The organism is Oryzomonas sagensis, assembly GCF_008802355.1.
In the GTDB taxonomy this organism is placed as follows: domain Bacteria; phylum Desulfobacterota; class Desulfuromonadia; order Geobacterales; family Pseudopelobacteraceae; genus Oryzomonas; species Oryzomonas sagensis.
The window spans coordinates 1,479,481-1,594,823 of record NZ_VZRA01000001.1; the positions used below are offsets into that span (position 1 = coordinate 1,479,481).

104 protein-coding genes, 2 tRNA genes and 2 riboswitches (2 of these 108 only partly in view) are annotated in these 115,343 nt (G+C 60.4%); of the genes, 41 read left to right on the forward strand and 65 right to left on the reverse strand.

The annotated features are described in order from the left end of the window. The 5 genes from F6V30_RS06850 to F6V30_RS06870 form a co-directional block, all read right to left on the reverse strand. A protein-coding gene (locus F6V30_RS06850; RefSeq protein ID WP_191965595.1) for a response regulator crosses the window boundary here: on the reverse strand, positions 1-1,434 show its 5' portion. 102 nt of this gene lie to the left of the window's left edge; only the first 1,434 of its 1,536 coding nucleotides appear in the window; the start codon lies at positions 1,432-1,434; its stop codon lies beyond the left edge, outside the window. 310 nt (positions 1,435-1,744) lie between these two features. After that, entirely contained in the window at positions 1,745-2,443 is a 699-nt protein-coding gene (locus tag F6V30_RS06855) for an amino acid ABC transporter permease (RefSeq protein ID WP_151156112.1), read from the reverse strand. A gap of 1 nt (position 2,444) precedes the next feature. After that, positions 2,445-3,152: an amino acid ABC transporter permease gene (locus F6V30_RS06860; protein WP_151156114.1), complete on the reverse strand. Its 708-nt coding sequence runs from the start codon at positions 3,150-3,152 to the stop codon at positions 2,445-2,447. Between the two features lie 82 nt (positions 3,153-3,234). Continuing rightward, the gene (locus tag F6V30_RS06865) at positions 3,235-4,050 is read right to left on the reverse strand and encodes an ABC transporter substrate-binding protein (RefSeq protein ID WP_151156115.1); all 816 of its coding nucleotides are present in this window, start codon (positions 4,048-4,050) and stop codon (positions 3,235-3,237) included. A 48-nt stretch (positions 4,051-4,098) separates the two neighbouring features. Then, the gene (locus F6V30_RS06870; RefSeq protein ID WP_149306690.1) at positions 4,099-4,845 is read right to left on the reverse strand and encodes an amino acid ABC transporter ATP-binding protein; all 747 of its coding nucleotides are present in this window, start codon (positions 4,843-4,845) and stop codon (positions 4,099-4,101) included. Positions 4,846-5,058: 213 nt separating this feature from the next. Between F6V30_RS06870 and F6V30_RS06875 the strand changes: the two genes are divergently transcribed. Then, entirely contained in the window at positions 5,059-5,976 is a 918-nt protein-coding gene (locus F6V30_RS06875; RefSeq protein ID WP_151156117.1) for a YceI family protein, read from the forward strand. A gap of 83 nt (positions 5,977-6,059) precedes the next feature. Here F6V30_RS06875 and priA read toward each other — a convergent pair whose 3' ends face one another. From priA to speA, 5 genes are all read right to left on the reverse strand, one after another. Then, positions 6,060-8,300: a replication restart helicase PriA gene (gene priA, locus F6V30_RS06880; RefSeq protein WP_151156118.1), complete on the reverse strand. Its 2,241-nt coding sequence runs from the start codon at positions 8,298-8,300 to the stop codon at positions 6,060-6,062. 85 nt (positions 8,301-8,385) lie between these two features. After that, a complete protein-coding gene (locus F6V30_RS06885) occupies positions 8,386-8,595 on the reverse strand; it encodes a hypothetical protein (protein WP_151156119.1) in 210 nt (69 codons plus the stop codon). 229 nt (positions 8,596-8,824) lie between these two features. Beyond that, complete coding sequence (nspC, locus tag F6V30_RS06890; protein WP_151156121.1) at positions 8,825-9,979, reverse strand: carboxynorspermidine decarboxylase; 1,155 nt, start codon at positions 9,977-9,979, stop codon at positions 8,825-8,827. A 197-nt stretch (positions 9,980-10,176) separates the two neighbouring features. Beyond that, positions 10,177-11,373, reverse strand: a complete 1,197-nt coding sequence (locus F6V30_RS06895) for a saccharopine dehydrogenase family protein (protein ID WP_151156122.1) — start codon at positions 11,371-11,373, stop codon at positions 10,177-10,179. A gap of 235 nt (positions 11,374-11,608) precedes the next feature. Further along, complete coding sequence (speA, locus tag F6V30_RS06900) at positions 11,609-13,516, reverse strand: arginine decarboxylase (protein ID WP_151156124.1); 1,908 nt, start codon at positions 13,514-13,516, stop codon at positions 11,609-11,611. A gap of 386 nt (positions 13,517-13,902) precedes the next feature. Here speA and F6V30_RS17030 point away from each other — a divergent pair, with 386 nt between their 5' ends. From F6V30_RS17030 to aroF, 6 genes are all read left to right on the forward strand, one after another. Further along, positions 13,903-14,343, forward strand: a complete 441-nt coding sequence (locus F6V30_RS17030; protein WP_191965596.1) for an Hsp20/alpha crystallin family protein — start codon at positions 13,903-13,905, stop codon at positions 14,341-14,343. Further along, a complete protein-coding gene (lon, locus tag F6V30_RS06910; protein WP_476739149.1) occupies positions 14,340-16,814 on the forward strand; it encodes an endopeptidase La in 2,475 nt (824 codons plus the stop codon). The genes F6V30_RS17030 and lon overlap by 4 nt, the downstream gene beginning before the upstream one ends. After that, positions 16,811-17,818, forward strand: a complete 1,008-nt coding sequence (gene thiL, locus F6V30_RS06915) for a thiamine-phosphate kinase (RefSeq protein ID WP_151156128.1) — start codon at positions 16,811-16,813, stop codon at positions 17,816-17,818. The genes lon and thiL overlap by 4 nt, the downstream gene beginning before the upstream one ends. Positions 17,819-17,843: 25 nt before the next feature. After that, the gene (gene tkt, locus F6V30_RS06920) at positions 17,844-19,853 is read left to right on the forward strand and encodes a transketolase (protein ID WP_151156129.1); all 2,010 of its coding nucleotides are present in this window, start codon (positions 17,844-17,846) and stop codon (positions 19,851-19,853) included. 125 nt (positions 19,854-19,978) lie between these two features. After that, the gene (locus F6V30_RS06925; protein ID WP_151156131.1) at positions 19,979-20,668 is read left to right on the forward strand and encodes a Crp/Fnr family transcriptional regulator; all 690 of its coding nucleotides are present in this window, start codon (positions 19,979-19,981) and stop codon (positions 20,666-20,668) included. A 148-nt stretch (positions 20,669-20,816) separates the two neighbouring features. Further along, on the forward strand, positions 20,817-21,830 hold the full coding sequence (aroF, locus tag F6V30_RS06930) for a 3-deoxy-7-phosphoheptulonate synthase (protein ID WP_151156132.1): 1,014 nt from the start codon (positions 20,817-20,819) through the stop codon (positions 21,828-21,830). Positions 21,831-22,254: 424 nt separating this feature from the next. Here aroF and nikR read toward each other — a convergent pair whose 3' ends face one another. The 6 genes from nikR to F6V30_RS06960 all read right to left on the reverse strand — a co-directional run bounded on the left by nikR (position 22,255) and on the right by F6V30_RS06960 (position 29,614). Beyond that, positions 22,255-22,674 carry a nickel-responsive transcriptional regulator NikR gene (gene nikR, locus F6V30_RS06935; protein ID WP_151156134.1) on the reverse strand — a complete coding sequence of 140 codons (420 nt, stop codon included), beginning with the start codon at positions 22,672-22,674 and terminating at the stop codon, positions 22,255-22,257. A 9-nt stretch (positions 22,675-22,683) separates the two neighbouring features. After that, positions 22,684-23,766 carry a threonine-phosphate decarboxylase CobD gene (gene cobD / locus F6V30_RS06940; RefSeq protein ID WP_151156135.1) on the reverse strand — a complete coding sequence of 361 codons (1,083 nt, stop codon included), beginning with the start codon at positions 23,764-23,766 and terminating at the stop codon, positions 22,684-22,686. Continuing rightward, positions 23,750-24,721: an adenosylcobinamide-phosphate synthase CbiB gene (gene cbiB, locus F6V30_RS06945; RefSeq protein ID WP_151156136.1), complete on the reverse strand. Its 972-nt coding sequence runs from the start codon at positions 24,719-24,721 to the stop codon at positions 23,750-23,752. Before cbiB ends, cobD begins: the two co-directional genes overlap by 17 nt. Then, complete coding sequence (locus F6V30_RS06950) at positions 24,718-27,210, reverse strand: cobyric acid synthase (protein WP_151156138.1); 2,493 nt, start codon at positions 27,208-27,210, stop codon at positions 24,718-24,720. Before F6V30_RS06950 ends, cbiB begins: the two co-directional genes overlap by 4 nt. A 200-nt stretch (positions 27,211-27,410) precedes the next feature. Beyond that, the gene (locus tag F6V30_RS06955) at positions 27,411-28,220 is read right to left on the reverse strand and encodes a lytic transglycosylase domain-containing protein (protein WP_151156140.1); all 810 of its coding nucleotides are present in this window, start codon (positions 28,218-28,220) and stop codon (positions 27,411-27,413) included. Then, on the reverse strand, positions 28,217-29,614 hold the full coding sequence (locus F6V30_RS06960) for a sigma-54 dependent transcriptional regulator (RefSeq protein ID WP_151156141.1): 1,398 nt from the start codon (positions 29,612-29,614) through the stop codon (positions 28,217-28,219). The genes F6V30_RS06955 and F6V30_RS06960 overlap by 4 nt, the downstream gene beginning before the upstream one ends. A gap of 315 nt (positions 29,615-29,929) precedes the next feature. On the opposite strand from F6V30_RS06960, the gene F6V30_RS06965 reads away from it, so the two are divergent. The 5 genes from F6V30_RS06965 (at position 29,930) to F6V30_RS06985 (ending at position 35,316) form a co-directional block, all read left to right on the forward strand. Then, on the forward strand, positions 29,930-30,424 hold the full coding sequence (locus F6V30_RS06965; RefSeq protein ID WP_151156143.1) for a chemotaxis protein CheW: 495 nt from the start codon (positions 29,930-29,932) through the stop codon (positions 30,422-30,424). A gap of 33 nt (positions 30,425-30,457) precedes the next feature. After that, on the forward strand, positions 30,458-32,296 hold the full coding sequence (locus F6V30_RS06970) for a chemotaxis protein CheA (RefSeq protein ID WP_151156145.1): 1,839 nt from the start codon (positions 30,458-30,460) through the stop codon (positions 32,294-32,296). Between the two features lie 175 nt (positions 32,297-32,471). Then, positions 32,472-33,299: a CheR family methyltransferase gene (locus F6V30_RS06975; protein WP_151156146.1), complete on the forward strand. Its 828-nt coding sequence runs from the start codon at positions 32,472-32,474 to the stop codon at positions 33,297-33,299. A 17-nt stretch (positions 33,300-33,316) separates the two neighbouring features. Beyond that, the gene (locus F6V30_RS06980) at positions 33,317-34,225 is read left to right on the forward strand and encodes an HDOD domain-containing protein (RefSeq protein WP_151156148.1); all 909 of its coding nucleotides are present in this window, start codon (positions 33,317-33,319) and stop codon (positions 34,223-34,225) included. Next, positions 34,225-35,316: a protein-glutamate methylesterase/protein-glutamine glutaminase gene (locus tag F6V30_RS06985; RefSeq protein ID WP_151156150.1), complete on the forward strand. Its 1,092-nt coding sequence runs from the start codon at positions 34,225-34,227 to the stop codon at positions 35,314-35,316. The genes F6V30_RS06980 and F6V30_RS06985 overlap by 1 nt, the downstream gene beginning before the upstream one ends. A gap of 80 nt (positions 35,317-35,396) precedes the next feature. Here the strand turns inward: F6V30_RS06985 and F6V30_RS06990 are convergent, their stop codons facing one another. From F6V30_RS06990 to F6V30_RS07010, 5 genes are all read right to left on the reverse strand, one after another. After that, entirely contained in the window at positions 35,397-35,630 is a 234-nt protein-coding gene (locus F6V30_RS06990) for a hypothetical protein (RefSeq protein WP_151156152.1), read from the reverse strand. A gap of 2 nt (positions 35,631-35,632) precedes the next feature. After that, positions 35,633-37,210, reverse strand: coding sequence for a peptide chain release factor 3 (locus F6V30_RS06995; RefSeq protein WP_151156154.1), 1,578 nt, complete (start codon positions 37,208-37,210; stop codon positions 35,633-35,635). A gap of 95 nt (positions 37,211-37,305) precedes the next feature. After that, positions 37,306-37,752 carry a DoxX family protein gene (locus F6V30_RS07000; RefSeq protein WP_149306666.1) on the reverse strand — a complete coding sequence of 149 codons (447 nt, stop codon included), beginning with the start codon at positions 37,750-37,752 and terminating at the stop codon, positions 37,306-37,308. 35 nt (positions 37,753-37,787) lie between these two features. Continuing rightward, positions 37,788-38,645 (reverse strand): GGDEF domain-containing protein, encoded by an 858-nt coding sequence (locus F6V30_RS07005; RefSeq protein WP_191965598.1) that lies wholly within the window; start codon positions 38,643-38,645, stop codon positions 37,788-37,790. 66 nt (positions 38,646-38,711) lie between these two features. Next, positions 38,712-38,788 (reverse strand) — tRNA-Arg (locus tag F6V30_RS07010). 123 nt (positions 38,789-38,911) lie between these two features. On the opposite strand from F6V30_RS07010, the gene F6V30_RS07015 reads away from it, so the two are divergent. From F6V30_RS07015 to F6V30_RS07025, 3 genes are read left to right on the forward strand one after another with little or no spacing between them, the layout of a single operon-like run. Then, positions 38,912-39,760: an MBL fold metallo-hydrolase gene (locus F6V30_RS07015; RefSeq protein ID WP_151156157.1), complete on the forward strand. Its 849-nt coding sequence runs from the start codon at positions 38,912-38,914 to the stop codon at positions 39,758-39,760. Positions 39,761-39,771: 11 nt separating this feature from the next. Beyond that, a complete protein-coding gene (coaE, locus tag F6V30_RS07020; RefSeq protein ID WP_191965614.1) occupies positions 39,772-40,377 on the forward strand; it encodes a dephospho-CoA kinase in 606 nt (201 codons plus the stop codon). Continuing rightward, positions 40,370-41,551, forward strand: a complete 1,182-nt coding sequence (locus tag F6V30_RS07025) for a THUMP domain-containing class I SAM-dependent RNA methyltransferase (RefSeq protein WP_151156161.1) — start codon at positions 40,370-40,372, stop codon at positions 41,549-41,551. Before coaE ends, F6V30_RS07025 begins: the two co-directional genes overlap by 8 nt. Positions 41,552-41,650: 99 nt before the next feature. Here F6V30_RS07025 and F6V30_RS07030 read toward each other — a convergent pair whose 3' ends face one another. From F6V30_RS07030 to hrcA, 11 genes are all read right to left on the reverse strand, one after another. Further along, positions 41,651-42,598: a M14 family metallopeptidase gene (locus F6V30_RS07030; RefSeq protein ID WP_151156162.1), complete on the reverse strand. Its 948-nt coding sequence runs from the start codon at positions 42,596-42,598 to the stop codon at positions 41,651-41,653. Continuing rightward, positions 42,595-43,572: a M14 family metallopeptidase gene (locus tag F6V30_RS07035; RefSeq protein ID WP_151156164.1), complete on the reverse strand. Its 978-nt coding sequence runs from the start codon at positions 43,570-43,572 to the stop codon at positions 42,595-42,597. Before F6V30_RS07035 ends, F6V30_RS07030 begins: the two co-directional genes overlap by 4 nt. A 20-nt stretch (positions 43,573-43,592) precedes the next feature. Next, positions 43,593-44,456, reverse strand: coding sequence for a transglutaminase family protein (locus F6V30_RS07040; RefSeq protein ID WP_191965599.1), 864 nt, complete (start codon positions 44,454-44,456; stop codon positions 43,593-43,595). A 1-nt stretch (position 44,457) separates the two neighbouring features. Further along, positions 44,458-45,417, reverse strand: coding sequence for an alpha-E domain-containing protein (locus tag F6V30_RS07045; RefSeq protein ID WP_151156168.1), 960 nt, complete (start codon positions 45,415-45,417; stop codon positions 44,458-44,460). 9 nt (positions 45,418-45,426) lie between these two features. Then, on the reverse strand, positions 45,427-46,875 hold the full coding sequence (locus tag F6V30_RS07050; RefSeq protein ID WP_151156169.1) for a circularly permuted type 2 ATP-grasp protein: 1,449 nt from the start codon (positions 46,873-46,875) through the stop codon (positions 45,427-45,429). A 209-nt stretch (positions 46,876-47,084) separates the two neighbouring features. Then, on the reverse strand, positions 47,085-47,351 hold the full coding sequence (locus F6V30_RS07055; RefSeq protein WP_151156171.1) for a cytochrome C: 267 nt from the start codon (positions 47,349-47,351) through the stop codon (positions 47,085-47,087). Positions 47,352-47,375: 24 nt separating this feature from the next. Further along, positions 47,376-47,714: a hypothetical protein gene (locus F6V30_RS07060; RefSeq protein ID WP_151156173.1), complete on the reverse strand. Its 339-nt coding sequence runs from the start codon at positions 47,712-47,714 to the stop codon at positions 47,376-47,378. A gap of 124 nt (positions 47,715-47,838) precedes the next feature. Continuing rightward, on the reverse strand, positions 47,839-48,969 hold the full coding sequence (dnaJ, locus tag F6V30_RS07065) for a molecular chaperone DnaJ (RefSeq protein WP_151156175.1): 1,131 nt from the start codon (positions 48,967-48,969) through the stop codon (positions 47,839-47,841). A gap of 101 nt (positions 48,970-49,070) precedes the next feature. Continuing rightward, positions 49,071-50,993: a molecular chaperone DnaK gene (dnaK, locus tag F6V30_RS07070; RefSeq protein WP_151156177.1), complete on the reverse strand. Its 1,923-nt coding sequence runs from the start codon at positions 50,991-50,993 to the stop codon at positions 49,071-49,073. Positions 50,994-51,154: 161 nt separating this feature from the next. After that, complete coding sequence (gene grpE / locus F6V30_RS07075; RefSeq protein WP_151156179.1) at positions 51,155-51,727, reverse strand: nucleotide exchange factor GrpE; 573 nt, start codon at positions 51,725-51,727, stop codon at positions 51,155-51,157. Positions 51,728-51,769: 42 nt separating this feature from the next. After that, a complete protein-coding gene (gene hrcA / locus F6V30_RS07080) occupies positions 51,770-52,801 on the reverse strand; it encodes a heat-inducible transcriptional repressor HrcA (protein WP_151156181.1) in 1,032 nt (343 codons plus the stop codon). A gap of 205 nt (positions 52,802-53,006) precedes the next feature. On the opposite strand from hrcA, the gene murI reads away from it, so the two are divergent. The 17 genes from murI to F6V30_RS07165 all read left to right on the forward strand — a co-directional run bounded on the left by murI (position 53,007) and on the right by F6V30_RS07165 (position 73,653). Then, positions 53,007-53,825, forward strand: coding sequence for a glutamate racemase (murI, locus tag F6V30_RS07085; protein WP_151156183.1), 819 nt, complete (start codon positions 53,007-53,009; stop codon positions 53,823-53,825). Positions 53,826-53,828: 3 nt separating this feature from the next. After that, positions 53,829-54,437 (forward strand): GerMN domain-containing protein, encoded by a 609-nt coding sequence (locus F6V30_RS07090; protein ID WP_151156184.1) that lies wholly within the window; start codon positions 53,829-53,831, stop codon positions 54,435-54,437. After that, complete coding sequence (locus tag F6V30_RS07095) at positions 54,434-56,860, forward strand: homocysteine S-methyltransferase family protein (protein WP_151156186.1); 2,427 nt, start codon at positions 54,434-54,436, stop codon at positions 56,858-56,860. Before F6V30_RS07090 ends, F6V30_RS07095 begins: the two co-directional genes overlap by 4 nt. A gap of 129 nt (positions 56,861-56,989) precedes the next feature. Next, complete coding sequence (locus F6V30_RS07100; protein ID WP_151156188.1) at positions 56,990-57,514, forward strand: hypothetical protein; 525 nt, start codon at positions 56,990-56,992, stop codon at positions 57,512-57,514. A gap of 93 nt (positions 57,515-57,607) precedes the next feature. Then, positions 57,608-59,110, forward strand: coding sequence for an ATP-binding protein (locus F6V30_RS07105; protein WP_246163287.1), 1,503 nt, complete (start codon positions 57,608-57,610; stop codon positions 59,108-59,110). After that, the gene (locus tag F6V30_RS07110) at positions 59,100-60,473 is read left to right on the forward strand and encodes a sigma-54-dependent transcriptional regulator (RefSeq protein ID WP_151156192.1); all 1,374 of its coding nucleotides are present in this window, start codon (positions 59,100-59,102) and stop codon (positions 60,471-60,473) included. Before F6V30_RS07105 ends, F6V30_RS07110 begins: the two co-directional genes overlap by 11 nt. 104 nt (positions 60,474-60,577) lie before the next feature. Beyond that, positions 60,578-61,210, forward strand: a complete 633-nt coding sequence (locus tag F6V30_RS07115; protein ID WP_151156194.1) for a winged helix-turn-helix transcriptional regulator — start codon at positions 60,578-60,580, stop codon at positions 61,208-61,210. Next, positions 61,207-62,373, forward strand: a complete 1,167-nt coding sequence (gene wecB / locus F6V30_RS07120; RefSeq protein WP_151156196.1) for a non-hydrolyzing UDP-N-acetylglucosamine 2-epimerase — start codon at positions 61,207-61,209, stop codon at positions 62,371-62,373. Before F6V30_RS07115 ends, wecB begins: the two co-directional genes overlap by 4 nt. Positions 62,374-62,773: 400 nt before the next feature. Then, the gene (locus tag F6V30_RS07125) at positions 62,774-64,300 is read left to right on the forward strand and encodes an oligosaccharide flippase family protein (RefSeq protein ID WP_151156198.1); all 1,527 of its coding nucleotides are present in this window, start codon (positions 62,774-62,776) and stop codon (positions 64,298-64,300) included. 34 nt (positions 64,301-64,334) lie between these two features. Then, on the forward strand, positions 64,335-65,000 hold the full coding sequence (locus F6V30_RS07130) for a methyltransferase domain-containing protein (RefSeq protein ID WP_151156200.1): 666 nt from the start codon (positions 64,335-64,337) through the stop codon (positions 64,998-65,000). A gap of 10 nt (positions 65,001-65,010) precedes the next feature. Further along, positions 65,011-66,054 (forward strand): glycosyltransferase family 9 protein, encoded by a 1,044-nt coding sequence (locus F6V30_RS07135; RefSeq protein WP_151156202.1) that lies wholly within the window; start codon positions 65,011-65,013, stop codon positions 66,052-66,054. Beyond that, positions 66,051-67,184, forward strand: coding sequence for a glycoside hydrolase family 99-like domain-containing protein (locus tag F6V30_RS07140; protein ID WP_151156204.1), 1,134 nt, complete (start codon positions 66,051-66,053; stop codon positions 67,182-67,184). Before F6V30_RS07135 ends, F6V30_RS07140 begins: the two co-directional genes overlap by 4 nt. Then, a complete protein-coding gene (locus tag F6V30_RS07145) occupies positions 67,181-68,188 on the forward strand; it encodes a glycosyltransferase family 2 protein (protein ID WP_151156206.1) in 1,008 nt (335 codons plus the stop codon). Before F6V30_RS07140 ends, F6V30_RS07145 begins: the two co-directional genes overlap by 4 nt. A gap of 3 nt (positions 68,189-68,191) precedes the next feature. Further along, a complete protein-coding gene (locus F6V30_RS07150) occupies positions 68,192-69,178 on the forward strand; it encodes a glycosyltransferase family 2 protein (protein ID WP_151156208.1) in 987 nt (328 codons plus the stop codon). Further along, on the forward strand, positions 69,175-70,389 hold the full coding sequence (locus F6V30_RS07155) for a glycosyltransferase family 4 protein (RefSeq protein WP_151156210.1): 1,215 nt from the start codon (positions 69,175-69,177) through the stop codon (positions 70,387-70,389). The genes F6V30_RS07150 and F6V30_RS07155 overlap by 4 nt, the downstream gene beginning before the upstream one ends. A 101-nt stretch (positions 70,390-70,490) precedes the next feature. Next, entirely contained in the window at positions 70,491-72,938 is a 2,448-nt protein-coding gene (locus F6V30_RS07160) for a glycosyltransferase family protein (protein ID WP_151156212.1), read from the forward strand. Continuing rightward, positions 72,928-73,653, forward strand: coding sequence for a tRNA1(Val) (adenine(37)-N6)-methyltransferase (locus F6V30_RS07165; RefSeq protein WP_151156214.1), 726 nt, complete (start codon positions 72,928-72,930; stop codon positions 73,651-73,653). The genes F6V30_RS07160 and F6V30_RS07165 overlap by 11 nt, the downstream gene beginning before the upstream one ends. Before the next feature lie 81 nt (positions 73,654-73,734). Here F6V30_RS07165 and F6V30_RS07170 read toward each other — a convergent pair whose 3' ends face one another. Together F6V30_RS07170 and F6V30_RS07175 are read right to left on the reverse strand one after the other, a co-directional pair. Next, positions 73,735-74,601 (reverse strand): chemotaxis protein CheX, encoded by an 867-nt coding sequence (locus tag F6V30_RS07170; RefSeq protein ID WP_151156216.1) that lies wholly within the window; start codon positions 74,599-74,601, stop codon positions 73,735-73,737. Between the two features lie 43 nt (positions 74,602-74,644). Continuing rightward, positions 74,645-75,004 carry a response regulator gene (locus tag F6V30_RS07175; protein WP_149306629.1) on the reverse strand — a complete coding sequence of 120 codons (360 nt, stop codon included), beginning with the start codon at positions 75,002-75,004 and terminating at the stop codon, positions 74,645-74,647. A gap of 178 nt (positions 75,005-75,182) precedes the next feature. Here F6V30_RS07175 and F6V30_RS07180 point away from each other — a divergent pair, with 178 nt between their 5' ends. After that, the gene (locus F6V30_RS07180) at positions 75,183-76,196 is read left to right on the forward strand and encodes a peptidylprolyl isomerase (RefSeq protein WP_151156218.1); all 1,014 of its coding nucleotides are present in this window, start codon (positions 75,183-75,185) and stop codon (positions 76,194-76,196) included. A 66-nt stretch (positions 76,197-76,262) separates the two neighbouring features. Here the strand turns inward: F6V30_RS07180 and F6V30_RS07185 are convergent, their stop codons facing one another. Further along, complete coding sequence (locus F6V30_RS07185; RefSeq protein WP_151156220.1) at positions 76,263-77,252, reverse strand: hypothetical protein; 990 nt, start codon at positions 77,250-77,252, stop codon at positions 76,263-76,265. Between the two features lie 120 nt (positions 77,253-77,372). Between F6V30_RS07185 and F6V30_RS07190 the strand changes: the two genes are divergently transcribed. Next, on the forward strand, positions 77,373-78,938 hold the full coding sequence (locus tag F6V30_RS07190) for a hypothetical protein (RefSeq protein WP_151156222.1): 1,566 nt from the start codon (positions 77,373-77,375) through the stop codon (positions 78,936-78,938). Between the two features lie 47 nt (positions 78,939-78,985). Here the strand turns inward: F6V30_RS07190 and mnmA (F6V30_RS07195) are convergent, their stop codons facing one another. From mnmA (F6V30_RS07195) to F6V30_RS07340, 30 genes are all read right to left on the reverse strand, one after another. Continuing rightward, entirely contained in the window at positions 78,986-80,086 is a 1,101-nt protein-coding gene (gene mnmA, locus F6V30_RS07195) for a tRNA 2-thiouridine(34) synthase MnmA (protein ID WP_151156224.1), read from the reverse strand. Next, a complete protein-coding gene (gene thiF, locus F6V30_RS07200) occupies positions 80,086-80,892 on the reverse strand; it encodes a sulfur carrier protein ThiS adenylyltransferase ThiF (RefSeq protein ID WP_151156226.1) in 807 nt (268 codons plus the stop codon). Before thiF ends, mnmA (F6V30_RS07195) begins: the two co-directional genes overlap by 1 nt. 82 nt (positions 80,893-80,974) lie before the next feature. Then, positions 80,975-82,111: a trans-sulfuration enzyme family protein gene (locus F6V30_RS07205; RefSeq protein ID WP_151156228.1), complete on the reverse strand. Its 1,137-nt coding sequence runs from the start codon at positions 82,109-82,111 to the stop codon at positions 80,975-80,977. 10 nt (positions 82,112-82,121) lie between these two features. Then, on the reverse strand, positions 82,122-83,258 hold the full coding sequence (locus tag F6V30_RS07210; protein WP_151156230.1) for a trans-sulfuration enzyme family protein: 1,137 nt from the start codon (positions 83,256-83,258) through the stop codon (positions 82,122-82,124). Positions 83,259-83,323: 65 nt separating this feature from the next. Further along, a riboswitch (SAM riboswitch) is annotated at positions 83,324-83,430 on the reverse strand. A 139-nt stretch (positions 83,431-83,569) separates the two neighbouring features. After that, positions 83,570-84,076 carry a chemotaxis protein CheX gene (locus F6V30_RS07215; RefSeq protein WP_149306621.1) on the reverse strand — a complete coding sequence of 169 codons (507 nt, stop codon included), beginning with the start codon at positions 84,074-84,076 and terminating at the stop codon, positions 83,570-83,572. 271 nt (positions 84,077-84,347) lie between these two features. Then, a complete protein-coding gene (locus F6V30_RS07220) occupies positions 84,348-84,710 on the reverse strand; it encodes a cytochrome C (protein WP_151156232.1) in 363 nt (120 codons plus the stop codon). Positions 84,711-84,755: 45 nt separating this feature from the next. Further along, positions 84,756-86,273: a hypothetical protein gene (locus F6V30_RS07225; protein ID WP_246163300.1), complete on the reverse strand. Its 1,518-nt coding sequence runs from the start codon at positions 86,271-86,273 to the stop codon at positions 84,756-84,758. Between the two features lie 40 nt (positions 86,274-86,313). Continuing rightward, positions 86,314-88,167, reverse strand: coding sequence for a hypothetical protein (locus tag F6V30_RS07230; RefSeq protein ID WP_151156234.1), 1,854 nt, complete (start codon positions 88,165-88,167; stop codon positions 86,314-86,316). A 50-nt stretch (positions 88,168-88,217) separates the two neighbouring features. Then, complete coding sequence (locus tag F6V30_RS07235) at positions 88,218-88,967, reverse strand: hypothetical protein (protein ID WP_151156236.1); 750 nt, start codon at positions 88,965-88,967, stop codon at positions 88,218-88,220. Between the two features lie 31 nt (positions 88,968-88,998). Then, positions 88,999-89,964, reverse strand: a complete 966-nt coding sequence (locus tag F6V30_RS07240) for a DUF2226 domain-containing protein (RefSeq protein ID WP_151156238.1) — start codon at positions 89,962-89,964, stop codon at positions 88,999-89,001. Between the two features lie 235 nt (positions 89,965-90,199). Beyond that, a complete protein-coding gene (gene kdpC, locus F6V30_RS07245) occupies positions 90,200-90,769 on the reverse strand; it encodes a potassium-transporting ATPase subunit KdpC (RefSeq protein ID WP_151156240.1) in 570 nt (189 codons plus the stop codon). Positions 90,770-90,793: 24 nt separating this feature from the next. Beyond that, a complete protein-coding gene (gene kdpB / locus F6V30_RS07250; protein ID WP_151156242.1) occupies positions 90,794-92,863 on the reverse strand; it encodes a potassium-transporting ATPase subunit KdpB in 2,070 nt (689 codons plus the stop codon). A gap of 7 nt (positions 92,864-92,870) precedes the next feature. Next, entirely contained in the window at positions 92,871-94,652 is a 1,782-nt protein-coding gene (kdpA, locus tag F6V30_RS07255) for a potassium-transporting ATPase subunit KdpA (protein ID WP_151156244.1), read from the reverse strand. 327 nt (positions 94,653-94,979) lie between these two features. Then, positions 94,980-95,798 (reverse strand): ATP-dependent sacrificial sulfur transferase LarE, encoded by an 819-nt coding sequence (gene larE, locus F6V30_RS07260; protein ID WP_151156245.1) that lies wholly within the window; start codon positions 95,796-95,798, stop codon positions 94,980-94,982. A gap of 80 nt (positions 95,799-95,878) precedes the next feature. After that, complete coding sequence (gene cysN, locus F6V30_RS07265) at positions 95,879-97,558, reverse strand: sulfate adenylyltransferase subunit CysN (RefSeq protein WP_151156246.1); 1,680 nt, start codon at positions 97,556-97,558, stop codon at positions 95,879-95,881. After that, positions 97,558-98,463, reverse strand: a complete 906-nt coding sequence (gene cysD / locus F6V30_RS07270) for a sulfate adenylyltransferase subunit CysD (RefSeq protein ID WP_151156247.1) — start codon at positions 98,461-98,463, stop codon at positions 97,558-97,560. The genes cysN and cysD overlap by 1 nt, the downstream gene beginning before the upstream one ends. 237 nt (positions 98,464-98,700) lie before the next feature. Then, positions 98,701-99,780 (reverse strand): tRNA 2-thiouridine(34) synthase MnmA, encoded by a 1,080-nt coding sequence (gene mnmA / locus F6V30_RS07275; RefSeq protein ID WP_151156248.1) that lies wholly within the window; start codon positions 99,778-99,780, stop codon positions 98,701-98,703. Positions 99,781-99,795: 15 nt separating this feature from the next. After that, a complete protein-coding gene (locus F6V30_RS07280) occupies positions 99,796-100,491 on the reverse strand; it encodes a phosphoadenylyl-sulfate reductase (protein ID WP_151156249.1) in 696 nt (231 codons plus the stop codon). A 139-nt stretch (positions 100,492-100,630) separates the two neighbouring features. Continuing rightward, entirely contained in the window at positions 100,631-101,668 is a 1,038-nt protein-coding gene (locus F6V30_RS07285; protein WP_151156250.1) for a sulfate/molybdate ABC transporter ATP-binding protein, read from the reverse strand. A 54-nt stretch (positions 101,669-101,722) separates the two neighbouring features. Next, positions 101,723-102,589: a sulfate ABC transporter permease subunit CysW gene (gene cysW / locus F6V30_RS07290; RefSeq protein ID WP_151156251.1), complete on the reverse strand. Its 867-nt coding sequence runs from the start codon at positions 102,587-102,589 to the stop codon at positions 101,723-101,725. A gap of 82 nt (positions 102,590-102,671) precedes the next feature. Next, entirely contained in the window at positions 102,672-103,502 is an 831-nt protein-coding gene (cysT, locus tag F6V30_RS07295) for a sulfate ABC transporter permease subunit CysT (RefSeq protein WP_151156442.1), read from the reverse strand. A 180-nt stretch (positions 103,503-103,682) separates the two neighbouring features. Beyond that, on the reverse strand, positions 103,683-104,687 hold the full coding sequence (locus F6V30_RS07300) for a sulfate ABC transporter substrate-binding protein (protein WP_151156252.1): 1,005 nt from the start codon (positions 104,685-104,687) through the stop codon (positions 103,683-103,685). 72 nt (positions 104,688-104,759) lie between these two features. Next, positions 104,760-104,987 (reverse strand): sulfurtransferase TusA family protein, encoded by a 228-nt coding sequence (locus F6V30_RS07305; protein WP_151156253.1) that lies wholly within the window; start codon positions 104,985-104,987, stop codon positions 104,760-104,762. 13 nt (positions 104,988-105,000) lie between these two features. After that, positions 105,001-105,954, reverse strand: coding sequence for a 4Fe-4S dicluster domain-containing protein (locus F6V30_RS07310; RefSeq protein WP_151156254.1), 954 nt, complete (start codon positions 105,952-105,954; stop codon positions 105,001-105,003). Between the two features lie 67 nt (positions 105,955-106,021). Further along, positions 106,022-106,444: a M67 family metallopeptidase gene (locus F6V30_RS07315; protein ID WP_151156255.1), complete on the reverse strand. Its 423-nt coding sequence runs from the start codon at positions 106,442-106,444 to the stop codon at positions 106,022-106,024. Positions 106,445-106,579: 135 nt separating this feature from the next. Beyond that, complete coding sequence (locus F6V30_RS07320) at positions 106,580-107,389, reverse strand: HesA/MoeB/ThiF family protein (RefSeq protein ID WP_151156256.1); 810 nt, start codon at positions 107,387-107,389, stop codon at positions 106,580-106,582. Positions 107,390-107,391: 2 nt separating this feature from the next. Continuing rightward, positions 107,392-107,604: a sulfur carrier protein ThiS gene (gene thiS, locus F6V30_RS07325; RefSeq protein ID WP_151156257.1), complete on the reverse strand. Its 213-nt coding sequence runs from the start codon at positions 107,602-107,604 to the stop codon at positions 107,392-107,394. 14 nt (positions 107,605-107,618) lie between these two features. Continuing rightward, a complete protein-coding gene (locus tag F6V30_RS07330) occupies positions 107,619-108,863 on the reverse strand; it encodes an O-acetylhomoserine aminocarboxypropyltransferase/cysteine synthase family protein (protein ID WP_151156258.1) in 1,245 nt (414 codons plus the stop codon). A gap of 77 nt (positions 108,864-108,940) precedes the next feature. Beyond that, positions 108,941-109,044, reverse strand: a riboswitch (SAM riboswitch). 326 nt (positions 109,045-109,370) lie between these two features. Next, on the reverse strand, positions 109,371-109,670 hold the full coding sequence (locus F6V30_RS07335; RefSeq protein WP_151156259.1) for a hypothetical protein: 300 nt from the start codon (positions 109,668-109,670) through the stop codon (positions 109,371-109,373). Positions 109,671-109,790: 120 nt separating this feature from the next. Next, positions 109,791-109,865 (reverse strand) — tRNA-Val (locus F6V30_RS07340). A 245-nt stretch (positions 109,866-110,110) separates the two neighbouring features. Between F6V30_RS07340 and rpsB the strand changes: the two genes are divergently transcribed. The 7 genes from rpsB to F6V30_RS07375 form a co-directional block, all read left to right on the forward strand. Then, the gene (rpsB, locus tag F6V30_RS07345; RefSeq protein ID WP_151156260.1) at positions 110,111-110,884 is read left to right on the forward strand and encodes a 30S ribosomal protein S2; all 774 of its coding nucleotides are present in this window, start codon (positions 110,111-110,113) and stop codon (positions 110,882-110,884) included. A 45-nt stretch (positions 110,885-110,929) separates the two neighbouring features. Further along, positions 110,930-111,580 carry a translation elongation factor Ts gene (tsf, locus tag F6V30_RS07350; RefSeq protein ID WP_149306597.1) on the forward strand — a complete coding sequence of 217 codons (651 nt, stop codon included), beginning with the start codon at positions 110,930-110,932 and terminating at the stop codon, positions 111,578-111,580. Between the two features lie 110 nt (positions 111,581-111,690). Continuing rightward, positions 111,691-112,410 carry a UMP kinase gene (pyrH, locus tag F6V30_RS07355; RefSeq protein ID WP_149211051.1) on the forward strand — a complete coding sequence of 240 codons (720 nt, stop codon included), beginning with the start codon at positions 111,691-111,693 and terminating at the stop codon, positions 112,408-112,410. Positions 112,411-112,414: 4 nt separating this feature from the next. Beyond that, the gene (gene frr, locus F6V30_RS07360) at positions 112,415-112,972 is read left to right on the forward strand and encodes a ribosome recycling factor (RefSeq protein ID WP_151156261.1); all 558 of its coding nucleotides are present in this window, start codon (positions 112,415-112,417) and stop codon (positions 112,970-112,972) included. Next, the gene (locus F6V30_RS07365; RefSeq protein ID WP_151156262.1) at positions 112,972-113,727 is read left to right on the forward strand and encodes an isoprenyl transferase; all 756 of its coding nucleotides are present in this window, start codon (positions 112,972-112,974) and stop codon (positions 113,725-113,727) included. Before frr ends, F6V30_RS07365 begins: the two co-directional genes overlap by 1 nt. A 38-nt stretch (positions 113,728-113,765) precedes the next feature. Beyond that, positions 113,766-114,509, forward strand: coding sequence for a phosphatidate cytidylyltransferase (locus F6V30_RS07370; protein ID WP_338042763.1), 744 nt, complete (start codon positions 113,766-113,768; stop codon positions 114,507-114,509). Positions 114,510-114,513: 4 nt separating this feature from the next. Further along, positions 114,514-115,343, forward strand: partial view of a 1-deoxy-D-xylulose-5-phosphate reductoisomerase gene (locus F6V30_RS07375; RefSeq protein WP_151156264.1) — the 5' portion only. Its footprint extends 331 nt past the window's final position; the window shows 830 of its 1,161 coding nt (coding positions 1-830); the start codon lies at positions 114,514-114,516; the stop codon falls past the right edge of the window.

Below are 115,343 nucleotides of genomic sequence, written 5' to 3' on the forward strand. Positions count from 1 at the left end.
GGCGCCCTTGTGTTTGCGGACGATGGAGTGGCAGAGCGCCAGGCTGAGCCCCATGCCCTTCTGGCTGCCCATCTCCTTGGTGGTGAAGTAGGGGTCGAAGATCCTGGGCAGGTTCTCGGGGGGGATGCCGGTGCCGGTATCGTGGAACGCCAGGTGAACGTACTCCCCCGCCGGGAGGGACAGGGGGTCCTGTTCGCCGATGGTCACGTTCTCCCCTGTTATCCGCAGGGTCCCGCCCTGGGCCATGGCCTCGACGGCATTGACCGCCAGGTTGGCAAAGGTCTGCTCCATCTGGGAGTCGTCCATCCTTACCCGGTGCAGACCGGGTGCGATAGTGACTTCGCTCGCTATGGCCGGTTTGCCCCTGAGTACGGCAGCGATGGCCGATGTGATCAGGGGAGCAAGGGGCGCGGGATGCACAAAGGAGTCCCCACCTTTGGAAAATGCCAGCAGGCGCAGGCTCAACTCCTTGGCGCGCAGAGAGGTCTGCTCCGCAATCTCGAGCATCTCGACGATGGTCTGGGGGGAGTTGACATGCAGCTTGGCCAGGGAGATGTAGCCGAGGATCACCTGCAGCAGATTGTTGAAATCGTGGGCCATGCCGCCGGCCAGGATACCGATGGCTTCCATCTTCCTGGATCGCAGGCTCTCCGCTTCGAGCTTTCTCTGCCGGGTGACATCCTCCCCGTTCTTGATGAACTTGAGCAATGAGCCGTCAGGGGCTTTGAGGGGGGATATGCTCACGTTTTCCCAGAAGAGGTCGCCGTTTTTCTTCCGGTTCCGCATGCTGCCGTGCCATTCGCTGCCCTGGAGAATCGTGGACCACAAATCCTGGTAGACTTCGGGGGAGGTCTCGCCCGACTTGAGGATGCGCGGTGTCCGGCCGACCGCTTCGTCGGAGTCAAAGCCGGTTATCTCGCAGAATTTGCGGTTCACGTATTCGATGGCGCCGGTGGTATCGGTGATGATCGCCATGCTGGGGCTTTGCTCGAGGGCACTGGAAAGCAGGCGGATGTGGTCGTTTTGCCGGCGGAGTTGTCGCTGCATCGTCACAACGTCGATGCTCCGTTCGATGGCCTCGTAAAGCTTCTGGAAAGCGACCGGTTTGAGGACGAACTGGTTGATGCCGATATCGATGGCCTGGAGCAGATAGTCGATATCGTTGAAGGCCGTCATGACGATAATCTGGGCATCGCGGGTCATGCCGCGGATCTCCCGGGCCATGTCCAGCCCGCTCATGAACGGCATCATGATATCGGTCAGTACGATGTCGGGGGTATGCGTCCGGTAGAGTTCCAGGCCCTCCCGGCCGTTTTCGGCCACGATCAGCCGGTAGCCGCGCAGCCCGAGCATGCGTTTGATCTGCTCCCGCGCGGTGGCTTCATCCTCCACGTACAGGATGGTGAGGTCGTCCGGGGAGGGGGGGGACGTCATTGCCATGCCTCGGAGCGACGTCCCGCCCCGTCGGCGGCCCGTGCGTCTCCTGCAAAACGATGAGCAGCGGCAGGGGGGACGGAATGTTTCCCCGGCGGGGCGGCAATCATGGCGGTTACCGGGCGGCGGAACAAGGACTTTTGGAGCTGGGGTGGGAGCAGGCTGGGCGGGACATGAGCGTTCACGATGTTCCCCAAACGAGAAAGAGGTCGTACGGACAACGCCGGGATGGCGCGTCCGTATCGGCAACTATTTTATCAGAGATTCGACCGATGACAAGCCGTTGTGACGGATTTCGCGGAGAAGGGCGTCAAATAGCCTTGCGCCAGGCCAACCGCTGTTCCAGCCAGCGGGAAAGGGAGGTGAAAGCGTAGCAGACGATAAAATAGATCAGGGCGATGAAAACGAAGATTTCCGTCGGATAGGCCATGGTCCGGTTATTGATCTGGGTTCCCACATGGGTCAGTTCGGATACGCCGACGATGAAGGCCAGGGAGGTGTCCTTGATCAGGGAGACGAACTGGTTGACGAAGGAGGGGATCATGTTGCGCAACCCTTGGGGAAGCACGATATAGAGCATGGCCTGCCACGGCTTGAGGCCGGTGGAGATGGCCGCCTCGGTCTGCCCCTTGGGGATGCCCTCGATGCCGGCCACCACGATGCGGGACATGTAGGCCGAGGTGAACAGGGTCAGCGCCATGATGACGGTCTGGCTTTCGGCCACCTTGCCGAACAGGGCCGGCAAGAGGAAGTACATCCAGAAGATGACCATCAGGAGCGGCATGCCGCGCACCAGGTTGATGAAGGCGACGGCGGGGTAGCGCACGGCCGGAAAGCGGGAGATGCTGAGCAGTCCCAGAATCAGGCCGCCGAAAAAGGAGAGGACGCAGGAAACCGACGCCAGGTACAGGGTCAGGCCCAGGCCGCCCAGAGGGCCGTTGGGAAAACGGCCGATCATGAAGTAGGTGAAGTTGTCGGCAATCACCGATACATTGAAAAATTGATCCATATCAGGCCGCCTTGTGAATGTTGAGGACTTTCTCGTTGTAGATGTTCACCAGGGCGGTGATAACAAGCGAAATAGCCACATAGACCACGGTTGCTGCGGTGAATGCCTCGAAACCCTTGAAGGTGTAGCTCTCCACCTGGCGGGCCTGGTAGGTCAGCTCCATGACGCCGATCGTCATGGCCAGGGACGAGTTCTTGGCCAGGTTGAGAAACTGGTTCACCAGCGGCGGCACCGTGAGACGGACCGCCTGGGGCAGGATGATGTACTGCATGGAGCGCAGGTAGGAAAAACCGGCGCTGCGGGCCGCCTCCATCTGTTCCTTGGGGATGGAGAGCACGCCGGAGCGGATGTCCTCGGCGATGAAAGCCGAGGTGTAGATGGTCAGGGCGATCACGGCGGCGGCGAACTCGAAGTTAGTACTGTTCAGCCAGTCGTTCACGGCGGTCGGAAGGATCTTGTAGGAGCCGAAGTACCAGAAGAATATCTGCACCAGAAGCGGGGTGTTGCGGAAAAATTCCAGGTAGGCATGGGCAATCCAGCGGACCGGCCTGTTGTTGCTCATGCGCATGACGGCGATCAACAGACCCAGGATGAAGGCCAGCACGATGGAGAGTGCCGAGAGCTGCAGGGTGACTTTGACTCCCGAGGCCAGCCATTCGAAATACTTGCCCGAGGTTACGGTCGACCAGTCGAATTGATAATTAAGCACGTGAAACCCTCATGAAAGAGCGGGGCGGGGGGCAGGAGCCTTCCCTGTACCCCCCGCCTGCTGGACGTTACAAGCTCTTGTATTACTTGCCGGCCGTAATCTTGAAGTTGCGGTGCAGATGGAACTGGGTCGTGGGGCCGAACCACTTGTTGAAGATCCGGGCGGCTTCGCCTGACTTCTCCATATCCAGGATGGTCTTGTTGACGAAATCCACGAAGTGCTTGTCGCCCTTGCGCATGCCGAGGCCGTAGGGCTCGTCGGAGATCTGGACACGGGGGATTTCGAAGCGGGCCTTGTTGGGAGCCTTGGCCAGGATGCCGGCCAGGATGGCCTCGTCGGTCGTCACGGCGAATACCTTGCCCTGCTCCAGGGCGAGCAGCGCCTGGGGATAGTCGTCAAAGGAGAGCACGGTGGCGGTAGGCAGGGCCTTCTTCACGTTCTGCTCCGAGGTGGAGCCCTTGGCGGTGCCGATCTTTTTGCCTTCCAGGTCCTTCAGGCTCTTGACGGTCCCTTTCTTGGCGATGAACTTCTGGCCGGTGAAGAAGTAGGTGTGGCTGAAGTCGACCTGTTTGGCCCGCTCGGGGTTTTTGGTCATGGTGGCGGCGATGATGTCGATATGCCCTTCCTGCAGCTGGGGCATACGGCTGGCCGAGGTGACCGGCTTGAGCTCTACCCTGACGCCCAGCTTTTTGGCGATGGCGTTGATGAAGTCGATGTCGTACCCGACGATGGTGCGGGTTTTCTCGTCCACATAGCCGAAGGGGGGGAGGGAGTCCTTGACCCCGGCCACCAGCACTCCTTTTTTCTTCACATCAGCCAGCGTATCAGCGGCCAGCACCGTTTTGGCGGCCATCGAGGCCAGCACCGTGACCATGAATAATGTTACCAGTTTCTTCATGTCGAATTCCTCCTTCAAGAGTGGTAGTACAGACCGGAAAGACCGGTTCTAAGGACATTCGCAGTGCATCGGCGTCAGAAGCTGGCGCAGGAACTGCTGGGCGCGCTCGTGCTTCGGCCTGCTGAAAAACTCATCGGGCGTAGCCTCCTCCAGAACGGTGCCGGCATCCATGAAGGCCACCCGATGGGCAACCTCGCGGGCAAATCCCATCTCGTGGGTGACCACCACCATGGTCATGCCGCTTACGGCCAAATCCTTCATGACCGCCAGAACCTCGCCGATCATCTCCGGGTCAAGGGCCGAGGTGGGCTCGTCGAAGAGCATGATCCTCGGTTTCATCGCCAGGGCGCGGGCGATGGCCACGCGTTGCTGCTGGCCGCCGGAAAGCTGTGACGGGTAGGCATTGCGTTTCTCGGCCAGCCCGACCCGCTCCAACAGCGCCATGGCCTGCTCTTCGGCATCCCTCTTGGCGGTCTTGCGAATCTTGGTGGGGGCCAGGATGATGTTGTTCAGGACGGAAAGGTGGGGGTACAGATTGAACTGCTGGAAGACGAAGCCGACTTCGGCCCGCAGTTTGTTGATATCGGTCTTTTTGTCCAGCAGGTCCATGCCGTCGACCGTCAGCGTCCCCTTGTCGATCGGTTCGAGCTGATTGATGGTACGGATCAGGGTGGACTTCCCGGAGCCGGACGGCCCGCAGACGACCAGCACTTCGCCGGAGGTTACGTGCAGATTGATATCGTTGAGTACGTGCAGGCTCTTGAACCACTTGTGCACGCCTTGAAAGGTAATCATGGAACACTCCTGTCAAATTGAGGTGAAACGTTGTGCAAAAGCAGTGGATTTGTATAACACAAAGCACCACGGCTGGGCAAAGAAAAATTGGCCACCAAATGAGACAACAATAATCTGATTGACGGGCAACAAGGCGGGCATATAATTAAAAACAAAGGGTTAAAATGATCGGCCCTCCTCGTATACGTTGCGGGCGAAAGGTGGGTGATAGTCATGCTGTCCAGTATCTCGGCAGGTGAATTGAAATCGCTGCTGGCTGCGGGGGGGCCTGTTTGCCTGATCGACGTGCTTCCTCCCGAATACTACGGGGAGTGCCATATCCCGGGTGCGAGCAATGCGTGCGTGTATGAGATGGCATTTCTGGAAAACCTGGCAAAGATCGTCAGCGACCGGGACACGCCGCTGGTGGTGTACGGCGCCAGCGCCCGCTCGCGAGAGGCCGCGGTTGCGGTGGAAAAATTGCGGCGTGCCGGATATCGGGAGGTGCGGGAACTGGCCGGCGGGCTGGCAGCGTGGCGGGCGGCCGGATATGGGGGGGAGGCGGGCGAAGGCCCGGCCGTCCCGGAGATCGCCATCGCGGACGGCGGGTATGTGCTGGACAGCGCCGCCAGTCGGCTGGAATGGATGGGGCGCAACCTGAACGGCAGACACTACGGCACCATAGCCGTGTCGGGCGGAGAGGTCCAGATGAAAAAGGGGGGGCCGGCCGGCGGGAGCATCACCCTGGACATGGGGTCCATTGCGGACGTCGACCTGAAGGATGAGGGGTACAACCGCATGCTGGTCAGCCATCTGAAATCCGACGACTTTTTCGATGTGGCCACCTACCCTGAGGCGGTCTATGTCATCAACGGTTCGGAGCTTCTGCCGGAGGCGTCCAGCTGCTCTCTTGTCTACCGGGTGATGGGTAGCCTCGAACTGAGGGGGGTGAAAAGGGAGTTGCCGCTCACGGCCGAAGTGGCGCCCCAGCCGGATGGCCAGCTCAAGGCCAGGGTACTGTGCGATCTTGACCGCACGCGTTGGGGGGCCATTTACGGCTCGGGGAGGTTTTTCGAAAAACTCGGCCAGCACCTGGTCAGCGAGATCGTAACCGTTGAGCTCTTCCTGGTCGCCAAAATGCGCCGGAACTGACGTCTGTCGCCGTAACCCTTTTACGGGAACGGCCCTTCCCCGCAATCGCAACTACCGATTTCAGGTTCATCAATCTACATCCGTCACATCATATCCACCGGATCGATATCCACATACTCGCGGATGGTCGAAGCGGCCGGACGGTTCTGCTGCCAGGCGGCGATCAGGCGGCGCAGATCGTTGCGGGTGGGGGATTTGAGCAGGATCTGGCGGCGGAAACGGCCCCGCAAGCGGTACAGGGGCGCCGGGGCCGGTCCCAGTATCTCCACGCGCAGGCCCTTTTCCCGTTTCAGCTGCGTCAACAAACGGGCTACGGTCCCGGCATGCTCTTCCACCGGCCGCTCCGCAGTGCCGGAGAAGCCGAGGCAGGCCAGGAAGCTGAAGGGGGGGTAGCCGACCTCGCGGCGGAATTCCAGCTCCTGGCGGTAGAAGGCATCGCTGTCATGCCGTACGGCGTTCTGGATGGCGTAGTGGTCGCTGCTCTGCGCCTGGACGACCACCCGGCCGGGGGCGTCCCCCCGTCCGGCCCGGCCGATGACCTGGGAGAGGAGTTGAAAGGTACGTTCGGCCGCGCGGAAATCGGGCATGGCCAGGCTGGCCTCGGCATTGACCACACCCACCAGGGTCACGCCGGGAAAGTCGTGCCCCTTGGCGATCATCTGGGTCCCCACCAGGATGTCGGCGCTGCCGTCGGACATGCGGGCCAGGAGGCGCCCATGGCTCCCCTTGCCGCCGGTGGTATCGCTGTCCATGCGCAGGATGCGCGCCTGGGGCACCAGCTCGCGCAGGTCGTGCTCCAGGCGTTCGGTGCCGGCCCCCAGCTCCTTCAACTCCTGGCAGCCGCAGGCAGGGCAGATGCCGGGGGCGGGGATGGCGTAATCGCAGTAATGGCAGACGCTCTGGCCCCGCTGGCGGTGGTAGGTGAGGGACACGGAGCAGTTGGGGCACGCCAGGGGGGCGCCGCACTCCGCGCAGACCAGGTAGGTGGCAAAACCGCGGCGGTTGAGAAAGATGATCGCCTGTTCGCCGGCGGCCAGGGTCGCCTCCAGGGCCGGGACCAGGAGCGGGCTGATGGCCGTGGCGACCCCCTTCATGGGGGCCAGCTCGACGGTGGGCATGGGACGCTGCTCAACCCGTTCCGGCAGGGTGAGCAGTGCCAGCTTGCCGTGCTCCGCGGCATACCGGCTGGTGACCAGCGGCGTTGCCGACCCGAGCAGGACTACGGCCCGCTCCATCCGCCCCCGGACCAGGGCCAGGTCGCGGGCGTTGTAGCGCAGGCCGTCGGCCTGTTTGAAGGAGGCCTCGTGCTCCTCGTCGACGATGATGATGCCGATGCCGGCCAGGGGGGCGAAGATGGCCGAGCGGGCGCCGATGACGATGCGGGCCTGGCCGCGCCTGATGCGCCGCCACTCGTCGTAACGTTCGCCGTCGGAGAGGCCGCTGTGCAGGATGGCAATGCCGTGGCCGAAGCGGGCGCGGAAGCGCTGCACCAGTTGGGGGGTCAGGGATATCTCCGGCACCAGCACCAGGGCGTTTTTGTCCTGCCCCAGGGCTTGGGCGATGGCCTGGAGATAAACCTCGGTCTTGCCGCTGCCGGTCACGCCGTGCAACAGAAAGGGGGCAAAGGCGTGCCGGTCCAGCGCCGCGCAGAGGGCGTCCAGGGCTGCCTGCTGGTGGCGGGAGAGGACTCGGGGGGTATCGCGTTTCACGGCATCGTCGCCGAACGGGTTGCGATAGACCTCCCGCGTCTCGCCGGTCACGAGGCCCAATTCCGCCAGCCGTTTGAGCTGTGGCGAACAGGTGCCGAAACGCCGCCGCAACTCTGCCGCCGGGATATCCCCCGCCTCCCTGATCACACCGAGGATGTCCGCCGCTTTGGCGCCCAGGTGGGGAGCGGGCTCGCACGGCGCGGCGGCGCGGTAGACGATCTCGGTCTTGATGGTTTTCCCGCCGCTGACGGTGGGGTCATCCTGACCCGAACCCTTGCGGTCCTGGATGTTGATGCCGGCCGGAAGGGCTGTCTTGAGGACTTCACCCAAGGGGTGCAGGTAGTAGGAGGCCACCCAGCGGAAAAACTCCAGTTCGCTGTCCGTCCAGAGCGGTTCGGGATCGAGCACCTCGAAGATCTCTTTCAGTTCGTGGGGCGGGGGGGCCGTCACGTTTCCCAGGATGTAGCCGGTCAACCTGCGGCGGCCGAAGGGGACGAAGGCGCGCCGCCCGGCAAGGGCCTGCCCCTCCATTTCCCGGGGGACGCGGTAGTGGAAGGTCCGGTCCAGGTGGAGCGGGATGGCTACTTCGATGATGTGGGGCACATGGTTCGGCATGGGATGGTGATAGCAGAGCCCCGGCGCGAAGTAAAGCGCGGAGAAGCGAAAAGAAGGGGAGGGCGGGGGCGCTGCCCTCCGCGGCCTACCAGAACTTCCGGGGGGGCTCGGTTTTCCCCACCAGGCGAATCTCGCCGTCAATGACCTTGAACATGTCGCCGATCTCGGTGGTCCACTCGTCCCCCTCTTCCAGTGGGCTGGGGAAGGAGCGCTGGCCGAGGAACATCTCCTGGTCGCCCACATACCCGTACCACTCCAGTGCGCCGGTCATCCATATTCTTGTTTTCAGTTCCATGGGAATACCTCAAAAATAAAAGTCCAACCGTGCCTCTGCGGCAGATGGTACAGCTAATGTGCCCGAATAGTATCAATCTCCACCTGAACCCTTCTCCCTGAAGGAGAAGGTGGCCGAAGGCCGGATGAGGGGGCAACAGCGCCGCTCTATTCACCTCTTCCCCCTCACCCTGGCCCTCTCCCTTAGGGAGAGGGGATTGTCTCTGCTGTTGCAGGAGATTGAGTGTGATTTACGACAGCCGCGACTTGAAATCTGCATAGCCGAAGCTGCGCACGACCCGCAGCTCGCCCGTCTGCGGTTCGAAGGTGCAGATGGCCGGGTGCTGGATGCCGTTGAAGGTGGTGGTCTTGACCATGGTGTAGTGGGCCATGTCCAGGAAGGCCAGCCGGTCGCCCGCGTGCAGCGGCCGGTCGAAGGACCAGTCGCCGATGATGTCCCCCGCCAGGCAGGAGGGACCGCCCAGGCGGTAGGTATGGGCCTTCTCGTCGGGGGCGAAGCCTCCCTCGATATCGGGGCGATAGGGCATCTCCAGGGTGTCCGGCATGTGGCAGGTGGCCGAGACGTCCAGGATGGCGATATCCAGTTCGTTATGCACCACGTCCAGCACCTCGCCCACCAGGATGCCGGTGCCGATGGCGATGGCCTCGCCCGGCTCCAGGTAGACCTCCAGGTCGTACTTTTCGCGGAAATAGGTCACCAGTTCCACCAGGCCGTCGATGTCGTACCCCTCCCGGGTGATGTGGTGCCCCCCCCCCAGGTTGAGCCACTTCATGCGGGGCAGGAACTCGCCGAACTTCTCCTCGAACGCCCGTGCCGTCCGCTCCAGCGGTTCGAACAGCTGTTCGCAGAGGGTGTGGAAGTGGAGCCCCTCCACCCCCGCCAGGGATCGCCCCTCGAACTCCGCCCGCGGGATGCCCAGGCGCGAGGCCGGGGCGCAGGGGTCGTAGATGGGGGTGTGCCCCTCGGAGTGCTCGGGATTGACCCGCAGGCCGACGGAGACGCGCCCCCGTTCCCTTTCCCACAGGGGGCGGAAACGCTCCAGCTGGTTGAAGGAATTGAAGACCAGGTGGTTGGAGATGGACAACAGCTCCACCACGTCGCTCTCCTTGAAGGCTGCGGCGAAGCTGTGCACCTCGCGCCCGAACTCCTCCCGCCCCAGGCGGGCCTCCCAGGGGGAACTGGCACAGACGCCGTGGAGGGTCTCGCGGATGATGGGGAATACGCTCCACATGGAGAAGGCCTTCATCGCCATGAGAATCTTGGCCCCGCTGCGCCTCTGAACCTCATCCAGGATGGCCAGATTGTGGCGCAGCCTGTCCAGGTCCACCACATAGGCCGGGGAGGGGGCAAGTTCAAGGATTTTGTCGATATCTATACCGGTCACAATCGAAACCTTTTATTTGCCACGGAGGCATTGAATCTGAAAAAAGCCTGTTGACCGAATGCCGGTTTTTCCCACAAGAAACGTCAGATTTGCGATGATGACGGTGTCGGCGACGAGGAGGCGAGAGAGGCGTAGCAGCGCTACGTCGATGAGCCTCCGCAGGAGCCGGTGCCGTCAGGGCGCAAATATGGCGTTTCTCACAACTCCGGCCACTCGCCGCCGTCCACGACCACCGTGGGCAGCCCCATGGGTCCCAGCACCTCCAGGAACAGCTCGGGATCGAACTGCTCCATGTTCCAGACGCCGGGGCTATGCCATTTGCCGGTCAGCATCATGATGGCCCCCACCACGGCCGGTACGCCGGTGGTGTAGCTGATGGCCTGGGACTTGACCTCCCTGAAGCAGGCTTCGTGGTCGCAGATGTTGTAGATGTAGACCTGCTTGCGCTTGCCGTCCTTGAGGCCCCGGGCGATGACGCCGATGCAGGTCTTGCCCTTGGTCAGCGGCCCCAGGGAGCCGGGGTCGGGCAGCACGGCCTTGAGAAATTGCAGCGGCACGATCTTCTGGCCGTTGTACTCCACCTCGTCGATCCTGGTCATGCCCACGTTTTGCAGCACCTCCAGGTGTTTGAGGTAGTTGTCCGAAAAGGTCATCCAGAACTGGGCCTTTGTGATGGTGGGGATATGCTTGACGATGGACTCCATCTCCTCATGGTACATGCGGTAGATGTTCATGGGGCCGATGCCGTCCGGGAAGTCGAAGGAGTGCTTGGTGGCCAGCGCGCCGCTCTCGATCCACCGGCCGTTCTCCCAGTGGCGGCACGGGGCGGTCACCTCGCGGATGTTGATCTCCGGGTTGAAGTTGGTGGCAAAGGGCTGGCCGTGGGAGCCGGCATTGGCGTCGATGATGTCGATCTCCTGGACCTCGTCGAGGTGGCTCTTGGCGGCCAGGGCGGTGTAGACGTTGGTCACGCCCGGATCGAAGCCGGAACCGAGCAGGGCCATGATCCCGGCCCGTTTGAAGCGCTCCTGATAGGCCCACTGCCAATGGTATTCGAATTTGGCCGTGTCGCGCGGCTCGTAGTTGGCGGTGTCCAGGTAATCCACCCCGGTCTCCAGGCAGGCGTCCATGATGGTCAGGTCCTGGTAGGGGAGGGCCACGTTGATCACCAGTTTCGGCTGTTCCCTGCGGATCAGGGCCGCCAGTTCCGGCACGTTGTCGGCGTCCACCTGGGCGGTGGCAACCGGCGTCGCTATCTGGGCCGCAATGGCGTCGCATTTGGACTGGGTCCGGGAGGCCAGGGTGATCTCGCTGAAGATGTCCCGGCGCTGGGCGCATTTGTGGGTCACAACCTGGCCGACGCCGCCGGCGCCGATTATAAGGACCTTGCTCATGGAAAACTCCTTCCTGGGGGCGCAACGCCATATTCGCGCCCTAACGACGTTGGCTCGTCGGCATGCTCCTCGACGTAGCGCTGCTACGCCTGCGGGCCTGCCTCCTTACCAGCGCCGTTATCATCGCGAATCTGACGCTGCTTGTTTATGGGGCAGTTCGGCGAGATATAGTACGGGCATTCGCCGGTTAGCACAATGCCCGTAACAAAACTTTTACATTAACGTGTGAGGGGCGTTACTCGCCCAGATAGGTATAGCCCAGAAGTGTCCGGTCCAGGAGTTCGATGAAGTGGCTGCTCTCCTCGATGGAGATCTTCCGCAGGGCGACGCTCTTCTCCAGGTTGTCCCTGACATGCTTGAGGATCTCCGGCCCCTTGTACTGGACGTACTTCAGGCTCTCCCAGCATGCGTCGCCGTTGATGACGGTGTCGATCAGGTAGCCGGTTTTCTTGTTGAAGGTGATATGCACGGCATTGGTGTCGCCGAACAGGTTGTGCATGTCTCCCAGGATCTCCTGGTAGGCGCCGATCAGGAAGAAGCCGATGAAATAGCCCTCCTCCTTGCGGATGCGGTGGAGCGGAAGGGACTTGGTCCTGCCGGTCTCGCCGACAAAACTGGTGATCTCGCCGTCCGAGTCGCAGGTGATATCGGCGATGGAGGCCATGATATCCGGTTTCTGGTTGAGCCGCTGCAGCGGCATGATCGGGAAGAGCTGGTCGATGGCCCAGGAGTCCGGGATCGACTGGAACAGGGAGAAATTGGCGAAATAGGTCTGGCGCAGGGCCAGGTGAAAGTTCTGCAACTCCTCGGGGATCGGCTTGATCTTCTCGACGATGCCGTTGAGTTTTTTTATGATCTTGGAGTAGAGCCACTCGGCGATGGCGCGGTCGTTGAGGGTCAGGTAGCCCAGGTTGAACAGGCTGACCGCCTCGTTGATCAGTTGCAGCGTGTCGTGGTAGTCCTCGCGCAGGGAGTAGCGGTCGATGCTCTTGTAGATGTCCATGAGCTTCTTGACCGTGGGCGCCAGGTTCTCGGCCTGGGTCAGGATCTCCTCGAAATCGGGCATCAGGTGCTGTGTGCTGGTGTTGAGGACGTTGGTGATCAACACCGAGTAGTGGGCAACCGTGGCGCGCCCCGATTCGGAGATGATGTTGGGGCACTCGACCCCGGCCTCCTCGCAGATGTTCTTGATCTGGTAGATGACGTCGTTGGCGTACTCCTCGACCGTGTAGTTGACGCTGGAGAAGTAGCTGGACTTGGAGCCGTCGTAGTCCACGCCCAGGCCGCCGCCGATATCGAGAAATTCGATGCCGACGCCCAGTTTCCGCATTTCGGCGTAGATACGGGTCCCCTCGATCAGGGCGGTCTTGATCTTGTCGATCTTGGTGATCTGGCTGCCGATGTGGAAATGGAGCAGCTTGACGCAGCCGAGCAGCCCGTGTTCCTCCAGCATGCGGATGGCGGCGATGATCTCGGACATGCGCAGGCCGAACTTGGCGTCCTCGCCGCCTGATGTGGCCCATTTGCCGGTTCCCTTGGAGGAGAGCTTCACCCGGATGCCGAGCTTGGGCTGGATGCCGGTCTTCCTGGAAAGTTCGATGATCTTTTCCAGCTCGAACAGCTTTTCCACCACCAGGGTGATGTCGTAGCCGATCTTGGTGGCGTAGAGTACGGTCTCGATATATTCGGTGTCCTTGTAACCGTTGCAGATGATCGGCAGGCCGTTGCCGGTGGAGATGGAGATGCCGGCTACCAGTTCCGGTTTCGAGCCCACCTCCAGGCCGATGTTGTAGCGCTTGCCGAAGTTGGCGATGGCCTCGACCACCTGGCGTTGCTGGTTGACCTTGATGGGGAAAAAGGTCTGGTACTTGGCCGGGTAGTCGTTCTCCTGGATGGCGTTCCTGAACACGCGGTTGATACTGGCGATACGCCCCTGGAGCACATCCATGAAACGCAGCAGGATAGGGGGCTTGATCTTGCGTTTGATCAGGTCGTCGACCAGGGCGCGCAGATCGATGGACTGCTTGGAACTGGAGGACGGATGGACGCAGATGTTCCCCTTCTTGTTGATAGAGAACAGGTCGGCGCCCCAGTTGTCCATGTTGTAGAGCTTTACGGACTCGTTAATCGTCCAGCGTTCCATAGGCCGTGTACCAACTTTCGTCATTGATTTGCTGAAAGCCATTGTGTCGCAGGGGGACAATGGCGTGCTTCGTCATTATTGCATATATTATTGAAGATCGCCCACATAATGTGTCCGCCGCCGGAGAGCGAAACAAAAATGAACAAATTTGTTCTTCTATTGAATATTGCAGTGTAAGTCAATCAAATAAAAATATGTCCCGAGAGGAGGGGCCGATTTCGGGCGAGTTTGATGGCGCCATGACGGCCGGTTGCGCCGGGTGGCGCAGGTTGGTTCTGAATTGTGCGCGCCCGCTGAATGTGTGCCTTGACTTTGTCGAAGGGAATGTTTACCTTTCAGCCAGTCCGGGAGTCAGCTTCATCATCAATGGTAGGCAAGGTGGTTATATGCCACGTTTTTCTCGCAGACAGCCGTTTCAGCAGGAACTCTTCGGCCGGCACCTCGGTGAAATCCGGGATCTGCTGGACGCCCTTGAACTTCGTGATGTCTTCGGCGAGGGGGAGAACCGCCCGCCGGTGGATATGTACGAGACCTGCGATGAGATCGTTCTGGAATTCGATCTGCCCGGTTTTCGCATCGAGGACATCAGCCTGACGCAGCATGGCGCGACCCTCGTGCTCGAGGCGCATCGCCCCTGCGAACAGGCGGCCGGCGACGCCCATTATGTCTGCCTCGAACGGGGTTACGGCCGTTTCCACCATGCACTGCATATTCCGGGTTGTATTGATACGTGCGCCATCAAGGCTGAATACCGTTACGGCGTTCTGCGGGTGAGATATCCCAAGACCGGTGACCGGCAGGTAACGATAAAGGAGATACAGGATTGAGCGAGATAGATAAGGATATGGAAAAACAGGAATCGGAAGAGGTGAAGATTCCCGAGGTGTTGCCGCTCTTGCCGGTGCGCGATGTGGTGGTCTACCCCTTCATGATCATCCCGCTCTTCGTGGGGCGCGAGATGTCGGTCAAGGCCGTTGACAGCGCTCTGGCCGGGGACCGGATGATCCTTTTGGCCACCCAGCACGAGATCGGCGAGGAGGACCCGACCCCGGACAAGATCTACGAGGTCGGCACGGTCGCCATGATCATGCGCATGCTCAAGCTGCCGGACGGCAGGGTGAAGATTCTCGTCCAGGGGCTGAGCAAGGCCCGCATCACCGAGTATGTGACGGAGAAGCCGTTCCACACGGTACGCATCGAGAAGATGGTCGACACCCCGCTTCAGGACGTTTCCCTGGAGACGGAGGCGTTGGTGCGCACCGTGCGCGAACAGCTGACCAAGGTCATCGAGCTGGGCAAGCAGGTATCCCCCGAGGTGATGGTAATCCTGGAAAATATCCAGGACCCCGGCAGCATGGCCGATCTGATCGCCAGCAATCTGGGGCTGAAGGTGGCCGATGCCCAACTGCTTCTGGAGATGAGCGAACCGGTCATGCGCCTGACCAAGGTCAACGAGTTCCTGAACCGCGAGGTGGAACTGCTCAGCGTGCAGGCCAAGATTCAGAGCGCCGCCCGCGAGGAAATGGGCAAGAATCAGCGGGAGTACTACCTGCGTGAGCAGATGCGCGCCATTCAGCAGGAGTTGGGGGATGGCGAAGGCAAGGAGGATATCGCCGAGATCAAAAAGGCCATCGAGACCGCCAAGATGCCCGAGGCATCCCAGAAGGAGGCCCTCAAACAACTGAACCGGCTGGAAAACATGCATCCGGACGCCGGTGAGGCGGGCATCATCCGCACCTATCTGGACTGGCTGGTTGAACTCCCCTGGAGCAAATCCAGCCGGGACAGCCTGGACATCGTCCGCGCCAAGGAGATTCTGGACGACGATCACTACTACCTGGACAAGATCAAGGAGCGCATCCTGGAGTTTTTGGCGGTGCGCAAGCTGAAGAAAAAGATGAAGGGGCCGATCCTCTGCTTCGTGGGCCCTCCGGGGGTCGGCAAGACCTCCCTGGGCAAATCCATCGCCCGGGCCATGAACCGCAAGTTCGTGCGCATATCCCTGGGCGGCGTGCGGGATGAGGCCGAGATCCGCGGCCACCGCCGCACCTACATCGGCGCCCTGCCGGGGCGCATCATCCAGGGGATGAAGCAGGCCGGCACCAATAATCCGGTCTTCATGCTGGACGAGTTGGACAAGCTGGGCTACGACTACAAAGGGGACCCTTCGTCGGCGCTGTTGGAGGTGTTGGACCCGGAACAGAACCATTCGTTCTCCGACCACTACATCAATATGCCGTTCAATCTCTCCAACGTGATGTTCATCGCCACGGCCAACCAGATCGATCCGGTGCCGTCCGCCCTGCGCGACCGCATGGAGGTGATCAACCTGGCCGGGTACACCGAGGAGGAGAAGCTGGAAATCGCCCGCCGCTATCTGGTGCCGCGCCAGATAAAGGAGAACGGTCTCAAGGCGAAGGATATCAGTTTCGAGGACGATGCCATCCGCGAGATCATCACCAAGTACACCCGTGAGGCGGGCTTGCGCAATCTGGAACGGGAGATCGGCACGGTATGCCGCAAGGTGGCGCGCAAGGTGGCCGAAGGGGGCACGCGTACCGTCAAGATCGCGGACAAGAATCTGCACACCTTCCTGGGGGCACCCAAGTATCTGCGGGAGGAGGATCTGGACAAAAACGAGGTCGGTGTGGTCAATGGCCTGGCCTGGACGCCGGTGGGAGGAGAAATCCTGCACATCGAGGCCACCCTGATGAAGGGAAAGAACGCCCTGACCTTGACCGGACAGCTGGGGGACGTGATGAAGGAGTCGGTCCAGGCGGCCCATTCCTATATCCGCGCCCACGCAGACATTCTGCACATCAACCCCGATTTCTTCCAGGACCATGAGATTCACGTCCATGTCCCGGCCGGCGCCATTCCCAAGGACGGCCCCTCGGCCGGTGTCGCCATGACCACGGCGCTGGTGTCGGTCCTGACGCGCATTCCGGTCAAAAAGGACGTGGCCATGACCGGCGAGGTCACCCTGCGGGGCAAGGTGCTTCCCATCGGCGGCCTCAAGGAGAAGATCCTGGCGGCGGTGCGCTCACGGATGCGGCTGGTCATCATCCCTGAGCAGAACAAGAAGGATCTGGAGGACATCCCGGCCGAGATCCTCAAGAAGGTCAAGATCGTCCCGGTGCACGAGGTGAGCGAGGTGCTGAAGCTGGCCCTGGAGAAGTTCCCGCCCCCAGCGCCGTCCACCCCCAAGGAGCCGGCGAAGAAATCGCGCAGCGGCGAAGCCACCCCCAAGGTGCTGATGCGCCCCCGGAAGGAAATTTCGGCCGGGGCACGGGGGTGAAGATTGGAGAGTTGGGCGAATTCGGCCTGATCTCCCGTATCGCTTCCGGCTTGGCCGACGGTAACGGCGTCATCACCGGCATCGGTGATGACGCCGCCGTAACGGCCCTTTCCCCGGGGATGCAGTTGTTGACCTCGACCGACATGCTGGTGGAGGATGTGCATTTCCGCCGCGCCTGGCATGATCCCTATCGCCTGGGGCGCAAGTCCCTGGCGGTCAGCATCTCCGACATCGCTGCCATGGGGGGCATCCCCCGCTGGGCGCTGCTCTCCCTTGCCGTTCCCCCCGAGACCCCCCTCGAATTCCTGGACGCATTCACCCGCGGTTTTCTTGCCATGGCTGCGGAACACGGCGTGGCCCTGATCGGCGGCGACACCTGTTCCTCCCGCGCCGGCCTGACCATATCCGTCACCATCATGGGGGAACAGGAGCCGGAGAACATCATCCGGCGCTCCGGCGCGCATCCCGACGACGACATCTGGGTGACCGGGACCCTGGGAGACGCCGCCCTGGGGCTGGAATTGCTGGAAAAGGGGAAACTCCCCTCTCCCATGACGGTGGAGGAGCAGGAACGCCTCATCTCCCGTCTGCTCGATCCGTCCCCCCGGAGCGCTGCCGGCCGGGCGCTGGCGGAAGCGGGGCTCGTATCGGCCATGATCGATGTCAGCGACGGGCTTTTGGCCGATTTCGGCCATATTGCCGAACTATCCGCCCTCGGCGGCACGATTCACCTCGACGCGCTCCCGCTTTCGCCGGACTTTCGTACCGTTCTCCCCTCCCACCCCTCGTCCCATCCCGATCTTGCCCTGTCCGGCGGCGAAGACTACGAACTGGCATTTACCGCGCCCGCGGCCAATCGGGAAAAAATTGTCCAACTTATGAAAAAATGTGGCATTGATGCTCGGCCTGTTGGTATAGTAACAGCCTCGCCCGAGGTAACGGTCCTTTTGGCCGACGGCAGCACCTATGCCCCACAAAACAAGGGATACAACCACTTCACATAAATTTCCGAAAGGAGCATCACACGATATGCAGCAGGCAGTCATTCCCGCAGACAAGGCCAGGCTCTGTGCCGACGCCATCCGTTTTCTCGCCGCCGACGCGGTTGAAAAGGCCAATTCCGGCCACCCCGGATTACCTATGGGGGCCGCAGACTGCGCCTTTACCCTGTGGGGCAATTATCTCTCCTTCAACCCCGAAGACCCCCGCTGGCCCAACCGCGACCGTTTCATCCTCTCGGCCGGCCACGGCTCCATGCTGCTCTATTCGCTCCTGCACCTGTTCGGCTATGACCTGCCGCTGGAGGAGTTGAAAAACTTCCGCCAGTGGGGCAGCAAAACCCCCGGGCACCCCGAGTTCGGCCATACCGTCGGGGTCGAGGTGACCACCGGCCCCTTGGGCCAGGGGTTCGCCAATGGGGTCGGCATGGCCATCGCCAGCCGGATGGCGGCGGAACGCTTCAATACCGCCGACTTCAGCCCCATCGACCACACCATCTACGCCCTGGTGGGCGACGGCGACCTGCAGGAAGGGATCAGCTACGAAGCCGCTGCTCTGGCCGGTCATCTCAAGCTGGGCAACATGGTGTATCTCTACGACGACAACGGCATCACCATCGAGGGCAAGACCAATCTGGCCTGGTCCGAGGACGTGGCCGGGCGTTTTACCGCCAGCGGCTGGCATGTGCAGAAGATCGACGGCCACGACTACACCCAGATCATGGCCGCCATTGCCGCCGCCAAGGCCGAGACGGAGCGGCCGTCGATCATTATCGCCACCACCCACATCGCCTTCGGCAGCCCGGCCAAGCAGGATTCCTCCGGGGCCCACGGCTCGCCCCTGGGCAAAGACGAGATTGCCGCCACACGGGCCAACCTGGGATGGCAGCATGCCCCCTTCGAGGTGCCGGAAGAGGTCCGTGCCATCTGCCGTGAACGGGTCGAGGCGCTCAAACGTCGCTATGCCTTCTGGCAACGCGGTTTTTCTGGCTGGCATGCCGCCAATCCCGAAAAGGCAAAATTGTGGGATGAAATGTGGAATAAGCAGGTACCGGCCGCGCTGGCCGATGAATTGCTCGCCGTGGTTGCCGACAAGGACGGCGCCACCCGGGCCCTGTCCGGCGCGGTTCTCCAGAAAGCGGCCGCCCTTGTTCCCGCCCTGGTGGGCGGATCGGCCGACCTGTCGCCTTCCAACAACAGCGATATCAAGGGCGCGGCTTCCGTGCAGCCGGGCGCGTTTGCCGGCCGCAACCTGCATTTCGGCATCCGCGAACACGCCATGGGCGCGGTGGTGAACGGCATGGCCCTGTACGGCTGCTTTATCCCGTACGGCGCCACGTTCCTGGTCTTTTCCGACTACTGCCGTCCTTCCATCCGTCTCTCCGCCCTCATGAACCTGCAGTCGATCTATATCTTTACCCACGACTCCTTTTTTGTCGGCGAGGATGGCCCCACCCATCAGCCGATCGAGCATGTGGCCTCACTCCGCATGATTCCGGGCCTCCAGGTGATCCGTCCGGCCGACGGCCTGGAAACGGCGCAGGCTTGGCAAGCGGCATTGCAACGCAGCAATGGGCCGACGGTCCTGATCCTCACCCGCCAGAAACTTCCGGTCATTGCCCGTCCCGCCTCCTTCGACAGAGCGGATGGCCTCAAGGGAGGATATGTCGCGGCCTCGCCCGCCGGCAGGCCCGACGTGGTCATCATGGCCAGCGGCTCCGAGGTGCATGTGGCGGCCGATGCGGCAGGCCTCCTGGCGGCCCGGGGGATCGGAGCCCGCATCGTCTCCGTGCCCAACCTGGGGCAGTTCCTGGCCCAGCCGGCCGCCTACCGCGACGAGGTGCTCCCGGCAGGAGTTCCCCGCGTGGCCTTTGAGGCCGGTCGCGGCGAATCCTGGGGCAAACTCCTGGGATGCGATGGCCTGTTCATCGGCATCGAGCACTTCGGCGCCTCGGCCCCGGACAAGGTGTTGGCGGAACAGTTCGGCTTCACCGCGCCCCAGGTGGCGGAGAAGATCGCCGCGTTCCTGAAAAAACAATAGGCGAAGCTCACCACGGAGGATAACAAAGGGGAAGAAGGCTGCATGGCTTGAGCCCTTCTTCCCCCGTGTACCTCCGTTGTTCCTCCATTCCATTCCCTCCATGGTCCGGCTTTCTGAGGTTGCTTATGGAGCTGATCGAGCTGCTCAAAAAATCCCTGCTCTTCTCCGGCCTGAAGGATAACGACCTGGCTGAACTGGCCGCCATTACGGTCCGCCGCACGTTCAGGAAAGGTGAGTCCCTCTTCAGCGAGGGCGATGAGGCCACCGGTTTTTACCTTTTGGTATCGGGCAGCATCAAGCTCTGCCGTATCGCCCCCGATGGCCGGGAAAAGGTGCTGCACTTCGTGCAACCCCGCGAGACCTTTGCCGAAGCGGCGTTTTTCGGCGACGGGCGCTACCCGGCCGAAGCCCGCGCCCTGGCGGCCGGCGAGGCGCTCTACCTGCCCAAGGAAGGGTTTCTGGAGCTGATGGGGCGCAACCCCAATTTCTCCCTCAACCTGGTGGTCTCCCTGTCGCTCATGCTGCGGCAGTTCGCCCGCCAGATCGAGGAACTCTCCTTTGCCGACGTCACCTCGCGGCTGGCCTCCTTTCTGGTCCGGCGGTCCGCCGAGAAGTCGGCCAGTTACGGCGGCATCACCTACATCGACCTGGGGGTCAAAAAGGGGGAGCTCGCCTCGCGGCTCGGCACCGCCAGCGAGACTGTCTCCCGCACCCTGCGCAAGCTGAAGGATGAGGGGATTATCGAGGTCCAGGGGAGCCGGGTGGTGATCCACCAGATGGAAAAGCTGCAAAAGCTGTCCGAGCGTCACGAATAAGGTCAACAGTTTTTTTGCCGCCGCGTTGCAGAGACACGGAGAATTGTGGGGACAATGGCTACCGAAACCTTTTCGGGAACGGGACCTGCGGCGGTTCGCCGTCTGTTTGCGGCAAAATTTTGTCTGATGCAAGGAAAAGGAGCTATCCATGCTGATCGTCATGAGTCATAATGCCACCACCGCCGATATTGACGCCGTTGTTCGGACCGTAAACGAGATGGGCCTCACGGCGGCGCCGATCCCGGGCAGGGAACGGACCGCCATCGGCGTCCTGGGCAACCACGGCTATGTCGATGACAGCAAAATTCTGGAACTGACGGGCGTACAACAGGTGATCCACGTTTCCAAACCATACAAGCTGGTTTCCCGCGATTTTCATCCCGAAAATACCATCGTCGATGTCAAGGGCGTCCGTGTCGGCCAGGGGTGCCGGCCGGTGGTGGTGGCCGGGCCGTGCGCCGTGGAGAGCGAGGAGCAGATCGTCAAGACCGCCCTCTTCGTGAAACAGGCCGGCGCCGACATGCTGCGGGGAGGGGCGTTCAAACCGCGCACCGGCCCCCACACCTTCCAGGGGCTGCGGGAGGAGGGGCTGAAGCTGCTCGCCGTGGCGGGGAGGGAGAGCGGCCTGCCCATCGTTACCGAGGTGATGAGCCCGGATAGTGTGGGGCTGGTGTCCGAGTACGCCGACCTGCTCCAGGTCGGGGCGCGCAACATGCAGAACTTCGACCTGTTGCGGGAATTGGGCAGGATCCGCAAGCCGGTGCTGCTCAAGCGCGGCATGAGCGCCACGGTGGAGGAGTTCCTGGCCGCGGCCGAGTATATCCTGGCCGAGGGGAACGACCAGGTCATCCTGTGCGAACGGGGCATCCGCACCTATGAAACCGCGACCCGCAACACCCTCGACCTGGCCATTGTGCCGCTGATCAAGGAGATGTCCCACCTGCCGATCATGGTCGATCCCTCCCACGCCACCGGCAAGCGCAGCCTGGTGCCCCCCATGGCTCTGGCGGCGTTGATGGGCGGTGCCCAGGGCGTGTTGGTGGAGGTGCATCCGGAACCGGAAAAGGCGCTCTCCGACGGTCCCCAGTCCCTCACCTTCCCCGGGTTCGGAAACCTGATGGAAGAGGTCCGGCGGCTGATCGGTTTTCTGGGGTATGTCTGACCGTTTATAAAAGACTTGTAATGATTTGGCCGCAGGTGTAATAATGAAACCACCTGATCGTTCTCTCTACCCTGTTGGTCGGCAGTAGCACCCGGGCGGAATGCTAAACAAAACGGGGGTCGCTCCCTGCTGTGGTGTGCTGCCCCATTACGCGGGATTTGCCTGAAGCAGTATACTGACTCCCATGGTTGAGGAAACTCGCCGGAGGTCCTTTAAGCTGACGGCAGGGTGGAGAGAATGAGTAAAAAAGGGGAAGCCTCGCGCTTCCCCTTTTTTTGTAAATCTGAATCCGCGACGCCTCCCTGCCGGAAGGCTTCCGCCATTGCGTTTGAAGTGTTTGCGACCGTCAGGCGGCGGGCAGGCCCGGCTCTTCCGGATACTGCGGCATTCCGGCGTCACGGATTCGGGATAAACTTGACGTCCCTTAGCCCAATTCCCGTCCCGTGGTCGTCATCACCAGCTTGCCGTGCTTGACCCCCTTCACGCCGATCAGGGAGTCTGCTATGGCCTTGATCTGGCTCGCCTTGCCCCTGACGATCAGCACCTCGAGACAATTGTGGTGGTCCAGATGCACGTGCAGGGTCGAGATGATGCGGTCGTGGTGGTCGTGCTGGATGGCGGTCAGCCGGTCGGCCAGGTCGTGGACGTGGTGGTCGTAGACCAGTGTCACCGTGCCGACCGTTTCTTCGTTGCCGTCTGCCCAGGTCTGCTCCACCAGGGCGTCGCGGATCAGGTCGCGTATGGCCTCGGAACGATTGACGTAGCCCTTTTCCGTAACCAGCCGGTCAAAACGCTCCAACAGCCCGTCGTCGATGGATATGCCGAAACGTATGGTCTCTCCCATCACACCCCCCTATTCTGTCGATAGAATCTTTTCCAGACATGCAACGAGACGTTCGTTTTCTGGGCGCGTACGCACCGCAATGCGGAAAAAACGGGGCGTAAGGCCGCTGAAACTGGCGCAGTCGCGGATAATGACCAATTCGGGCAGGAGTTGTTGCGCCAGTTCCCGGGCCGTCATCTCGCCCGTAAGCTCCACCAGCAGGAAGTTGGCGCGGGAAGGGTAGACCCTGAGCCGGGGAAAGCCGGCCAACCGGTCGGCCAGGAAGCGCCGTTCCCGGGCGATGAAGAGGAGGGTCCGCCGGTTATGCTCCCGATCCCGCAGGGATGCCGTGCCGGCCGCCTGCGCCAGGGTGTTGACGTTCCACGGCACGCCGAGTGCGTCGAGCCGCCCGCACAGCGACGCATTTGTCATGGCATACCCCAGGCGCAGGCCGGGGATGCCGAAGAATTTGGTCATGGACCGCAGGATGAGGACGTTATCGCTCGCGACGACGGCGTGTTTGGCCGACGCCTCCTCGCAGAAGTCCATAAAGGCTTCATCCAGCACCAGAAAGGTGCCTGCCGCGCGGCACAGCTCCCGGACCTGCTCGACGATATGCGGCGGATAGAGCGCTCCGCTGGGGTTGCCGGGATTGCAGAGGTAGAAGGCATCGTACCCCTCGGCAAGCTTCGCTTCCAGCCGCGCCAGGTTCAAGGAAAAGCCGTCCTCGGGTGCGAGCGGGAAGTGGTGCACCTCCCACCGCTGCCGCTCCAGGGCCCGCCCGTATTCGCTGAAGCAGGGGGCGGCGAGCAGGGCGCGTTTCCCGGAGAGGACGGCCGGCAGTTGGTAGATCAGTTCCGTCGAACCGTTGGCGATAACGAAGTGAGTTGCGGGAAGCCTGTGGTAATGGGCGAGGGCCTCTTTCAACTCCTCGTGGCCCGCGTCGGGGTAGTGCACCAGGCTGCCCAGGGCGTGGTCGATGGCCGATCTCACCAGGGGCGACGGTCCCAGTGGGTTGATGCTGGCCGAGAAATCGGCCAGTGCGGACAGCGGGACGCCCATGCGGCGCGCTGTCGCGAATATGGTGCCGCCGTGGTCATAACTGCGGGACATGGAAGCCTTTCAGCGCCCAGGCAGCGGCAATGCAGGCGGCTGCCATGAGCAGGGTGGTGGCGTACATCAGCCTGATCATACTCCGGTATGCCCGGCCGTCAAGGGGGAGCAGCGGGTCGCCGATGGGCTCCTTCCAGGAGGGCGTGCCGCCATAGGTGGCCGCCCCCCCCAGGCGCACCCCCAAAGCCCCGGCGGCCGCAGCCTCCGGGTGGCCGCTGTTGGGCGAAGGATGATTGTGGCGGTCGCGCAGCGTGATGCGCGCGGCGTTGCGCCAGGAAAGTCCTGTCAGGGGCGAGGCCATGATCATCAGCAGCGCGGTCAGGCGGGCGGGGAGGAAGTTCAGCAGGTCGTCCATGCGGGCCGATGCCCATCCCAGCCGCAGATAACGCTCGTTTTTATAGCCCACCATGGAGTCCAGGGTGCTGACCGCCTTGAAGACGATGCCGGCCACCGGGCCGCCGAGGGTTAGCCAGAACAGGGGCGACACGATGCCGTCGGCGGTGTTCTCGGCCACGGTTTCCACCACTGCCCGCCATATATCGGCATCGCCGAGATCGTGGGTGTCCCGGCCGACGATACGGGACAGGTTACGCCGCGCCGCCTCACGGTCTCCGGCCATCAGGGCGTCGGCAACCAGGGCCGATTCCCGGTGGAGGGAGCGGGCGGCCAGACAGGTGTAGGAAACGTACGCCGCGCCCAGAAGGCCGGCGAGGGGACCAAGGGTCGCGAGCCCGTACAGCGCCAACCAAACGGTTGCCGCGCTCGTGCCCACGGTGAGGAACAACAGGCCGATGCCGGCGGCCCGCTCATGGCGGGTGATCTTGCCCAGGCTTGATTCCAGAAAGGCGATCAACCGGCCGATCAGGACCACCGGATGGGGCAAGCGGCGGGGGTCGCCCAGGGCCAGGTCCAACGCCAGGGCCAGGATCAGCACTGCCGGTTCAGCGGGTGTCACCGTTCCAGCCCGCACATAGCCAGCAGGAGGGGGATGTCGAGGTGCCGTTCAAGGTGGTCGGCCAGCCGGTCGAAGGGATCGCCGCGATCCGGTTCGTGGGCGACGTGCCGCACGGGGAGCCCCTTGCCGCCGCGGATGCGGTTGAGGTAGGCCTCCCGGAAGGGGGCGTTGTCGAAGACGCCGTGCAGGTAGGTGCCGAAGATTCTGGCATCCGGCGAAACCGCGCCGTCCTGGACCGCAACCTGGGCGGCTCCGCGTCGGGAGATGCGGGCAAAGGGGCGTCCCGGGCCGACGGGGGTGGTGATGCCCATGTGGATCTCGTAGCCGGTCAACTCCTCCTCGCAGCCGGGGGCGAGCGTCTGCCCGGCGCCGTCGAGGCGGGCCGCCGCCTGATGGGTCGTCTTTTCCGGCAAAAGTTCCGTCTCCACCGGGAGCAGGCCGAGCCCGGCCATCTCCCGAACGTCCGATTCCACGCCGTCGGGGTCAGACACCCGTTGGCCGAGCATCTGGTAGCCGCCACAGATGCCGACGATCCGCCCCGTGAAGTCCTTGATCGCCTCGGAGAAGCCGCGCTCCTCCAGGTAGCGGAGGTCGGGGATGGTGGTCTTGCTGCCCGGGAGGATGAGGACATCGAGCCCTGCCATCTGCTGCGGCGATTCCAGATAGGTGAGGGTACAGTCCGGCTCGCAGCTGAAGGCGTCGAAATCGGTGAAGTTGGAGATACGCGGCAGCCTGACGATCCCGATGCGGATGGTATTCGGGTCGGGGGCGCCGCCGGCCGGGCATGAGGGGCGGCTGAGGGCCATGCTGTCTTCGGCCGGCAGATTGAGGTCCGCAAGCCAGGGGAGGACGCCGATGACCGGGATGCCGGTCCGCTCCGTGATGAAGTCGAGCCCTGGCCGCAGGATGGCGGCGTCGCCGCGGAATCTGTTGATGATGATCCCGCGGATCATCGCCTTCTCATGGGGCTCCAACAGGTCAATGGTGCCGACGATCTGGGCGAAGACGCCGCCGCGGTCGATGTCGGCCACCAGTATGACCGGGCAGCGGGCCATGGCGGCAACCCGGAGATTGGCGATGTCGTTGTGCTTGAGGTTGATCTCGGCAATGCTCCCGGCACCCTCGATGGCGATGAAGTCGTAGCCGTTTTTCAAGCGTTCGAAACTCTCCGCGACCCTTGCAAAGGCCTGGGGCTTGTACGCATCGTACTGTGCCACATTCATGGAGCCGACCGGACGCCCCTGGACGATGACCTGGCTGCCGGTGTCGGAATTGGGCTTCAGCAACACCGGGTTCATGTCGGTATGGGGATCGATGCGGCAGGCCTGGGCCTGCACGGCCTGGGCCCGACCGATCTCGCCCCCGTCGGGGGTGACGGCGGAGTTGAGGGACATGTTCTGGGATTTGAAGGGCGCGGTGCTGATGCCGCGCCTGACCAGCAGGCGGCAGAAGCCGGCCGTGACGACCGATTTACCCACGTCCGACGCGGTGCCGCAGAACATGACGGCGCCCGGCCGGGGCGTCGGCGGCGTATCATGTTCCGTCTGCATCCGTGACGCCTCCATGCCTGCTGACCGGCAGGCCTCTGCCTGTGCAGGCAGGGAGATGAGCGACCGTCCGGCGGAGGACCGGCATGGTGAGTGGTCCGCTGCGGCACGGGCGGCGTGCGGGCCCCGGCTCTTCCGGCCACCAAGGCTACCCGGCGTCACGGATTCAGGCTCCGTATTGGTGGCGGCGCCGTACTTGCCGGCATAGCCGCGGGGGGTGACCATGCGGCCGTGGCTGTCCACAAAACTGCTGCTGTTGCCGATGACCACGATGGTGGACATGTCGATCCGGTGCTCCAGCAATGCCCCCAGGGTGGTGACGGTGCTCCGCTCGTCCGGGCGGCAGGCGTTGCGCACGATGCCCGCCGGGGTTTCGGCCGGCCGGGAGGCCAGGATGATGCGGCGGGCCTCCTCGATCTGGGTGACCCGCTTTGTGCTGCGGGGGTTGAAGATCACGATGACGAAATCGGCCCGGGCGGCCGCCGTAAGCCGTGTCATGATCAGGTCCCAGGGGGTGAGCAGGTCGGAAAGGGAGATGACGGCAAAGTCGTGCATCAGCGGTGCGCCCAGCACGGAGGCCGCCGCCTGGATGGCCGAAATGCCCGGTATGACCCGGACATCCGGCTGGGGCAGGCCGCTTTCGGCCTCGTTTTCCAATAACTCCAGCACCAGGCCGGCCATGCCGTAGATGCCGGCGTCGCCCCCGGAGACCAGGGCGACCGCCTCGCCGGCGCGCGCCCTGACGATGGCCTCGCGGCAGCGCTCGATCTCGCGCATCATGCCGGTTGCCACCGTCGTTTTCCCGGCGATGACGGGGCCGAGCTGTTCCAGATAGCTGTCGTAACCGATAATGGTTGTGGATTCGGCGAGGGCCTGGCGGGCGGCATCGGTCAGGTGGACGATGTCGCCGGGGCCGGTGCCGATGATGTACAGGGGGGGCATGAAATCACCTATTAACAGGTTGTTGAAAAACAGCCATCAGGCCTTTGTCCTCGAAAGCCCCTTGTGCGGCGTAGCGCTGCTACGCCTCCGCGGGTCTTTCTGCGGTTGCGACGATCTGACTATTTTTGAACAACGTGGGTTTTCAACAATCTGTTAAGGATTGGAGTGGATACCGCACGATCTTGTGTGCGGTGAAGATGCTAGGCGCTGTACGATGCGTAGAGCTGTTTTACCCGTACCAGATAATTTTGTGTTTCGCGGGGCATGCGATCCGGTCTTCTGTCCACGTTGCCCGGCCCCCAGTTATAGGCGGCCAGGGCCGAGTCTACGTTGCCGTTATAACGGTCGAGCAGGTCGCGCAGGAAGCGCGTCCCGGCCATGACGTTCTGCTCGGGGTCAAAGGCGTCGTTGACGCCGAGGGAACGGGCGGTTCCGGGCATGAGTTGCATCAGGCCCCGGGCCCCTGCGGAGGAAACGGCCGTGGGGTTGAAGTTGCTTTCGGCCTTGATGACGGCCTTGATGAGCCCGGTCTCGACCCCGTAACGGCGGGAGGCCTTGGCGATGATCGGCTCCAGCCATTCTTTGTCGCTGCCCAGCGGCGTCGAAGACGTGGCCTGATACACCGCAGCAGGTTGTTCCGCGGAGGATTCCGCGCCACGGTAGGATGTTTGGCCGGCTGTCGCCTGGGCGGCGGCGTCGGCATAGGCCTTGATGAGGGGTTGGAGCAGGGACGGCTGCTGACCGAGCGTCTGGGGCGGCGTGGCGTCTGACGAACCGTCGCCCGCCAGGCTCAGGGTGGTGTGGAGCATCTGCAGGCTGAGTGCTTCGGCAAGATTTTGGGCGCTGGCCTGCTGCGTCTGTTCTGCCGTCGAGCTCTCCATGGCGCGGTCGAGCCGTTCGGCGAAGACGCCGTCTGGTTGGCCGGCGGCGTCTTCGCGCCCGCTCTTGCGCGACTCCTGCGCCAGGATCGATTTGAGAAGCGACAGGTTGCCGCTGATATCGATGGTCATTGCGTCTCTGACTCCTTGTCGTAGGCCAGGTTCTTTTTCTTCAGCTTCTCGATCAGGGTCGTGCGTTTCAGGTTCAGCAGCATGGCCGCTTCCTTCTTGTTCCCCCTGGTCCGCTCCAGGGCCTGGAGGATAAGCCGGTTCTCGAACTCGTCAAGGACCGAGTTGAGGCAGATGCCGGTTTCCGGGAACGCGTTCCCGGCCGGGATTGCCGGGGCCTGTACCTGAACCGTCCGGGCAAGGTATTTCTCCGGGAGATCGTCAGGGGTAATGAGGCCGCTATCCTTGAGGATCACCAGGCGTTCCACCAGATTCTCCAACTCCCGGACGTTCCCCGGCCAGTCGTAGGCGCAGAGGATTCCGAGGGTTTCGCTGGAAAAGCCCGTTACCTCATGCCGCTTTTCGCCATTGAAACGGTCCAGAAAGAAGTCTATCAGCAGCGGTATGTCCTCACGCCGTTCCCGCAGGGGGGGGATGGTGATGGGAATGACCGACAGCCGGTAAAAGAGGTCTTCGCGGAAGTCCTGGGACTCCACCAGTTCCTCCAGTTTTTTGTTGCTCGCCGCAATGATGCGGACATCCACCTTCTGAGACTTCGTCGACCCGACCGGTTCGAATTCCTTGCTCTGCAGAACCCGCAGGAGCTTGACCTGCAGATTGGCTTTCATGTCGCCGATTTCATCCAGGAACAGTGTCCCCTTGTCCGCCATCTCGAAGCGCCCCGCACGATTGGCATACGCGCCGGTGAACGACCCCTTGACATGGCCGAACAACTCGCTTTCGATCAGGTCCTCGGGGATGGCTGCGCAGTTGATCGGGACAAAGTTCTTGTCGCTCCGGGAGCTCAACTGGTGTATGGCACGAGCTGCAAGTTCCTTGCCAGTGCCCGATTCCCCCTGGATTAACACCGTGGCGTTTGATGCGGCGATCTTTTCGATCAACTCGAAGAGGGCGGCCATCCGGCTGCTTTTCCCGATGATGGAGGAACAGAGCGCGCGAGGGGCGCGTGGTGCAGCCCAGGCATGGGGTGTTTTCATGGTCTGGAACTCCCTGGCGCGCATGACCAGACTTTCCAACTCGTCCAGATTGAGCGGCTTGGACAGGAGAAAAACATTGTCTTCGTTTGCCGGGTTGATATGGGCATTGCTGCTGTAGCCGATCAGGACGAGAAGCGGGTTTATCTTCTTGGCCTCTTCGATGAAATCCGGGGCGATATCGGCCAGCAGCTTCAAGTCTGCGATCACGATGCCGATATGTTTTTCATGTAGAGTGTCAAAAATATTGGATGCCGGGGTGGCGTGGGCGATGTCGTACCCCTGGTATTTCAAAAAGGCCGATATGAGATCGCGGGTTTTGCGATCGTTCTCGACTATGAAAATGGTGCCTGGCGTATCCATGATGTATCCATTACTGGCGAGGTATGCACTGATGTGTCCACGGTGCTTCAAAAGGCATCGAGGGAGAATAATAGGGCGCATTGACACGAAAGTCAAGAAAATGACTTTATGTTTTTGGGCGATTGGCAGGGCAATTGATCTGCGTGGTATTGCCGGCCCGAATTAAATTTTTATCGTACTTGATAAATAGCGGCCTGCATGATAAATATTAGTCATAATTTAGTATTCTAATTTATGCGGGGTCTGTCGTCCCGACAAACTTCCATAACTATTTTGATCATTTCGAGCATGTTTATCCACATGGAGGAGGGAGTAATGAACGATGCGCTCGTGCCGGTGAAATCTGATGAATCTCGCGACAAATTGATACAGTTGGTAAGCTTTAATCTTGACCAGGAGGAATATGGGGTCGATGTCCTCAAGGTCAGGGAAATTATCCGGATGCCGAACGTGACGCGCGTTCCCAATACCCCCCAGTATGTCGACGGTGTCATCAACCTGCGCGGCAAGGTGATCCCCATCATCTCCATGCGCAAAAAATTCGGCCTGATGGAAGTGGACAACGACAAGCAGACCCGCATTATGGTCATGGATGTGGAGGGGGAGCTGATGGGCTTCATCGTCGATGCCGTTTCGGAAGTCATCCGCATTTCCGGCAGCGAGATCCAGCCTTCGCCCGCGGTAGTCGCCAGCGGCATTGACCAGGAGTGCATCGCGGGTGTAATAAATCAGGCGGAGCGTCTGCTGGTTTTGCTCGACCTGGAGAAGATGTTCTCCGGCGACGAGAAGCGGCTTTTTGCATCAATGTAGTCGTAGTGCCCAGTTTTTTTCAAGGAGACGTTAATGCCACCGTTTGATAGTGAAGATCAGGAACTGCTGGAAGGCTTCCTTACCGAAACAACCGAGCTGCTCGAGAAACTCGACGACGATCTCGTGGCTTTGGAGAAGGAAAAGTCCTCGGACGACCCCGAACTTCTCAATCGGATTTTCAGGTCGATCCATACCGTTAAGGGCGCTTCGAGTTTTCTGGGCTTCGACCTCTTGGTTAAAGTGACCCATAAGACGGAGGATGTCCTCAATCGCCTGCGAAAAGGCGAATTGACGGTGAACCCTGAAATCATGGATGTCATTCTCGAAGCCACGGACCTGGTCAAAGTCCTGGTAAGCGATATCAAGGCGGGTGAGATTCAGGAACGGGAGATCGACGGTACCATAGCCAAGCTGATGCCACTCCTTTCCGAGAGCGTTGCCGCCCAGGCTCCGGCCGCCCCGCAGCCCGCTGCCGACGCGAGCCCGCAGACGGTTGCCGAGCCCGATGCGGCTCCTGCCCCGGATGCCGCGGCAGCAGCGCCGGTCGAACCGCCGCCGTCGCCTGTCAAACAGGAAGTCGCACCGGTCCCGCCGCCGAAACCGGCCGGGGATGCGGTCGCCAAGAAGGCGCCGGTGCCCAAGCCGACCGAGGGAAAGGGAGAGGATCTTTCCGACAACACCACCGTGCGCGTCGATGTCAAACGCCTTGACGACCTGATGAATCAGGTGGGCGAACTGGTGCTGGAGCGTAACCGCATGATCCAGCTTAATCAGGATCTCCAGCAGGGCGAATCAGAACGCCTCGATTTTAACGAGGAATTCGGCAAGCTCACCAAGCGGATGAGCTTCGTCACCTCGGAGCTGCAGATGCAGGTCCTGAAGATGCGCATGATCCCGGTGGACAAGGTCTTCAAGAAGTTCCCCCGCATCGTCCGCAGCCTGGCCCGCGATCTGGGCAAAGAGGTCGATCTGCAGATCTTCGGCGAAGAGACCGAACTGGACCGCTCGGTTGTCGACGAGATCGGCGATCCACTCATCCACTTGATCCGCAATGCCATGGACCACGGCCTGGAGACCCCCGACGAACGCGTTGCCGCCGGTAAGCCGCGGGTGGGCGTCCTGATCCTGGCCGCCGTCCACGAGGGCAACCAGATCATCATCAGCATCAAGGACGACGGCCGCGGCATCGACACCGACCGGGTCGGGCGCAAGGCCGTGGAAAAGGGGCTGATCACCGAGGAGCAACTGGCCGCCATGAGCCAGCGTGAAATATTCGACCTGATCTTTCTGCCCGGCTTCTCGACCAAGGAGAAGGCTTCCGACCTCTCGGGCCGGGGGGTCGGCATGGACGTGGTCAAGACCAACATCAAGAAGCTCAACGGCTTGATCGAGATCAAGAGCGAAAAGGGGCTGGGATCGGAATTCATCCTGCGCCTCCCGTTGACCCTGGCCATTATCCAGTCGCTCCTGGTAGAGGTGGAGGGAGAGATCTACTCCATTCCGCTCTCTTCCGTGCTTGAGACCCTGCGGGTCGAACAGCGCACCTTCCACATGGTCGGCGGCCAGGAGGTGCTCAAGCTGCGCGAATCGGTGCTGCCGCTGATGCGCCTGCAACGGAAGTTCAATGTGCAGCAGCGCTATGAAAACGACGATTTCTGCTATGTCGTCGTTGTCGGCGCCGCGGACAAGCGCATGGGACTGGTGGTCACACGCCTGGTGGGCCAGCAGGAGGTGGCCATCAAGTCGCTCGGCAACTACCTGGCCAATATCCCCGGCATTGCCGGCTCCACCATCCTCGGCGACGGCCGGGTCACCCTGATCGTCGACCCGGTTGGGCTCATCGATGACGGCGAAAGCGCTCCGGGCCGGTAGGCCGGCAACTCCCCCCAATGTTTTTCTTCCCTGCGGCGCGAGTCGGCGCTTCGACTCGCGTTACCAGGGACGTGGACAAATAACGGCACAATTGAAGGTAGCCGATTCGATACCTGACATAGATATGCTGGCGTTCTTGGAGTAGGCGCCAACCACAAGCCCAAAAGGACCGACCGTGTCAATATCCGATAGTGATTTCATACAGCTGCGCGACTTTATCTACAATATCTGCGGAATGTACTTCCATACCACCAAGAAGTACTTCCTTGAGAGCCGTCTCAGTCGGAGGATGGAGATTACCGGCACGAAGACGCATCTGGAGTACTATCAGTTCCTCAAATCGCCCCGCGGTTCCGAAGAGTTGAAGTATCTGATGGATGAAATCACCACCAATGAAACCTATTTTTTCCGTAATGTGCCGCAACTGACGGCGCTGGAAACAAAACTTCTGCCCGAAATCGTCGAGACCAAGAATAAGATGGGCTTTCGCAAGCTGCGCATCTGGAGCGCCGGCTCCTCCTCGGGGGAGGAAGCCTATACCATGTCCATGATGCTGCTGGAAAAGCGTACGACGCTCCTCAAGGACTGGATTATCGAGATCGTCGGCACCGATATCAACGAAACCGTCATCTCCCAGGCCAAAGAGGGAATTTACAACGCCTATTCGGTCCGTAACATCCCCGACCTCTACAAACGCAAGTATATAAAGGAGGAGAACGGCAAGTTCCTTCTCTCGCCGGAGGTCAAGAAGTTCGTTACGTTCAACAAGCTCAACCTGTACGATGATTCCAAGATGATCTTCATGAAGAGTTTCGATTTTATCTTCTGTGCCAACGTGTTGATCTATTTCGATACTGCTTCGAAATCCAAGGTTGTCCAACACTTTTACAACAACCTACAACCATACGGTTATTTCTTTGTAGGCCAGTCCGAGTCCCTGCACGGGGTCAACGACAAGTTCAAGACCGTCCACTTCCCCGGTGGCTTCACCTACAAAAAGTAGCCTGAAAGGTATACTCCATGGACAAGCTCGCGATGATACAGAGAGCGGAAGAACTGGTCGGTACAATCGAGGACCTGCCGACGATTCCCGTGGTCGCCACCCAGGTGCTGCTTCTCCTTGACCAACCGGAGGTGAGGGTCGAGGATGTGGCCGACCTGATGCTGACCGATCAGGTCATGACCGCCCGGGTGATGAAGATGGTAAACTCGCCGATCTTCAAGCTCGGCCACGACATCACCTCCCTCAGGCTGGCGCTTGTCTATCTCGGCTTGAAGCACATCCGCGAACTGGCCCTTACCACCTCCCTGATCAATGCCTTTGACGCCGATACGGGTGATTTTCAGATCAGCGCCTTCTGGGAGCATTCCTTCGGAGTCGGCATGGTTTCCAAGATCATTGCCGAAAAGATCGGGTATCCGGATCTCGAAAAGGCGTATATCGGCGGCATTATCCACGACCTGGGCGTCGTCTTCCTGAGCCAGTACCAGCGCGAGGATTTTCAGGCGGTCCTGGACCGCATCAAGGACAAGCCGATCAAGCTGGTGGACGCCGAGGCGGAGCTGCTGGGCACGACCCATTGCGAGATCGGCCTGTGCATGGCCCGGAAATGGAACTTCCCCGAGGTGTACTGCGAGCTGATTTCCCAGCACCACACACCTGCCGAGGCGACCATCGACCCGGTCCTGTGCGCCATCGTCAACCTGTCCGACCTGTTCTGCGGCGTGCGCGAACTCAATTATGGCGGGAGAGAGTGGGTAAGTTTCAACCTGTCCGATGAAGCCGCTTGGCAGATACTCAGGAACGAGGCCCCGAATCTGGCAAACCTTGATATTGAACGTTTCTGCTACGAGCTGGACGACGCCATTCCCGATGTCAAGGCGTTGGTCAGTTCGATATTTACTTCACACGAACAGGCGGGGGATTGATGCTTACTTCCCGAAGCGGAAAAATACGGGTACTTATCGTTGACGACTCTTCGTTCATGCGCATGGCGATACGAAGTGTGCTCTCCAAGGACCCATCCTTTGATATCGTCGGTACGGCGGCAGACGGCATGGAAGGGGTGGAAAAGGCCATCGCCCTCAAGCCGGACGTCATCACCATGGACGTGGAAATGCCCCGCATGGACGGCATCGCGGCCCTGCGCCAGATCATGGCCAAGGCGCCCACCAGGGTGCTCATGGTCTCCACCCTGACCAACGAAGGGGCCAAGGCCACCTTCGAGGCCCTCGACGCCGGCGCCATCGATTACATCCCCAAGAACGTCACCGACTCGGCCGAGGCCCAGCACATCTTCCGCGAGGAGTTGCTGCGCAAGGTCCGGGAAGCCGGCAAATCCCATGTGGGCCGCATCGCAGCCACTTCCCCGATACGGCCGGCCGGTGTCACCCCCGTTGCCGCACCTCCGACGCGCCCCACGGCATCGCGGTTTACCGGCAAAAAGATCAATTATGTGGGGATCGGCGCATCCACCGGGGGACCGGTGGCGCTCCAGGAGGTGCTCTCCCGTATTCCCGTCAATTTTCCCTACGGCATCATCGTCGGCATTCACATGCCCAAGGCCTTTACCGGCCCCTATGCCGATCGCCTGAATGCCAAATGCTCCATGACCATCCGGGAGGCGGTGGATGGCGATGTACTCAAGCCCGGCCTGGCTCTGGTCGCCCCCGGCGGCATGCATACCACCCTGGTGCGCAGGGGAACGAGCGTTGTGGTTAAAACCGTCCCCACCAGCGCCTATCCGCAGTATGTCTACATCCCCTCGGTGGACCTGATGATTTCGAGCATGGCCGAGGCCACCAACGGCTCCATGCTGGGGGTTATCCTGACCGGTATGGGCAACGACGGTTTCAAGGGGATGCAGCTCCTGAAGAGCAAGGGGGGGGTGACCATCGCCCAGGACGAGGCGACATCGACCATCTACGGCATGCCCCGGGCCTGTGTCGAAGGCGGGGTCGCCGATGAGGTGCTGCCCCTGGGGCAGATCGGTTTCGAGATATCCAAGTTCATGGGGTAGCCGCCGCAGGACCGTCTGCTGAGGTGCGACATGAAGACAAGAAAAAAGGGCGGCCCTGTCAGGGACCGCCCTTTCTTGTCTTATCGTTGAGCGTGAACAACCAGCCCTTTGGTGGTGGTCACGACCTTGCAGTTGGAAAACCCCAGCCGTTTCAGCCGTCGCAGGATGAAAAAGGCGGCAACCGGATGGACATGGGGCAGCATCAGGGGAAAATTCTCCAGGGGCAGCCTTCTGATGGCCTGCCAGGTCGCCCGTACCCGATATCCTCCCCGCTGTTCACCATGCTTGCCCGGTTGTGCGGCGGCTTCGGCCATGCCTAGCTATGCTCGCTGGTTTCGTGGAACTCCAGCTTCTTCCAGTTCTCGATCGTATTGTCCAGACGCCATTGGCTGCCGGCCATGTAGGTCAGTTTCCCCTCGCCGTCGATGTAGAGGTGCATGACCTCCTTTTTCTCGAACTCCTCGATTTCCTTCTTCTCCCCCTGGACCCAGCGGGCGGTCACGTAGCTGACCGGCTCGAAGGCCACCTTGACCCCGTATTCGAACTCCAGGCGGTGCATGACCACCTCGAACTGCAAAAGCCCGACCGCCCCGATGACCCAGTCGGCCCCCATGAGCGGTTTAAAGACCTGGGTGGCGCCCTCTTCGGCCAACTGCACCAGCCCCTTTTCCAGGGCCTTTGATTTCATGGGGTTGAGCAGCCGGACCTTGCGGAAATGTTCCGGGGCGAAACTGGGGATGCCGGTGAATTTCAGCTCCTCCCCCTGGGTGAAGGTATCGCCGATCTTGATGGTGCCGTGGTTGTGAATGCCGATGATGTCCCCCGGCCAGGCCTCCTCCACATTGGTCCGGTCCTGGGCCATGAAGATGGTGGCGTTGGCGATCTGCACCTCGCGCCCCAGGCGTACGTGTCGCACCTTCATGCCGCGGGTGAACTTGCCGGAACAGATGCGGAAGAAGGCGATCCGGTCCCGGTGGGCCGGGTCCATGTTCGCCTGGATCTTGAAGGTGAAGCCGCTGAAGGGCTCTTCGTAGGGCGACACTGTCCGGCTGATCGTCTCGCGGGGCAGCGGCGCGGGGGCATACTCCACAAAGGCGTCCAGAAGCTGTTGAACGCCGAAGGTGTTGATGGCGCTCCCGAAAAAGACCGGCGTCTGCTGCCCGGCCAGGTAGGCCTCCTTGTCGAAGGGATGGGCGGCCCCCTCCAAAAGTTCCACATTATGGCGCAGTTCGTCCACCTGGCTGCCCAGCAGTTCGTCCAGCAGCGGATCGTCCAGGCCGGTGGCGGTCAGCACCTGGCCGGTGCCGTTGGCCGCATCGGGGTCGAAAAAGGTCAACTCCTTGGTGTAGAGGTGGTAGGTCCCGCGGAAGCGCTTGCCCATCCCCACCGGCCAGGTGACCGGGGCGGTCTGGATGTGCAGGTTCTTCTCGATGTCGTCCAGCAGGTCCAGGGGGTCCTGCCCCTCCCGGTCGAGTTTGTTCATGAAGGTCATGATCGGGGTATGGCGCAGGCGGCAGACCTCCAGGAGTTTCTTGGTCTGGCTCTCCACCCCCTTGACCGAGTCGATCACCATCAGCACCGAATCTACGGCGGTCAAGACCCGGTAGGTATCCTCGGAGAAGTCGTTGTGGCCGGGGGTGTCCAGCAGGTTGATCTCGCAACCGGAATAGGTGAACTTCATGACGGAGGAGGTGACGGAGATACCGCGCTGTTTTTCCAGCTCCATCCAGTCGGAGGTGGCATGGCGGGAGCTCTTCCGGGCGCGGACCTCTCCGGCCTGCTGGATGGCCCCGCCGAAGAGGAGCAGTTTTTCGGTGATGGTGGTCTTGCCGGCGTCAGGGTGGCTGATGATGGCAAAGGTACGGCGTTTATCGACTTCCTGCTGGTTATGCATTTCCACGTATACTCCTTTAGCAATCGAAAGGCGGGCTTGGCCCGCCTCCTGTATTCATGATGATTTCAGGGGGGAACGGGTCCCCGAATCCGTCCCTACGAACGGAAGACCAGGCGGTCCAGGCACCAGCGGCCCCCGCCGGCAAGAACCAGATAGAGGGCCATGCCCAAAAGCGCGATATTGAATTCGATGCCATGGCCGTGGCCCGGTATGCAATAGGTGTTCAGGAAAAAACCGTTCACCCAGCTCACCTTGTAGATGGCCACCAGCATGACCGCTGAAATGCCGGCCGCCGAAAGCCGGGTCAGGAATCCGGTCAACACGCCGAAGCCGCCGCCGAATTCGGCAATGATCGCCAGGAGGGCGAAGATCGGCGGGATGCCCATTTTCAGTTCAAAGGTCTTGAAGGTGGCGGTCAAGCCCTGTCCGCCGAACAGACCCAGCAATTTCTGCGAGCCATGAGCCATGAAGATCAGCCCCAGCGGTATCCGCAACATGAGTGGCGCCAATAAGTCGGTTGCGTCAAAACTCCCTTTTGCCATGAGGTCCCTCCGTGATAGTCACAAAATGAAGATGATCAGACCACCACATGCGCTATGCCGTCCGTGTCGCGCCCCTTGGCGGTGCGTGCGAGTTCTTCGGCCCTGTGGACGAACTCGCCGATGGCGGGCAGATCGTGCAGGCTGGTGACGGCGCCGATGGTGAAACCGACCGGCCAATCCTTGTGTGCCATCGCCTGCCGCAAGTGGTGGTGAAGTGTCTCGAGCAGCGGCAGGGCCGCGGTACTGTCGGTATCGGGCATCAGCACGACGAACTCGTCGCTGCCGAACCGGGCGTGGAGATCGCTGCTCCGGGTCGTTGCCCTGATGGTGTCGGCCACCTCCACAAGCAGGCCGTCCCCCGTTTTATGGCCGAACCGGTTGTTGATCTCCTTGAAATTGTTAAGATCGATGCAGGCGATGGAGATCGGCTGCCTGCTCTGGCGCGAACGATGCAACTCATGAGCGGCCGACTCGAAAAAGGCATGGCGGTTGAGCAGGCCGGTCAGGGGGTCGCTGCTTGCCAGCGACCGTTCCGCGTACAGGTGCCGTTTCAAGGCCGCGACCAGAAAACTCATGATCAGCAGGAAGACGAACTCGACAAAAACATTCCAGTAGTGGAGCGGCGAATAGGAAAAGGAAAACGAGGTGCCGGCTCCGTCGGCGACCAGGCGGGTGATGAACGCAAGAAGGCAAAAACATGCACCGACCGCCCTGCCCGCATGCCACGCCGCGAGCGATACCGGGATCAGGTAGAAGATGATCAGGGAGTAATCGCCGGTTATGTAGTCCAGCCAGCCGAGCATGACCAGCAGCACGATGTTTACGATGGAGATGGTGAGTGGAGACGGCTGGAGGAGGCTGGAGAAAATGGCTGATGTGCTGCGTGTTGGCATGGGACTGTTACCCGTGTGAGCCATAGCGAACAAAGAGAGGTAAAACATCATCCCGTGTTGCAGGATTGGCGGGCGGCATGGGATTCGAACCCACGACCCCAGGCTTCGGAGGCCTGTACTCTATCCAACTGAGCTAACCGCCCGCACCATTCCTGTCCAGCTTCGGACATTATCCAAACAAATTACACTAATCGGGCGGCCAACTCAAGCCAAAAATCTGTCTTTTTATCGGATGCTCTGTTAGAATGCGCTTTCAAGGGAGAACCATGAAACGTGTGTCCTTGACCATAGTGCTCTTTGTTGCGCTTTTTTTGCCGATTGCGGCCGATGCGGCCAACTTCAGGTTTCAAAAGGTCGGGGGCGATGTTTATGCGGCCATTGCCGAACCGGGGAGCAGGGCCGCCAGCAATTGCCTGATCGTTGTGGCCGACTACCAGGTCATTCTGGCCGGCGCCCATTTCACCAAGGCGACCACCCGGGAACTGCTCGACTTTGTCGGGACCATAACGCCGCTCCAGGTGCGCTACGTCATCCTGACTCACCACCATAGCGGCTTCGACGCCCTGGATACGGATTTTCCCCGCAATGCCGACATCATCACCTCCCAGCGTACCTGGCAACTCCTCAGGAAGGAACCGGGCCGGATCAAGAATCAGGTGATCTTCTTCGAACAGGGGCTTACCATCAAGCGCGGTTCCCGGGAAATCGTCATGACCGCCACCGAGCGCGGGCACAGCGAGGGGGACGTGTTCGTCTCACTTCCCGAGGACGGGGTCCTGTTCACCTCCGACCTCCTGTTCAACGATGTGGGCGGTTACATGGGGGACGGCTACTTCCGCGATTGGCTCATGGATCTCGATACCCTGGACGAGGTCGGCGCGCGCACGGTTGTTCCGGGGCTGGGCGCGGTGACGGACAACGACGGCATCAAACGTTTCCGGGCCTTTTTCCGCGATTTTACCACCGAAATCCTGCGGCTGGCCGCGAAAGGGCTCGACGTGGACGCCGCCAAGCGGGAGTTCTCATTGCCGCAGTTCCAGAACATGCCCGGATTCCGCACCTTTTTCGACGTCAATTTCCGGCGCGCCTACAACGAGTTGAAGGAGCTGAAATGAGGCCGTCGGGTATTCGCGTCATCGGTCTGACCGGCGGTGTCGCCACCGGCAAGAGCAGTGTGGCCCGCTTCTTCGAGGAACGGGGCGTGCCGGTCGTGGATGCCGACCAATTGGCCCGGGAGGCGGTCAAACCGGGGAGCCCCTGTCTGGCCCGGCTTGCCGCGCTGTTCGGGGCCGGGGTGCTGCGCGGGGACGGGACCCTCGACCGCAAGCGCGTGGCAGGTATCGTTTTCGCCGACGCGGGCAAACGCCGGCAGCTCGAGGCGCTCCTGCACCCCGAGATCCGGCGTCTGGCGGAGGAACGCATTGCCCGAGCCGCGGCTGCGGGGCAGCGAACCTTGGTATACATGGCGCCGCTCCTGATCGAGGCGGGCGTCACCGACCGGGTGGATGAGATCTGGGTGGTGACGGTGCGGCCCGAGGTTCAGTTGGAGCGGCTCATGGCGCGCGACGGCATCGGCCGGGAAGAGGCCGAACGGATCATTGGCAGTCAGATGCCCCTGGCCGAGAAGGAACGCCATGGCAGGGTCGTGATCGACAACAGCGGGACCCTTGAGGAGACGCGCCTTCTTTTGGCGGCAATTTGGGACAAGGAGATAGCGGTACACCATGAGTGAAAAGAATCACATTCTGCGGCCCGGCCCGCGGCAGGCCCAGCGGCCCGATCCGAAGATGACCTGTTTTGCCGCCGTCCCCCGCGGCGCCGAGGAGATTGCGGCCCACGAGCTCGAACAGTTGGGGGTTGGGGAGGTGGCCGCCGGACGGGGCGGGGTCGCGTTTACCTGCAACCGCGAGGGGCTCTACCGGGCCAACCTCTGGCTGCGCACCGCCAGCCGTGTGCTGGTACAACTCGCCCTGTTCCCCTGTTCGTCCCCCGAGGAGTTGTACGCCGGGGTGCACGCCATCCCCTGGCAGGAACTGATTACCCCCGCCATGACCTTGGCGGTGGATTGCAGCCTGCGCGACTCGGCCCTGACCCACTCGGGTTTTGTGGCCCTCAAGACCAAGGATGCCGTGGTCGACCGGATTCGGGAGGCGTGCGGCAGCCGTCCCAGCGTGGATACCGCTGCGCCCGACGTGCGCATCAATGTCCACCTGTCCAAGAACGTCTGCACCGTCAGTCTGGACAGCTCGGGCGATGCCTTGGACCGTCGCGGCTACCGGCTGGAACGCAACGAGGCCCCCATGCGCGAGACCCTGGCCGCCGCCGTGGTCGCCCTGACCGGCTGGGACGGCTCAATTCCCCTGGCCGATCCCATGTGCGGCTCGGGGACGATCCCGGTGGAGGCGGCCCTGCTGGCGGCCCGGGTGCCGCCGGGGCTGAAGCGCTCCTTCGGGTTTGAACGCTGGCAGGATTTCGACGAAAGGGTATGGAAACGCTTGCTCCGGGAGGCGGAGAGCGGCATGCAGCGGCTCCCCCTCGGCCTGATCACCGGCTATGACCGGGACAGCCGGGCGTTGGCCCTGGCGGCCCGCAACGCCGCGTTGGCCGGATTCGAGGGGCAGGTGCACTTCTTTCACGCCGCCCTGGAAGAGTTCAGGCCCGAGGGGGACAAGGGGGTCGTGATCATCAATCCCCCCTATGGCAAGCGTCTGGGGGATGAGGACGAACTGCGGGAGTTGTACTGCCAGATCGGCGATGTCCTGAAAAAACGCTGCCGGGGGTGGACCGGCTTCATCCTGACCGGCAACCTGGAACTGGCCAAATACATCGGCCTGAAGGCCTCGCGCCGGTATGTGCTCTTCAACGGGCCGATCGAATGCCGGTTGTTGAAGTACGAGTTGTACTGATACCGGGAAAAGACCGTTTCGGTTTCGCGCGCCCCCTGAATGCGTCCCATCCGTCCGGGGGGGCGTTGCCCTGGAACCGGTGCCGAAGCGTTGGCCCCCTCAGGGTGTCCTGGTGCAGATTCGCACCAAAAGGTCGCCTTCGAACAGCATCGGCTGGCGGCGGATGCCGGTCAAGAGCCCCGCGGCCGGCGCGATGACCCTGGTGCGGACGGTGCCGTTGAAGCTGTCGTAGATATACCCCAACTCCTGCCCTTTGCTCACCCATCCCCCCAGGCTCTTGTCCGAGACGAACATGCCGGCCCGGTCGGCATAGATGCGGACGGAACACTCCCTGGTGAAGTAGAGGGCCTCCTGGTCCGCCTCGGCCACCTCCACCCCTTCCAGCACGCCGATCCTCCCCAAAAACGAAACCAGCCCTCGAAAGACCTGTTGGCAATGGGGCAGTTGTATGGAGCCCGCCTGTCCCACCTGGAGGAGGAAACTCTGGCCGGGCCAGTATTTCCAGGCATACATCAGGGTGGTGGTGAATACCGGGCTCACCGAGCGCTCCATGATGGCGGGAAGCCCGAACAGGGGCGCGGTCTCCCGTTCTTCCGGGGTCGGGTCGTAGAGCCGCACCTGGGGCAACTCCTCGAAGTACAGGTTGGAACTGTGCAGGTCCACGCGGTAGGCGGACTTCTTGGTCGCCTCCAGCACGGAGTAGGCGATGCGCTGGGTGGTTTCGCCCATCCGGTTGCCGGGGAACATGCGGTTCTGGTCGCTCTGGTCGAAGGGCCAGGCGCGGCGCAGGGTGTTGGTGCCCAGGACATTGACCGCCGGGATGATCAGAACCCGTTGCGCAAGGCGCAGTTTCGGATAGTTCCCCCCCGCCACGGCCGTGAGAAAATCGGCCAGGCGGGCCAGGATGTAGATGCCGTTGATCTCGTCGCCGTGCAGGCCGGACACGAACGATACGGCCGGGTTCCCGGCCGGGCCGATCTCGTGACAGGGGATGGTGAAGTCCTCCCGCAGCGGGGCCGTCATGAGTACCAGGTCGCGGCTGCTCACGCCAACCTCCCTTTCCTGGCCATGACCCGCGCCATAAGCGACCCTTCGTACACCAGCGGATATTCCCGCAGGGTGAAGAGGATGCCGTCCACCGGGGAGCGCACCTCGGACAGGATGCCCCCCTGCAGGGGGGAAACGATGGTGCCGAGCAGTTGCCCCTTGCGTACGTCGGTCCAGTGCTCGATCACCGGGACGAACAGCCCCGAGGTGGGGGCGTTCAGGTAGTGGACGTTGCTGTCGTCGGCGATCAGGGGGAGGTGGTCGAGGGGGGGCAGTTCCACGTCCGGGGTCAACACGCCCTGGTCCTTCCAGAGGGTCAGGATGCCGGACATCACCTGGCGGCAGTAGTCGGGGGTGATGCGCATGCCGACCCCCATCTCCACCACCAGACAGGGGGTGCCGACGCTGTTCAGGCTGTGGGCGACGGTGGCCTCCAGCACGGTCATGGCGCCGTGCAGCCAGATCAGGTCCAGGTTCAGGCGTCGGGCCAGGGGGACCAAGCTGTCGGCGAAGTCGGTGTTGATCCGCACCTGGGGAATCTCCCGCAGGTAGATGTTGCTGGCGTGGATATCGACCACCAGCGCTGCGCCGGACAGGTTCTCGATGGCGGCGTGGGCGATCCGTTTCGGCAGGTCGCCGTTGGGCGAACCGGGAAAATTACGGTTCAGGTCGGTGTCGAAGACCGGGATGGCGCGGGTCAGGGTGTCCAGCCCCAGGGGGTTCATGGCCGGATAGAGTTCCACGGTCCCGGCCAGCCCGGCCGGGTTCTCCCGGGCCAGCTGTTCCAGCCAGTCGGCGAGCAGTTGGCAGACGTAGAGCCCTTCCAGTTCGTCGCCGTGGATGCCGGCCACGATGGCGGCCCGGGGGCCGTCGCCGCCGCGGTACGCCGTGCGGCGGATGCAGAGCTGCTCGCTGTAGGGCATCTCCAGGGAGAGGATGCACGAGGTGCTGATGGCTATGGCGGATTCAGGCATGGCGCGTCGTTGCTCCAGGGTTATTGTTGGGATATGGACAGCCGTATCACCGGGTTGTCGCCCGCCACATCCCCCTTGAAACTGCCCCGCTGGGGAGCCGCGTCCAGGTAGTCGCGCCCCACGGCCACGGGGATGAACAGGTCGTTGGCGAGGATCTGCTGGGTGGCGTCGAAACCGGTCCAGCCGCGACCGGGGATGAGCACCTCGGTCCAGGCATGGGTGGCGGGCGGAGCCTCCTCTGCCCCCTCCTCACGGGATGCCAGATATCCCATAACATATCGCGCGGGAATTTTCCACGATCTGACGATGGCGATCAGAAGGTGGGCGAAATCCTGGCAGACCCCGGCTCCGGCGGTGAGGGCCTGGGCCAGGGTTGAGTGGACGGTGGTTACGCCGGTTTTATAACGGAGCACCGTCGTGATCCACTCCATGGCTTGCTGCACCGATTCCAGGACCGGGCGGCCCGGCTCATGGCACGGGAAGGCGAAACCCTGGTCCAGTTGCCCCAGGTTCGGGGTGGCCGGGCTGCGGCTCAGGATGTAATCGTATAGTGACGGGGTCGTGCGCAGCGCTTCCCTGAGCCACTCCCGTTCGTCGCCGGGGGGCAGCGGCCGGAAGTCGAAGGGATTTGCCAGGGTGTTTTCCACCTCGGCCCGCATGCGGGTTACCAGGCGGCGGTGGGGCTGGATGATGTCGAAGCAGGTGACCTGGTTGCCGTAATAGTCCCGGTAGCCGCGCAGCCCGGCCGTCGGCTCGGTTTCCAGCGTAATGCCGAGAAGCCGCTGGTGCGAATCCCCACGGGGCGTGAGGCGCAGTTCGACGTGGTGCTCGCGCACCGCTTCCGGGTACTCCAGAACAGTTTCGTGCTCTATGAAATAGCGCATATCACGGCTCTTCCCTGTGGGTATCGAGGAAATCGGCCTGGGCCGCCTGGTTGAGGGCGGCGATGGCGGCCAGGAACTCCTCAAGGAACTCATGCAGGCCGGTGGAAAAGATCCGCTCCGCCGAATTGCCGGCCAACATGCCTTCCAGCCGCTCCATGGCGGCCGGGGAGCGTTGCTGGCCGGTGATGCCGGTATCGGCCAGGGCCCGGCGCATGCGTTTTACCGTATAGGCCAGGGAGCGGGGGAACTCCTGCTCGAAGATGGTGAACTCCACGACGTCCATGGGGCGGAACCCGGCGTGATACTTGCGGCGGAACGCCTCGTACCCGGACAGGGATTTGAGCAGGGCCGCCCACTGGTAGTAGTCCAGGGCCGATCCGACCAGGCTCAGGTCCGGCAGGAGCAGGTGGTACTTCACGTCCAGGATGCGGGCGGTCATGTCGGCCTGTTCCAGGAACGTGCCGAGGCGGTAGAAGCCGAAGGCCTCGCCCCGCATCATGGTGGTGGTGGTCAGGCCGTGGAACCGGGCCACCTCGCCGCGCACAAAGGAGAAAAACTGGCTGGCCCGCAGAGGGTGCAGCGGCGTTTTCAACTGCTGGTCGACATTCAGCCAGAGCTCGTTGATGGCCTCCCACATCTCCCGCGAGATGCGGTCCCGGGCGATGCGCGCGTTCTCCCGGGCCAGGCGCAGGCAGGTGCGGATCGAGTTGCCGTTGCTCTTTTCGGCGGTCATGAACTGCAACACGCGCCCCTGGGTGAGTTGCCCCTCGCCGTACAGCCCGCTGAAGGCGGCCTCCGCCGAGGTGATGCTGAGCAGCGGCCGCCACTTGTCCCCTTCGGACATGTCCTCCTCGGCCTCCAGCAGGTAGAGCAGGTTGATCTCCATCAGGCGGGCGGTATCGCCGGCCCGCTCCAGATAGCGGGACATCCAGTAGATAGAATCGGCTATTCGGCTCAGCATGGCGTCTCCTTACTCGGCCAGGACCCAGGTGTCCTTGCTGCCGCCCCCCTGGGACGAATTGACCACCAGCGATCCCTTGGTCAGGGCGACGCGGGTCAGGCCCCCCGGCACCACGTTGATGTCGTCGCCGTAGATGATGAACGGCCGCAGGTCCAGGTGGCGCGCCTCCAGTTCGCCGTCCATGTAGCAGATGTGGCGCGAGAGCTGGACCACCGGCTGGGCGATGTAGTTCCGGGGATCTTCCTGCACCTTGGCGGCGAATTCCTTGCGCAGGGCCGGGGTCGAGGCCGGCCCCATCAGCATGCCGTAGCCGCCCGATTCGCTGACCGCCTTGACCACCATGCGTTCCAGATTGTCCAGGACATAGGCCCGTTCCTCGGGGTTGGTCATCTGGTACGTGGGGACGTTGTGCAGGATGGGGGCCTCGGCCAGGTAGTAGCGGATGATGTCCGGGACATAGGGATAGACCGCCTTGTCGTCGGCGATGCCGTTGCCGGGGGCGTTGACGATGGCGATGTTGCCGGCCCGCCAGGCGTTGATGATCCCGGCCACCCCCAGTGCGGAATCGGACCTGAACACGAGCGGGTCGAGGAAGTCGTCGTCCACCCGGCGGTAGATGACGTCGACCCGTTGCAGGCCGGTGGTGGTTTTCAGGTAGACCACGTCGTCCTTGGCCACCAGGTCGCGCCCCTCGGCCAGCTCCACCCCCATCTCCTTGGCCAGGAAGGTGTGCTCGAAATAGGCCGAGTTGTAGATGCCCGGCGTCAGCACGACGATCTCGGCCTGGCCCGTGCCGCGGGGGGATACGGCCCGCAGCGCCTCGAGCAGCAGGGCCGGGTAATGCTCGACCCGGCGCACGCGGTATTTGGCGAAGAACTCCGGCAGGATGCGCCGCTCGATGACCCGGTTCTCGATCATGTAGGATACGCCGGAGGGGGTGCGCAGGTTGTCCTCCAGCACCAGGTACTTGCCGTCCTCGTCCCGGATGATGTCGATGCCGCTGATGTGGGTGTAGATATCGTGGGGCGGGTCGATGCCCATGATCTCCCGGCGGAAATCCTTGCCCTGGTAGATCAGTTCGGCCGGCACGACGCCGTCCTTGAGGATGCGCTGGTCGTGGTAGATATCCTTGAGGAACAGGTTCAGGGCGCGGACCCGCTGCTTGAGACCCGACTCGATGACGCTCCACTCGCCGGCCGGGATGATGCGCGGGATCAGGTCGAAGGGCCAGATCCGCTCGATCCCCTCGTCCGAGTCCCCGTAGACCGTAAAGGTGACCCCCTCCGCGTGCAGGGCCAGTTGCGATTCGTGCACCTTGGCCTCGAAGGCGTTCTGGCCGACCGACTGGATGTGCTCCCAGAGCGGCCGGTAGTGCTCGCGGGGGGTGAAGCCGTCGGTATAGAATTCGTGGTAGGAGATGCGGGGTTTCTGGGATGTGTCGGAAGGGATGGCTGCCATAGCGCGCTCGTCTTTTGCGTGAGGTGTGTGCGGCTCGGTTGTGATCGAAGCAAAATCGGGGCCAAAACGAGATGCCGTTCAAAATGCAATGGTTACGGAACGCTCCGGTGCGGCGTCGGTGCGATGTCGCGCCGTGGTGAGGGGAAAATAGCCGGGTTAAGGTTAAAAAATAGGCAGCCCCCCTGACGCGGGGGCTGCCTGAAGGTGTGCTAGCGTTTCAGTTTGTGACAGAACAGGCAACGGTTCTTGGGGGGGTGGTTGGGGGGGAAGGGGACCCCTTTTTCGTTGTGGCAGGTTTCGCACCCCTTTTCCGCTTCCTTCTTGCTGCCGGTTTGGGCGAAGGTATCGTAAAACGGTTTATGCTTGTCGTCCAGAGGAACGAACTTGGTCTTCTCTTTGCCGGAGATGGCAAAGAATATGCCCAGCACCACAACGATGAGCCCGATGAACAGCCAGTCGCGTTTGTCGATTTTCATGAAATAACGTCCCTTCTCTTGGATTCAGTCTGATTTGATGAGTGAGAAGTAGATGATCACACCACCGATAACCAAGCCGCAGCTTATGAACGGCAACAAGGATTTCAGGGACAGTTCCTCGCCGGGTGCCGGCATGGCGAAACGTACGATGACGATGAAGGCGATCAGGGTGAACAGCGTCAGCAGAACGGTTTTTGAGCGTTTGACGACGCCGAAGAAAAAGATCGCCGTGACGGCGATCAAGAATACCGGGTGGGTGAATATCTGCTTCATGGTGAGATGCTGAATCGTATTCATCAGATTGGCGGTTTCAAAAGGGTGCAGCGCCTCGGTCGCCTTTTCCGCAAGCTGCTGGTTATCCATGCGTGCGCTCCGTTTCCGACTGGTTTGGACTCGATTCCCTGGGATAGTAATGCAAAACGGGATGCCCGGCAAGCCAATTTGACGCGGGCATCCCGTATTCTTCCCCGGGTGGCGAAGCGAATCGTCAGCTCAGGATATCCATGACCTTGTCCAGAAACCCCTTTTTCAGGGGATGGACATCCTCGCCGCTGATCTTGGCGAACTCCTCCAGCAGGTCCTTTTGCTTTTTGTTGAGGTTGGTGGGGGTCTCCACCCTGATGATCACCAACTGGTCGCCCCGGCCGTAGCCCTGAAGCGAGGGGATGCCCTTGCCCCGCAGGCGATAGACCTTGCCGGATTGGGTGCCGTCCGGGATCTTCATGGCTACCTTGCCGTCCAGGGTCGGCACATCCAGTTCGCATCCCAGGGACGCCTGGATGAAGCTGATCGGGATCTCGCAGATGACGTTGTTGTCTTCACGCTGAAAGATGGGGTGTTCCCTGACGCTGATGGCCACATAGAGGTCGCCGTTGGGGCCGCCTTTGCCCTGGCCCCCCTCGCCGGTCAGTTTGAGGCGCGACCCGGTTTCCACGCCGCCCGGCACCTTGACCGAGAGGGTCTTGGTGTCCTTGACGCTGCCCTTGCCGCGGCAGTCCGGGCAGGGGTCGTCCACCACCTTGCCCTCGCCGTTGCACTGGCTGCAGGTCTTGCTGACGCTGAAAAATCCCTGCTGATAGCGGACCTGGCCCGCGCCGCGGCAGGAAGGGCAAACCTTCGGCTCGGTGCCCGGTTTCGAGCCGGAGCCGTTGCAGGTCCCGCACCGTTTGGCAAAGGGCACCTCGATCTTCTGCTCGGTGCCGAAGGCGGCTTCCTCGAAACCGATCTCCATGTTGTAGAGCAGGTCGTCGCCGCGCCGCCCTTGGGCGCGTCCGCGTCCGGTCCCGCCGCCGAAGATGTCGCCGAAGATGTCGCTGAAGATATCGCCGAAGGGGGTGCCGGCCCCGAATCCGCCGCCGAACCCGCCAGCGCCGAAACCCGCCCCGGAGACGCCGGCATGGCCGAACTGGTCGTACTGGGCGCGTTTCTGGGCGTCGGAAAGCACTTCGTAGGCCTCGGTCACCTCTTTGAACTTCTCCTCGGCCGCCTTGTCATCCGGGTTCTTGTCGGGATGATACTGGATGGCCATCTTGCGGAAGGCCTTCTTGATCTCGGTCTCGGAGGCGTTGCGGTGGATCTCCAGCACCTCGTAGTAATCGCGTTTTTCGCCGTTTGCCAAAATAGTGTCCTTGATAATGCAACGAGCAGCGCCCCGTGGAAGAGGCACTGCCCGTGCTTGGTGAATTATGTGCTACCTGCCGATATTAAAGGTATTTCGGCCTATTTCTTCTCTTCTTTGACCTCTTCGAAATCGGCGTCGACGACCTTTTCATCCTTGTGTTTCGAAGCGCCGGCCTGTTCGGCGCCGGCAGCAGCCTCGCCTTCGGCCCCGGCCTCCTGGGTCTTGGCGTACATGGCCTCGGCAAGCTTGTGGGCCGATTGGGCCAGTTCGTCGGTGGCCTTTTTGATCGCTTCTGCGTCTTCGCCTTCCATGACCTTCTTCAGTTCGGCGATCTTGTTCTCGATGTTCCCCTTTTCAACGGCATCGATCTTGTCGCCGAACTCCTTGAGCGATTTTTCGGTGCTGTAGACCATGCTGTCGGCCTGGTTTCTGGCCTCGATGGCTTCGCGTTTCTTGCGGTCGTCTTCCGCGTGGGCCTCGGCATCACGCACCATCTTGTCGATCTCTTCCTTTGAAAGCCCCGAGGAGGCCGTGATGCGGATGGATTGCTCCTTGCCGGTGCCCAGATCCTTGGCCGAGACGTGGACGATGCCGTTGGCGTCGATGTCGAAGGTGACCTCGATCTGGGGTACGCCGCGGGGTGCCGGCGGCAGGCCGGTCAGTTCGAAGTTGCCGAGGGTCTTGTTGTCGTGCGCCATCTCACGCTCGCCTTGCAGGACGTGGATGGAGACGGCCGGCTGGTTGTCGGCGGCCGTGGAGAACACCTGGCTTTTGCGGCACGGTATGGTGGTGTTCTTTTCGATCAGCTTGGTCATGACGCTGCCCAGGGTTTCGATACCGAGCGACAGCGGGGTAACGTCCAGCAGCAGCACGTCCTTCACATCGCCCTTCAACACGCCGCCCTGGATGCCCGCCCCGATGGCGACCACCTCGTCCGGGTTGACGCCCTTGTTCGGGGCCTTGCCGAAGATCTCCTCGACCCGTTTCTGCACGGCCGGCATGCGGGTCATGCCGCCCACCAGGATGACCTCGTCGATCTCGCTGGAGGAGAGACCGGCATCCTTCAAGGCGGTGCGGCAGGGGCCGTCCAGTCTGGCCAGCAGTTGGGCGCAGATCGACTCGAGCTTGGCGCGGGAAAGCTTCAGCGTCAGGTGCTTGGGACCGGAGGCGTCGGCGGTGATGAAGGGGAGGTTGATGTCGGTCTCCACGGAGGTGGAGAGTTCGCACTTGGCCTTCTCGGCCGCCTCCTTCAGGCGCTGCAGGGCCATCTTGTCGCCGCGCAGGTCGATGCCCTGATCCTTCTTGAACTCGTCGGCGATCCAGTCGATCACCAGTTGGTCGAAGTCCTCGCCCCCCAGGAAGGTGTCGCCGTTGGTGGACTTGACCTCGAATACCCCGTCGCCCAGCTCAAGGATCGAAATATCGAACGTACCGCCGCCCAGGTCGAAGACGGCGATCTTCTCGTCTTTCTTCTTGTCCAGGCCGTAGGCCAGGGCGGCGGCGGTCGGCTCGTTGATGATGCGCAGGACGTTCAGGCCGGCGATCTTGCCGGCATCCTTGGTGGCCTGGCGCTGGGAGTCGTCGAAGTAGGCCGGCACGGTGATGACGGCATCGGTGACGGCCTCGCCCAGGTAGTCCTCGGCGGTCTTCTTCATCTTTTGCAGCACGATGGCCGAAATCTCGGGGGGGGAGTAGCGTTTGTCGCGGACATCGACCCAGGCGTCGCCGTTATCTGCCTTGACGATCTTGAAAGGTGAAATGGCGATGTCTTTTTTGACCGCATCCGTTTCAAACTTGCGGCCGATCAGGCGTTTGATGGAGTACAGGGTGTTCTCCGGGTTGGTAACTGCCTGCCGTTTGGCCTGCTGCCCCACGAGGCGCTCACCATTCTCGGCAAAAGCCACCATCGAGGGTGTGGTGCGGCTCCCCTCGGAATTGGCGATAACAACCGGTTCTCCACCCTCCATGATTGCGACGCAGGAGTTGGTGGTCCCCAGATCGATTCCGATTACTTTACTCATGACGGATAATCCTCCTTTTCATATCTTCCTGTAGAAATCAAGCTAGTCATCGTTTCGGGAAAAAACAAGGGTATGGTGAAAAAAAGTGAATGGTGAATGGCGTAACCCGCAAACCACTCGTTTTTCAATCATTCACCATTCACCCTTCACGATTCACGGTTTTATCCTTTGATCTCCGTCGAGACGGACACCATGGCCGGGCGCAGCAGGCGATCCTTCAGCAGGTAGCCTTTCTGGTATTCCTCCACAACCGTGTTGGGGGGGAATTCATCGGTCGGCACCTGGGCCATGGCCTGGTGGAAGGCCGTGTCAAAGGGGGCGCCGACCGCTTCGACCGGCGTCACGTTGAATTTTCGGAGCGACGCCAGCAGCATGGTGTGGGTCATGCGAATCCCCTCCACCAGGGCGGGCAACCCGTCCTCGGAGGCATGGCCCAGGGCGCGCTCCAGGTTGTCCAGTACCGGCAGTATCTCCTCGATCAGCGACTTGTAGCCGTAATTGAGCAATTCCTCTTTTTCGCGATTGGTACGTTTGCGCAGATTTTCCAGATCGGCCCGTTCCCGCAGGAAGCGGTCCCAGTTCTCCCGCGCTTCCTTTTCCTTGGCGGCGAGCTGCTCCTCGAGGGACAGGGGCTCGACCTCCGGTACTCCGGCTGCGGTTTGGTCTGCGGCGCCGCCACCCTGGCCGGCGGCTTGTTCGGCGTTCTTCGGTTCTACGGTATCGTGCGCTTTCATGGTCGCTTATAATCCTCTTTCTAAGATATACTGCGTTGCGGCTCAGGTTTCCGCGAGCATCCGGCTTACCAGGCGAGCGGTGTAATCGACGATGGGGATGACGCTGGAGTAGCCCATCCGGGTGGGGCCGATCACCCCCAGCAACCCGACGGTATTGCTGCTGGTGACAAAACGGGATGTGATCAGGCTGACACCGGCCGATTGGCTCAGGGGGGATTCGGAGCCGATATAGATCTGCACGCCATCGGCAGACATGCACCGTTCCAGGAGCTTCAGTAACTGCCCCTTCTGTTCGAAGGCGCGGAAAATATCCTTCATGCGACCCACGTCGTTGAATTCCGGCTGGTCGAGGATGCGGGCCTGGCCCTCGACGAATATTTCGTCTCCCTCACCGGAAACGGCCTGCTCGGTCATGCGCAGGGCGAGCAACATGAGGTTGTCGTACTGCATCTTCTCGGTGTGCATCTCTTCCAGGATGCGTTTCCGGGCCTGGGAGATGGTCAGCCCCTGCATCAGCTCGTTCAGGTAATTGCCCATGGTGATCAGGTCGGCCTGGGAAAATTCCGTATCGCTTTCCACCAGGCGGTTTTGCACCGTGCCGTTGCTGGATACCAGGATCGCCAGCACCTTGTGGCTCCCGATGCGGATGAATTCGATATGGCGGAACACGTCCGACGTGAAGCTGGGCGCCACGACGATACCCATATAATTGGAGAGCGACGACAGGGTGCGGCTGGTCTCTTTGAGAATCCCCAGAAGCCCGGCCCCGGCTTCGCGGCAGCGGCGTATGATCAGCTTCTTTTCGTCACGGCTGACCTGCCGAAGCGCTACCAGGGAGTCCACGTAGAGTCGATAGGCTTTTTCGGTCGGCACCCGGCCGGCCGAGGTGTGGGGCGAGGTCAAAAGCCCCATCTCTTCAAGGTTGGCCATGACGTTTCTGATGGTGGCCGTCGAGAGGGGCAGGGCGTGTCTGCGCGCTACGGAACCGCTGCCGACCGGTTCGGCGGTGGCGATGTAATCCTCGACAATCGCTTCAAGTATCTGTCTGCTTCTGGTCGACAGCTCCACGTTCATGGCCAAACCTCAAAAAAATAGCACTCAACATCAGGGAGTGCTAGTTCTTGATTTCAAGGTAATAAGTGGTTCCTGATTTGTCAAGGACAATAAGAAGCATTCCGGCGATTGTGCCGGTCCGTCAAATGGCTTGCCTCGGAAAGAGAAACGAGTATATAATTCAAAATTCATCAGCGTTTAGGGGCTATTCGGGAGGAGTTCAGGCGTGTCTTGGCAGGGCATCGGCATATTTGATTCAGGGGTAGGGGGGCTGACGGTGCTGCGCGAGATCATCCGGACGCTGCCCCAGGAAGATACCATCTACTTCGGCGACACGGCCCGGGTGCCCTATGGCACCAAGTCACCCGAAACGGTGTCCCGGTACGCCCAGGAAATCACGTCGTTTTTGTGCCGGCGGGATATCAAGCTGCTGGTCGTGGCCTGCAACACCGTGTCCGCCGTGGCGCTTCCCGGTCTTAAACGACAGTTCTCGCTCCCGGTTGTGGGGGTGATCGAGCCGGGGGCGCGCCGGGCGGTCGAAGTGACCCGCAGTGGCCGGGTAGGGGTGATCGGCACCGCCGGGACCATTCGGAGCAGCGCCTATACCCGTGCCATCAAGCGCCTCAAGCCCGACGCCTGTGTGCTGACCCGCGCCTGCCCGTTGTTCGTCCCCCTGGCCGAGGAGGGGTGGACCGACAATCAGGTGGCGCGCCTTACGGCCGAGAGTTACCTGCGCGAACTCAAAGAAGCCGGGATCGATACCCTGGTGTTGGGCTGCACCCACTACCCGCTGCTCAAGCCGCTCATCGCCGATATCATGGGGCCGGACGTCACCCTGGTGGACTCGGCTGAAGAGACCGCTCGGACCGTGGCCGCCATTCTGGCCGACAAACACCTCCTGCGCCCTGCCGCGGAGGAGGGGAATCACCACTACTATGTCAGCGATATCCCGGCCGGATTCATCCGGGTGGGGAACCGTTTCCTGGGGGGGCGCCTGGGGGATGTGTATCAGGTGGACCTTGACAAAGACGGAGAGGAGTGCTGACCCATGCCATCGGTCCGGCGAAAACGTGTCAATATCGGTCTGGTGCTGCCGTTTCTGGTGATCGCCCTGGCGTTCGGCGGGATGCTCTGGCGAAAGTACCAAACCAGCTACAAGATTCCCACGGCACCGCAAACCAGGCAGCAATCGGGCACCCGCACGGTGGTGTTGTTCTTTGTGGCCGACGGCACCCGGCTGGTGCGCGAGGCCCGGGAACTGGAGTCGTGCAACGACACCGGGGCCTGCATCAAAAGCACGTTGGCTGCTCTTTTGAGCGGTCCTTTGGGGGACTATGACGAAGCCCTGCCGGAAAACACCGGTTTGAACAGCGTGCGCATAGAAGGGGGCACGGCCGTTGTGGATCTGAGCCGGGAGTTTGCCGCGGACCTGCCGTCCGGCAGTTCTGCGGAGATGTTGGCCGTGTATTCCATCGTCGATACGGTCTGCGCCAATTACCCCCAGATCAGCCGGGTGAAGCTGACGGTTGAGGGGAACGGCTCGACCGTGCTCAACCATCTGGATCTGTCCGCCCCCCTGGCGCCGGACTATTCTCTGGAACAAGCGTCCGGACAGGCCCCGGCCGCCGCACCATCCACACCGAAAAAGGGAAAATGATGAAGCCATTCCTCGAAGCCATCCAAGAAAAGGTGCTCATTCTCGACGGGGCCATGGGCACCATGCTCCAGGAACGGGGCTTGAGGCCGGGGCAGTCCCCGGAGGAGCTCAACCTGACCATGCCGGAGGTTGTTGCGTCGGTGCACCGTGATTATGTGGAGGCCGGGGCCGATATCATCATCACCAATACCTTCGGCGGCAGCCGTTTCAAACTGGCCCACTACGGCCTGGAGGGGCGGTTGGCCGAGATCAATGCCCGCGCCGTCCAGATCGCCCGCACGGAAGCGGTCGGCAGGGCGTATGTGGGCGGTTCCATCGGTCCCACCGGGCAATTCGTGGAGCCTGTGGGCGAAATCCCCTTCGACGAGATGAAGGCCGCCTTCCGCGAACAGGCGGCGGCGCTGATCGACGCCGGGGCCGACCTGCTCAGCCTGGAGACGTTTCTGGACATCAAGGAGTGCCGCGCCGCCCTGATCGCCATTCGCGAGATCTCCGGGACGATTCCGGTCATCGCCATGCTGACCTTCGACGACAACGGCCGCTCGGTGCTGGGTACGCCCCCCGAGTCCGCCGCCATCACCCTGGCCGCTGCCGGGGCCGACATCATAGGCTCCAACTGCGGACTGGGGGTGGAGGGCATCTACGATATCCTCTGCAGGATGCGCACGGTGACCCAGCTGCCGCTGATCTCCCAGGCCAACGCCGGTTTGCCGCGACTCGTCGACGGCGCCACGGTCTTTCCCGGGACACCGCAGGAGATGGCCGCCTATCACGAACGGATGATCGGGATGGGGGTGCGGGTGATCGGTGGCTGCTGCGGCACCACGCCCGCCCATATCCGCGTCATGAAGGAGGCGCTCGGCACGGTGCAGCAGCCTTGGCAACCGCGCCCGGAGACGACCGGCGTGACGTTCCTTTCCAGCCGTTCCGGCTGGGCGGCGGCGGGGGGCGGCAGCAAGACCGCCATCATCGGCGAGCGGATCAATCCCACCGGGAAAAAGGTTTACTCCCAGGAGCTCCTGGACGGCAAGGTGGCTTACATCCGCCGCGAGGCCATGGAACAGGTCGCGGCCGGAGCGACCCTGCTGGACGTGAATGTCGGGGCGCCGGGCATCGACGAGCCGGCCGCCATGGAGCGCGCCGTGTTCTGCGCCGCCGCTGCCGCCGGTGTGCCGCTGGTGCTGGATTCCTCCAGCCCGGCTGCCCTGGAGCGCGGGCTCAAGGCGGCGGACGGCAAGGTCCTGATCAACTCGGTTTCCGGGGAGGCCAAGAGCCTGCGCCGTGTGCTGCCCCTGGCCAAAAAGTACGGGGCCGCCGTGATCGGCCTGGCCCTGGACCAGAAGGGTATCCCCGATACCGCCGAGGGGCGGCTGGCCATCGCCCGCCGCATCCGCAACGCCGCCCGGCGGCACGGCATCCCGGACGCCGATATCATTATCGACTGTCTGACCCTGACGGTCAGCGCCGAGCAGAAGCGGGCCGCCGAAACCCTGCGGGCCATCCGGCTGGTCAAACAGAAACTGGGGCTTTCCACGGTGCTGGGGGTCAGCAACATCTCATTCGGCCTGCCCCAGCGGCCGCTGATCTCGTCGGCATTCTTCGCCATGGCCATGGAGGCCGGGCTGGATGCCGCCATCATCAACCCCAAGGACGGCGCCATGATGGCGGCTTGGCGCTCGGCCATGGTGCTTTTGAACCGCGATCACCAGGCGGCGGTCTATATCGAGGCCTACCGCGGCGAACAGGCAGCGGCAACCGTTCAGGCGGCCGCGGCATCCGACGCCCCGCTTTCCCTCCGCGAACGCCTCTCCCGGGCGGTCATCGACGGCGACCGGGACGGCATCGTTCCCCTGGTGGAGGAGGCCCTGCGTGCGGGGCTGGCCCCGATGCAGGTCAGCAACGAGGGTTTTTTGCCCGGTCTTGAGGAGGTGGGGCGGCGTTTTGAGAAGAATATCTTCTTCCTGCCCCAGGTCATGCAGTCGGCCGACACCATGCAGGCCGGTTTCGTCCGCCTGAAAGAGGAGATGAAGGGGCAGGCGTTCGAGAGCCGCGGCCGCATCCTGATGGCCACCGTGGAGGGGGACATCCATGACATCGGCAAGAACATCGTCTGTACCCTGCTGGAAAATCACGGCTTCCAGGTCTTCGATATCGGCAAGAACGTCTCGGCAGCCACCATCATCGCCAAGGCAAAGGAGTACGCCGTCGACGCGGTGGGACTCTCGGCCCTGATGACCACCACCATGTCCGAGATGGACAATGTGATCAAACGGCTCAAGGCCGCCGGGGTAAAGACCTTTACCATGGTGGGGGGGGCGGTGGTTACCCAGGAATACGCCGACCGGATCGGCGCCGATCTCTATGCCCGCGACGCCATGGAGGCGGTTGCCAGGATCAAACGGCTGCTGGGCGTCGAGGGGTGATTCGTGGCGGTGATTTGGCGTGGATTTGACGGGGAGCCCTTTTTGAATCAACTATTTAACATGTTGCAGTTACTGGGGCTTTTGTGGTAACGTCACGTTGATTCCGTTATTTCGCGTACGGGTTTGCTCATGGTTCTGGGGTTCAATCACAACGTCATGTATAAGGGAGAGATCTTCCACGTCCAAACCGAGGACAGTGGTGTCTCCTCTCCCCATATCATTACCCTGCTCTACCGGGGGGGCGTCATCCTCTGCTCCAAAAAGACCAGTTACGCCGACATCCTGAAGATTGAGAACCTTGAATCCGTGGTGGAAGAGTTGATGAAGGATCAGCACAAGGAGATGATGCGGCGTCTCAAATCGGGGGAATTCGACCAGCGCGCCTTTCAGGCCCCTCCTTCTTCCCGGGCAGGGGCTGTCGCCGACAAGCCGCCCGTTTCCCCGCCCGGTGCGGATTCCGGGCTCCTTTCTGCGCCGCTCGCTCCTCCATCTCCGTCATCCGCGAAAACCGATATCTCGCTCCTGTTCGCAACGCCTGTGCCGCAACAGGATGCCGCCGCCCGGCAGGAAGCGGCCGACCGCGACAACGCCGCGAAAGAGGTGGTCAAGCTTGACGACGCCATCCTTGCGTTTTTCGGTGCCAATGACAAATAATCCTGGTCGTGGGGGCTTTACCTCGAACGGACGGTCACATACGGCCCTTCGGCCGCAACAGCGACGTGCTGACATCGCACAGGGATACCATTAGTGTTCAAGAGCCTGACAACCCGCATTATTGCCACGACCATTGTCCTGCTTGTTGGTGGCATCTTCATCTATACCTTTTTTAACGTCCGCCAGCAGCAGTCCCAGCTGATCGATACGGCCCGCGAAAATACCGAATTGCTGCTCCATACCGTAGAAAACAGCATCTACAACACCATGCACCTGGGAAACGTTCAGGACGTGAGTTCGATCCTGGCCATGATGGGGCAGCACAACCAGTTGGTCGGCGTGCGCATCTTCCATCCCCATGGGGTGATCCTGCGCTCGTCCAACCCGGCCGAGGTCGGCCAGGTCGTCGGCATGGATGACTATCGATTGTACCTGAATCCCAAACATTACGGCATCTTCGACCTCCCCCCCTACGGTGAGGTGCTGTCCATGGTCAAGCCGATTTACAACGAAGCGGCGTGCCACACCTGCCACGGCAGCAAGGCCAAGGTCATCGGCATCCTCAATGTGGACTACTCGCTCTACCGGACCAAGATGCAGATGTTGACGGCTTCGCGCATCTTCATCGCCTCTTCGGTTGCCATCACCTTTTTTCTCTCCATCACCATTTCCTTCATACTTTTCAAGTTTGTCAAAAAGCCTCTGGACAGCATGACCGCCAACATGTCGCGGGTAGAAAACGGCGACCTGAGCGTGCGCATCGACTACCGGGGCACGGATGACGAGATCGGCAAATTGATCAACAGTTTCAACTCCATGGTGGACCGGCTCGAGGTGACCAAAAAGGAGTTGGAGCAGTATCATTTCCAACAGTTGGAACGGGCGGACCGCCTGGCCGCCATCGGCGAGATGGCCGCCGGCATCGCCCACGAGATCAAGAACCCGCTGGCAGGCATTTCCGCCGCGGTGAGCATCATCAGGGACGACATGGAACCGGACGACCCGCGCAGCGGCATCCTCAAGGAGGTGCTGCAACAGGTGCAGCGCCTGGACAAGACGGTCAACGACCTGCTCTTCTTCGGCAAGCCTTCGGTCCCTGAACTGGCTTGCATCGACATCAGCGATATTATCGAGAAAACCCTCAAGTTCGCTTCCCAGCACCGGGGGGTAAAGCATATCGAACGGCAACTGGAGTTCGCCCCCGGCCTTCCCACGGTGTATGCCGACGGCAAGCAGATGCAGCAGGTGTTTCTCAACCTCATCCTGAACGCCTTTCAAGCCATGAGCGAAGGGGGGAGGCTGACCATCAGCACCAGCCTGTCCACCCGCCAGGGACGCGACCATGTGCGGATAGACGTGGCCGATACCGGCCCCGGTATCCCCCCCCAGATCCAGGAAAAGATCTTTACGCCGTTTTTCACCACCAAGGCCCAGGGCACCGGCCTGGGGCTGCCCATATGCTACAAGCTGATCAACCTGCACAACGGCTTTTTCACCGTTGCCAACAACACCCCCCGCGGCACCATATTCACCATAGAGCTGCCGGCCTGCAGCGTTCATGACATCGAAGAGGTAAGGAGAGCGCATGAAACGTAACAAGATTCTGGTTGTTGACGACGAACACCTGATCCGTTGGTCGTTGGAGCAAAACCTGAAGAAGCAGGGCTATGAGGTCGTTACCGCCGGCGACGGCGAGGAGGCGCTGCGCCTGGCCCGGGAAGAGCAGCCCGACCTGGTGCTGCTGGACATCCAGATGCCGGGCATCAACGGCATCGAGGCCCTGGAAAAGCTCAAGGAGTACGACGAGGAGATCGTGGTCATCATGGTGACCGCCCACGGCGGCCTCGAGACGGCGGTCAACGCCATGCGCCTGGGGGCCTACGACTATATCAGCAAGCCGTTCAATCTGGACGAACTGGCCATCATCATCAAAAAGGCGCTGGAGACCACGGACCTCAAACGCGAGGTGGCCCGTCTCCGCTCCGAGACGAAAAAATCCTTTCCGCCCAATATCATCGGCGAGAGCAGGCAGATAAAGCAGTTGATGGAGGTGCTGGACAAGGTGGCCAAGAGCGAGGCCTCCACGGTCCTGGTGCAGGGGGAGTCCGGCACCGGCAAGGAACTGGTGGCCAAGTGGATTCACTACAGTTCTAACCGCTCGGACAAGCCGTTCATCGCCATCAACTGCGCGGCGGTGCCGGCCACGCTTTTGGAGAGCGAGCTGTTCGGCCACGAAAAGGGGGCCTTCACCGACGCCAAGAACACCAAAAAAGGGTTGTTCGAACTGGCCGACGGCGGCACCGTGTTTCTGGACGAGATCGGCGACATGGAGATGGGGATGCAGGCCAAACTGCTCCGCTTCCTGGAGGACCGCTCGTTCCGCCGTATCGGCGGTGGCCGGGTCTTCACCGTCGATGTGCGCATCATCTCCGCCACCAACAAGGACCTGCAGAAGTCCATCGAGGAAAAATCCTTCCGCAACGACCTCTATTACCGTCTGCAGGTCATCCCCATCCACCTGTCGCCCCTGCGGGAGCGCAAGGAGGACATCATCCCCCTGGCCAACCATTTCATCGGGGTCTACAACAAGGACTTCAACAAGAAGGTGCAGGGCATCGCCGGCATGGCTGAGCGGATCCTCGCGGATTACGGCTGGCCGGGCAACGTGCGGGAACTGAAGAACGTCATCGAGCGGGCCATTATCCTGGGTAACGAGGACACGCTCATGCTGGAGCACCTGCCCCTGGAGATCGTCGCCAAGACCACCCCCCAGAGCGGCCCCCCCCTGGCGACCTTCCGGCTGCCGGCCGAGGGTATCGATATCGAGGAGGTGGAAAAGGAGTTGATCCGCCAGGCCCTCGACAGTACGGAGTGGAACCAGTCCAAGGCCGCCAAGAAGCTCAGCCTGGGCATCGACGCCTTCCGCTACCGGATGAAGAAATTCGGGTATTTGAAATAGCAGCGTGGATGGTGGATGGCAAATGGTAACGGTCTGTTTTTTCGCCGTTCGCCATCCACAGTTTTCCCTTGCGCGCCTACCTGTTTTTCGCTAATGTTCAAAATATGAACAATAGTGAAAATTCACTCGAATCCTACCGCTCCCTCTTGCTGCTTTCCGAGATAACCGGCGAAGAACCCCTGTCCCAGCGGGAACTCTCCCGCCGGCTCGGCATTGCCGTCGGTCTGGTCAACTCCTACCTGAAAAACCTTGTTTCCAAAGGCTACGTGCGGGTCAAGAACTTCCCCAGCAACCGCTACGCCTATCTCCTCACCCCTCAAGGGCTGGCCGAGAAGAGCCGCCTGGCCTATCAGCACCTCAGCTACTTCACCAGCCTCTACACCGTTGCCCGCCAGGACTACCTGGACCTGTTCCGCCGCCTGGAAGCCGCCGGCGTGCGGGAGGTCGCCTTCTGCGGGGTGGACGAGGTGGCCGAGGTGGCCTACCTGTCGTTGCAGGAGACCGATATCAAGCTGGTTGCGGTCATGGACGACGCACGTGCCGGCGAGACCTTCTTCGGGGTGCCGGTCGTCGCACTGGCGGCGGGGGCGCCCCAGTTGACTGCCTCACTGGTGATTTCCTCCCTGAAGCGACGCAATGAGTTGCTGCAGGCGCTCCTGGGGCAGGGGATCGCCTTGGGGCGGATCTTCACCGCCGGAGCGGATACGGGCAAGGAAAATGGCGGAGGCCGGGCGTGATCAAGGTCCTCTCCATATTCGGCACGCGCCCCGAAGCGATCAAGATGGCCCCGGTGGTCAAGGAACTTGAGAAACATGCGGATCGCTTCGTCAGCCGTGTCTGCGTCACGGCCCAGCATCGCCAGATGCTCGACCAGGTGCTGCATCTCTTCGGCATTGTCCCTGATTACGACCTGGACATCATGAAGCCGGGCCAGAACCTCTTCGACATCACCTGCAACGTGCTGCTGGGGCTGCGCGGGGTATTGGAAGAGGAGCGGCCCGATATCGTCCTGGTCCACGGCGATACGACCACCACCATGGCCGCCTCGCTGGCCGCCTACTATCTGCGCATCCCCGTGGGGCACGTGGAGGCGGGGTTGCGGACGCACAACAAGTACGCCCCCTTCCCGGAGGAGATCAACCGGCACGTCGCCGGGGTGATTGCGGACCTGCATTTTGCACCCACGCCGTGGGCGCGGGACAACCTGCTGCGCGAGGGGGTCGCCCCCGCAACCATCCACGTCACCGGCAACACGGTGATCGACGCGCTCCTGGCGGTCGTCGGCAAGGTGCGGCAGCCGGAGCACGAAGCGGGGATCATGGAACGCTTGCGCCGGTGTCTCCCGGAAAATTCACCCGTTGTGACCTCCCGGACCTCTCGGGTGATCCTGGTCACCGGCCACCGCCGTGAGAACTTCGGCGAAGGCTTCGAAAATATCTGCCGGGCGCTGGCTGAAATAGGTGAGACGTATTCTGACGTAGAGATCGTCTACCCCGCCCACCAGAACCCCAATGTTCAAGAGCCGGTACGGCACCTCCTGGGCAGCAAGCATGGCAACATCCACCTGATCGAACCGCAGGATTATCTCCCCTTTGTCTGGCTGATGAACCGCTCCCACCTGATCATCACCGATTCCGGCGGCGTACAGGAAGAGGCGCCGTCATTGGGTAAGCCGGTGCTGGTCATGCGCGAGACCACCGAACGTCCCGAGGCCCTTGAGGCTGGAACGGTGCGGCTGGTCGGAACGGACCACAAGAGGATTGTGGCTGAGGCTGGCCGCCTGCTTACGGACGGGGAGGCATATAGGGCAATGAGTCAGGCCCATAATCCGTATGGGGATGGGAAAGCGGCGGGGAGGATTGTCAGTGCTCTGGCCGATGCGATAGTTACTTGCTGGTGATCTCCTCTCTGAAGCGGCGAGGTGGAATACTGAAGACTCTTGAAGCTATCGAGATTCCCTCCGCTGATTTTTTGTGAACTCGACAAAAATGGACTGAACCATTAATGCCAGAAGATGGAACCATGACGATGAGAGATGAGATCATCGATTTCCTTAAGGAACATAATTGTCCGTAAAATGGACATAAGCTGACCTGATGAACATCATCTGGGGCCTTCAAAGGCGTTGCGGTTCACTTGCGCCGTCTGAGGATTTCAGAAAGTGCCATGTCGGGTTGGAGAAAACTGACAGTATCTGTATGCAGCTTATAAGCATTGGAGGAGACGTCAAACAAATGATGGTTGAAACTAGAATAAGGCTGTACGTCAAAATTTCCAAAGTTATCATACCGGAGTGAACATTGAGTTCAGAAGTAGGATCTAGGATTGCCAAAAATTCAATTTTTAATTTTGCCCGAACGTTACTCACCATTCCGATAACAATATTTATCACTCCTTTTATCATCAGATATGTGGGGAGGGACGAGTTTGGTATATGGGCATTGGTTGGCGTCATCTCCTCCTATGCCCAGTTGAGTGATTTCGGGATTACGGACAGCCTTATCAAATTTATGGCTGAATACAAGGTCAAAAACGATCATCAACAGCTCAACAGGCTCATCAATACCGCCTTTGTAGCCTATATTTTCATGAGTATTGCCTTTTGTGTGATCTTCTTCTTTGCCTTGCCGTTCATCATAACTACTATTCTAAGTATTCCTCCTGAACTTGTAAAAAAGGCCACGTACGTTTTTACCATCGCCATAGCCCTCTTTTTTGTAAATATGACAATGAGTGTTTTCGGTTCCTTGATCATCGGTTTCCAGCGTATGGGGTACAGCAACCTCATATCATTCATTTCAACAATCATAATGGCCTGTGGGACTTTCGTTGCCCTGTCACGAGGTTACGGACTCGTAGGTTTAATCCACAATAACGTGCTCATCACCATCTTTGTCATTTTCTCAAACTTATTCGTTGCATGGCGGTTATTTCCGCAGGTGGCCCTGAATCCCTTTAAATACTTCAGTATGGAGACTTTAAAGCTGATTTTCGGCTTCAGTTGGAAGGTCCAGTTGTCCTCCATTTCCAACCTGCTCGTCTACCAAGTGGACCGGGTACTCCTTAGTCATTACCTTGGACTGGGGGCGGTCAGTAATTATGAGGTTGCCAATCGGATCGCCACCCAGGCCAGGGTTTTCATTGCGTCGGTATTTACTCCCATGGTTCCCGCCGCCTCATCGTTACAGGCCACCGATGAATCGGACAAAGTGCGCGGGCTGTATAACAGATCAATGAAATACATGGCCGTTGCAGCCATTCCGTTTTCCGCCCTCGTCATTGCCTTGGCGCACCCTTTCGTCAGGACCTGGCTGGGCGAAGGGTATGCAACAAGCGCTTATACCATGCAGTTTCTCATGTTAGCTTATATGATCAACCTGCTTCCCGGACCGGGGAATTTCATTCTTCACGGGATAAACAAACCGCATATCCCAATGTTGAATTCCATAGGCGCTGGAATAACAAATCTTATACTGTGTTTCGTCCTTGTGCAGCAGCTCGGTTACTATGGGATCATCATCGGTATTTTAGCAACTATAATTATTTTCAGTCTGACATTCCTTTTTATGGTGCACAAAGAAATTCATGGGTTAAGTTGGACTTTGTATGCCAGCATATATATAAAGCCAATCATAATTTCAACAGCTTTATGCGCCATGTTAGTTGTAGTAAATATACTGTTGCCATTTAAAGGGTACGCCCTCTTGAGTCTTCTATCATTGATATATTTTGCAATCGTATCCTTTGTCATGTTAAAAGGAAGCTATTTCGATCAGTTCGACCGCCTGACCTTATCGAAGCTTAATCCATTTGGCAAAGTCAGATAACATCTCCCCCAATAGATGAAAGGTTTAGATTGCTATGGATGAAACCTCTAAAACGAAGAGTATTTGGACTACATTCGAAAAGTCCATCCTTACGGGGCATGGGATAGACATAGGCTGCGGGCCTGACCCGGTTAGCCCCAATGCCCGGAAATTCGATATAGAGGATGGCGATGCAAACGAAATCCTTCGCTTTGTCAATGACCAATTCGATTTTGTCTATTCATCGCACTGTCTTGAGCACATGAACGACCCGAAGAAGACTTTGCAGGATTGGTGGACGCTGGTGAAACCGGGTGGGCATCTTTTTCTGATCGTGCCTGATGAAGACCTTTATGAACAGGGGGTTTTCCCAAGCAGGTTCAACCCGGACCATAAGGCAACCTTTACCATATCGAAGACAAAGAGCTGGTCACCGGTATCGATGAATATTCTTGATCTCGCTCTTTCATTGCCGCAGTCGCAGCTTGTCGGTATTACCCTTCATGATCATGGATACGATAGAAGCATACAGTACAAAGGCATCGATAAGCCTACCCTGGTGACGCGGTTGATGATGCGGGGATACAGGTTGTTGAACCGTTTGACCTCCATTCGACTCCAATCGATGGATATCGTGCTATCCCATTTTTCCCCGGTGGATCAAACGCTCCGGCCGGGAGTCCTGGCGCAGATTCAGTGTATCGTCAGGAAGCAGCAGTAATGCGATTGTTATGAAAATCGACTGGCGCAGGGTGAAATACGTCAAGGGTATCCTTCCTTTTCTTCACAAGGGGGCTGTGCCCGTCATCTTTGCGCTGGATTATCTCAGGTTATGGCTGAGGCGGCGCAAGGTCAAGAAGGAAGCGCCGGAGCGCAAATTCGTCGTCATCAACCTCATCGAGCATTTCGGCGATATCGTGGCGTGTGAGCCGGTGGCACGTGACGTCAAGACGCGTGATCCGAATGCGTACCTCGTGTGGATGGTCAGGAGACCCTACCGTGAGCTTGTCCTCCATAACCCGGCAATCGACCAGGTGTTTGTCCTTTCCTGCCTTACGGAATGGATATACCTCGCCGGATCGGGGCTGTTTGACGAGATTATCGATCTCCATCCGCAGAATCGCAAATGTCCGATTTGCCACAGGCCATTACTGAAGGAACGCGGCAATACCGAGATCACCATAGAAACGTACTACAATTACGGCAATTTGCTGGCAGCCTACTGCCAGAGCGCCGGAATTCCCGTCATCGAGGATCAGCCGAGGCTCTACATCCCTCATGAGACAGGTCAGCGCATTGATCTTCTCGGGCTGCCGGAACGTTTCGTTGTCGCCCATTGTTCATCCAATGAGGCGAGCCGGGACTGGACGCAGGAAAAATGGCGGCAGCTTGCGCAAGATGTCATGAGCAACCTTGATCTTCCGGTCGTCGAGATCGGGCTGAAGCCGCTACTTGATCTTGAATCCGACCGCTATGTGAATCTGTGCGGCCAATTGTCGCTGCTTGAAACTGCCGAAGTCATCAGGCGTGCGAGATTGTTTATCGGGATCGACAGTGGCCCGGCACATCTTGCAAATGCAGTCGGCACTTTCGGAATAATCCTTCTTGGCGAGTACAGAAATTTTAAACGTTACATGCCATACAGCGGCGGCTACGCAAATGGCGAAAATGCAAATATACTTTATCACGCTGGACCCGTGGCTGAGATTTCCGTCAATAGGGTATGTGATGCAATTAGAGAATACGTCAATGAAATGAATGGTGATTCTGAATGAAAACAATTGCATTTTATCTCCCACAATACCACCCGATTCCTGAAAACGACGCTTGGTGGGGGAAAGGTTTCACTGAGTGGACAAATGTTGCGAAGGCCAGGCCGCTTTTTCTGGGGCATCACCAACCGCAAATACCTGCCGATCTCGGCTTCTACGACCTGAGACTCGAGGAAACGCGAATCGCTCAGGCTGAATTGGCGAGGGAGTACGGTATAGGGGGATTCTGTTACTATCATTACTGGTTCAACGGGAAGATGCTGCTGGAAAGACCCTTCAATGATGTGCTGACGTCAAGCAAACCGGATTTCCCGTTCTGCCTTTGCTGGGCAAATGAAAATTGGACTCGGAGATGGGATGGCTTGGAACAGGAAATTCTTATGCGGCAAAACTATGACGACTACGATCCTATCCAGCATGCTCAATGGCTGGTACAGGCATTTAAAGACCAAAGGTACATTAAGATCAGTGGCAGACCGTTGTTTCTTGTGTACAGGGCCGACCATCTAAAGAACATTCGTAATGTGTTAGCTGCATGGAAAGCCTATGCGCTGGAATCAGGTTTTCCGGGTCTTTATGTCTGCGCAGTAAAGAACAATCAATATAAACTTTCTGATGCCGAGACGATAGAAGCAGGTTTTGATGCCATAGTGGAATTTCAGCCAAATCCGAGTGATTTGAAGGGCGCGGCAATGAATCTGAAAACCGTAACGCTGGTAAGAAAACTGAATGCTATTTTGGAAAAGTTAAACCTACCTCGAAAAAGTGACTATGTGAGGTACGATTATTCAAAGGTCGTCGAAGCTGCAATAAAAAAATCTCCGCCGGCTTATAAAACCTTTCCTTGCATTTTCCCCAATTGGGACAATACATCAAGACGCCGATTTGGAATAACGGTAATCCAAAATGATGACGCGACGCTATATGCGAAATGGCTCGAGAGTTCTATGATGGCTGTGGAGAACAATCCAGAGGATGAAAAAATTGTTTTTGTGAATGCCTGGAACGAATGGGCTGAAGGTTGTCATCTTGAACCGGATACCCATACCGGGAGGAAGTTCCTTGAAGCAACCCTGGAAACTCTAAATAATTTTTTGCCAAAAAATACTCAAAGCAAAAGTGAACCGACGTGAGCACCGCCTGTCAATTTTCAATCATCATCCCCAACTGGAATGGTATAGAGCATATTGAAGAGTGTCTCCTGTCAGTTGGACAACAGAGATTCAAAGATTTTGATGTTGTGGTTGTTGACAATGCGTCTACGGATAGATCTGTTCAATTTATACATGAACACTTTCCAGGGGTTAAGGTGGTGGCGCTTGCGGACAATTTGGGCTTTTCCGCCGGAGTGAACTGCGGAATCCGTGCCTCAATCGGGAAATTCGTTGTCCTCCTGAACAATGATACGGTTGTGGCTCCCAACTGGCTGGAAAACCTGGTAAAGGCAATTCAGGACAACCCCAATGTTTCAATCTTCGCGTCGAAGCTCTTAAATTATTATGATCGGGGTGTCATTGACTCTGCCGGAGATGCTCTTGATCTGTCGCTTGGTCCGTATAAGATCGGCGAATACCAGCCGAAAGGCCAGTTCTCCGAAAGCAGGTTCATTTTTGGCGCATGCGGTGGCGGCGGCTGTTACCGTCGGGAGATATTTGACCAAATAGGTGCATTTGACGAGGATTTTTTTGCCTACTTCGAGGATATCGACCTCAGTTTTCGGGCAAATTGGGCTGGCATTCGCACGCTCTTTGTTCCTGATGCTGTCATCTACCACAAGATAGCCGCGACATCGGGGGCATCCTCCGCAAACAAGGATCGTTTCGACATCCTGCGGCGACGTAATTTCATATTCCTGGTAATAAAGAATTACTCACTTCCGCTACTAGCTCGGCATCTCCCGTTTATAATGCTGGGACATGTGGCGCAGTTTCTGCGGAATATTTCACAGCGGCGCTGGCGTGTTGCGTTTGAAACGCAATGGATGATCCTTAATGGGTTGTCCGGGATGATGCGGAAACGGCGCCAGATATTGGCTGCCCGAATGATAGGAACCGGAGAGATGAGAGAGCTGTGCAGCTCAAAGTATGGTGGCACGGTTGCCTTTCTCCGTAAAAAACTCGGATCAGGGCGGGGCTAAGGGGTGCTTTGTGTCTCTGTCATCATCCTGACCTGGAACGGGCGCCAGTACTTGGATAGTTGTCTGAATTCTCTTGCAACTCAGACCTTCCGGGATTTCGAGACGATCCTGGTGGACAACGGCTCCCGCGACGGCTCGGCTGCTTATGTGCGGAACGCCTATCCCTGGGTACGGCTGGTGGAACTGCCGGAGAACGTGGGTTTTGCCGAAGGGAACAACCGGGGGCTGGCCGTTGCCAAGGGCGCCCATATCGTGACCCTCAACAACGACACCGCGGTGCAGCCGGAATTCCTCGCCGAACTGGTGGCGGCGGTGGAGGCCGACCCCGGCATCGGCATGGTGGCGGCCAAGATGCTTAACTTTTACCGGACCGGCCGCATCGACTCGGTGGGGGTGCGGCCGACAACGGCAGGACTCGGCATGAATATCGGGGTCGGCGAGGCGGACGAGGGGCAGTACGACGTGCCGTCCGAGGTCTTTGGCCCCTGCGCCGGGGCGGCGCTGTACCGGCGGGCCATGCTGGAGGAGATCGGCTTCTTTGATGGGGATTTTTTCGCCTATTACGAGGACCTGGACCTGGCTTGGCGGGGCAGGCTGGCGGGGTGGCGGGCCGTGACAGCCCCGCGCGCGGTGGTGTACCATGTCCATTCGGCCACCGGGGGGCGCATGAGTCCGTTTACCGTGTATCAGGTCCAGCGCAACAAGTGGTATGTGCTGCTGAAAAACTGGCCGCCGACGCTGCTGCTGCGCCATCTGCCCCGAATCCTCGCCTGGGATGGGGCCGCGCTGCTGCTGGCGCTCGTGCGGGGGCGGTTCGTGCCGGCGCTGCGGGCGCGGTTGCACGTGCTGCGCGACCTTCCGGCGCTGCTGCGCAAGCGGCGCGAAATAGCGCGCCTGCGCCGGTTGGACAACGTCCGGATCGCGGGGCTGCTGGCGCGGGGGGCCTCCCCTTTGGGAATCTTTCTGCGCAAGATGGGGAGCGGGGTATGAAGATCGTCTTTCTCGCACCCTTCGGCATCCGCCCCAAGGGGACCGTGATCGCCCGCATGCTGCCGCTGGCGGCGGAGTTGCAGGGCCTGGGCCACCAGGTGGTGATTATCGCCCCCCCCTATACCAATCCCGAGGACTCGGGGAAGACGGAGGTGCTGCGCGGGGTGCGGCTGGTGAACGTTGCGCTCCCGGCCGGCGGTAATGCCCGGCGGGCCCTCCCCCTGGCGTGGCGTATGTTTCGGGCCGCCCTCCGTGAACGGGCGGATGTGGTGCACCTCTTCAAGCCCAAGGGATACGGCGGCCTGGCGGCCATGGCGCATATCGCGCTGCACCGGCTGGGGGTAGGGCTCCCCCCGCTGTTCGTGGATACCGACGATTGGGAGGGTAAGGGGGGGATGAACGAGCTCCACACCTACTCTTCGCTTGAAAAACGTTTCTTCGCCTTTCAGGAACAGTGGCTGTCCCGCCATGCCGCCGGTATGACCGTCGCCAGCCGCGAACTGGAACGGCTGACCGCCGGGCTGGGGGTGGCGGCCGCAAAGATCCTCTATCTGCCCAACTGCGTGGAGCAGGCTCCGCCGGGGGATGGCCTTCGCGCCCGGAAACGGTTGGGTATTGAAGCGGCTGCGCCGGTGGTGCTATTGTATACCCGCTTCTTCGAGTTTTCCCAGGAGCGCCTGCACCGGCTGTTTGCCGACCTGTACCGAAGGGTCCCCGGAGTCCGTTTCCTGGTGGTGGGCAAGGGGCGGCACGGCGAGGAGGAGCGGCTGGCCGGTGCCGCGGAAACCGGGGGCTTCGGGGAAGCGCTGGTCATGGCGGGCTGGGTCGAGCCGCAGGAGATTCCCGATTATCTGGCGGCCGCCGACGTGGCCATCTATCCGCTGGACGATACCCTGGTCAACCGGGCCAAATGCCCCGCCAAGCTGACGGAGATCATCCGGGCGGGCATACCGGTTGTGGCGGACCGGGTCGGGCAGGCTGCCGAATACGTGAGCGACGGTGCGTCGGGATATTTGTGCGATCCCGCCCAGGCGGAAGCCATGGCGGAAAAGACGGCCGCCCTCGCGCTGGACAGGACGTTGGGCAGGCAGGTCGGGGAAAAGGGACGCCGTTACCTCGCGGAGCGATTCACGTGGCATGAGTTCGCCGGGAGGCTGGCGATGTTTTACGAGGGGAATTGTCGGCAAAAATCTGACGCTTGCTGTCGCTAGGGACGGGATGACTATGCTCCCACAGAAGTTGCTGCTCGGACAATATCCTGCGCTATGCGGGAATATCGGTACATAAAACGAGAATCGGAGATGATCATTGCATGAGTGACCGTACGAAAAAACTGGCCATTTTTACCGGCATGCTGCTTGTTTTGCTCTGTTTCTTCTCGCGCATCCTGTTTACCGACAAGATAATCCGCGCCCCTGACATCATCGGCGAGTTTTACTGGGGGGTACGGGGAATCAGGGATATGAAGTTCCTCGATATCCTCCCTTCCTGGAGTCTCCAGGCGTCGTGGGACATGATGATCAACAGCGGCTACTCGGTCGAGGGGGGGGATGTCTCCTTGGCCTTTCTTGTCTGGAGGAATCTCCTGTTCTGGCTGATTCCCGCTCCGGAGAGCGTGGCCTGGTTCATCGTGCTCCACCTCTTCTTTGGCGCATGCGGCACCTACCTCTGCTGCCGCGTCATCGGCGCCGGTCGGCTCGCAGCGTTCCTGGGAGGGCTGATATTCGTTCTGGCGCCAGAAAATGCATCGCTCATCAATGCCGGCCACGTGATGAAGATCGCTACCATCTGCTACGCCCCCTGGGCCTTCTATTTCCTGGAGCGGGGGTTTCAGACGCGGCGGGTGATTTTTTTCCTTACCACCGCTTTCGTATTGGCCTTCCAGTTCTTCAACACCCATTGGCAGATCGCGTTCTACACTTGTCTGTGCGTCGGCGCTTACGGCATTTGCCGGTTGCTCGGCATCGTGGTCGCGGACAAGGAAGAGGGGAAGAAGCTGTTCCCCCGGTTGTTCGGCATGAACATGGTGCTGCTGGTGTTCTTCCTGACCACGGTTGCTATTTCGCTGCTGCCGCTGGCCAACTGGTCCAAGGATACCAACCGGGGCGTGCAGAGCGGAGCCAACCAGGCGGCTGGCAGCAGTGTTACGAAAGGCGGGTTGGGTGTGGAGGAGGCCATGTCCTGGTCCCTGCCGCCGGAAGAATTGGGGGCCTTTGTCATCCCCGGATTTTTCGGCCTCTCCCGCCAGGAAGCGGGGGATAACCCTTCAAACATCGCCTCGTATTACTGGGGGAGGATGCGCTTCACCCAGACGGTCAGTTATATGGGGCTGATCCCCTGGCTGTTGCTGCCGTTGCCGCTGATCTTCCGGCGCGACAAGTATACCTGGCTGTCGCTGGGCGGAATTGTCGGCGGCATCCTGTTCTCCATGGGCAAATACACGCCTTTCTACTGGATGCTGTACAGGTTTTTCCCTGGAATCAACCATTTCAGGGTGCCCAAGATGATGATGTTCATTCCGGTGCTGGGGCTGGCGATCCTGGCCGCCCGGGGGATTGATCTGATCAAGGATGAGGAGGTACGCAAAACAAAGGAGTTTTTCCGGTACCTTCTCGGCATTACCGTGCTGCCGATAGTGCTGTTTATCCTGCTGGGGATAGAACGTGCGGGAGCGGATCACTGGATGGGGCAATTTATGGATATGCTTGCCCAACCGACCCGTTATGAACAGGGACCGCAACTGGTTGGGCAACGCTGGGCCAACCTGGTGCGTGAAACGGCCCTTGCCGGCGGGCTGGCTGCGGTCTGCGCCGCAGTGCTCTGGATGCTGAGGAAGCCGCGTCTGGTGGCTGCGGTTCCGTGGTTGTTGCTGCTGCTGTTTGTCGGCGATACGTGGCGGATCAACGACAAATTCCTCTTTCTCACGGAAGCCCCGGTCAAGGCAAAGGCGGGTGAGGCATCACCGTTGCTGAGGTTCCTGAAGTCTACCCCGAAGACTTGGCGCGTGTTGCCTATGGACGGCAGCGACCCGATGCTGTACGTATCGGAAGGCATTCCGGTGATGTTCACCTCCAATGCGGTTCAGCAGATGCGCTGGCAACAGTTTCTCGACGGTTTTAACCCGCTCGGTCCCATGCCGGATATCGTAAATGTAAAATACCTGATCATAGCGAACGAGAGCTATCAACAACAGAAAGGCCTGTTTGGCAATAAATTCGTCCCGGTTTTCACCGCTCCCGGCGGTGCCACGGTTGTTCTTGAAAACCGCAACGTACTGCCTAAGGGGTGGCTGGTGCCCGCTGTTGCGGTGATCAACGACCCCGCGCAACGGGTGGGAATCATACAAAATCCCGGTTTCAACCCCGCGGCGGTTGCCCTTGTTGAGTCCCCGCCGCCGATAGCCATGGCCAATCCGGATGGGGCGGTGCCGTTGGTCCGGCAACGTGTGACCGTACCGGTGTACGAGGGGAATCGTGTTGTGGTAGATGCGGCTGCTCCGGTGAATACTCTGCTTGTCCTGGGTGAAAAGTACTACAAAGGGTGGTACGCCTCTGTGGATGGCAATAAAGCCGAGATCGTGCCGGTGGATCATATCCTGCGCGGGGTATATCTGACGCCCGGCACCCATCGGGTGGAGTTCGACTTCGATCCGTTGCCGTTCAAGGTCGGCAAATGGCTGACCCTGGCGTCGTTCGCTCTCTTCGCCGCCATGCTGGGGCGGGAGTGGCGGTTGCGGAGAAAGGTGGAAGGTGCAAGCTGAGGAAACCACCGACGAACTCCGTGCCTACGACCTGCGGGTTCGCCAGCCGAAGGAGGGGTATCGTTTCTCCCTCGATCCGTTGCTGCTGTGCGATTTTGTCGCAGCGGGTTCCGGTGGCCGGGTAATCGATCTCGGCACCGGTTGCGGGATCATCCCGCTGATTCTCGCCCGGAAAGCCGCCGGGGCCTCCCTGGTCGGCGTGGAGTTCCAGGAGGAGGCGGCCGGGCTGGCAATGCGTAACGTCACCCTGAACGGCCTCCAGGAGCGGATCGGGATTATCTGCGACGATATCCTCTCCCTGCGCGGGAGGTTTCCGGTCTCGTCGTTCGATCTGGTGACTGCCAACCCTCCCTACCGTACGCCGGGCAGCGGCCGCATCAGTCCGCGCGCCGGCCGGGATCTTGCGCGCCATGAATCGAGCGCCGGCCTGTTCGATTTCCTGTCCGTTGCCAAATACCTGGTAAAACCGTCGGGAGCCATCTGTTTCATCAGCCATCCCTCGCGGCTGGCGGAGTTTGTCCGCTGTGCCGGGGAACTCAAGCTTGCGCTGCTCAGGCTCCGCATGGTGCACGGTTCCGCAGACGCGCCGGCAACGATGTTCTTGGCGCAGCTCGCCAAGGGCAGAAAAGGGGATACGCTGGTTCTGCCGCCGCTCCTTATCCACGATGAGCAGGGGGAGTACTCCGGCGAGGCGCAACGGATTCTGGGTGAATAGCCTTGTCGTATATGACCGGCATAGAAAAGGGCGCCCCTCGCAGGGCGCCCTTTCGGTACGGTGTCGGTTTGGGTGCCGCCTTTAGTTCTTGATGAAGAGCACCAGCTGCATGGTTTCGCCGTCCCCGACCAGGATCGGGAAGCAGAGGCCGGTATGGCCCGCCGGTACGGCCAGTCCCCCGGCGTCGGGGCGGATGGTGACCGGAGGGTTGATGTTGACGATCCTGCCGGCCTGAGATGCCTTGGCGGCGATGTTGCCGCACACCACGTTGACGAATTCCATCACGGTGTCTTCGAGAACCTCCTGCGGTTCATTATCCACCGATGCCTCGCGCAGGATCGCCTTGGCCACCGACTTCTGAAGCCCCTGGGAAACCGAGATGATAAAACGGGCATCCTGGTCGCCGGACAGGTCCATGGCCGCCATGACGAAGTTGGTGTCCACCGTGGTGACGGTTTGGCATTTTCCGGCCCTGAAGGGGAGCCCGAGAATACGGGTAATCATCTTGTAGGTCAGGTCTGCGGCCATCTCCCATATTTCGGGATTGGGGATGCCGGCGGGGAGTTCGACCCGCTCGGAGATGTACGGCGCCTGGTCGGCCTTGAATTCATTCAGATGCTGTTGAAGCTGCTCGTTGGAGAAGGCGCCCACAAGTACCAGGGCCTCGCCGATGTAGAGGTGGTTGTTCTTCTGGCGGGTGACGACCTCGTTCAACTGGGTAAGGGTCAGGATACCGATCTCCACCAGCAGATCCCCGAGTTTTATGTCGCGGGAGAGTTGTGCGTGGTGGGCGCGTTCGATATCGTTCGGCGTCACGTAGCCCATCGCCAGTGCCATCTCGCCAAATTTGAGGTTTTTCTGTTCCTGTAGTTCAATCGCCCTGAGCAGAGCCTCGCGTGAAACGATCCCTTTTTCCACCAGAAACTGCCCGAAAAATTTGACGGCCATGCACATATCCCCTTGTATCGTGAGTTTATTGGTGCTGAAAAAATCAGAGATCCCGAAGTATCTTCAGGACGTCGTCGGCCTCGAATGGTTTTGAGATGACATTCTTGGCGCCCAGTTTGAGCGCTTCGGTAAATTTATCGCCTACGCCGCCCAAGGAGGTGACCATGACCACCTTGACCTCCTTGTCCAACATCGACAGGCTGCGCAGGGCGGTCAGACCATCCATGCCGGGCATGTTCATGTCCATGCAGATAATGTCCGGGTCCTCGGCGTGATTCATCTTGATGGCCTCGGCGCCGTTTTTGGCATGTCCGACACACGTGAATTCACCAGATTCGGAAATGATCTTCTCGAGCTGTCGGGCTACGGAAAGGCTGTCGTCAACGACAAGAACCTTCTTCATGTGATGTCTCCTCCTGATGCGCATTGCGGCCGCTTCATGCCGGGCTGTCCAAAATTTAATGAGCGGAGCGAATGTACTCGAAAAGTGGTAAAATGTCAAAAATATGTTTGTCTTTAACCGGCCCGTAAAGCATGCTATATAGGAGCGCCATACCACACTCAGAGAAGGAGATTCGTTCATGCGCACACTCTGCCAGATCACCTGCAGATCACTGACGCTGATCACTGCATTCAGTCTGTTCGTTATTTCCGCTTCAGCCGCGGAGTCAGGACCGAAAACAACGCCGGCGCCTGGCGCCGCCGCTCTGCTACGGGGGCCGGTTGCCCGGGTAAACGGCACGGATATCCCGGCCGCCGAATTGAAACGGGCCCACAAGATTCTGGAGGCCAGCCAGCCCGTGGGGCAGCTTTCCGCAGACGAACAGAAGGAACTCGACACGCGGGTGGTGGACCAGCTGGTTTCCGCCGAACTGCTCTACCAGGCGGGCTCGAAGCTGGAGATCAAGGACCTCGACAAGCAGGTGGACGCCAAGATCGTACAGAGCAAGGGGCGTTTTGCCAGCGAGGCGGAGTTTGCCAAGGCTATCCAAGCCATTGACATGACAGAAAAGGAACTTCGCGAGTATACCCGCAGGGACCTGATCATCTCCAATTTCGTCACTTCGACCATTGCCCCCAAGATTGCGGTCAGCGAAGAGGAAAGCAAGAAGTTTTACGACCAGAATACGGATAAATTCCGGCAGGAGGAAAAGGTGAGGGCCAGCCACATCCTGTGCGGCATAGACACCAAGGCGAGTGCCGAAGAAAAGAAGAAGGCCCGTGAAAAGGCGGAAAAATTGCGCAAGGAATTGGCCAATGGAGCGGACTTCGCCACCCTGGCCAAGGAAAATTCAACCTGCCCCAGCAGCAAGCAGGGGGGGGACCTGGGGTTCTTCGGCAGGGGGCAGATGGTGCCGCCGTTCGAGCAGGCCGCTTTTGCCCTCAAGCCGGGTGAGATAAGCGACGTGGTCGAAACCCAGTTCGGCTACCACATCATCAAGCAAACGGAAAAGACAAAGGCCGAGACCGTACCGTTCAGCACGGTCCGCCCCCGGATAGAGGAGTACTTGAAGAACCAGAAGATCAACGCCGCGGTGGGTGATTTCCTGACGGAGCTCCGGAAGACCGCCAAGGTTGAGGTCCTGCTGAAGTAGCCGGGGTTCACATCCCGTGGCATCGCAACGAGGCCGGCCCGGCGACAGAAGGGCCGGCCTCGTTTGTTACCGTACCGCTTTCGAGGCGAGCCTGGCGCTGCGTCCCGATGAAATCCCCGCAAATCTGATGGCACCCCAATATTCTCCGGTCCGGTAAATGGCTGCTTCTCCCGCCGGCAGATCGACCCCGGTTGCGTTTTTCAGCGTGAAGGCAAACGATGGCAGCGGCCCGTTGCCGAAATATTCCTCTTCGGTGGCCATCCGATATTCCGCCAATCGGGCGCGTTGTCCCGCTGCCGGGAGAACGCTGGATCGTTCCGCGGCAGCGCCTGCCAGGGATGTGGGGGATACGCGGGTCTGGTAGCCGGCGAAGAACCCGGGCACCTGACCGTAGAGTGTGACCCGGGCGCTTCCCCCGCCGTTACTGCGAATGTCGTAGCAGGGCGTCCAGCCGGCTTTGCCAATGGCGAAGCGTGCCGTGACCCGCCCATTCCTCGGCGCAACGATCACCCGTGCCACCCGCTCCTCCCCGGCTCCCGCTCTCCGCGCGGTGGCGATACGGGCGTCGATGCGCCGGATTTCCTGCTCCGTCCTGCGTCGGGCCGCATAAACCGCTTCCAGTTGGGTGATGGCAAAGTCGGTCCCCTGGCGGATCGACTGCATCGGGTCCGGGTTTGATTTGGTCTTGCGGGGGGCTTTGCCGCTTTGGGACTTGGCGGCGGATTTGAAGATCTCCTCCCGCGTCGCCAGCGCACCCAGTCGATCTTCCAGGCGGCTCCTCTGCTCGATCAGGGAAGCGAACTCCTTTTCGCCCCTGGTGTCCCGGCGGAGCGGCAACATATCGACGCGTTGAATGCTGGTGCCCCTCTCCGGCCTGATCCGCACGGTATCTTCCCGCGTACCGGGCGGCAGGGGGATCTCGACGACGCCCCTGGCGGCGACGCCTGTCAGGTCCACGACGGCGCCGTCGGAGAAAAAGGTGACGCTTCTGGTGGCCGCGCCGGCCTCTGCAACGACTATCAACAGCAGGATGATGACAGACAGTATGATCTTCATGCGGGTTCCTTTCGGCCCGGATACAATCGTTGGCCGCCCCATGGGGCCGCCAATCTGGTGGTTGCACTCGGATGGCGATAAGTATATAATTCTTCAAATCTTTGTGGAAGGTGATCCGTCATGGCCTTTGATGCCGAAGTGTCGGTTAAAGACATAGTCAGTTTTTACATAAAAATCAACGATGCATCCAAGGCAAAAAAGGACATCGCCAAACTGTCCGCCAAGGACAAGGCCACCGCTTTCGAGATCATTGCCGCTTCGAACGGCAACCATGACTTCAAGATCGAGATCGCCAAATATTTCGTCTATGATCTGGATGCCCGGGTCCGGAGGAAGGCCGAGATACTGCTGGAGGACCTGCTCCCCGGTTGGGTTTCCGATCCGGCCGAAAGTATCCTCAAGCTGCTCAAGACGGTGGATACCAAGGGGGGAGCCCATCGCAATGCGGCGATACGGTTCCTGTTCGGCATTATCGATTCCAGCAGCCTGCGGGATACCTTCATGACCCTGCTCAACAGTAGGAATAGGACCCATATGGCTGAAATAATTGCCATTTTGGAAGCCTATATCGATTCGTCGCAAGACGAGCGCGAGCAGGTTAAGATCTTTGACGCCTGCCTGGACATCGTTCTTTCCGATGATGCAGATTATAACATCAAACATCACGCCTCCAACCTGCTGAGCGTTTTTTTCAAGAAGGTGCAGTCCACCAACCTCGGTGCGACCCTGCGGCAGAAGTATATCGAGAAGCAGATCGAAAAGGCGGAAGGGGTGTATCGCTACCTGTGCAGCGGCGCTTCGGGTCTGAATATCACCTTTCTCGAGGACCTGCTGCGCCCCTTGAACGATGGCGGCAAAACGTTCCAACTCAAGATGCTCAACTATTTCAAATTTGTCTTGGAAAAGGCGCGGAACCCCGAAGAAGCCGACACGGTCATGGATATCTATCCGGACTACTGGAACAACGATGAAGTGCCCAAGGAAGAAAAACTCAAGGGAATTTGCCGCCGCATCATCGCAGCGGTCGAAGAGTTATGGGATGTGAGCGATGAGGCCGAGGTCCACGGGCTCATCATCAAGATCATCTATGGCGAATATGCCGACAAACATGACCTGTTGGAACAGATCAGGGCGAAGCTGGATACGGAAACGCTTAGCGAGGCCGCACGGGAGAAGATTGCCCTTATGCTCCACTGTTTCCTGCTCCCGGGAGAGAACGACGCACTCAAACTGCTGGCCGCCAATATACTGATCTTCAAGCTGCAGGACACCCGGAATCGAACCGCGGCCCTCGATTATCTCACCTCGTACGCCGAAAACAAGAATCTCAACTACGCCGAGAAGGGGAGCATCGCGACGGTGATGGAGTCGCTGCTCAACGAGAAACGGCTGGTGGAGGACCTGCGGAACATGGCCCGGTATATCCTTTTTCTTACCGGTCCCGAGAGGTTCGATACCGTGGAGGAGCAAAAGGCCGTTCTCGGCCACATTCGAAGTTTGGCCGAGGGGGAGGGGTTTTCCAGTCAGCCTGCCGCACAGCGGGTCCTGGAAGGGCTGGAGGTTTTCTCAAAATCGGAGACGACAACGGAAAAACTCAAGATGGCTGCGCACTACCTGGAGTTCAAAATCCGCAAGCCCGATGAGAATCCCACCTGGGATAAGATCGGCGCGTCGCCCCAGGGGTGACGCCGAACCTGATCACCCGTCCGAGGGACGCCTTCCCTGCCCGGCTGTCAAACCGTTTCTTCCGCACAAGGGGCAGACGCTCCAGTCGCCCCTGCGATTTTCCCGCCTCCCAGCACCTCGTCACCCCGGTAAAAAACCACCGACTGGCCCGGCGTAACCGCCCGCTGCGGTTCATCGAAGCGTACCTCGCATCTGCCTTCCGGCAGCAGCCTGACCCGGCACGCAACCGGGTGATGGCGGTAGCGGATTTTGCAGGCCGTCTGGAACTCCTCCCCATCCGGGGGGACGATCCAGCCCACCTCTGCGGCACGCAGGCCGGCAGCTGCCAAATACTCTTCCTCCCCCACCACCACGACATTGCGGTCGGTATCGATGGCCGTTACGTACAGCGGCCTGGTCCAGGCGACCCCCAGTCCCTTGCGCTGGCCAATGGTATACCGGTGCGTCCCGCGGTGGCGGCCGACAACCTGCCCTCCCACATGCACGATGTCCCCCGGCGTTCCCGCCAGGCCACCGCGTTCTTCCAGGAACGCCACGTAATCATCGTCGGGGATGAAACACACCTCCTGGCTGTCACCCTTGTCGGCCACCGGCAGGGCAAACTCACGGGCCAGGCGGCGCACCTCATCCTTGCTCGCCATCTCCCCCAGCGGGAAGAGCACCTGAGCCAGCTGCTCCTGGGAGAGCGTGTAGAGGAAATAGGACTGATCCTTGCCGATGCAGCGTGCTTGCCGCAGGTGGCGGAGGCCCGCGCTATCGACGGTGTTCCTGACGTAGTGGCCGGTGGCCAGAAGGTCCGCCCCCACGGCGCGCGCCTGTTCCAGCAGCAGGCCGAACTTGACGTAGCGGTTGCAGCGCACGCAGGGATTGGGGGTGCGGCCGCAACGGTACTCATCGATGAAGTCCTGGATGATCAGGCGGCGGAAATCCGTTTCAAGGCCGATCACATGGTGGGGGATTCCCAGCTGCCGGGCCACGGCCGCGGCATCGTGGGCGGCCGAGCCGCTGCCCGTGCCGCGCGGTGCGAAGAGCCGCATGGTAATGCCGATCACCTCGAAACCCTGACGCTTCAGCAGGGCGGCGGTGACCGATGAGTCCACCCCGCCGCTCATGGCGACGGCGACAACCGGTTTCTTTTCGGAGGCCATCAGGTCCCCTCCTCTCCGAGAATGATGCGCACCACCTGATTGGCTTGATGGCCGGCTGCGATGCCGACCCGCGGGGCCATCAGGCCGCACCCGGTCCGGGCTTCCGACTCGCCGTCCCCCACGAGGTACAGGCGGGAGGCTGCCCGCTGGGTGACAATGGCGTTGTTGGGGCCATACCCCGCCAGCCCCGATGCGGCTACGACCACGACCTCCGGCATCCGGGAGAGGAGCGTCTCCACCAGCATGGCTTTCATGTCGGCCCGGTCAAAGGCCTCGACCACAACGGCGCACGAGGCGAAGACCGCAGGGATGTTTGCGGGGGTCAGCATGACGTGGTGCGGTTCCACCGTGATGTAGGGGTTGATGCGGGCCAGGTTGTCGGCCAGGGCAGCCACCTTGGGGTGGCCCAGTTGGTCGACGAAATACTGCTGCCGGTTGAGGTTGGACGGCTCCACCACGTCGAAATCCGCGATCACGATCCTGCCGACGCCTGTTCGCGCCAGGGCCACGGCTACCGCCGAACCGAGCCCGCCGACGCCGGCGATGCCGACCGTGGCCGCCTGCAGCCGGGCATGCACGCCCGGGGTGTGGCGGGCGGCCATCAGCCGTTGCAGTTCGTCTTCCGACGGCCGCTCCCCCCGTTTGATCAGGTAGACCTCGTCGCCATCCCGGAGCGCTGTTTCGGCCGGAGCCGGAAAACCGTTGTGGATCAGCACGTCTGCGCCCGGTTTCCATTGCGCGGCCAGCGACCCCAGGGTCGCCCCCGGGCCGATTTCCGTTGCTGTCTCGTTTATCCGTATGCGCATGGGCAAACTGCTTTTCGTCTGTAGAGTAGTATCGCCGGGGCCTTCCGGCGCTGCCGGATGTTTAATCCCCAAAGACTATTATCTAACGGCCAATGACCTGCTGGAGGTCGGCAATCAGGTCGTCAACATCCTCCAGCCCGACCGAGAGGCGCACCAGGGTGTCCTTGATCCCCTTCTTTTCCCGTTCCGCCTTGGGAACGGCCGCGTGGGACATCTTTGCCGGGTAGGAGATGATGCTTTCCACCCCCCCCAGGCTGACGGCAAAGGCGGAAAACTGCGCTTTCTCCAAGAGTTCCTTGGTTAACGCGTAGGTTTCGAGCTCGAAGGAGAGGACGGCGCCGGGGCCGTCTGCCTGGGCGGCATTGACGGCATGGCCGGGATGGTCGGCGAGTCCGGGGTAATGCACCTTGAGGACTGACTTTTGGCTTTGGAGCCAGACCGCGATCTTTTCCGCGCTCCGCTGGCTCTGGTCCATCCTGACTTTGAGCGTCTTGAGCCCCCGCAGGGTCAAAAAAGAATCCTGGGGGCCCAGGATGGCGCCGAAGGCATTCTGGATGAAGCGGATACGATTGCCCAGTTCCGGGTCGCTGACAACGGCGAAACCGCAGATGACGTCGCTGTGGCCGTTCAGGAACTTGGTGCCGCTGTGCAGGACGATATCGCACCCCAGTTCCAGGGGGCGTTGCAGGTAAGGGGTCATGAAGGTATTGTCCACCAGGGTGATGATGCCCCGTGGGCGGGCCAGCGCCACGACCCCGCGCAGGTCGGTGACCTTGAGCAGCGGATTGGAGGGGCTCTCCAGGTAGATGCCCTTGGTTTCCGGCCTGATGGCGGCCTCGATGGCCTCAAGGCTGGTGGCGTCAACGAAGGTCGAACTGATGCCGAGGCGCTGGAAGATGCTGGTCAGCACCCGGTAGGCGCCGCCGTAGACATCCTCGCACACCACCAGATGATCGCCGGGAGAGAAGATCAACAGGGTGGAGGAAATGGCCGCCATGCCGGAGGCAAAGGCAAAGGCCCGGCTCCCCTTTTCCAACCCGGCGATGGCCGTCTCCAACGCCTCGCGGGTGGGGTTGTCGGAACGGGCGTAGTCGTATTTCCCGAAGTGATCCACCGATTGCTGGCGATAGGTGGAGGTCTGGTAGATGGGCACGCCCAGCGCGCCGGTCAGGGGATCGGCGGTCTGGCCGCCGTGAATGAGTTGGGTTGCAAACTTCATGGTCGTCTCCTTACGCTTCCAGGGCTTGGTTCAAATCTTCGATCAGGTCGCCGCCGTCCTCGATGCCGACCGACAGACGCAGCAGGGTGTTGTTGATGCCGAGCCGCGCCCGGAGTTCAAGCGGTATGTCGGCGTGGGTCTGCACCTCGGGAAAGGTGATCAGGCTTTCCACCCCGCCCAGGCTCTCCGCAAAGGAGATCAGGCGCGTTTTCAGGAGCACCTGTTCCACCAGGGCGTGGGTTGCGACCTCAAAGGCGATCATGGCGCCGAAGCCGCGGGAATCGCGCTTTACCAGGGCATGGCCGGGATGGTCTTCGAGCCCCGGGTAATAGACCTTGGCGATGGCCGGGTGCTTTTTCAGCCAGCCGGCGATTTTTGCGGCATTTTCCTGTTGCCGGTCCAGGCGGACCCCCAGGGTCTTTATGCCGCGCATCACCAGCCAGGAGTCCTGGGGCCCCAGCACCGCGCCGGCGGCGTTCTGGTGGTAGGAGACCCGCTCGGCCAGTTCGGCGTCCTTGACCGCCACCAGCCCGGCGATGGCGTCGTTGTGGCCGGCCAGGTATTTGGACGCGCTGTAGACGGCGACGTCGGCCCCCAGGTCCAGGGGGCGCAGGAGGTACGGGGTGAGAAAGGTGTTGTCCACGATGAGGAGCAGACCGCGGTCACGGCAGAGGGTGGACAGGGCGGGGATGTCGGCGAACTTCAGCAGGGGGTTGGTGAGCGATTCGGCGAATACCGCCCTGGTCCGGGGCGTGAGCGCTGCCCGCACCGCCTCCACGTCGCTCGTGTCGACATAGCTGAAGGTCAGCCCGAACTGGTTGAACACCTTGTCGAACAGGCGACAGGTGCCGCCGTACAGGTCCTCGGTAACGACCAGGTGGTCCCCCGAACGAAACAGCAACAGCAGGTTGGCGATGGCGGCCATGCCGGAGGAATAGGCAAAGGCGCGTGCCCCGTTATCGAGGCGGGCCATGCCGTCTTCCAGGGACTGACGGGTGGGGTTGCCCGAGCGGCTGTAATCATAGCCGGTGCTCTGGCCGAGCCCCGGATGCCTGAACGTGGCGGTCTGATAAATGGGCACCGAAACCGCGCCGGTCCGGGTATCCCATTCCAGACCGATCTGAACCGCCTGCGTACTGATATTCATCTTCTACCTCCCAAAATAAAAATCCCCTTCCGGGGTGTGGAAGAGGATTCCTCTAGGGCATCTCTTCCTTATCTCCCGAAACCGTGCGGTTTCGCTGGAATTGGCACCTTACCCTTGCAGGTTGGTTGCCGCGACGTCGTTGGGCCAGTCCCTCGGTCGCTCTCGATAAGAAATTTATGTATTTTTGTGTGAATTATTGTGGGTTGAGCCTACGATATGCCACCAATCTTGTCAATAATATTTTAGCGGGAGGGGCCCGGAGCGCAGTGGGACGGGTGGTTATCATTGCCGGTCCGGCGGCCCTCCCGTGCTCATTCCTTTTCGAGCACGATCGCCACCATGAACCAATCCTCGTCGGTTGCGAACCGGAGGGTGAGGGTGTCGAGATTGTTGCCGGCATTGACATAGTAATCGTCGCCGCTGACCAGCGAAGGAGTTGACAGCTTGATATCGGCGCCGCCCGGTGAGATATGCTGCTTGAAGGAACCGGCAATCATGTTGGAGATCTCGCCCAGGGCATCGCGGACATCGTCGTTCAGCTCGGTGACTTCCATGCCGAGCATGCTTGAGGTAAAGGCGAGCGCCAGCTTCTGGGGGGCATGCAGGCTCACCAGGCCGTTATACACACCGGCAAACCCGACCATTGCCGTAATGCAGTCCTTGAAATGTGTCTCCGGTGCCACCTGGAGCGGGAGGTGCAGCAGGTTTTCCATGCCCACCATGGTGCAGAACACCTCTTCCACATCACGGATGAGGTGTTTGAGCAGTTCGTCTTCGCTCGTGTGAAGAGCGTCCAGGAGGTCATTTTTCAGCGGCATTGCACGCCCCTTTGTCGCGGGGCCGATTGCGCGTGACGGAAGGCGCACCGCTTCCCCCCTTCCGTCAAACGACCACTATGCCCACACGTGCGATTGGTTTTTCCGTCCAGTCCGATGGTATCGGTGCAGAGGCCTACTCTGCATAATCGGGATGGAAATTTCAAGAGAAAATAAGACGATTATAATATAAAAACAGCCTCGCACCGGGAGGGGCGAGGCTGTGTGGAACAGATGGACAGCAGCGGGCCAAACGCCACGGTGACCTATACCCCTACCTCGCGTTCTCGTCAAGCAGGTAATTCAACAGTATGACAACCTCCCTGATCTCTTGTTTGTTCATGTTGGAATTGGGTTTCCGCAGCATCTTGATGCCATAGGCTTTTACCGCCTGCCGGTCAAAGGGCTGGCCGGTGATGGGAGCCCTCCCGGTCTGCACGGCAATGACGGTCCGTTCCATGGTGTGGCACTTGACGCATTTCCGCGACATGAGATCGAACGATGCCCTGTAGTTGGCCGGGATGCTGTCGGGATCGAAATTCATTCTGTCCCCGCGTCCCTTTACCCTGATGCGTGCGTCGGCAACCGCGGCAATGACAAGCGTGAAGAGCGTGACCAGTATGATGAGCTTCCGCATGTGAGACTCCTTCAGACGAGATTATGGCGGCTAGTAGAGCAAAAATCAGAAACTGAACGTCACCCCGAGGGTGCCGATCTTGTTGGTTATGTCTTGGGCAGTATCATCCGGCCTTTTTATTGATGATCCGTTAGAAGGAAACCGGTAAGAAGTTACAATTTCGTGTTTGTACTCAAGGGCTATCTTCACGTTTTGAAGGGGGGCGTAGGCGAGGGTCGGGATAAAACGGCGCACCAGGCCGCGCCCGTCATCCTGGTATTCGAACCGCAGGGCACCGATGAGGTTCTGGAGAAAGGTATACTCGCCTTCAACGGCGGCCACGTAGGATTTCAGTTCGATTGGGGTACTTGACAGGTTCAGGTAAGCATTGTCGTCCTTGCCCAGCACACCGGCCACCCTGAGCCTGAAGAGCTTGTAGAGGATGTCCAGGTCCGCTCCTGCGCGGTAATAGCTGTTCTGGATGGGGGGGGATACGCCTGTTGGGGTGTTCGGGGTGCCGTTCTTGCCGTAGTAGCCGTAGGCCCCAACGGTGACCGTCAGGAAGTCGAAGATGCTCTCCTCCTTGGCCAGATCCACCTCCGGTTCGTTGGCCAGGTAATCCGCCCCGCCGAACTTGTAGGAGATGTGGCCGTAGCCTTCCTTGGTGTTTTGATCCTTGCGGTTCACCACCCCGGCGGCGACGAAGAAGCGGTTGGCAAGCACGGCGTTGGCCTCCAGTGCGTCCTGGGGCTGTTCGAGCTTGAATTCCGAAACGCCGACCGTGTAGGCGTAGGGGGCGAAGGAATTGGTCGTGGAGAGCTTGTTGTTGGACTTCCAGAGCCCGAGTTTCGGCTGCATGCGTCCCACCTTGAAGTTGATGGGGGTATCGAAGGCGTGGCGCCAGATAACGAACAGTTCGTTGATGTCGGTGCCGTTATTGCGCAGGGGGGCACTTGTCGTAGTATTGTTGTCCCTGAGACCTTCGCTGTAGGCCACATAGGTGGCGAAAAAGGCGGCCTTTTCCCGGAAATTGCCGCCGGCGTTCAGTTTGAGGGCACGCGTCGAGAGATCGAGCTCGTTGACGGCGTTGTGGTCGTAGGTCGCATGTATCGAGGCGGTGAAGGATATGGGCAGCAGTTCGGGGATGGCCGCCAGGAGAAGCCCTTCGGGCTTGGCCTCGCCTCCGGGAGCGGTGTCAGGCGCAGTAGCAGCCGCTTCCTGGGCCGGCGCGGGTGCGGACGCCTCTGGGGCCCCCAGTGCCCCTCCCTTCAATTTGCTCAACTTGTCGGCGTCACCCTCACCCTTCACCTCCATGGTTCCGCCAGCCGGCTTGGCTGTCGCCTTGGGGGTGGGGGGGGCTTCCTTGGCCTTGGCCGCCTTCTGCCCCTTGCCGAAGTAGACGTACGAGTTTTTAAGGAACGCCTCGCCGTACTCGTTCAATTCGGGGTAGATGGTATGGCAGGTGCTGCATTCGACCTTGTAGGCGCGGCTGAATGCAGGGATGGCGTGGGATGAGGCAACCACAATCAGTTGGACAAGACAAGATCCTATAAGGCACAGAATCAAAGCCGGCTTTCTTGTCATGGTGGTGTCTTCCTCCTGTAATTTGATTAAATTCAGATCGTTACCAGCGGTAGCACATCCCTGAACTACTGTCGTAGTTTTTGCAGAGGAAGTTCAAGGCCTGCTCGGTATTGTAGGGGCCCGAGTAGGTTAATCCGCTGCCGGTAAGCGGCAATGTCGGCATGGTGGCCGTGTGGATGGCCGTATAGACGGTGCCGGGGTTCGCACCGGCGGTAAAATTCTGATTGTTATTCACCAGCCAGTCGATCGAGTCATAGATGAGCTGTTTGGAATAGATCGGATTGTGGGTGTATCCGGCCGGATCGTTGAAGAAAAGGCTGTAGTTGAAGTAGGCGCCCATGGTGTAGGCTCCGGCGCGGATTTTGCTGGTGCCGGAGGCCGCCACGGTGTAATTGCCGAATTTCTTCCAGTTGTTGTTGGGGGATAGCCCGCTGCCGTTAATGCCGTAACTCTTCAACAGGGCATTGAGCACCAGCACCGCTGCGCGGTAGCTGTCACGTTCGGCATTCATGAATGCTGCCGTGCGCGGTCTCGGGTCCGCTACCGTGGAGCCTGCATAGTGGCATTTACTGCATACTTGTTGCTCACTCGGCATGTCTTTGATGGAATCGCTGACGGTACCGGTATTCCCCCAACTTGCCGCCAAGACGTAGTGGGGACGGTCATTGGTCATGTGGCAGACGATGCAGGCGCCCTTTGACGCCATGTTCAGAGCGGCACCGACATTTTTGTGGGTTGGGTTGACCGCGTACATGGAGTCGGCGAAAAACTGGAAGCCGCTCCTTCCCTGAAGGTTGGCCCCGGAGGCGAAATCGTGCGGTGAGATGCCTCCCGGGTTGGAGCCGTTATAGTCAAACAAGCCGAGTTTGTCGGCGGTCTTGATCATCTCCCCGACTTCGCGTCCTGCGTGACACGGCATGCATACGTTTGAATTGCCGAGCGAGTCGTACTGAATATTCAACGCGGCCCGGATCAGGGGGGCGCCTGCGGGGTGGGACGAGTACATGTACCAGATCGAAGCTGCCGGTACACTGCGCAGCCTACCGCTGTAGGCGCTGCCATCGTTGGACCTGCCGTCGCTGTGGCAGGTGTCGCAGGCGGCAGTAGGCTCGCGGGTGGTGTCCTGATAGGTGGCACGGGCGTTTGCGGGATAATCGTTTCGCACGCCGTCCAGGTCCGGCAGTGCGTGTACATTCGTGAAGCCCGATGATACGAAATTGATGAAACCGGTGGAGGTATGGCAACGAACGCAGAAGTTGCCGTAGTTGGCACTCGCCGTTAGTGCGCTCCCGCGTGTTTTGAAGTCGGTGGTACTGGGAAGGGCCGTGCCACCCATGGCGGAGCGTGACCACTGCTGAAGCATGGTCTTGGCAGTGGTGGTGTCGTGGGGATTATGGCATTTACGGCAGTAGTGCTTGTAATTGGTTGCAACGTAGACGGCTCGCCTGCCGGTGCTGAAGTGGATGAATTTCGTATCCCGGGCGACTGCATCGTAGACGGTAGTATTGAATACCCCGTTAGATTTGGCGTGGCACTTGTCGCACTTGCCGTCGGTATCCGGGTTCCTGCTGACGTGGTTCGCGCTGCCCGGCGTACCGCTCGGCGTACCGCCATGGCATCGGCTGCAACTGTTGGGGTGTCCCGCCTCGGGCTCGTGGCAATCGGCGCAACCGGCGGCGTTGGAGGTGTTGTGGACCGAAAGTTGCCATTCCTCGGCGATATTCTTGCCGGTGCCGGGACTGACGGCGTTTTGATGGCAATTGTTGTTGAAACAGGCTTCCGACTGGGCCAGCTTTGTGCTGCCGCCGGCCGTAACCGTTTTTTCGCCGCAACCGGCCAAGGCCAGCAGGAACGCTGCCAGAAGCAATGATGCAGCGATAATTCTTGAGACCATGTGTGATCCTCCTGAAAAAATGCGCAACATGCCTTTCAACGGCTGTCCGGCTATCTCAGCAAACGGTAGATATAGATGAACGTCCCTCCGACGGAAAGGCTGGACAGGAAGCCGGCATACTTGTTGACGAGGGCCGAGATCTGCACCCGGTCGGCAAATTTGTCGATATCCGACACCTCGTCGGTCATGACGGCGATAATGTCCTGCCAGTCCTTGTCCCACTGGAAGATTTGCAGATAGAGCTCCGAGCCCCTCCAGAGGAAAATCAGGAAGAAAACAATGCCAAAGGCTATGAACCCCTTTGAAATGGGGGAGTCTTTGATGGCGACATAGATCTTGCGGATCAGTTCCAGGTTCATGATCGAGAGAAACACCCAGATGGCGTTCTCGACGATTTTAAAGTTCCTGATGGTATTGGGGCTGGGGGTCGGATTGACGAACAGGAAGAGGCCGCCTGCGACCAGGATGAGCAGCGAGAAAAGATAGACGGTAACCTTCTTGCCTGAAATCTCGAAGGTGCGGCAAAAAACATAGTACTCCAGAAAGCCATGGGTGATTACGACAATCGCCACGGTCCCGACAATATTGTGGAACGCGGAAAGTTTGTAATAGTGGACCCAGGGATTAATGGCATACGCCTGCCCGAGGAAGATGAGAAAGAAACCGATGGAAATGCTGGTCCACACGCGGGCGTTGCCGATACTGAAGTAAAAGCTTATGGCACCGGCCAAGCCCCAGAAGATCGTCCTGATAAGCTCAAAGGTGTTGACCTGGGAGAGCAACTCAATGAATTGTTCCATTATTAGCCTCCGATTGCGCTATAAAAAGTGTTCAATGTCCTGATTTTGCCGCGGTGATGATTCTGGAAAGTTGTTCCATCATTACTTTAAGGCTGGTTGCGCTGATGAGCAGCTTTGCCGAACGCTCGACGCCGGCGAGGAATTGCACCACATTGGTCTCGTCGAGCAGACAGCTGTTGCCGCCCTGGTCATTCAGCTCTTTATCGACGATACCCCGCCCGACCCTGCCGACCGATTCGACGACAATGGCCTTTACCCGATCTTCCAGTTCCTCGAGTTTCCCGGCAATGTTCTTTCTCTCCCGCTCTTCGCGCGCCGTATTGATTTTATTGATCTCGGATTGCTGAAGCGCAACGGCGGTTTCCCAGATGTTCTGTATGTTGATTATCTCCAGCAGGTTCAACCCCATCAGGTGCTCAACCCCCTGAGTCGTAAAAAGGTCGATCTTGGCGCCGGGCAGCCCGGCGATCTTCTGGGATTCGCTGGATGATGTCTCGATATCCTGGGAACCGTCATGGAAAAATCCCAGGGGAGCGCCGTCCTTGTAGAAGATTATGGTTGAACGCTCATCGGTGTAAATCCGCAGGCAGCCACTCATCCTGTCGGAACCGATTTTTTCCAGAAGGGCCTTGATGTCGACCAGTTTCAGTTCCTGTGCCTTGTAGAGAATCTCGCCCTGGAGCAGGGCATGGATACATCTGGTGAGGTCTTTGGAAAGCTTGTAGACGTTGAGGGTGCCGCCGCTGGTGCCGACCATCAGGTGGCACAGGGCCGTCAAGGCCTCAAGGCCGGTTTGCCGGCTGCCGTTTTCTTCTTCGTGCAGCGCACTGACTACTTTACCTGCCTCAAACACCAGGATGACAGTCGATTTCTGAAAAACAAAGCTGGCATATCCGGTGAAAGTGCCGGTGCTCAGCTTTGCCAGGATTTCCGGCAGCTTCAGCGTGCCGACTGCCAGATTCTCAAAAAGAGGGTTGCCTTTCGGAAGAAGGAACATAACTATCTCCTAGAGTAGAAATCATCATAACAGCAGCCGGCTAATGTTTCATATTTGTATACCTGTTCAAAAATCATGTCAAACAATTATGCTTATTTATACATAACTTAATTGCCATTAACTTAATTTTAGCAATCACTTTTCACTCCCCAAAAAACAGACAGGGCCTCTCGATGTGGGAGGCCCTGTGACCAAAGGGTATGTGCGGTTCCGATACGATGTGGCCGCTTCTGGTCTACGGCTTCAGCCTGTCCAGCGCCAGATTCAGCATGAGCACATTCACCCGGGGTTCCCCCAAAAAGCCCATTTGGCGGCCTTCGACACTCCGGGACAGGAGCGCGGCCACCGCTCCCTCGTCCAAGCGGCGGGCCGTGGCGATTCGGGGAATCTGGAGCCGCGCGGCGGCCGGCGTAATGTGGGGATCGAGCCCGCTGGCCGAAGCCAGCGCCAAGTCGGCGGGAATCGGGCCGGTCACCCCCGTCGTGCGCAACGACGCCACCCGGTCCCCGACCGTTTTGATGAAGTCGGGGTTGGTCGGCCCGGCATTGGAACCGCCCGATGCCATGGGGTTGTAAGCGAAATCGGTGGTGGCCGAAGGACGCGGCCAGAAGTACTGCGGAGCGGAGAAGGGCTGCCCGATCAGGGCGGAGCCGGCCTCCTTGCCGTCTGCGCCGGTTATGAAGCTCCCCGCGGCCTGCCGGGGGAAGACGGCAGAGGCAACTCCGGTAACGACGGCCGGATAGGCGCCGCCGCAGATGATGGTGAATACGAGGAACATAAGGATTGCCGAGCGCAGGTCGTTCATGTCGTTCTCTCCTGTGAGTAAGTGTTACGCCAACAGCCCCACCACCAGATCGATGGCCTTGATGCCGACAAAGGGGGCAATGATGCCTCCAACCCCATAGATGAGCAGGTTATGGATCAGGAGCCTTTCGGCGGGCATGGGGCGGAACCTGGTTCCCTTCAGGGCCAGCGGCACCAGCATCGGGATGATGATGGCGTTGAAGATCACCGCCGACAGGATGGCGCTGTAGGGGCTGGCCAGATGCATCACGTTGAGCACCCCCAGTTGGGGATAGATGGAGAGCAGCGCCGCCGGGATGATGGCGAAGTATTTGGCGATGTCGTTGGAGATGCTGAAGGTGGTCAGGTTGCCGCGGGTCATGAGGATCTGTTTGCCCACCTCGACGATGTCCAGCAATTTCGTGGGGTTGCTGTCCAGGTCGATGATGTTGGCCGCCTCACGGGCCGGTTGGGTCCCGGTGTTCATGGCCACGGCCACGTCGGCCTGGGCCAGCGCCGGGGCGTCGTTGGTGCCGTCGCCGGTCATGGCTACCATGAACCCCTGCTCCTGATACTCCCGGATCAGCCGCAGTTTGTCCTCGGGCTTGGCCTGGGCCAGGAAATCGTCCACCTGGGCCTCGGCGGCAATGGCGGCGGCGGTGAGCGGATTGTCGCCGGTGATCATGACGGTCTTGATCCCCATGCTGCGCAGTTGCAGGAAGCGCTCCTGGATGCCTCCCTTGACGATGTCTTTCAGGTTGACCACGCCGAAGATCTCCTCATTGCGGCTGACCACCAGCGGGGTCGCGCCGCCGCGGGCGATCCGGTCCACGGTCTCGCCCAGGTCGCCGGGCACGGACGTGGCTCCCAGGCTTCTGACGAAAGCCACCGCCGAGTCGGCGGCGCCCTTGCGGTACTGTATGCCGTCGGCGTTGATCCCCGAAAGGCGGGTGTCGGCGCTGAAAACGATGGCCTCGGACCCTGCGGGCGGCGCATCCCTGGTGAAACCGTACTTTTGCCGGACAAGGGCCACGATGCTGCGCCCTTCCGGGGTCTCGTCGCTCAGCGATGCCATGAGCGCCGCCTCGGCCACCTCCTGCTCGCTGTGGCCCCCCAGTGGGACACAGGCCACCGCCTCCCGGTTGCCGAGGGTGATGGTGCCGGTCTTGTCCAGGAGCAGCACATTTACGTCGCCGGCCGCCTCGATGGCCCGCCCCGACAGGGCGATGACATTTTTCTGGAAGAGGCGGTCCATGCCGGCGATGCCGATGGCCGGCAGGAGCGCCGCGATGGTGGTAGGGGCCAGGCAGACGAAGAGCGCCACCAGGATGGTCAGCGAAACCGGCGTTCCGTGGCCGGCCGCCTTGACGCTGTAGATGGAGAGCGGGCTCATGTTGGCGCAGACCAGCAGGAACACCAGGGTCAAGGCGATCAGCAAGACCTCCAGGGCAATCTCGTTGGGGGTCTTGCGCCGCTTTGCGCCCTCGATCAGGCAGATCATGCGGTCCAGGAAGGTTTCGCCCGGATTGGCGGTGATCCGCACGATGATGGCGTTGGCGATGACCGTGGTGCCGCCGGTGACGGCGCTGCGGTCGCCGCCCGACTCCCGGATCACCGGGGCGGATTCGCCGGTGACGGCCGATTCGTTCACCAGCGCTGCGCCGGCCACCACGTCGCCATCGCCGGCGATCATGTCGTTCGCCTCCACCAGGATGTAATCACCCTTGCGGAGTTGGCTGGCGGCCACGGCCGTCGAGGTGCCGCCGAATTCGGGCCCGGCAAGGAGCTTGGCCGTTATGTCGGTCCGCGCCTTGCGCAGGGAGGCGGCCCGCGCCTTGCCGCGCCCTTCGGCCAGGGCCTCGGCATAGGTCGAGAAGATCACCGTCAACCAGAGCCACACCGACACGGCGCCGGTGAACCAGGCCGGTTCCCTGTTGCTGCCGGTGAGCGACATGACAAAGGTGATCAGGGTTATGGCGCTGGCGATCTCCACGCAGAGCATGACCGGATTGCGCCACAGGGAGCGGGGATCGAGTTTTTTCAGGGAGTCGGCCAGGGCTCCCCCTATGAGTTCTCTATCGAAAGCCGATTGGGGTTGTTGTGTGTGCTTCGCCATGGCCTCGTTACCTCCCCGGCATGGTCAGATGTTCGACGATGGGCCCCATGGCCAGGGCCGGAAAGAAGGTCAACGCCCCCACAATCAGGATGACCAGCGACAGCCAGAGGGCGAAGGGCACCTTGTCGGTCGGCAGGGTGCCCAGGCTGGGAGGGATATACTTCTTCTCCGCCAGGGAGCCGGCCATGGCCAGCACGGCGATGGCCGGGACGTAGCGTCCCGCAATCATGGCCAGGGAGCCGGCCAGGTTGTAGAAATTGACGTTGGCGTTCAGCCCGGCAAATGCGCTGCCGTTGTTGTTGGCCATGGAGGCAAAGGCATAGATCACCTCGGAGAGGCCGTGGGCGCCGGGGTTGGCCATGGAGGCCACGGCCGCCGGGACGAGGAAAGCGATGCCCGAGAGGACGAGGACCATGATCCCGGCCGTCAGGATAGTGATGATCGACATCCACATCTCCCGCACTTCGATCTTCTTGCCCAGATATTCGGGCGTCCGGCCGATCATCAAGCCGGACACGAAGACCGCAATGACGGCAAAGGCCAGCATGGTGTAGAGTCCGGAACCGACCCCGCCAAAGACGATCTCGCCCAAGAGGATCAGGCCCAGGGGCACCATGCCCCCCATGGGGGTGAGGGAGTCGTGCATGGCCGCGACGGCGCCGCAGGAGGTGCCGGTGGCGGCCACCTCGAACAGGCTGGTGCCCGCCAGGCCGAAGCGCACCTCCTTGCCCTCAAGGTTGGCCCCCTGGACGCCGAGGTTTGCCACGAGCGGGTTCCCGCTGCTCTCCACGCCCTGCAGGACCCCGAAGGAGATGATCAGGAGCGCCAGCATCACCCCCAGGAGCGTCCACCCTTGTCGGGTATTGCCCACCATGACGCCGAAGGTGTAGGTGAGGGCGCCGGGGATCAGCAGGATCAGGAGGATCTCCACGTAATGGGAGAGGGGGGTCGGATTTTCAAAGGGGTGGGCCGAGTTGGCGTTGAAGAAACCGCCGCCGTTGGTCCCCAACTCCTTGATGACCTCCTGGGAGGCCACCGGTCCCATGGGGATGGTGACCTCCTTCGCCGTTACGCTCTCGGTGACCGTATTGCCCTTGGCATCCTTGAGCGGGTTTCCCTTGTCGTCCAGCTTTGGCTTGTCGTAGGTCACCGCCTGTAGGAGCGGTACGGTCCGGTAGGCGGAGAAGTTCTGGATCACCCCCTGGGAGACCAGGAAGATGGCGCCGAGCAGCGACAAGGGGAGCAGGATGTAGAGGGTGCCGCGAGTCATATCGACCCAGAAGTTGCCCAGCAAGGAGGTCCTGCGCCGGGCAAAGCCGCGGATCAGGGCGATCACGACGGCCATGCCGGTGGCGGCGGAGACGAAGTTGTGCACCGTCAGCCCGACCATCTGGGTAAAGTAGCTGGCTGCCGACTCGCCGCTGTAGGCCTGCCAGTTGGTGTTGGTGACGAAGCTTACGGCGGTGTTGAGCGCCAACTGCCAGGTAAAGGCGGGGAATTTCTGCGGGTTGAGGGGCAGCAGCTGCTGCGTCAGCAGCATGACGAAGAGCGCCGCGAAGAGTACCAGGTTGAAGAGGACCATGGCCCCGGCGTAGCGCCGCCAATCCATCTCCTCGTCCTTCTTTACCCCGCAGATGCGGTACAGCAGGTTTTCGCAGGGAGCGAGGAGGGGCGACAGGAAGGTTCGCTCCCCTTGGTAAACGTGTGCCATGAAACTGCCCAGGGGCTTGATGAGCGCCAGGAGGACGATAAAGAAGCAGATGATTTGCAGCCAATCATAGGATTTCATGACGGTTTCTCCGCTGTGTGAGTATCGGGCTGTGCGACTGTCACGTTTTGTGGAAAGTGTACCATGTATCCGGCTCCTTTTCTGGCGGGCCACCTTGGGCGTGCTGTATCCTTCACCGTTACGATAGGACGTAACGGGTAAAGAGGGTGTGAAAATGCGGGGGGAAAGCGTCAAGAAAAGGTCAATGCCACTGATGGGGACGTTAACGGTATGTACCGGCAGGGAGTTGCATAAATAGTGGGGGACGAAATAGAAAGAGGGTCGGCACCGACGTGCTAACCCTCTCTCAAGGTTGGGGTATGGGCCATCGGGCCGGCTCTCCGCCCGTCACGGAGCCCCGGCGATCCCCTCGTTCATGGACCCGGTGCGGTACCCCTGAAGATCAACTGCGACATAGGTGAAACCCGCCGCCCTGACACGACGGCCGACCTCGTCCCGCAACGGCCCGACCGCTTGGGCAAACTCCTCCTGCCCCAGCTCGACCCGCGCCACGCTGTCGTGGTAGCGGACGCGCAGGACGCGGAACCCCAGTTCCCGGAGGGATTCCTCGGCCTGCCCTACCTTGCGGACCCGCTCCGCGGTGATGGCGGTGCCGTAGGGAAAGCGGCTGGAGAGGCAGGCAAAGGCCGGCTTGTCCCAGGTGGGAAGGTCCATGGCTTGGGAGAGTTGGCGGATATCCTCCTTGGTGAATCCCGCCTCCTCCAGGGGGCTGCGCACTCCGATCTCCGCCGCTGCCTGGCGGCCGGGACGGTGATCGCCCCGGTCATCCACGTTGGTGCCGTCCAGCACATGGGGGAGTCCCTCCTGGTCGGCGATGGCGCGCAGCTTGCCGAACAGTTCGTGCTTGCAGTAGTAGCAACGGTTGGGCGGGTTGTCCTGGAACTCGGGGATATCCAGCTCCTCGGACACGACCAGCCGGTGACGGCCGCCGATACGCTTGGCCAGCGCCTCGGCTTCCCGCCGCTCCCGTTCGGGATAGGTCTCGGAGGTGGCGGTGACCGCCAGGGCGCGCGGCCCCAGCACTTCCGCCGCCAGTGCAAACAGGAGGGTGGAATCCACCCCGCCGGAGAAGCCGATCACGCACCCCCCCATTTCGGCGAGAATGGCCTTGAGTTCAGCGGTTTTGTTCAGTAGTGCCTGATCCATGGGTGGTGCAAATCCTTTCAGACAAGCTTGATACTTCTTTGCAAATTTTACCGGAATCCGGCGGATACTCATAGCGAAAACTAGAGGCCGGTATCGGCTCCCCCATCCAGGGGCACCGTAATGGCCGGACCGCTGAAAAGGATCAGGTTTACCCGGTCGCCAGCCCGGCTGAAGGTGCACTGGAGGCTGTGCTCGTAGGCTAAAAGGGCCACCGGCGGGAGTTGCTCGGGGCTGCGCAGACGGAAGAGCACCCGGTTCCCCTGCGCCAGGGCGTCGAGAAAGGCCGGGCTAACTGCGAATTCGATCTGCCCCGGTTCCTCCGTGAGATCCACCAGGTTCCCCTCGTCGCCGTTTATGAAATGGCTCCCCAGGTCGATCCGCCGGGTGGCGGCGTTACTTGCGGCCGTCGGTGCCGGGATACCCCCCGCCACCAATTCCTGGGGTTGCAGGATCTCAGGCGCCGCAGCGATAACCATCCCTGCCGCCACGGTGGCGTTGGTGTAGCGGTCGATAACGATAAAGTTGCCGGTTGCACGGTTCAGGCGGTAGGGATCGAAGGCCGCCGGGCGGTCCAGTTCCAGGAGCCCGACGCCGATCTCGTTGAGCCGGAGCGTCGGCGCCTGCTTCTGTTCCAGGGTATTGACATCCACCACGTGCCGCAGCGTCGTGACACGGCCGGGGATCACGGCGCAGGCGGTCTTGATCAGGTAGCTCTGCCCCGGATGCAACTGCTCGTCGTGGAGCCAGACCAGATGCGCCTCCAGGAAACGGGTCTGGAGCGGCGGGGCATCGGGAACGGACAAGGTGTCCCCCCGGCTGATATCGATCTCATCCGCCAGGGTCAGGGTCACCGCCTGACCGGCGGTCGCCTCGGGCAGGTCGCCATCCATGGTGACGATCCGGGCCACCCGGCTGGTGCGTCCCGACGAGGCGACCCGCACCTCGTCACCCGGACGAACGGTACCGGCGGCAATGGTGCCGCAGAAGCCGCGGAAATCCAGATTTGGGCGGTTCACCCACTGGACCGGCAGCCGGAAGGGCTTTTCCACGTTCTCGCCCTCAACCTGGACGGTTTCCAGGTAGTTCATCAGGGTAGGCCCCTGATACCAGGGGGTGTTGACGCTCGCTTCGATGATATTGTCCCCGTTCAGGGCGGAGATGGGGATGGCCGTTATGGAGTCGAAACCGAGCGGGGCGGCGAACTGCCGGTAGTCGCTCAGGATGGTAGCAAAACGCTGCTGGTCGAAATCGATCAGGTCCATCTTGTTCACCGCTAGGACGATATGGCGGATACCCACCAGGGAAACCAGGTAGCTGTGGCGCCGGGTCTGGGTAAGGAGGCCCTTGCGGGCATCCACCAGGATCACCGCCACCTGGGCGGTGGAGGCGCCGGTGACCATGTTGCGGGTATACTGCTCGTGGCCGGGGGTATCGGCGACGATGAACTTGCGCCGATCGGTGGAGAAGTACCGGTAGGCCACGTCAATGGTAATCCCCTGTTCCCGCTCCGCCTGCAAACCGTCCAGCAGCAGGGCGTAGTCGATGGCGCCCCCCTGGGTGCCGACCTTTTTGCTGTCCACCTCCAGGGCCGCCAGCTGGTCCTCGAACACCATCTTGGAATCCCACAGGAGGCGCCCGATGAGGGTGCTCTTGCCGTCATCCACGCTGCCGCAGGTGATGAACCGCAGCAGGGATTTTTCTTCCTGGCTCTTGAGGTAGGCGAGGATATCTTTTTCGATCAACTCCGATTGGTGTGCCATTAGAAATACCCCTCCTGTTTCTTCTTCTCCATAGACCCGGCCTGGTCATGGTCGATCAGGCGACCCTGGCGTTCCGAGGTACGGGTGAGCAACATCTCCTGGATGATTGCCGGCAGGGTGTCGGCGGTCGATTCCACGGCGCCGGTCAGGGGGTAGCATCCCAGGGTCCGGAAACGGACCGATTTGTGCTGCACGACTTCCCCCGGTTTGAGTTTCAAGCGGTCGTCATCCACCATGATGAGCATGCCGTCCCGCTCCACCACCGGTCTGACGGCGGCATAGTAGAGCGGGACGATCGGAATCTGTTCCAGGTGGATGTACTGCCAGACGTCCAGTTCGGTCCAGTTGGAGATGGGAAAGACGCGGATGCTCTCGCCCGGTTTGACGCGGGTGTTGTACAGGTTCCACAACTCCGGGCGCTGATTCTTGGGGTCCCAGCGGTGGTTGGCGCTGCGGAAGGAAAAAATACGCTCCTTGGCCCGTGATTTTTCCTCATCCCGGCGGGCGCCGCCAAAGGCAGCGTCGAACTTGTAGCGGTCCAGCGCCTGCTTCAGTCCCTCGGTCTTCATGACGTCGGTGTAGAGCGCCGAGCCGTGGGTAAAGGGGGTGACACCCCTGCGGACCCCCTCCTCATTCACATGTACGATCAATTCAAGGCCGCATTCGGCCGCCATGCGGTCCCGAAACGTGATCATATCGCGGAACTTCCACGTGGTGTCCACGTGCAGGAGGGGAAACGGCGGCGGTGCCGGGTAAAAGGCCTTGCGGGCCAGGTGCAGCATGACCGCGGAATCCTTGCCGATGGAATAGAGCATCACCGGGTTGCCGAATTCGGCGACGACCTCGCGGATGATGTGGATGCTTTCGGCTTCGAGCTGCTGTAAATGGGTCAAGTTTTTGCTCATAATTTCTCCTTAATGTCCAGCGGATGCGGATTTTGCGTTAGAGCCGTGTATGTCCCCGGGATTCCCTGTACGACGTACGCCCCTCATCCTATCCTTCTCCCAGGGGGAGAAGGGATACCGTTACCCTCTCCCTCCGGGAGAGGGTGGCCAAAGGCCGGGTGAGGGCCTCCGCGGGGTTCCTCGACAGCCTTGCCCTGACGAAAAATCCGCATCCGATAGGTTGAACCTTTTTTTGTTTCACTCTATCCAACCGCCCCCTAGGACCCGCTCCCCTCGCTCCCCGTCATAAAGCACCGCGGCCTGTCCCGGTGTCACGGAGGTCTGGAGCTCATCGAAGTGCACCTCGAAGCGGTTTTCCGCACGCAGGACCACCCGGCACGGTGCCGGTTTGTGGCGGTAGCGGATGCGGCAGGCGGCGCGGAACTCCGCCGTGGCCGGGGTGGTGTTCCAGCTGGCGCGGGCCGCGGTCAGGGACCGGGCCGCCAGCTCTTCGCGCTCGCCCACCACGACCCGATTCGTGTCCGTGTCGATGGCCCGCACGTGCAGCGGATGCCCCCAGGCGATCCCCAGCCCTTTGCGCTGTCCGACCGTGTAGCGGTGCACCCCGGCGTGGCGGCCGACGACGGTTCCGTCACCGGTCACGATATCACCCGGTTTCTGATCTACGCCATGGCTCTCCAGGAAGCTCACGTAGTCATTGTCGGGAATGAAGCAAATCTCCTGGCTCTCATGCTTGTGCGCCACCGGGAGGTTGAATTCGGCGGCGAGCTTCCTCACTGCGGTTTTTTCGAGCATGCCGACCGGAAACAGGACGTGCTGCAACTGTTCCCCGGTCAGGGTAAAGAGAAAGTAGGACTGGTCCTTGGCGGCGTCGAGACCGGTCAGTAGCCATTTTTTGCCCGCCCCATCCTCGGCAATACGTGCATAATGACCGGTCGCCAGCAGATCCGCCCCCATCTCGTGCGCCTTCTTCAGCAGCAGATCGAATTTGATCAGGTCGTTGCAGCGTATGCAGGGATTGGGGGTGCGACCGGCCGCATATTCCCCGATGAAGTACTGGATGACCAGTTCCTTGAACTCAGCCCGCATGTCGACTACCTCGAAGGGGATGCCGAGCTTCTTGGCCACCCTGCCCGCATCCATGACATCATCGAGGGAACAGCAGGTCTTTATCCGGCTTCCCGGCTCCCTGGGGACCGGATCGTACAGCTGCAACGACACCCCGGTCACCTCGTAACCCTGCTCCTTCAGCAGGGCCGCGCTGACCGATGAATCGACGCCGCCGCTCATGGCTATCACGACATGTTTTTTGCTCATGTTGACCTCATACCGTTATCGCCGGTGCAGCCCGCATTCCTTGTTCTCGGGATTCTCCCACCACCACCTGCCGGCGCGGGCATCCTCGCCCGGTTGCACCGCCCTGGTGCAGGGGGCGCAGCCGATGGAACGGTACCCTTGGCTGTACAGGCGGTTTTTGGGCAACCGGTGCTCGTCGGTATAGCTCGTGAGTTGCTCCTCGCTCCAGTCTATCAGCGGGTTGATCTTCAAGATGCCGCCGTTCAGTGAGTCCAATTCGACGGCCTTCAGATCACTTCGGGTGACACTCTGCTCGCGGCGCATGCCGGTCACCCAGCCTGCAAGCCCCGTGAGAGCCCGGGAGAGCGGCTCCACCTTGCGAATATGGCAGCAGGCGTGGCGCTTGTCCAGGGATTCGCGGAAGGAGAAGAGCCCCTCGGCCCGTTCCAGTCGCTCAACCTCTTCGTGGCGGGGGAAAAACCACTCGATGTGCAGGTGGTAGCGTTCCACCAAGGCATCGGCCACCTCGTAGGTCTCTTCGTTCAGCCGCCCGGTGTCTAGGGCAAATACCCCCAGGGAAAGCCCCGCTTCATGGGCGATATTGATAATGGCCACATCCTCCAGGGAGAAGGAGCAGGCCAGGGATACCGGCCCTCCGGCGGCCTCGATGCCGGCGCGGAGAATCTCCGCCGGGGTGGCGTTTGCCGTTATTTCAGGAATGTTTGCACTCATTAGTTGCCTTTCTCTTCCGGAATGCGATTTTTTCGTCCTGGCAAGGCTGTCGAGGGATGGTGAGGAGACGTAGCAGCGCTACGTCGCACGATCCAGCCCGAAGACTTACGCAGCCAGGGCGGAAAAGGCGCGTTCCTCGTTAAATCTGGTAATCCTCCACGAACACCCTGACTTGCCGCGGCCGCACATATACCTGCTCACTCTGCTGCAATCCCAGGTTCTTGAATACGTCCCTGGTCAGCTCCGCCTCGATGAACTCTCCGGTGGCGTCAATGGCCAGGGTGACCCGCACCGAGGGGCCCAGCTTCTGGATATGCCTGATCACGGCCTTCAGGGCCGTCGAGTCCTGGGGGCTGCGCTCGATCTCGATGTCGTGGGAGCGGACGTACGACACGGCGTTTTCGTCTGTCCCATGCTGGTCGGCGCCCGGCTGGTTCAGGCGGCCGTGGAACAGGTTGACGTTGCCCAGGAAGTTGAGCACAAACGGGTTGGCGGGGTGGTCGTAGACCAGGTCCGGCGTGCCGGCCTGCTCGATCCTCCCCTTGTTCATGACCACGATGCGGTCGGCCACCTCCAGCGCCTCCTCCTGATCGTGGGTAACGAAAACACTGGTGACGTGGATCTCGTCGTGCAGTTTGCGCAGCCACCGGCGCAGTTCAGCCCGCACCTGGGCGTCCAGGGCGCCGAACGGTTCGTCCAAGAGCAGCACCTGCGGCTCCACCGCCAGGGCGCGGGCCAGGGCGATGCGCTGGCGCTGGCCGCCGGAGAGTTGCGCCGGATAGCGTTGCGCCAAACCTTCCAACTGTACCAGGCGCAGCAGTTCCATGACCTTGGCGTTGATCTTCGATTTGGAGGGGCGGGTGCCGCGCGGCCTGACGTTCAACCCAAAGGCCACATTGTCGAAGACGGTCATGTGTTTGAACAGGGCGTAATGCTGGAAGACAAAACCGACCTTGCGCTCCCGCACATGGTGTTCGGTGGTGTCTTCGCCGTTGAAGAGGATGCGCCCGCTGTCCGCACGTTCCAGGCCGGCAATGATTCGCAACAGGGTGGTCTTGCCCGACCCGGACGGCCCCAGCAGCGCAACCAGTTCCCCCGAGGGGATGGCAAGGGTGACGTCGTTCAGGGCGGTGAAGCTGCCGAACTGCTTATGGATGTTTTCTACCTCGATACTCATGGGATCACCTGTAAAGTCAGATTCTCAAACTTGGATTCTTGACGCCTTTAACCATCATCTGCCGAGTTGCTGCCGTACCTTCCACTCTGCCACGGTCTTCACCACCAGGGTGATCAGGGCCAGGAAGGCCAGGAGCGATGCCACGGCAAATGCGGCCGTGTAGTTGTACTCGTTGTACAGTATCTCCACATGCAGCGGCACGGTGTTGGTGCTGCCGCGGATATGGCCCGAGACGACCGACACGGCGCCGAATTCCCCCATGGCCCTGGCGTTGCACAGGATCACGCCGTAGATGATGCCCCACTTGATGTTGGGCAGGGTCACCCGGAAAAAGGTCTGCAAGCCGCTGGCGCCCAGCACCAGGGCTGCCTCCTCCTCGTCCCTCCCCTGGGCCTCCATGAGCGGGATCAACTCCCGGGCAATGAAGGGGAAGGTGACGAAGATGGTGGCCAGGATGATGCCCGGCACGGCAAAGACGATCTTGGTGTCGTGGGCGTCGAGCCAGGGGCCCAGCCATCCCTGGCGGCCGAACAGCAGCACGAAGATCAGGCCCGAGATGACCGGGGAGACCGAGAAGGGGAGGTCGATCAGGGTGATCAGCAGGTTCTTGCCCGGAAAGGTGAACTTGGCAATGGCCCAGGCCGCCATCACGCCGAACACCAGGTTGAGCGGCACCGCCACGGCGGCGGTGATCAGGGTCAGCTTGATGGATGACAGGGTGTCCGGCTCCTTGAGGGCAGCCAGGTAAACGTCCAACCCCTTTTCGAAGGCTTGGCTGAACACCGCCGCCAGGGGGAGGACAAGGAACAGGGCCAGGAAAACCAGGGCCACGGCCGTCAGCCCCCAGCGCACGAGGGCCGGTTCGGTGATGCGGTGGTTGTCGGTGTTTTTTCCTGCATATGGTGTGACCGGTGCTGACATGGGGACCTCGAGAGAATGAAAAACGGTTATTTATAGGCCCTATAGGTCTCATAAGACCTATAAGTCCCATAAGTCTCAGTAGTTACTCGGCGTACCTTCTGCTCCACTTCTGGAGCAGGTTGATGACCAGCAGTATGACGAATGATGCCACCAGCATGACCGTGGCCACGGCCGTTGCCCCCTGGTAGTCGTACTGTTCCAGTTTGGTGATGATGATCAACGGCGTGATCTCCGAGACCATGGGCATGTTGCCGGCGATGAAGATGATGGAGCCGTACTCGCCCACGGCCCGGGCAAAGGCCAGGGCAAAGCCGGTCAAAACCGACGGGAACAAGAGCGGGAACAACACCCTCCGGAAGGTCTGCAGACGGTTGGCCCCGAGGCAGGCGGCCGCTTCCTCGATCTCGCTGTCCAACTCCTCGATCACCGGCTGGACCGTGCGTACCACGAAGGGGAGGCCGATGAAGGTCATGGCTACGATGATCCCCAGGGGGGTGAAGGCTACCTTGATGCCGTGGGGTTCCAGATAGCGCCCCACCCAGCCGTTGGCGGAGTAGACCGTTGCCAGGGTGATGCCGGCCACCGCCGTGGGCAGGGCAAAGGGGAGGTCCACCAGGGCATCCACCAACCGCTTGCCGGGAAAGGGGTAACGCACCAGCACCCAGGCCACCAGGACGCCGAACAGGGCATTGATGCCGGCTGCCGCCAGGGCGGCGCCAAAGGTGACCTTGTAGGAGGCCAGCACCCGCGGCGCGGTTACAACGGCCACGAAGTCGTGCCAGGAGAGCCCCGCGGTCTTGAAGATCAGGGCGGAAAGCGGGATCAGCACGATCAGGCTCAGGTAGAGGAGCGTGTACCCCATGGTCGGCCCGAAGCCGGGCAGGACGTTGTTATGGCGCTTGAAAAGTTTCATGTAGTTGGGCCCTTGGATGCTGCCGAGCCGGGGGGAAGGGGCGTGACGGTTCCCATGTGGTGTGGGAGATGTCGGTTTCATGCGCTTCCTCTCGCTCGGGATCATGCTGAAACGTCTTTGGGGTTGTCATACCCGGGGCAGGGAGTGCCTGCCCCGGGCCGTGCGGAAAAGGTGCGTCCTCTATTTTGCGGCACCGTAGATCTGGTCGAACACCCCGCCGTCGGCGAAATGTTTCCTCTGGGCCTTCTGCCAGCCGCCGAAAGCCTGGTCGATGGTGTAGAGCCTGAGTTTGGCCAGCTTGGTGGGCACCTTCTTGTCGATGGGGCGGTAGTAATGCTTGGCCGCGATCCGCTGCCCTTCGGCGCTGTAGAGGTATTTCAGGTATTCCTCGGCCACCTTGCGGGTGCCGTGTTTATCCACGACCTTGTCCACCACGGCTACCGGCGGTTCGGCCAGGATACTCTCGGGCGGGGTTACAACATCGAATTTGTCCGGCCCCAACTCGTTGATGGCCAGGAATGCCTCGTTTTCCCAAGCCAGGAGTACATCGCCCAGGCCGCGCTGCACGAAGGTGTTGGTGGCGCCGCGGGCGCCGGAGTCAAGCACCGGCACGTTCTTGAAGAGTTTGGTGACGAATTCCCTCGCCTTGGCCTCGTTGCCACCTTTCTGGTGCAGGGCGTAGCCCCAGGCTGCCAGATAATTCCAGCGGGCGCCGCCGGAGGTCTTGGGGTTGGGGGTTATGACCGAGATGCCGGGCTTGATGAGGTCGCTCCAGTCCCTGATGTGTTTGGGATTGCCCTTGCGCACCAGAAAGACGATGGTCGAGGTGTAGGGAGAGCTGTTGTGGGGCAGGCGTTTCTGCCAGCCGGGCTTGATCAGCCCTTTTTCCTGGATGGCGTCGATGTCGTAGGCCAGGGCCAGGGTGACCACATCGGCATCAAGGCCGTCGATGACCGAACGGGCCTGTTTGCCGGAGCCGCCGTGGGACTGTTTGACGGTGACGTTCTGGCCGCTTTTTTTGTGCCAGTATCTGGCAAAGGCGTTGTTGAAATCCTGGTACAACTCCCGGGTCGGGTCGTAGGAAACGTTCTGCAGGGTGACGCCCGGCGCGGAAAATGCCGGCAAAGCTGTTGCAAGGGCTAACGACAGTACGGCGATGATGGTGACGAGCTTTCGTGGGTGCATGATCGTGTTACCTCCTATTTTTGTCTATAGAGTTTATAGAAATAAACTCCAAAATAATGCGCTGATGAGACGTTAATCCTCAACCTTTTCCAACTCCAGGACATAGTGGCCTTCAGCCGTTTGCCGCAGTCCCAGCAACTTGTGCCCCTCGGCCTTGAGGCTGCGGGGAACATTCTTGACCGGCTCCCCGTCATCCAGGAGGATCTGGGCCGTTTCTCCGGCCGCTATATCCTCCAGGGCCAGCTTGGCCTTGACGAAGTTCGTGGGACAACCGACGCCCCGCAGATCGATCACCTGCATGAGCATGCTCCTTTCATGATCGTATTCCCACCTGGGTCTCGATGACCTGGGGCGGTATGGTTGCCGTAACCGTGTTGTCGGGGAACTGCTGCCGCAGATGGTCGAGCAGGGCCTGGGGGCCTTCCTTGATGATCACATCCCCCAGCCTGATGCGGCCTAGGGCTTCGGCTTTTTCCTTGTACCACTCCAACACGGTCGAAATGAAATCCACCACCCGCTCTTCGGGGAGGAAGGTAGCGAACAGCGTGCCGACCAGGGGATTGCGCCCCCACTTGCCGCCGATGCGCACGGTGTAGCCGCGGCGTTTCTCGCTCCAGGCGCTGGTGGGGCAGACCTTGACGCAGTCGCCGCACCAGATGCAGCGCTCGGCGTCGAAAACCGGCTTGTTGTCCTCGCCCATGGTGATCGCCTTGGGGACGCAGTTCTTGGCGCACAGGCCGCAGCTGATGCAGGCGTCCTTGTCCAGTTGCGGGTAGATCGCGCCCTGGAAGCCGACGTCGTTGGTGGCCGACTTGGGGCAGTCGAAGGGGCAACCGGCAAAGGCAACCTTAAACTTGTGGTGGCCGGTGGCGGTGCCGAACAGCTTCTCATCCACCTCCAGGGCCGACTTCTGGGTGTCCACCAGGCCGTTGGGGTTGTACTCGCAACCGCCGCAGGCCACCGGAACGCGCACCCGCGCCCCGCAGGAGGCAACCTTCTGGGTCGCCTCGCCCAACTCCTCCACCACCACGTCGAAATCCTTGAAGTTGATATTGATCAGCTCGATGGATTGCCGCACGGAAAGATGGACAAATTCGCCGCCGTATTTTTCCGCCACTTCCGCAATCTTTTTCAGGCGGGGTACCGACATCCTGCCGCCGGGAACGCGCAGGCGCACGGTGAACAGGTCTTTGCCCCGCTCCTTGATGAACCCGCCGGATTTAAGATTGCTCAAATCTATCTTTGCAGGCTGCTGTGCCTTTGACATTGGTTTCACTCCTGAAAAAGTATGCTTTAAACCTATATTAAATACATAGACATTGTCAAGAATATTTTTATGCTTTATTACCGATTTGGTATTTAATCGTTTCGATCGGCTCAGGCTCTACGTTTCCGTCGTGAATCTTATAGGATTTCACGGCAGGGTCCGTGGGATCGGCCAACGAGATGATGACGTAGGAAACCAGCGGCGTGAGGGCCAGCTTGATATCCTCCTGGGACGGACGGGCCGGCGTCTCGGGGTGGGAGTGGTACACGGCCAGCATGGAGAGCCCCTTGGCCCGCAGATCCTTCACCACGCTGAACTGCTCCCGCGGCTCCATCATGAAATGCTCGTTGCTGGCGTCGGAGTTGGTCATGCGGTAGATCACAGATACGGTATCGTCCGTCCCGCCGAGAATCCCGCACACTTCCAGGGGGAATCCCTCGCGGGCATGGGCGATCAGGTCGTCGTAGACTGAAGCAGGGATTTTCAGCATGTTCAAACCTCGCAAGTTAAGAAAAGCGATCAAAAACGGTCTCTCACAGAGCACACAGAGGAATTCAAATTATAGAATCACAAATCTTTTCTCTATGTCTCTGTGAGCGAGTGAGAGAACGATTTTTTGCACTAGCTAATTTTTTAAATCGCACACCGTCAGGGCGTCCAGTTCGTCCTTTGCCTCGGTGATGGTCGGGTGTTCGCCGCAGAGCGGGCAGGCCGGGTTGCGTTTGAGCGGAATCTCCCGGAACTTCATGCGCAGGGCGTTGTAGGTGAGGAGGCGGTTGGTCAGCAGTTCACCCTTGCCCAGCAGGAATTTGATCGCCTCGGTGGCCTGGATGGTGCCCAGGACGCCGGGCAGCACGCCGATCACCCCGGCCTGGGAGCAGGTGGGGATGGCGTCCTTGGGGGGCGGCTCGGGAAAGATGCAGCGGTAGCAGGCCGATTCCCCCGGCCGCACGGTCATGGTCTGGCCGTCGAACTGCAGGATGCCGCCATGGGAGTAGGGGATGCCGGCCAGTACGCAGGCATCGTTGATCAGGAACTTGGCGGCGAAGTTGTCGGTGCCGTCGATGACAAAGTCGTAGTCGCGGATGATGTCCGCGATATTGGCCGCGTTGACCCATTCCTTATAGGTTCTGACCCGCACGGCGGGGTTGATGGCCTCCATCTTCTCCCGGGCCGATTCCACCTTGGGCTTACCCACGTCGGGGGTGAAGTGGATCACCTGGCGTTGCAGGTTGGACAGGTCCACGTCGTCCGCATCGGCGATACCGAGGGTGCCTATTCCTGCCGCTGCCAGGTAAAGGGCGATGGGCGCCCCCAGGCCGCCGGCGCCGATGATCAGCACGCGGCCGTCGAAGAGCCGCTGCTGCCCTTTGCCCCCCACCTCTTTCAGCATGATGTGGCGGGAATAGCGTTCGATCTGCTCGTCGGTCAGCATGGTCAGTGTCCTCCGCCCATGAAGTAGAGGAATTCCAGGGCGTCGCCGTCTTGTACCGGCGTGTTCCCGAAGGCGTCCCGTTCCAGGATCTCGCCCCTCAGTTCCACGGTAACGTACTGGCGCTGTGCCACATCCAGTTCCTCCAGCAGGGATTCTACGGTGCGGGCCGGGTTTTCTGCGAGGGTGGTTTCTTTTCCGTTGATAGTTATGTTCATGGCAGTTCTCCGTATCAGATGGCGTCCAACGCCTGAGTGAAATCGTCGATGATGTCCTGGGGGGCCTCGATGCCGACCGATACCCGGACCAGGTCTTCGCACACCCCCATGAGTGCCTTGTCCTCCGGGGGGTAATCGGCGCAGATGGTGCTGGCCGGGTGGATCACCAGGGTCTTGGCGTCGCCGATGTTGGCCAGGTTTTTAGCCATGCGCAGGGCGTTGATGACGCGGAAGGCCGTTTCCTTGGAGCCGGTGCCGAAGGTCAACAGCCCGCCGTAGCGGCCGCCGTACAGGCGGGTGGCGACCCCGTGGCCGGGGGCGTCCTCCAGGCCGGGGTAGTTGACCCACGCCACCTTGGGGTGTTGTGCGAGGAAGCGCGCCAGGGCCAGGGCATTGCTGCAGTGCCGCTCCATCCTCAGGGCCAGGGTCTGGATGCCCTCGGTCAGCAGGAAGGAGTTGAACGGCGCGGCGCAGGCCCCCACGTCTTTGTGCACCAGCTTGCGGGCGCGGGCGGTGAAGGCAAATTGCCGGTATTTTTTGTGAAAGGGTTCGAAATGGGGGAAACGGGCGGTGTTCCAGTTGAAGACGCCGCGGTCGATGATGACGCCGCCGATGGAGGTGCCGCTGCCGTTGATGTACTTGCTGGTGGAATGGATCACGATATCCGCCCCCAGTTTGGCGCCGTCGGCAAGATAGGGGGTGGTGACGGTGGCGTCCACGATCAGGGGGAGTCCCGCCTGGTGGGCGATCTCGGCCAGCCTGGGGAGGTCGGGCACATCCAGTTTGGGGTTGCCCACGGTCTCGACGAACAGGAGCCGGGTTCGGTCGTTGATGGCGGCCCGGACCGATTCCAGGTCCAGGGGATCGACGAAGCGGGCCGTGATGCCGAAGTTGGCGAGGGTATCGCGGAACAGGGAAAAGGTGCCGCCGAACAGGGAGGAGGATGCCAGAATCTCGTCGCCGGCCCGGACGATGGTCGTGACCGCGGTGGTGATGGCCGCCATGCCCGAAGCGGTCGCTATGGCCGTGCCGCCCCCCTCCAGCAGTGCCAGACGCCGTTCCAGGGCCTCGGTGGTCGGGTTGCCCAGGCGGGTATAGACCTGTCCGGCCGCCCGGCCGCGAAAGACATCCTCCAGGGCATCGGCTGTTTCGTAGGCAAAGGCGCTGGATTGAACGATGGGGACCGAGGTGGCGCCCGCAGGTCCCGGTTCCAGGCCGCCATGCACGAGCAGCGAATCAAAACGTAGTGGTGTTTCCATGTGATGTGTCTCCATAAAAAAATCCCATCTGATGTCAGATGGGATGGGTGTCACGAAGGATGGGTTTCGCAACCTCCACCTCATCTTTGCCGGTACCGGCAGGAATTAGCACCTGACGCCCTGGATGGGGCCGGTTGCTGTGGTTTCGTCGGGCCTTTCCCTCCACCACTCTCAATAAGGTCTGAGTTGTTATTCGATTGTCTTGAAGGCAATAGTTACAAACTACATATATTTTGTCAATAAATTTCTAGGATATATTTAGCATATTGGTGATGTATTTGTGGGAAAATTTTTCCATGAGGGGCGTTGCAATGGTTTTTTGGCTAATAACTAATAGCCATCACTCGGTAAAATTGTAACGTATTTTAGTGATAAATACGCCGCCGTCAGGGGGATGTGCTGCGGGGTGCAAGGCGCTTGAGCGAATGCTTGAAAAAACCAAAGGCCGGGGGGATGGTCCCCTCGGCCTTTGGTTGCCTGTTCAACGCGGCTAGTGCGTAGTGTGGGTTATTTGATTTTGGTCAGGGTGAGGTTGCTGCCATCGATTTTCAGGGAATCCTCGCGGAATTTTAGAAAAATGTCCTTTTTGAATTGGTCGATGATCTTGATCCTGCCGTCATTCTGAACCATCCAGGTGAAGGGGGTCTTTCCCATGGCGCTGGTGGAAGTGCCGGTGTGGTCATTGGAAAATTCGGCAACGAAATCGAAGCCCTCGGCCTTCCATGTGCCGTATATTTCGGACTCCGGCCTGCTGCACCCCGCCATGGCCGCAAGACCGATCAGCAAGAACAAAATGCACTTTTTCATCCGCTTTATTCCCCAAATTTTGAACAACAAGCAATGACAGCAGCAAAAAGTGAACGGATTTTTTGTTTGGCCCGGACGAAAAATGGCTGCCCAAGTTGGACAGCCATTTATGGTTTTCATTGGTGGGCGCTACTGGGATTGAACCAGTGACCCCTGCCGTGTGAAGGCAGTGCTCTCCCGCTGAGCTAAGCGCCCGAATGTTTCAATTGAATAACAGAGCCCGCGGTTTCTGTCAAGCCCCTCTGATCAAAAATTGCGTGGCGTCATGGAAGGCCGGGAAGAAAGGCGCACGTACCCGGAGGTGATTTTGCTTGTCATCCCGTGGCTATCATGCTATAAAATTCCGATTTCAATTCGCACGCCTCGGGTAATGAACCGGCGGTGTCCCTTGTGGCTTGCAGGGATTCAACGGGGCGGAGGAAAAACCAAAGGAGAAGAACATGTCAAGTATCAGCATGAAGGAACTGCTGGAGGCCGGCGTCCATTTCGGCCACCAGACCAAGCGTTGGAACCCCAAGATGAAACCCTATATCTTTGGGGCCCGTAACGGGATCTACATCATCGACCTGCAGAAGACCGTCCGTTATTTCAAATCCGCTTACAATTTCGTCAAGGAATCGGTCGAAAACGGCAACACCGTGTTGTTCGTCGGCACCAAGAAACAGGCTCAGGACTCGGTGGCCGAAGAAGCGACCCGTTGCGGCATGTTTTACGTCAACCAGCGCTGGCTGGGCGGCATGCTGACGAACTTCGCCACCGTCAAGCAGAGCATCGACCGTCTCAAACGGCTCGACGCCATGTTCGAGGACGGCACCGTCGACGCCTACACCAAGAAGGAGTCTCTCCAGTTCGATAAGGAACGGGAAAAACTCCAGAAGATCCTGGGCGGCATCAAAGGGATGAACAAACTTCCCGGCCTGATGTTCGTCATTGACCCCAAGAACGAAGAGATCGCCGTGCAGGAAGCCAACAAACTGGGCATCCCCGTTGTTGCCATCGTCGACACCAACTGCGACCCCGATCCCATCGATCACGTTATCCCCGGCAACGACGACGCCATCCGCGCCATTCGTCTGCTGAGCTCCAAAATCGCCGATGCTTCCATCGAAGGTGCCCAGGCCCGCAACGCCGCTCTTCAGGCCGACAGCGAAGGGACCGAGGAATTCGCCGCTGCCGAGGCGGTGGAAGAAGTCGCCGGCGAGACTGCCGAATAGGCACTCATTATACATTGATCCCCTGGTACGGGGAAGGAGGATATGATGGCTGTTACTGCTGCACAGATCAACGAACTGAGAAAATCGACCGGGGCCGGCATGCTCGATTGCAAGAAGGCCCTTGAAGAAAGTACCGGTGATTTCGAAAAAGCCGTGGATTACCTGCGCAAAAAGGGGCTGGCCGCTGCCGCCAAGAAGGCCGGCAGAGCCGCCACTGAAGGTGCTGTCGGTTGTTATATCCACGCCGGCGGCAAGATCGGCGTCATGGTCGAGATCAACTGTGAAACCGACTTCGTTGCCAAGAATGAAAACTTCCAGGTCTTCGTGAAGGACATCGCCATGCATATCGCCGCCGCCTCGCCCACCTGCGTGCGCCGCGAGGAAGTGCCTGCCGACGTTCTGGAGCGCGAAAAGGAAATCTATCGCGCCAAGGCCCGTGAAACCGGGAAGCCGGAAAACATCATCGAGAAGATCATCGAGGGGCAGGTCAACAAATTCTACGCCGATGTCTGTCTCCTGGAGCAGGCTTACGTCAAGGATACGGATAAAACCATAGAGCAGTACCTCAATGAAACCATCGCCAAGATCGGCGAGAATATGTCCATTCGCCGCTTTACCAAGTATGTCCTGGGCGAGGGGTTGGAAAAGAAGGAATCGGACTTTGCTGCCGAAGTGGCAGCAGCGGCCGGCATGTAATCAGACGCCGAAGCCGGCCGCCATGGCCGGCTTTTTTTTTACTCGCCGCCTTGGTATCATTTCAAATCTGACGACTTCATACTTACATCACATCAAGACGGGAGCAGACCATGAACAGGCCGTCATTTTCCAGAGTGCTCTTGAAGCTGTCCGGCGAATCGCTTGCCGGCGACCAGGGATATGGCATCGATCCGCTGACCATCAGCACCATCGCCCGGGAGATCAAAGAGGTCGTGGACTCGGGGGTCCAACTGGCGCTCGTGATCGGCGGCGGCAATATATTTCGCGGCCTGGCCGCCTCATCCAAGGGGATGGACCGTGCCAGCGCCGACTACATGGGCATGCTGGCCACCGTGATCAACTCCCTGGCCATGCAGGACGCCCTGGAGAAGGTGGGGGTTTCCACCCGCGTCCAGTCGGCCATCGCCATGCAGGAGGTGGCGGAACCGTATATCCGCCGGCGGGCCATACGGCACCTTGAAAAGGGACGGGTGGTGATCTTCGGCGCCGGCACCGGCAACCCGTACTTCACCACTGATACCGCGGCCAGCCTGCGGGCCATGGAGATCAACGCCCAGGTGATCCTCAAGGGAACCAAGGTGGACGGTGTCTACTCGGCCGACCCGAAGAAGGACGCCACGGCGGTCAAACTGCCGAAGCTTACCTATCTCGAAGTGCTCAAGATGGGGCTGCAGGTTATGGACGCCACCGCGACCTCGCTCTGTATGGACAACAACCTGCCGATTATCGTATTCGATCTGACCACCGAGGGGAACATCACGAAGGTCATCTGCGGCGAAGAAATCGGAACAATCGTACAAGGAGAATAGAACTATGCCAAAGGCCGTGATCGACGACATGAAGTCCCATATGGAAAAGACCGTCAGCGTTCTCAAGGTAGAATTCCAGAAGATCAGGACCGGCCGCGCCAGCACCGGCATTCTCGATGCGGTCAAGGTGGAGTATTACGGCAATCCTTCCGCCATTAGCCAGGTGGCAACCCTGGCGGTGCCGGAGCCGCGCACCATTACCATCTCCCCGTGGGAGGCCAAGATGATCGGCCCCATCGAAAAGGCGATCCTCAACGCCAACATCGGCTTGACGCCCTCCAATGACGGCAAGATCATACGCCTCAACCTGCCGCCGCTGACCGAGGAACGCCGCAAGGAGATCGTCAAGGATCTCAGGAAAAAGGCCGAAGAGGACAAGGTCGCCCTGCGCAACATCCGCCGCGACGCGATGGATAAACTGAAGAAGTTGGAGAAGGACAAGGCGGTCACGGAAGATGAATTGAAGAAGTATGAAAAGGATGTTCAGGACATTACCAAGAACTTCGAGACCAAGATAGACGAGGCCGTGGCCCATAAGGAAAAAGAGGTCATGGAAGTCTGATGGAGCCGCTCGAACCGGACAAGCTGCCCACGCATCTTGCCATCATCATGGACGGCAACGGGCGTTGGGCCCAGCAGCGCATGCTCAAGCGCATCGTAGGCCACCAGCGCGGGGCCGAGACCATCAAGATGGTGGTGGAGCAGGCGTCCCTTCTTGGGATAAAGTACCTGACTCTTTTCGCCTTTTCCTCGGAAAACTGGTCCCGTCCCGCAATGGAGGTCAAGGCGCTGATGGCGCTGCTCAAGAAGTATATCCGCCAGGAAACGGCGCGCATGATGCGCAAGAACATCCGCTACAATGTCATCGGCAACCGCGGCGATCTGCCCGATGATGTCAATGCGACCCTGGAAGACGCCATTCGCGAGACGTCCGGCAATACCGGCATGGTGCTGACCCTGGCGCTTTCCTATGGCGGCCGCCAGGAGATCAGCATGGCGGCGAACCGGCTGGCCCGGGACGTGGCGGCCGGGAAAATCAAACCGGACGACATCACGATGGAGCTCTTCTCCGGTTATCTCGATACCGGGGGGCTGCCCGACCCCGACTTCCTGATCCGCACCAGCGGCGAAATGCGCATCAGCAACTTCCTGCTGTGGCAACTGGCCTACACCGAGCTGTATTTTACCGAAACCTACTGGCCCGATTTCACCATCAACGAGTTCCACAAGGCTCTGGCCGACTTCCAATCCCGTGAACGGCGTTTCGGCAAAACCAGCGACCAACTACTGAATAGGGGTTCCTTATTAAACGCCTGATCTCAGCGCTTATCCTCCTGCCGGTCCTGATCCTGACCATTCTCAAGGGCGGCCCGCTGTTATTCGCCTGCCTGCTGGCCATCTTCGTCTTCATCGGCATCCATGAATTCTACCGCATGGCCCTCCCGGCCAGGACCGTCGAGGTGTGGCCGGCAGCCGTCTGCGGAACGCTCTTCATTTTCATCCCCTTTTTCGGCAATGATCGCCATCTCCTCGCAGGGGTCGCGCTCCTGTTTTTGGGCTTTGCCCTCCTGTTCCTCTTCCGTATCCGGGAGGTGGCCGATGCCGCGCGGGAGATCGCCTATGCCATGCTGGCGTTTCTCTACATCCCGTTTTTGTTGATGCACCTGGTCGCGCTGCGCCAGACGGCCTACGGCATGCAATGGCTCCTGGTCATCATGCTGATCGTCATGACCAACGATTCTGCGGCATATTACACCGGCAGCGCCTTCGGCAAGCACCCCCTCTACCCGTTGGTCAGCCCCAAGAAAAGCGTCGAAGGGGCTCTGGGCGGGCTCGTCGGCAGCATTGCCGGCACCCTGATCGCCAAGTTCAGCTTCTTCCCCCAATTGAGCTTTCGGGATGCCCTGGTGACGGCCCTGTTCATCGGCGCCCTCGGGCAGGCCGGCGATCTGTTCGAATCATTACTTAAACGCAGTTTCGGGGTCAAGGATTCCGGTGCCATCATCCCCGGCCACGGCGGCGTGCTGGACCGTCTGGACAGCATCATCTTCGCCGCGCCGGCCCTCTATTACTACGTCATCTATTTTTTCAAGGGATAGCTCTATGAAACATCTTACCATTCTCGGTTCAACCGGTTCCATCGGCGTCAGCACTCTGGAGATCGTCGCCGCGTACCCCGACCGTTTCCGTGTGGTCGCCATGACCGCCGGCCGCAATCTCGAACTGTTCGCCCGGCAGATCAAAGCGTTCTCGCCGCGCATCGCCGTGGTCGCCGCCCAGGAGGATGTCCCCCGCCTCAGGGAAATGTGTTCCGGGGTGACGGTGGAGATTCTGGGAGGTGTCGAAGGCCTGATCGCCGCGGCCACCGCCGGCGAGACGGAGATGGTGGTGGCCGCCATCGTCGGCGCCGCCGGTCTGGTGCCCACCGCCGCCGCCATCCGGGCCGGCAAGGATATCGCCCTGGCCAACAAGGAAACCCTGGTCACCGCCGGGCATCTCTTTATGAACATGGTCGCCGAGTACGGCGTCAAGCTCTATCCGGTGGACAGTGAGCACAGCGCCGTGTTCCAGTCCATGGAAGGGCATCGTAGCGAGGATATCACGCGGCTCATCCTGACCGCTTCGGGCGGTCCGTTTTTGACCACGCCGACCGAGCAACTGGCCGGCGTCACCGTGCGGGATGCCCTCAATCATCCCAACTGGAGCATGGGGCGCAAAATCACCATCGATTCGGCAACCATGATGAACAAGGGGCTGGAGGTACTGGAGGCGCGCTGGTTGTTCGGCGTGCCGGTGGAGAAGATCGACGTCAACATCCACCCCCAGAGCATCATCCACTCCATGGTCGAATACGTGGACGGCTGCGTCATCGCCCAGTTGGGCACGCCCGACATGAAGGCCCCCATCGCCTACGCCCTGTCGTATCCGGAACG

Coding starts and splice junctions, on each gene's coding strand:
- F6V30_RS06855 (WP_151156112.1), bottom strand. CDS start 2,443: ATGGATCAATTTTTCAATGTATCGGTGATTGCCGACAACTTCACCTAC.
- F6V30_RS06865 (WP_151156115.1), bottom strand. CDS start 4,050: ATGAAGAAACTGGTAACATTATTCATGGTCACGGTGCTGGCCTCGATG.
- F6V30_RS06870 (WP_149306690.1), bottom strand. CDS start 4,845: ATGATTACCTTTCAAGGCGTGCACAAGTGGTTCAAGAGCCTGCACGTA.
- F6V30_RS06875 (WP_151156117.1), top strand. CDS start 5,059: ATGCTGTCCAGTATCTCGGCAGGTGAATTGAAATCGCTGCTGGCTGCG.
- priA (WP_151156118.1), bottom strand. CDS start 8,300: ATGCCGAACCATGTGCCCCACATCATCGAAGTAGCCATCCCGCTCCAC.
- F6V30_RS06885 (WP_151156119.1), bottom strand. CDS start 8,595: ATGGAACTGAAAACAAGAATATGGATGACCGGCGCACTGGAGTGGTAC.
- F6V30_RS06895 (WP_151156122.1), bottom strand. CDS start 11,373: ATGAGCAAGGTCCTTATAATCGGCGCCGGCGGCGTCGGCCAGGTTGTG.
- speA (WP_151156124.1), bottom strand. CDS start 13,516: ATGGAACGCTGGACGATTAACGAGTCCGTAAAGCTCTACAACATGGAC.
- F6V30_RS17030 (WP_191965596.1), top strand. CDS start 13,903: ATGCCACGTTTTTCTCGCAGACAGCCGTTTCAGCAGGAACTCTTCGGC.
- tkt (WP_151156129.1), top strand. CDS start 17,844: ATGCAGCAGGCAGTCATTCCCGCAGACAAGGCCAGGCTCTGTGCCGAC.
- F6V30_RS06925 (WP_151156131.1), top strand. CDS start 19,979: ATGGAGCTGATCGAGCTGCTCAAAAAATCCCTGCTCTTCTCCGGCCTG.
- aroF (WP_151156132.1), top strand. CDS start 20,817: ATGCTGATCGTCATGAGTCATAATGCCACCACCGCCGATATTGACGCC.
- nikR (WP_151156134.1), bottom strand. CDS start 22,674: ATGGGAGAGACCATACGTTTCGGCATATCCATCGACGACGGGCTGTTG.
- cobD (WP_151156135.1), bottom strand. CDS start 23,766: ATGTCCCGCAGTTATGACCACGGCGGCACCATATTCGCGACAGCGCGC.
- F6V30_RS06950 (WP_151156138.1), bottom strand. CDS start 27,210: ATGCCCCCCCTGTACATCATCGGCACCGGCCCCGGCGACATCGTCCAC.
- F6V30_RS06955 (WP_151156140.1), bottom strand. CDS start 28,220: ATGACCATCGATATCAGCGGCAACCTGTCGCTTCTCAAATCGATCCTG.
- F6V30_RS06960 (WP_151156141.1), bottom strand. CDS start 29,614: ATGGATACGCCAGGCACCATTTTCATAGTCGAGAACGATCGCAAAACC.
- F6V30_RS06965 (WP_151156143.1), top strand. CDS start 29,930: ATGAACGATGCGCTCGTGCCGGTGAAATCTGATGAATCTCGCGACAAA.
- F6V30_RS06970 (WP_151156145.1), top strand. CDS start 30,458: ATGCCACCGTTTGATAGTGAAGATCAGGAACTGCTGGAAGGCTTCCTT.
- F6V30_RS06980 (WP_151156148.1), top strand. CDS start 33,317: ATGGACAAGCTCGCGATGATACAGAGAGCGGAAGAACTGGTCGGTACA.
- F6V30_RS06985 (WP_151156150.1), top strand. CDS start 34,225: ATGCTTACTTCCCGAAGCGGAAAAATACGGGTACTTATCGTTGACGAC.
- F6V30_RS06990 (WP_151156152.1), bottom strand. CDS start 35,630: ATGGCCGAAGCCGCCGCACAACCGGGCAAGCATGGTGAACAGCGGGGA.
- F6V30_RS06995 (WP_151156154.1), bottom strand. CDS start 37,210: ATGCATAACCAGCAGGAAGTCGATAAACGCCGTACCTTTGCCATCATC.
- F6V30_RS07000 (WP_149306666.1), bottom strand. CDS start 37,752: ATGGCAAAAGGGAGTTTTGACGCAACCGACTTATTGGCGCCACTCATG.
- F6V30_RS07005 (WP_191965598.1), bottom strand. CDS start 38,645: ATGCCAACACGCAGCACATCAGCCATTTTCTCCAGCCTCCTCCAGCCG.
- F6V30_RS07015 (WP_151156157.1), top strand. CDS start 38,912: ATGAAACGTGTGTCCTTGACCATAGTGCTCTTTGTTGCGCTTTTTTTG.
- F6V30_RS07025 (WP_151156161.1), top strand. CDS start 40,370: ATGAGTGAAAAGAATCACATTCTGCGGCCCGGCCCGCGGCAGGCCCAG.
- F6V30_RS07035 (WP_151156164.1), bottom strand. CDS start 43,572: ATGCCTGAATCCGCCATAGCCATCAGCACCTCGTGCATCCTCTCCCTG.
- F6V30_RS07040 (WP_191965599.1), bottom strand. CDS start 44,456: ATGCGCTATTTCATAGAGCACGAAACTGTTCTGGAGTACCCGGAAGCG.
- F6V30_RS07045 (WP_151156168.1), bottom strand. CDS start 45,417: ATGCTGAGCCGAATAGCCGATTCTATCTACTGGATGTCCCGCTATCTG.
- F6V30_RS07050 (WP_151156169.1), bottom strand. CDS start 46,875: ATGGCAGCCATCCCTTCCGACACATCCCAGAAACCCCGCATCTCCTAC.
- F6V30_RS07055 (WP_151156171.1), bottom strand. CDS start 47,351: ATGAAAATCGACAAACGCGACTGGCTGTTCATCGGGCTCATCGTTGTG.
- F6V30_RS07060 (WP_151156173.1), bottom strand. CDS start 47,714: ATGGATAACCAGCAGCTTGCGGAAAAGGCGACCGAGGCGCTGCACCCT.
- dnaK (WP_151156177.1), bottom strand. CDS start 50,993: ATGAGTAAAGTAATCGGAATCGATCTGGGGACCACCAACTCCTGCGTC.
- grpE (WP_151156179.1), bottom strand. CDS start 51,727: ATGAAAGCGCACGATACCGTAGAACCGAAGAACGCCGAACAAGCCGCC.
- hrcA (WP_151156181.1), bottom strand. CDS start 52,801: ATGAACGTGGAGCTGTCGACCAGAAGCAGACAGATACTTGAAGCGATT.
- F6V30_RS07090 (WP_151156184.1), top strand. CDS start 53,829: ATGCCATCGGTCCGGCGAAAACGTGTCAATATCGGTCTGGTGCTGCCG.
- F6V30_RS07095 (WP_151156186.1), top strand. CDS start 54,434: ATGATGAAGCCATTCCTCGAAGCCATCCAAGAAAAGGTGCTCATTCTC.
- F6V30_RS07100 (WP_151156188.1), top strand. CDS start 56,990: ATGGTTCTGGGGTTCAATCACAACGTCATGTATAAGGGAGAGATCTTC.
- F6V30_RS07110 (WP_151156192.1), top strand. CDS start 59,100: ATGAAACGTAACAAGATTCTGGTTGTTGACGACGAACACCTGATCCGT.
- F6V30_RS07115 (WP_151156194.1), top strand. CDS start 60,578: ATGAACAATAGTGAAAATTCACTCGAATCCTACCGCTCCCTCTTGCTG.
- F6V30_RS07130 (WP_151156200.1), top strand. CDS start 64,335: ATGGATGAAACCTCTAAAACGAAGAGTATTTGGACTACATTCGAAAAG.
- F6V30_RS07135 (WP_151156202.1), top strand. CDS start 65,011: ATGAAAATCGACTGGCGCAGGGTGAAATACGTCAAGGGTATCCTTCCT.
- F6V30_RS07140 (WP_151156204.1), top strand. CDS start 66,051: ATGAAAACAATTGCATTTTATCTCCCACAATACCACCCGATTCCTGAA.
- F6V30_RS07155 (WP_151156210.1), top strand. CDS start 69,175: ATGAAGATCGTCTTTCTCGCACCCTTCGGCATCCGCCCCAAGGGGACC.
- F6V30_RS07160 (WP_151156212.1), top strand. CDS start 70,491: ATGAGTGACCGTACGAAAAAACTGGCCATTTTTACCGGCATGCTGCTT.
- F6V30_RS07170 (WP_151156216.1), bottom strand. CDS start 74,601: ATGGCCGTCAAATTTTTCGGGCAGTTTCTGGTGGAAAAAGGGATCGTT.
- F6V30_RS07175 (WP_149306629.1), bottom strand. CDS start 75,004: ATGAAGAAGGTTCTTGTCGTTGACGACAGCCTTTCCGTAGCCCGACAG.
- F6V30_RS07180 (WP_151156218.1), top strand. CDS start 75,183: ATGCGCACACTCTGCCAGATCACCTGCAGATCACTGACGCTGATCACT.
- F6V30_RS07185 (WP_151156220.1), bottom strand. CDS start 77,252: ATGAAGATCATACTGTCTGTCATCATCCTGCTGTTGATAGTCGTTGCA.
- F6V30_RS07190 (WP_151156222.1), top strand. CDS start 77,373: ATGGCCTTTGATGCCGAAGTGTCGGTTAAAGACATAGTCAGTTTTTAC.
- mnmA (WP_151156224.1), bottom strand. CDS start 80,086: ATGGCCTCCGAAAAGAAACCGGTTGTCGCCGTCGCCATGAGCGGCGGG.
- thiF (WP_151156226.1), bottom strand. CDS start 80,892: ATGCGCATACGGATAAACGAGACAGCAACGGAAATCGGCCCGGGGGCG.
- F6V30_RS07205 (WP_151156228.1), bottom strand. CDS start 82,111: ATGAAGTTTGCAACCCAACTCATTCACGGCGGCCAGACCGCCGATCCC.
- F6V30_RS07210 (WP_151156230.1), bottom strand. CDS start 83,258: ATGAATATCAGTACGCAGGCGGTTCAGATCGGTCTGGAATGGGATACC.
- F6V30_RS07215 (WP_149306621.1), bottom strand. CDS start 84,076: ATGCCGCTGAAAAATGACCTCCTGGACGCTCTTCACACGAGCGAAGAC.
- F6V30_RS07220 (WP_151156232.1), bottom strand. CDS start 84,710: ATGCGGAAGCTCATCATACTGGTCACGCTCTTCACGCTTGTCATTGCC.
- F6V30_RS07225 (WP_246163300.1), bottom strand. CDS start 86,273: ATGACAAGAAAGCCGGCTTTGATTCTGTGCCTTATAGGATCTTGTCTT.
- F6V30_RS07230 (WP_151156234.1), bottom strand. CDS start 88,167: ATGGTCTCAAGAATTATCGCTGCATCATTGCTTCTGGCAGCGTTCCTG.
- F6V30_RS07235 (WP_151156236.1), bottom strand. CDS start 88,967: ATGGAACAATTCATTGAGTTGCTCTCCCAGGTCAACACCTTTGAGCTT.
- F6V30_RS07240 (WP_151156238.1), bottom strand. CDS start 89,964: ATGTTCCTTCTTCCGAAAGGCAACCCTCTTTTTGAGAATCTGGCAGTC.
- kdpC (WP_151156240.1), bottom strand. CDS start 90,769: ATGAACGACCTGCGCTCGGCAATCCTTATGTTCCTCGTATTCACCATC.
- kdpB (WP_151156242.1), bottom strand. CDS start 92,863: ATGGCGAAGCACACACAACAACCCCAATCGGCTTTCGATAGAGAACTC.
- kdpA (WP_151156244.1), bottom strand. CDS start 94,652: ATGAAATCCTATGATTGGCTGCAAATCATCTGCTTCTTTATCGTCCTC.
- larE (WP_151156245.1), bottom strand. CDS start 95,798: ATGGATCAGGCACTACTGAACAAAACCGCTGAACTCAAGGCCATTCTC.
- cysN (WP_151156246.1), bottom strand. CDS start 97,558: ATGGCACACCAATCGGAGTTGATCGAAAAAGATATCCTCGCCTACCTC.
- cysD (WP_151156247.1), bottom strand. CDS start 98,463: ATGAGCAAAAACTTGACCCATTTACAGCAGCTCGAAGCCGAAAGCATC.
- mnmA (WP_151156248.1), bottom strand. CDS start 99,780: ATGAGCAAAAAACATGTCGTGATAGCCATGAGCGGCGGCGTCGATTCA.
- F6V30_RS07280 (WP_151156249.1), bottom strand. CDS start 100,491: ATGAGTGCAAACATTCCTGAAATAACGGCAAACGCCACCCCGGCGGAG.
- F6V30_RS07285 (WP_151156250.1), bottom strand. CDS start 101,668: ATGAGTATCGAGGTAGAAAACATCCATAAGCAGTTCGGCAGCTTCACC.
- cysW (WP_151156251.1), bottom strand. CDS start 102,589: ATGTCAGCACCGGTCACACCATATGCAGGAAAAAACACCGACAACCAC.
- cysT (WP_151156442.1), bottom strand. CDS start 103,502: ATGAAACTTTTCAAGCGCCATAACAACGTCCTGCCCGGCTTCGGGCCG.
- F6V30_RS07300 (WP_151156252.1), bottom strand. CDS start 104,687: ATGCACCCACGAAAGCTCGTCACCATCATCGCCGTACTGTCGTTAGCC.
- F6V30_RS07305 (WP_151156253.1), bottom strand. CDS start 104,987: ATGCAGGTGATCGATCTGCGGGGCGTCGGTTGTCCCACGAACTTCGTC.
- F6V30_RS07310 (WP_151156254.1), bottom strand. CDS start 105,954: ATGTCAAAGGCACAGCAGCCTGCAAAGATAGATTTGAGCAATCTTAAA.
- F6V30_RS07315 (WP_151156255.1), bottom strand. CDS start 106,444: ATGCTGAAAATCCCTGCTTCAGTCTACGACGACCTGATCGCCCATGCC.
- F6V30_RS07320 (WP_151156256.1), bottom strand. CDS start 107,389: ATGCTGACCGACGAGCAGATCGAACGCTATTCCCGCCACATCATGCTG.
- thiS (WP_151156257.1), bottom strand. CDS start 107,604: ATGAACATAACTATCAACGGAAAAGAAACCACCCTCGCAGAAAACCCG.
- F6V30_RS07330 (WP_151156258.1), bottom strand. CDS start 108,863: ATGGAAACACCACTACGTTTTGATTCGCTGCTCGTGCATGGCGGCCTG.
- F6V30_RS07335 (WP_151156259.1), bottom strand. CDS start 109,670: ATGAAAAAGTGCATTTTGTTCTTGCTGATCGGTCTTGCGGCCATGGCG.
- rpsB (WP_151156260.1), top strand. CDS start 110,111: ATGTCAAGTATCAGCATGAAGGAACTGCTGGAGGCCGGCGTCCATTTC.
- tsf (WP_149306597.1), top strand. CDS start 110,930: ATGGCTGTTACTGCTGCACAGATCAACGAACTGAGAAAATCGACCGGG.
- pyrH (WP_149211051.1), top strand. CDS start 111,691: ATGAACAGGCCGTCATTTTCCAGAGTGCTCTTGAAGCTGTCCGGCGAA.
- frr (WP_151156261.1), top strand. CDS start 112,415: ATGCCAAAGGCCGTGATCGACGACATGAAGTCCCATATGGAAAAGACC.
- F6V30_RS07365 (WP_151156262.1), top strand. CDS start 112,972: ATGGAGCCGCTCGAACCGGACAAGCTGCCCACGCATCTTGCCATCATC.